Annotated in this window: 98 protein-coding genes, 1 tRNA gene and 1 pseudogene (1 of these 100 running past the window's edge); 60 read left to right on the top strand and 40 right to left on the bottom strand. The window is 70.5% G+C overall.

Annotation, left to right across the window (positions count from 1 at the left end):
* Positions 1 to 1237: the beginning of a DEAD/DEAH box helicase gene (locus ACFRIC_RS19870; protein WP_382787401.1), read on the bottom strand. 3566 nt of this gene lie to the left of the window's left edge; the window shows 1237 of its 4803 coding nt (coding positions 1-1237); its start codon is at positions 1235 to 1237; the stop codon falls past the left edge of the window.
* 1005 nt (positions 1238 to 2242) lie between these two features.
* On the opposite strand from ACFRIC_RS19870, the gene ACFRIC_RS19865 reads away from it, so the two are divergent.
* The 5 genes and pseudogenes from ACFRIC_RS19865 (at position 2243) to ACFRIC_RS19845 (ending at position 6378) form a co-directional block, all read left to right on the top strand.
* Positions 2243 to 3235, top strand: coding sequence for a hypothetical protein (locus ACFRIC_RS19865; RefSeq protein ID WP_382787399.1), 993 nt, complete (start codon positions 2243 to 2245; stop codon positions 3233 to 3235).
* Positions 3232 to 3450, top strand: a complete 219-nt coding sequence (locus tag ACFRIC_RS19860) for a hypothetical protein (protein ID WP_382787397.1) — start codon at positions 3232 to 3234, stop codon at positions 3448 to 3450. Before ACFRIC_RS19865 ends, ACFRIC_RS19860 begins: the two co-directional genes overlap by 4 nt.
* Before the next feature lie 499 nt (positions 3451 to 3949).
* Positions 3950 to 4849 (top strand): annotated as a pseudogene (locus ACFRIC_RS19855) (tyrosine-type recombinase/integrase); the annotation flags it as partial.
* Positions 4850 to 4955: 106 nt separating this feature from the next.
* A complete protein-coding gene (locus tag ACFRIC_RS19850) occupies positions 4956 to 5822 on the top strand; it encodes a nuclease-related domain-containing protein (protein ID WP_382787395.1) in 867 nt (288 codons plus the stop codon).
* A 133-nt stretch (positions 5823 to 5955) separates the two neighbouring features.
* The gene (locus tag ACFRIC_RS19845; protein ID WP_382787393.1) at positions 5956 to 6378 is read left to right on the top strand and encodes a hypothetical protein; all 423 of its coding nucleotides are present in this window, start codon (positions 5956 to 5958) and stop codon (positions 6376 to 6378) included.
* Between the two features lie 215 nt (positions 6379 to 6593).
* Here ACFRIC_RS19845 and ACFRIC_RS19840 read toward each other — a convergent pair.
* Positions 6594 to 6665, bottom strand: a tRNA-Arg gene (locus tag ACFRIC_RS19840).
* Between the two features lie 198 nt (positions 6666 to 6863).
* Here ACFRIC_RS19840 and ACFRIC_RS19835 point away from each other — a divergent pair.
* The 26 genes from ACFRIC_RS19835 (at position 6864) to ACFRIC_RS19710 (ending at position 36037) form a co-directional block, all read left to right on the top strand.
* A complete protein-coding gene (locus ACFRIC_RS19835) occupies positions 6864 to 7364 on the top strand; it encodes a response regulator (RefSeq protein ID WP_382788034.1) in 501 nt (166 codons plus the stop codon).
* Between the two features lie 652 nt (positions 7365 to 8016).
* Complete coding sequence (nrtL, locus tag ACFRIC_RS19830; RefSeq protein WP_382787391.1) at positions 8017 to 9003, top strand: ArgS-related anticodon-binding protein NrtL; 987 nt, start codon at positions 8017 to 8019, stop codon at positions 9001 to 9003.
* A gap of 22 nt (positions 9004 to 9025) precedes the next feature.
* Complete coding sequence (lysA, locus tag ACFRIC_RS19825; RefSeq protein WP_382787389.1) at positions 9026 to 10417, top strand: diaminopimelate decarboxylase; 1392 nt, start codon at positions 9026 to 9028, stop codon at positions 10415 to 10417.
* 204 nt (positions 10418 to 10621) lie between these two features.
* Positions 10622 to 11914 (top strand): homoserine dehydrogenase, encoded by a 1293-nt coding sequence (locus ACFRIC_RS19820; RefSeq protein ID WP_382787387.1) that lies wholly within the window; start codon positions 10622 to 10624, stop codon positions 11912 to 11914.
* A gap of 6 nt (positions 11915 to 11920) precedes the next feature.
* Positions 11921 to 12979, top strand: a complete 1059-nt coding sequence (gene thrC / locus ACFRIC_RS19815) for a threonine synthase (protein ID WP_382787384.1) — start codon at positions 11921 to 11923, stop codon at positions 12977 to 12979.
* 748 nt (positions 12980 to 13727) lie between these two features.
* Positions 13728 to 14657 carry a homoserine kinase gene (gene thrB, locus ACFRIC_RS19810; RefSeq protein ID WP_339131544.1) on the top strand — a complete coding sequence of 310 codons (930 nt, stop codon included), beginning with the start codon at positions 13728 to 13730 and terminating at the stop codon, positions 14655 to 14657.
* Positions 14658 to 15045: 388 nt separating this feature from the next.
* Positions 15046 to 17097 (top strand): transcription termination factor Rho, encoded by a 2052-nt coding sequence (gene rho, locus ACFRIC_RS19805; protein ID WP_382787382.1) that lies wholly within the window; start codon positions 15046 to 15048, stop codon positions 17095 to 17097.
* Between the two features lie 179 nt (positions 17098 to 17276).
* On the top strand, positions 17277 to 19100 hold the full coding sequence (locus tag ACFRIC_RS19800; protein ID WP_382787380.1) for a trypsin-like serine protease: 1824 nt from the start codon (positions 17277 to 17279) through the stop codon (positions 19098 to 19100).
* 224 nt (positions 19101 to 19324) lie between these two features.
* A complete protein-coding gene (locus ACFRIC_RS19795; protein WP_382787378.1) occupies positions 19325 to 20461 on the top strand; it encodes an LCP family protein in 1137 nt (378 codons plus the stop codon).
* Between the two features lie 255 nt (positions 20462 to 20716).
* Entirely contained in the window at positions 20717 to 20938 is a 222-nt protein-coding gene (gene rpmE / locus ACFRIC_RS19790; RefSeq protein WP_382787376.1) for a 50S ribosomal protein L31, read from the top strand.
* Between the two features lie 171 nt (positions 20939 to 21109).
* Positions 21110 to 22186 carry a peptide chain release factor 1 gene (gene prfA, locus ACFRIC_RS19785; RefSeq protein ID WP_382787374.1) on the top strand — a complete coding sequence of 359 codons (1077 nt, stop codon included), beginning with the start codon at positions 21110 to 21112 and terminating at the stop codon, positions 22184 to 22186.
* 61 nt (positions 22187 to 22247) lie between these two features.
* Positions 22248 to 23093: a peptide chain release factor N(5)-glutamine methyltransferase gene (prmC, locus tag ACFRIC_RS19780; protein ID WP_382787372.1), complete on the top strand. Its 846-nt coding sequence runs from the start codon at positions 22248 to 22250 to the stop codon at positions 23091 to 23093.
* A gap of 116 nt (positions 23094 to 23209) precedes the next feature.
* Positions 23210 to 23857: an L-threonylcarbamoyladenylate synthase gene (locus tag ACFRIC_RS19775; RefSeq protein WP_382787370.1), complete on the top strand. Its 648-nt coding sequence runs from the start codon at positions 23210 to 23212 to the stop codon at positions 23855 to 23857.
* 52 nt (positions 23858 to 23909) lie between these two features.
* Positions 23910 to 24557 carry a protein-tyrosine-phosphatase gene (locus tag ACFRIC_RS19770; RefSeq protein ID WP_382787368.1) on the top strand — a complete coding sequence of 216 codons (648 nt, stop codon included), beginning with the start codon at positions 23910 to 23912 and terminating at the stop codon, positions 24555 to 24557.
* A gap of 70 nt (positions 24558 to 24627) precedes the next feature.
* Positions 24628 to 25866, top strand: coding sequence for a serine hydroxymethyltransferase (gene glyA / locus ACFRIC_RS19765; RefSeq protein ID WP_382787366.1), 1239 nt, complete (start codon positions 24628 to 24630; stop codon positions 25864 to 25866).
* A 129-nt stretch (positions 25867 to 25995) separates the two neighbouring features.
* Complete coding sequence (locus tag ACFRIC_RS19760; RefSeq protein WP_382787364.1) at positions 25996 to 27351, top strand: MraY family glycosyltransferase; 1356 nt, start codon at positions 25996 to 25998, stop codon at positions 27349 to 27351.
* A gap of 294 nt (positions 27352 to 27645) precedes the next feature.
* Positions 27646 to 28083, top strand: coding sequence for a hypothetical protein (locus tag ACFRIC_RS19755; protein ID WP_355760478.1), 438 nt, complete (start codon positions 27646 to 27648; stop codon positions 28081 to 28083).
* Between the two features lie 225 nt (positions 28084 to 28308).
* Complete coding sequence (gene atpB, locus ACFRIC_RS19750; protein WP_355760475.1) at positions 28309 to 29130, top strand: F0F1 ATP synthase subunit A; 822 nt, start codon at positions 28309 to 28311, stop codon at positions 29128 to 29130.
* A 73-nt stretch (positions 29131 to 29203) separates the two neighbouring features.
* Positions 29204 to 29434, top strand: a complete 231-nt coding sequence (gene atpE, locus ACFRIC_RS19745; protein ID WP_028804225.1) for an ATP synthase F0 subunit C — start codon at positions 29204 to 29206, stop codon at positions 29432 to 29434.
* A 42-nt stretch (positions 29435 to 29476) separates the two neighbouring features.
* Positions 29477 to 30022, top strand: coding sequence for a F0F1 ATP synthase subunit B (locus tag ACFRIC_RS19740; RefSeq protein WP_382787361.1), 546 nt, complete (start codon positions 29477 to 29479; stop codon positions 30020 to 30022).
* Positions 30019 to 30840 (top strand): F0F1 ATP synthase subunit delta, encoded by an 822-nt coding sequence (locus tag ACFRIC_RS19735; protein ID WP_382787359.1) that lies wholly within the window; start codon positions 30019 to 30021, stop codon positions 30838 to 30840. Before ACFRIC_RS19740 ends, ACFRIC_RS19735 begins: the two co-directional genes overlap by 4 nt.
* Positions 30841 to 30966: 126 nt before the next feature.
* Entirely contained in the window at positions 30967 to 32556 is a 1590-nt protein-coding gene (atpA, locus tag ACFRIC_RS19730; RefSeq protein ID WP_382787357.1) for a F0F1 ATP synthase subunit alpha, read from the top strand.
* 21 nt (positions 32557 to 32577) lie between these two features.
* Positions 32578 to 33492, top strand: coding sequence for a F0F1 ATP synthase subunit gamma (locus ACFRIC_RS19725; protein WP_382787355.1), 915 nt, complete (start codon positions 32578 to 32580; stop codon positions 33490 to 33492).
* A complete protein-coding gene (atpD, locus tag ACFRIC_RS19720) occupies positions 33492 to 34928 on the top strand; it encodes a F0F1 ATP synthase subunit beta (RefSeq protein ID WP_151472280.1) in 1437 nt (478 codons plus the stop codon). Before ACFRIC_RS19725 ends, atpD begins: the two co-directional genes overlap by 1 nt.
* A 127-nt stretch (positions 34929 to 35055) precedes the next feature.
* A complete protein-coding gene (locus ACFRIC_RS19715) occupies positions 35056 to 35430 on the top strand; it encodes a F0F1 ATP synthase subunit epsilon (protein ID WP_037624931.1) in 375 nt (124 codons plus the stop codon).
* 160 nt (positions 35431 to 35590) lie between these two features.
* The gene (locus ACFRIC_RS19710; RefSeq protein ID WP_382787352.1) at positions 35591 to 36037 is read left to right on the top strand and encodes a DUF2550 domain-containing protein; all 447 of its coding nucleotides are present in this window, start codon (positions 35591 to 35593) and stop codon (positions 36035 to 36037) included.
* 197 nt (positions 36038 to 36234) lie between these two features.
* Here the strand turns inward: ACFRIC_RS19710 and ACFRIC_RS19705 are convergent, their stop codons facing one another.
* Both ACFRIC_RS19705 and ACFRIC_RS19700 read right to left on the bottom strand, forming a co-directional pair.
* Positions 36235 to 38061 (bottom strand): glycosyl hydrolase family 18 protein, encoded by a 1827-nt coding sequence (locus ACFRIC_RS19705; RefSeq protein ID WP_382787350.1) that lies wholly within the window; start codon positions 38059 to 38061, stop codon positions 36235 to 36237.
* A gap of 346 nt (positions 38062 to 38407) precedes the next feature.
* The gene (locus ACFRIC_RS19700; protein WP_382787347.1) at positions 38408 to 38980 is read right to left on the bottom strand and encodes a cob(I)yrinic acid a,c-diamide adenosyltransferase; all 573 of its coding nucleotides are present in this window, start codon (positions 38978 to 38980) and stop codon (positions 38408 to 38410) included.
* 229 nt (positions 38981 to 39209) lie between these two features.
* On the opposite strand from ACFRIC_RS19700, the gene ACFRIC_RS19695 reads away from it, so the two are divergent.
* The 3 genes from ACFRIC_RS19695 to ACFRIC_RS19685 all read left to right on the top strand — a co-directional run bounded on the left by ACFRIC_RS19695 (position 39210) and on the right by ACFRIC_RS19685 (position 43340).
* Positions 39210 to 40058 (top strand): 3-hydroxyacyl-CoA dehydrogenase family protein, encoded by an 849-nt coding sequence (locus ACFRIC_RS19695; protein ID WP_382787345.1) that lies wholly within the window; start codon positions 39210 to 39212, stop codon positions 40056 to 40058.
* A gap of 216 nt (positions 40059 to 40274) precedes the next feature.
* On the top strand, positions 40275 to 40598 hold the full coding sequence (locus ACFRIC_RS19690) for an STAS domain-containing protein (protein WP_382787343.1): 324 nt from the start codon (positions 40275 to 40277) through the stop codon (positions 40596 to 40598).
* Between the two features lie 270 nt (positions 40599 to 40868).
* The gene (locus ACFRIC_RS19685; RefSeq protein WP_382787341.1) at positions 40869 to 43340 is read left to right on the top strand and encodes an ATP-binding protein; all 2472 of its coding nucleotides are present in this window, start codon (positions 40869 to 40871) and stop codon (positions 43338 to 43340) included.
* A gap of 100 nt (positions 43341 to 43440) precedes the next feature.
* On the opposite strand, the gene nucS is transcribed toward ACFRIC_RS19685, so the two are convergent.
* A complete protein-coding gene (nucS, locus tag ACFRIC_RS19680) occupies positions 43441 to 44112 on the bottom strand; it encodes an endonuclease NucS (protein ID WP_382787339.1) in 672 nt (223 codons plus the stop codon).
* Between the two features lie 364 nt (positions 44113 to 44476).
* Between nucS and ACFRIC_RS19675 the strand changes: the two genes are divergently transcribed.
* Positions 44477 to 44869 carry an SCO5389 family protein gene (locus ACFRIC_RS19675; protein ID WP_103550954.1) on the top strand — a complete coding sequence of 131 codons (393 nt, stop codon included), beginning with the start codon at positions 44477 to 44479 and terminating at the stop codon, positions 44867 to 44869.
* A gap of 105 nt (positions 44870 to 44974) precedes the next feature.
* Here ACFRIC_RS19675 and ACFRIC_RS19670 read toward each other — a convergent pair whose 3' ends face one another.
* Positions 44975 to 46003 (bottom strand): LLM class flavin-dependent oxidoreductase, encoded by a 1029-nt coding sequence (locus ACFRIC_RS19670; protein WP_382787337.1) that lies wholly within the window; start codon positions 46001 to 46003, stop codon positions 44975 to 44977.
* A gap of 243 nt (positions 46004 to 46246) precedes the next feature.
* Between ACFRIC_RS19670 and ACFRIC_RS19665 the strand changes: the two genes are divergently transcribed.
* Positions 46247 to 46579, top strand: a complete 333-nt coding sequence (locus tag ACFRIC_RS19665) for an ATP/GTP-binding protein (protein WP_361683319.1) — start codon at positions 46247 to 46249, stop codon at positions 46577 to 46579.
* A gap of 45 nt (positions 46580 to 46624) precedes the next feature.
* On the opposite strand, the gene ACFRIC_RS19660 is transcribed toward ACFRIC_RS19665, so the two are convergent.
* The 3 genes from ACFRIC_RS19660 to ACFRIC_RS19650 all read right to left on the bottom strand — a co-directional run bounded on the left by ACFRIC_RS19660 (position 46625) and on the right by ACFRIC_RS19650 (position 49904).
* Entirely contained in the window at positions 46625 to 47482 is an 858-nt protein-coding gene (locus tag ACFRIC_RS19660; protein ID WP_382787335.1) for an ABC transporter permease, read from the bottom strand.
* Positions 47479 to 48753, bottom strand: coding sequence for an ABC transporter ATP-binding protein (locus tag ACFRIC_RS19655; protein WP_382787333.1), 1275 nt, complete (start codon positions 48751 to 48753; stop codon positions 47479 to 47481). Before ACFRIC_RS19655 ends, ACFRIC_RS19660 begins: the two co-directional genes overlap by 4 nt.
* Before the next feature lie 227 nt (positions 48754 to 48980).
* Positions 48981 to 49904 carry a hypothetical protein gene (locus tag ACFRIC_RS19650; protein WP_382787331.1) on the bottom strand — a complete coding sequence of 308 codons (924 nt, stop codon included), beginning with the start codon at positions 49902 to 49904 and terminating at the stop codon, positions 48981 to 48983.
* A gap of 236 nt (positions 49905 to 50140) precedes the next feature.
* Here ACFRIC_RS19650 and ACFRIC_RS19645 point away from each other — a divergent pair, with 236 nt between their 5' ends.
* A complete protein-coding gene (locus tag ACFRIC_RS19645) occupies positions 50141 to 51091 on the top strand; it encodes a hypothetical protein (protein WP_382787329.1) in 951 nt (316 codons plus the stop codon).
* 19 nt (positions 51092 to 51110) lie between these two features.
* Here ACFRIC_RS19645 and ACFRIC_RS19640 read toward each other — a convergent pair whose 3' ends face one another.
* The 5 genes from ACFRIC_RS19640 to mce form a co-directional block, all read right to left on the bottom strand.
* The gene (locus ACFRIC_RS19640) at positions 51111 to 51878 is read right to left on the bottom strand and encodes an ABC transporter permease (RefSeq protein WP_382787327.1); all 768 of its coding nucleotides are present in this window, start codon (positions 51876 to 51878) and stop codon (positions 51111 to 51113) included.
* Positions 51879 to 51880: 2 nt separating this feature from the next.
* Positions 51881 to 52867 carry an ABC transporter ATP-binding protein gene (locus ACFRIC_RS19635; protein WP_382787325.1) on the bottom strand — a complete coding sequence of 329 codons (987 nt, stop codon included), beginning with the start codon at positions 52865 to 52867 and terminating at the stop codon, positions 51881 to 51883.
* A gap of 97 nt (positions 52868 to 52964) precedes the next feature.
* Positions 52965 to 53900, bottom strand: coding sequence for a cellulose-binding protein (locus ACFRIC_RS19630; protein WP_037624897.1), 936 nt, complete (start codon positions 53898 to 53900; stop codon positions 52965 to 52967).
* Positions 53901 to 54160: 260 nt separating this feature from the next.
* Positions 54161 to 58003: a polarized growth protein Scy gene (scy, locus tag ACFRIC_RS19625; protein WP_382787323.1), complete on the bottom strand. Its 3843-nt coding sequence runs from the start codon at positions 58001 to 58003 to the stop codon at positions 54161 to 54163.
* Positions 58004 to 58244: 241 nt separating this feature from the next.
* Positions 58245 to 58685 (bottom strand): methylmalonyl-CoA epimerase, encoded by a 441-nt coding sequence (gene mce / locus ACFRIC_RS19620; RefSeq protein ID WP_382787320.1) that lies wholly within the window; start codon positions 58683 to 58685, stop codon positions 58245 to 58247.
* 147 nt (positions 58686 to 58832) lie between these two features.
* Here mce and ACFRIC_RS19615 point away from each other — a divergent pair, with 147 nt between their 5' ends.
* The 3 genes from ACFRIC_RS19615 to ACFRIC_RS19605 all read left to right on the top strand — a co-directional run bounded on the left by ACFRIC_RS19615 (position 58833) and on the right by ACFRIC_RS19605 (position 62690).
* Positions 58833 to 60035: an acetyl-CoA C-acetyltransferase gene (locus tag ACFRIC_RS19615; RefSeq protein WP_355760401.1), complete on the top strand. Its 1203-nt coding sequence runs from the start codon at positions 58833 to 58835 to the stop codon at positions 60033 to 60035.
* A gap of 40 nt (positions 60036 to 60075) precedes the next feature.
* Positions 60076 to 61032 (top strand): methylmalonyl Co-A mutase-associated GTPase MeaB, encoded by a 957-nt coding sequence (gene meaB, locus ACFRIC_RS19610; RefSeq protein WP_382788032.1) that lies wholly within the window; start codon positions 60076 to 60078, stop codon positions 61030 to 61032.
* A 365-nt stretch (positions 61033 to 61397) separates the two neighbouring features.
* A complete protein-coding gene (locus ACFRIC_RS19605) occupies positions 61398 to 62690 on the top strand; it encodes an MFS transporter (protein WP_382787318.1) in 1293 nt (430 codons plus the stop codon).
* 40 nt (positions 62691 to 62730) lie between these two features.
* Here ACFRIC_RS19605 and ACFRIC_RS19600 read toward each other — a convergent pair whose 3' ends face one another.
* The 4 genes from ACFRIC_RS19600 to ACFRIC_RS19585 all read right to left on the bottom strand — a co-directional run bounded on the left by ACFRIC_RS19600 (position 62731) and on the right by ACFRIC_RS19585 (position 65393).
* Positions 62731 to 63207 carry a MarR family winged helix-turn-helix transcriptional regulator gene (locus ACFRIC_RS19600; RefSeq protein ID WP_103550943.1) on the bottom strand — a complete coding sequence of 159 codons (477 nt, stop codon included), beginning with the start codon at positions 63205 to 63207 and terminating at the stop codon, positions 62731 to 62733.
* Between the two features lie 104 nt (positions 63208 to 63311).
* Positions 63312 to 64112: an AIM24 family protein gene (locus ACFRIC_RS19595; protein ID WP_382787315.1), complete on the bottom strand. Its 801-nt coding sequence runs from the start codon at positions 64110 to 64112 to the stop codon at positions 63312 to 63314.
* Positions 64109 to 64759, bottom strand: coding sequence for an AIM24 family protein (locus ACFRIC_RS19590; protein ID WP_382787313.1), 651 nt, complete (start codon positions 64757 to 64759; stop codon positions 64109 to 64111). The genes ACFRIC_RS19595 and ACFRIC_RS19590 overlap by 4 nt, the downstream gene beginning before the upstream one ends.
* Before the next feature lies 1 nt (position 64760).
* A complete protein-coding gene (locus ACFRIC_RS19585) occupies positions 64761 to 65393 on the bottom strand; it encodes an AIM24 family protein (protein ID WP_382788030.1) in 633 nt (210 codons plus the stop codon).
* 256 nt (positions 65394 to 65649) lie between these two features.
* Between ACFRIC_RS19585 and ACFRIC_RS19580 the strand changes: the two genes are divergently transcribed.
* From ACFRIC_RS19580 to ACFRIC_RS19565, 4 genes are all read left to right on the top strand, one after another.
* Positions 65650 to 65994, top strand: coding sequence for a DUF3817 domain-containing protein (locus ACFRIC_RS19580; protein ID WP_382787311.1), 345 nt, complete (start codon positions 65650 to 65652; stop codon positions 65992 to 65994).
* Positions 65991 to 66284, top strand: coding sequence for an MTH1187 family thiamine-binding protein (locus ACFRIC_RS19575; protein WP_382787309.1), 294 nt, complete (start codon positions 65991 to 65993; stop codon positions 66282 to 66284). The genes ACFRIC_RS19580 and ACFRIC_RS19575 overlap by 4 nt, the downstream gene beginning before the upstream one ends.
* Before the next feature lie 327 nt (positions 66285 to 66611).
* Positions 66612 to 68387 carry a glycosyltransferase family 2 protein gene (locus tag ACFRIC_RS19570; RefSeq protein ID WP_382788028.1) on the top strand — a complete coding sequence of 592 codons (1776 nt, stop codon included), beginning with the start codon at positions 66612 to 66614 and terminating at the stop codon, positions 68385 to 68387.
* A gap of 3 nt (positions 68388 to 68390) precedes the next feature.
* A complete protein-coding gene (locus ACFRIC_RS19565; protein ID WP_382787307.1) occupies positions 68391 to 70346 on the top strand; it encodes a galactose oxidase-like domain-containing protein in 1956 nt (651 codons plus the stop codon).
* Between the two features lie 40 nt (positions 70347 to 70386).
* On the opposite strand, the gene ACFRIC_RS19560 is transcribed toward ACFRIC_RS19565, so the two are convergent.
* The gene (locus ACFRIC_RS19560) at positions 70387 to 71385 is read right to left on the bottom strand and encodes a glycoside hydrolase family 6 protein (protein WP_382787305.1); all 999 of its coding nucleotides are present in this window, start codon (positions 71383 to 71385) and stop codon (positions 70387 to 70389) included.
* A gap of 130 nt (positions 71386 to 71515) precedes the next feature.
* Entirely contained in the window at positions 71516 to 72499 is a 984-nt protein-coding gene (locus ACFRIC_RS19555) for a DUF5937 family protein (RefSeq protein ID WP_382787303.1), read from the bottom strand.
* Between the two features lie 72 nt (positions 72500 to 72571).
* On the opposite strand from ACFRIC_RS19555, the gene ACFRIC_RS19550 reads away from it, so the two are divergent.
* From ACFRIC_RS19550 to ACFRIC_RS19535, 4 genes are all read left to right on the top strand, one after another.
* Positions 72572 to 74005 carry an MFS transporter gene (locus tag ACFRIC_RS19550; protein ID WP_382787301.1) on the top strand — a complete coding sequence of 478 codons (1434 nt, stop codon included), beginning with the start codon at positions 72572 to 72574 and terminating at the stop codon, positions 74003 to 74005.
* 133 nt (positions 74006 to 74138) lie between these two features.
* The gene (locus ACFRIC_RS19545) at positions 74139 to 74648 is read left to right on the top strand and encodes a MarR family winged helix-turn-helix transcriptional regulator (protein ID WP_382787299.1); all 510 of its coding nucleotides are present in this window, start codon (positions 74139 to 74141) and stop codon (positions 74646 to 74648) included.
* A 119-nt stretch (positions 74649 to 74767) separates the two neighbouring features.
* Complete coding sequence (locus ACFRIC_RS19540; RefSeq protein WP_382787297.1) at positions 74768 to 75106, top strand: DUF3817 domain-containing protein; 339 nt, start codon at positions 74768 to 74770, stop codon at positions 75104 to 75106.
* 74 nt (positions 75107 to 75180) lie between these two features.
* A complete protein-coding gene (locus tag ACFRIC_RS19535) occupies positions 75181 to 76881 on the top strand; it encodes a methylmalonyl-CoA mutase (RefSeq protein WP_382787295.1) in 1701 nt (566 codons plus the stop codon).
* A gap of 289 nt (positions 76882 to 77170) precedes the next feature.
* On the opposite strand, the gene ACFRIC_RS19530 is transcribed toward ACFRIC_RS19535, so the two are convergent.
* The gene (locus ACFRIC_RS19530) at positions 77171 to 77815 is read right to left on the bottom strand and encodes a TetR/AcrR family transcriptional regulator (RefSeq protein ID WP_382787293.1); all 645 of its coding nucleotides are present in this window, start codon (positions 77813 to 77815) and stop codon (positions 77171 to 77173) included.
* 245 nt (positions 77816 to 78060) lie between these two features.
* Between ACFRIC_RS19530 and ACFRIC_RS19525 the strand changes: the two genes are divergently transcribed.
* From ACFRIC_RS19525 to ACFRIC_RS19510, 4 genes are all read left to right on the top strand, one after another.
* Positions 78061 to 79035, top strand: a complete 975-nt coding sequence (locus ACFRIC_RS19525; protein WP_382787291.1) for a tetratricopeptide repeat protein — start codon at positions 78061 to 78063, stop codon at positions 79033 to 79035.
* Positions 79036 to 79653: 618 nt separating this feature from the next.
* On the top strand, positions 79654 to 80289 hold the full coding sequence (locus ACFRIC_RS19520) for a DUF6230 family protein (RefSeq protein WP_382788026.1): 636 nt from the start codon (positions 79654 to 79656) through the stop codon (positions 80287 to 80289).
* 121 nt (positions 80290 to 80410) lie between these two features.
* On the top strand, positions 80411 to 80986 hold the full coding sequence (locus ACFRIC_RS19515) for a DUF6114 domain-containing protein (protein WP_382787289.1): 576 nt from the start codon (positions 80411 to 80413) through the stop codon (positions 80984 to 80986).
* Complete coding sequence (locus ACFRIC_RS19510) at positions 80976 to 82280, top strand: hypothetical protein (RefSeq protein WP_382787287.1); 1305 nt, start codon at positions 80976 to 80978, stop codon at positions 82278 to 82280. The genes ACFRIC_RS19515 and ACFRIC_RS19510 overlap by 11 nt, the downstream gene beginning before the upstream one ends.
* Positions 82281 to 82371: 91 nt before the next feature.
* Here ACFRIC_RS19510 and pyk read toward each other — a convergent pair whose 3' ends face one another.
* From pyk to pta, 3 genes are all read right to left on the bottom strand, one after another.
* Complete coding sequence (gene pyk, locus ACFRIC_RS19505) at positions 82372 to 83802, bottom strand: pyruvate kinase (protein WP_355769438.1); 1431 nt, start codon at positions 83800 to 83802, stop codon at positions 82372 to 82374.
* A 96-nt stretch (positions 83803 to 83898) separates the two neighbouring features.
* Complete coding sequence (locus ACFRIC_RS19500; protein WP_382788024.1) at positions 83899 to 85134, bottom strand: acetate kinase; 1236 nt, start codon at positions 85132 to 85134, stop codon at positions 83899 to 83901.
* Between the two features lie 26 nt (positions 85135 to 85160).
* Entirely contained in the window at positions 85161 to 87251 is a 2091-nt protein-coding gene (pta, locus tag ACFRIC_RS19495; protein WP_382787284.1) for a phosphate acetyltransferase, read from the bottom strand.
* A 251-nt stretch (positions 87252 to 87502) separates the two neighbouring features.
* Here pta and ACFRIC_RS19490 point away from each other — a divergent pair, with 251 nt between their 5' ends.
* Positions 87503 to 88528: an ATP-dependent 6-phosphofructokinase gene (locus tag ACFRIC_RS19490; RefSeq protein WP_037626119.1), complete on the top strand. Its 1026-nt coding sequence runs from the start codon at positions 87503 to 87505 to the stop codon at positions 88526 to 88528.
* Positions 88529 to 88696: 168 nt separating this feature from the next.
* Here the strand turns inward: ACFRIC_RS19490 and ACFRIC_RS19485 are convergent, their stop codons facing one another.
* The 6 genes from ACFRIC_RS19485 to ACFRIC_RS19460 all read right to left on the bottom strand — a co-directional run bounded on the left by ACFRIC_RS19485 (position 88697) and on the right by ACFRIC_RS19460 (position 95418).
* A complete protein-coding gene (locus ACFRIC_RS19485) occupies positions 88697 to 89410 on the bottom strand; it encodes a helix-turn-helix domain-containing protein (RefSeq protein ID WP_382788022.1) in 714 nt (237 codons plus the stop codon).
* 110 nt (positions 89411 to 89520) lie between these two features.
* Positions 89521 to 90375 carry a carbohydrate ABC transporter permease gene (locus ACFRIC_RS19480; RefSeq protein ID WP_382787282.1) on the bottom strand — a complete coding sequence of 285 codons (855 nt, stop codon included), beginning with the start codon at positions 90373 to 90375 and terminating at the stop codon, positions 89521 to 89523.
* Position 90376: 1 nt separating this feature from the next.
* On the bottom strand, positions 90377 to 91312 hold the full coding sequence (locus tag ACFRIC_RS19475; RefSeq protein WP_382787280.1) for a carbohydrate ABC transporter permease: 936 nt from the start codon (positions 91310 to 91312) through the stop codon (positions 90377 to 90379).
* Positions 91309 to 92679, bottom strand: a complete 1371-nt coding sequence (locus ACFRIC_RS19470) for an extracellular solute-binding protein (protein WP_382788020.1) — start codon at positions 92677 to 92679, stop codon at positions 91309 to 91311. Before ACFRIC_RS19470 ends, ACFRIC_RS19475 begins: the two co-directional genes overlap by 4 nt.
* Before the next feature lie 211 nt (positions 92680 to 92890).
* The gene (locus tag ACFRIC_RS19465; protein WP_382787278.1) at positions 92891 to 93568 is read right to left on the bottom strand and encodes a response regulator; all 678 of its coding nucleotides are present in this window, start codon (positions 93566 to 93568) and stop codon (positions 92891 to 92893) included.
* Entirely contained in the window at positions 93565 to 95418 is a 1854-nt protein-coding gene (locus ACFRIC_RS19460) for an ATP-binding protein (RefSeq protein ID WP_382787276.1), read from the bottom strand. Before ACFRIC_RS19460 ends, ACFRIC_RS19465 begins: the two co-directional genes overlap by 4 nt.
* A 333-nt stretch (positions 95419 to 95751) precedes the next feature.
* On the opposite strand from ACFRIC_RS19460, the gene ACFRIC_RS19455 reads away from it, so the two are divergent.
* Entirely contained in the window at positions 95752 to 97167 is a 1416-nt protein-coding gene (locus ACFRIC_RS19455) for a cation:dicarboxylate symporter family transporter (RefSeq protein WP_382788018.1), read from the top strand.
* Between the two features lie 193 nt (positions 97168 to 97360).
* On the opposite strand, the gene ACFRIC_RS19450 is transcribed toward ACFRIC_RS19455, so the two are convergent.
* Entirely contained in the window at positions 97361 to 97978 is a 618-nt protein-coding gene (locus ACFRIC_RS19450; RefSeq protein ID WP_382787274.1) for a TetR/AcrR family transcriptional regulator, read from the bottom strand.
* A 176-nt stretch (positions 97979 to 98154) separates the two neighbouring features.
* Between ACFRIC_RS19450 and ACFRIC_RS19445 the strand changes: the two genes are divergently transcribed.
* Both ACFRIC_RS19445 and ACFRIC_RS19440 read left to right on the top strand, forming a co-directional pair.
* Positions 98155 to 99984: an MFS transporter gene (locus ACFRIC_RS19445; RefSeq protein ID WP_382787272.1), complete on the top strand. Its 1830-nt coding sequence runs from the start codon at positions 98155 to 98157 to the stop codon at positions 99982 to 99984.
* Positions 99985 to 100052: 68 nt separating this feature from the next.
* Positions 100053 to 100817 carry a DUF2127 domain-containing protein gene (locus ACFRIC_RS19440; protein WP_382787270.1) on the top strand — a complete coding sequence of 255 codons (765 nt, stop codon included), beginning with the start codon at positions 100053 to 100055 and terminating at the stop codon, positions 100815 to 100817.
* On the opposite strand, the gene ACFRIC_RS19435 is transcribed toward ACFRIC_RS19440, so the two are convergent.
* Both ACFRIC_RS19435 and ACFRIC_RS19430 read right to left on the bottom strand, forming a co-directional pair.
* Positions 100807 to 101715 (bottom strand): aldo/keto reductase, encoded by a 909-nt coding sequence (locus ACFRIC_RS19435; RefSeq protein ID WP_382787268.1) that lies wholly within the window; start codon positions 101713 to 101715, stop codon positions 100807 to 100809. The two genes, ACFRIC_RS19440 and ACFRIC_RS19435, sit on opposite strands and share 11 nt — an antisense overlap.
* 1 nt (position 101716) lies before the next feature.
* Positions 101717 to 102634 carry an NAD-dependent epimerase/dehydratase family protein gene (locus ACFRIC_RS19430; RefSeq protein ID WP_382787266.1) on the bottom strand — a complete coding sequence of 306 codons (918 nt, stop codon included), beginning with the start codon at positions 102632 to 102634 and terminating at the stop codon, positions 101717 to 101719.
* A gap of 132 nt (positions 102635 to 102766) precedes the next feature.
* On the opposite strand from ACFRIC_RS19430, the gene ACFRIC_RS19425 reads away from it, so the two are divergent.
* From ACFRIC_RS19425 to ACFRIC_RS19410, 4 genes are all read left to right on the top strand, one after another.
* Positions 102767 to 103288: an Lrp/AsnC family transcriptional regulator gene (locus tag ACFRIC_RS19425; RefSeq protein WP_382787264.1), complete on the top strand. Its 522-nt coding sequence runs from the start codon at positions 102767 to 102769 to the stop codon at positions 103286 to 103288.
* Positions 103289 to 103354: 66 nt separating this feature from the next.
* A complete protein-coding gene (locus tag ACFRIC_RS19420) occupies positions 103355 to 103783 on the top strand; it encodes a MerR family transcriptional regulator (protein WP_328448005.1) in 429 nt (142 codons plus the stop codon).
* Entirely contained in the window at positions 103780 to 104112 is a 333-nt protein-coding gene (locus tag ACFRIC_RS19415; protein WP_355762299.1) for a thioredoxin domain-containing protein, read from the top strand. Before ACFRIC_RS19420 ends, ACFRIC_RS19415 begins: the two co-directional genes overlap by 4 nt.
* A gap of 159 nt (positions 104113 to 104271) precedes the next feature.
* Positions 104272 to 106587, top strand: a complete 2316-nt coding sequence (locus tag ACFRIC_RS19410) for a HelD family protein (protein ID WP_382788016.1) — start codon at positions 104272 to 104274, stop codon at positions 106585 to 106587.
* Between the two features lie 69 nt (positions 106588 to 106656).
* On the opposite strand, the gene glgB is transcribed toward ACFRIC_RS19410, so the two are convergent.
* The 7 genes from glgB to treS all read right to left on the bottom strand — a co-directional run.
* Positions 106657 to 108969: a 1,4-alpha-glucan branching enzyme gene (gene glgB / locus ACFRIC_RS19405; protein WP_382787261.1), complete on the bottom strand. Its 2313-nt coding sequence runs from the start codon at positions 108967 to 108969 to the stop codon at positions 106657 to 106659.
* A gap of 48 nt (positions 108970 to 109017) precedes the next feature.
* Positions 109018 to 110424: a phosphotransferase gene (locus tag ACFRIC_RS19400; RefSeq protein ID WP_382787259.1), complete on the bottom strand. Its 1407-nt coding sequence runs from the start codon at positions 110422 to 110424 to the stop codon at positions 109018 to 109020.
* A gap of 222 nt (positions 110425 to 110646) precedes the next feature.
* Positions 110647 to 111270, bottom strand: a complete 624-nt coding sequence (locus ACFRIC_RS19395) for a hypothetical protein (protein ID WP_382787257.1) — start codon at positions 111268 to 111270, stop codon at positions 110647 to 110649.
* A gap of 150 nt (positions 111271 to 111420) precedes the next feature.
* Positions 111421 to 111918, bottom strand: coding sequence for a hypothetical protein (locus ACFRIC_RS19390; protein ID WP_382787255.1), 498 nt, complete (start codon positions 111916 to 111918; stop codon positions 111421 to 111423).
* 219 nt (positions 111919 to 112137) lie between these two features.
* A complete protein-coding gene (locus ACFRIC_RS19385; RefSeq protein WP_382787253.1) occupies positions 112138 to 112686 on the bottom strand; it encodes a hypothetical protein in 549 nt (182 codons plus the stop codon).
* 126 nt (positions 112687 to 112812) lie between these two features.
* Complete coding sequence (locus tag ACFRIC_RS19380; protein ID WP_382787251.1) at positions 112813 to 113415, bottom strand: signal peptidase I; 603 nt, start codon at positions 113413 to 113415, stop codon at positions 112813 to 112815.
* A 707-nt stretch (positions 113416 to 114122) separates the two neighbouring features.
* Positions 114123 to 115343 (bottom strand): maltose alpha-D-glucosyltransferase (treS, locus tag ACFRIC_RS19375; RefSeq protein ID WP_382787249.1); only part of this gene is annotated, 1221 nt, incomplete at its 5' end.

Here is a 115343-nt window from a genome sequence, read left to right as displayed (position 1 = left end):
GACCCTCCTGGAGGGTCTTGGCGACTACGCCTTCGTCGATGGTGAGGATGAGGACCTTGTAGTCGGTGAGCAGGCCCTGCTCTACGGCCTTACCGAAGCCGAGGCGGTGGAATTCGGGACCGTACTGCGCCTCTTTGTCCATCGAGGCGACAGCCGCGGAGACACCTTTGGCTTCTTGCTTGGTGTCGTCGCTGTACACGCGTGGGGTGGCAGTCATGTACAGGCGGCGGTCGGCGCCGATGAAGTTGTCGTCGTGGACGCGGACGAACGCGGACTCGTCATGGCCGGAAAGGGTGACGCCGGTAGTGCGGTGGGCTTCGTCGCACAAGATCAGGTCGAACCGCGGCATCCCCTGCTTCTGGGCGGCGGAAATCGTGGCGATCGACTGGTAGGTCGAGAACACGACGGTCAGGCCGGGGGCAGCCTCCACGCTGGCCATCTGCCCTATCAGTCGGTCGGGGCTGGTGGTCGCCGGCAGGGCTAGATCGTGGGTGGACATGTCCTTGTCGTCGCCCTGGGCCTTCTGCTTGCCGACCTGTGCATCGGAGCAGACGGCGAAGGCGCGCAGCGGGACCTCGGCCTCGTACGACCACTCACGCAGGGACTGCGAAAGGAGGGCGATGGAGGGCACCAGAAACAGGACGGTGGTGTGCTCACCCTTCCCAGCCTCGGCCCGCTCCTGCTGAAGCCGCTCGGCGATCTTCAGGCTGGTGAAGGTCTTGCCGGTGCCGCAGGCCATGATGAGCTTGCCGCGGTCGTGCTCGGCGAAGCCCGCGAAAACGTCGTCGATCGCTGCCTTCTGGTGGGCGCGTGGGCTCTTCTTGTCCCGCAGCGTCATCTGAACTTCGTGGTCGATGCCGTCCGCGGGCAGGTGCCACTCGACAGCGCTGTTCGCGATGTCGGCCAGCCCTATCCGGGTGACGGGGATCTGCTGGTCGTCCAGAGCCTCTTCCGCATGTCCGCTCCACTTGTCCGTCGTGGAGATGATCATCCGACGGGTGAAGGCGTCCTTGCCAGAAGCCGTGAAGAAGGAGTCGATGTCTTCCTTGCGGACTGTGTGGTGCGGCTCGTAGAACTTGCACTGGATGGCGCAGAAGCCACCGGTTTCACGGTCCTGTGCCACCAGGTCGATACCAGTGTCCCGCTTGTCCTGCTCCGCCCCCGGCCAGTCGGCCCACATCCACACCCGGGTGAACTGCTCGGTCCACTGCGGATCGGTGCTGAGGTACTGGACCATGAGTTCTTCGAACCGGGTGCCGCGGTCCCTGTTTCCAGTGGCCCCGTTACGGATCGCCCTAAGTACGTCGTGCACCGTCGTCGTATCCGTAGCCAACTCGCTCCGCACCCCATCACCGTCCACGGCGCACCTGTTGGACGCCGGATCGTTTCAACCAAAAAGCTTCACAACTCTACTGCTCAAGTCCATGATCCAAGTCCTGATCAGGGACTTTTGATCGTCCTTGAAACCGCGGGGTGCCATACGAGATCGGTGGCCTCAATGGGCATGGCAAGCGCCGGCAACTGCGCTCAGTGGTCGGTCCGCTGATCGTCCCTTTCGATGATCGGCGGGGAGGGGAGAGGGTGCAGCACTGACCAGCTCAGGTGCCGTGTGCTTCTGTCGTTGTCGGCCGACGGTGGCCGATTCCGTACGGCCCACAGACGGCCAGACTCAACGCTGGGCCGTCACTAGTCTGGAAGGTCGCGTATGTGGATGCTGCCTGCCCTGGTGAGACGTTGACCTGCGCCTATCTGGTCTGGTCGCCGCGACTCCCTGCTAGTCCCCGCCTCGTGCCTTTGGGTCGTGTACGCAGAGGGCGCCTGTGGCTCTCTGTCGCTCTCTGAGAGTCCGGACGCCCGCCTCGGGCCCGGCGCTGGATCCTTCGGCTCTCACGCGAGCGCGTAGAGCGTCATGCGGCAAGGTGACTCGCGGCGAATCCCTCTCATAGCGTCAATAGTGGACATCCGGTCCATCTGCCCCGTCCGCCACCGTTGATGTCGGAGCCGATGCAGCTGACACCGTCGGCATCTCCAAGGCCAGAGCTGGAGCGACCCGCCGTCACGCTTCCAGTGTGTTGAGGTGTGCAAGGCCGTGCGGCTTCGAGGCCCGGCGAGATCCCTTGCTGCCCAAGGCCCGCCTTCGAAGATCGAATACCCACCCCATGTCGGCAAATAGGTATCTTTCGTAAGCAAACGGGGCAAAACGGTTACACGGACAGTGTCAGGACCTCAACTAGGGGGTCGCATGGACTTCGAGACAGCGACGCTGCTCAAGAGGAACCTTGTGTGCGAGTTGCTGAACGCGGGCTCCCAACTGAGCGTTGAGGCTTGGCGGTCACGGCACTACCGACCGCTGCGCCCACTGCCACCCGGAACGGGACTTGCGCTGGGGGTTACCGGGCTACCGGCCGGGGGGTACGGCATCGCCATAAGGATCCAGGAAGACACGGAGCCCATCCGGGACCTAGCCGCCCTCATCGCGAAGACGGCCCACGGCGAGGTTGATGTGCGCGTGATCGGCCGGGTCCGGGCTCATGGTGCCGCAGCCAATACGTCCCTCCCTCTGCGGCCGGGCCTCTCGGTCAGTCACCCCAAGTGCTACGCGGGCACGCTCGGCGCCTTCGTATCTGTAGGCGACGAGGACGGTTTATTTGCAATATCAAGCAATCATGTGCTGGCAGCTTCGAACCGGGGGCGGGCTGGGGACATGATCCTGCAACCTGGCCGGCCGCAGGGGCGCCCGCCGAAGGATCGGATCGGCTCCCTGCATGACTTCATGCCGCTGCTGCCACCCTCGAAGGTCAACACCCTTGATGCCGCAATATGCCGTCTTGATCAAGTGCCGGTCCTTGCGCACTGGGCGCCTATCGGCTGCGTGTCCCGTGTTACGACTCCCAGGTATGGGGTACACGTCGAGAAGATCGGCAAGACCACGGGTCCCACCCGCGGATTCATCAAAACAGTCGATTTGGCGGTCTTCGGGCTTGACTACGAGATAGGTTCTTTGCGTTTCGATGAAGTGATCGAGGTAGAGGGTCTCGACGGCCCCTTCAGCCGGAAGGGTGACAGCGGCGCGCTGGTCTATACCGCTGACTCCGGCGAGGGGGTTGGTCTATTGTTTGGGGGCCGCCTCCGACCGCCCGACAGAGGGCCGGCGGTGAGTTACGTGTGTCGTCTCGATGCCGTCCTCAACTACTTCAACGCCCACCTGCTGACCTCGGAGGAGCTGCTTACATGACAGACATCGATGCAGCGCGAGCGGCCAAGCGAGAACTTGTTAAGCGCTTTGCCGGCGATCCTCGCGTGAGCGGCATCGGTATCTCGGGTGACGCAGCCCATTTGGTGATCAAGGTGAACCTGGTCAACGCCCAAGAGGTGCCTGAGGATCTCCCGCTCAAGGTGTTCGGCTTCCCGGTGGACGTCGAAGAGGTGGGCAGGATTGGCGCTCATTAGGGCGAACCTCCCATTTGAGCAGTGGAAAGCCGTGCTTGCTGCGGGATGCATGGCCACATGGAGACGCTCTCGATCATCCTTGGTGCAGCAGCCCTACTGATCATCGTAGTGGGGTTGGTTCTTTTTTGCTGGGGGGCTGCACGCGAAGCAGGGGGCCCAGGGCCCCAAGGCGATGATCCTCCCGTCGGTGCGCTCACGTGGCTCCTCAAGCGCCTTTTCAAAGTGATCTTCGGTGGCGAGACGTACTCCGCGGAGAAGCGCCTAATGGCGCAAGGGCTGCTGCTTATCGTTGTAGGGGTTTTGGCCGGAGTGGCAGCAGCTGCCACGGGTGTAGCTGCTGCTGCCTAGAGACCTAGGGCAACCAGCTAGGTCCGAATGCGAGCGGCTGAACGCACAGACAACCACGCGCCTCCACAACACCAGCTCCCATCCCGTCTGCCGTCGACCCACACACCGTGGAGCGGGCGTGGTTCCTGGCGTCCAGGTGGAGCGCGCCACCTCGCGACCGCTGGCCGACCTCGCTGAACCAGCTACGGCGCGTGCGGTGCTGGACTCGCTGAAACTCAAGCTCGACGGCACGGCCGCGGCGGCCGAGACCGTGCGTCGTAAGCGGCGGACCCTCGTCAATGCTGCGAACTATGCGGTCGACCTGGGGGAGCTGCACGAGAATCCGATCACCGCTGTTCGCTGGCAGAAGCCGAAGGTCTCCAACCAGGTTGACCCTCGCGTCGTCGCGAATCCCGAGCAGGCTCGGAATCTCCTGGCGGCCGTCTCCTACGTCGGCGGCTACCGGCGGGCCCGCGGTCGGCGCCTGGTGGGTCTCTTCGCTGCGATGTATTTCGGCGGTCTCCGGCCGGCTGAAGCGATCGGCCTCGTCGAGACGGACCTGAACCTCTCAGAGAACGGCTGGGGATCCGTGCTGCTTCACCGGACTCGTCCGTCGGTCGGTAAGCAGTGGACCGATTCGGGGGAGACCCATGACGACCGCGGTCTGAAGAACCGGCCGGTTGAGGACGTCAGGCGGGTCCCGATCCCGCCTCACCTCGTCTCCGCATTCCGCGACCACCTGGCCACCTTTGGCACGGCGGACGACGGACGGCTCTTCTTCAGCGAGAAGGGCTCGGTCGTTCCGTCCTCGACGTACTACCGGGTGTGGCAGGAGGCCCGTCTACTCGCGCTCCCGCCGTCCGCCGCGGCCTCGCCGCTCGCGAGCCGCCCGTACGACCTGCGGCACTCGGCGCTGTCGACGTGGCTCAACGCGGGGGTTGACCCGACCGAGGTGGCCGAGCGCGCCGGCAACAGCGTCGAGGTCCTGCTGACCCGCTACGCGAAGTGCCTCGACGGACGGCAGGACGTCGCCAACCGGCGTATCGAGGACTTGCTCCGCGAATACGAGTGAGCACGCTGCACCCCCACCGAGGCCCCGGGCAAGTTGTCCGGGGCCTCTCTCGTCAAGAGCCCTACCTGCTGCGACGCTTCGAGCCGAGAGCGGACGAGGGGGACTCGTGGAGCTGAAGGTCACGCGCTGGAAGCGGTACGGACATGATCGCCTGTACGCGAACCTGCCTGACGGCACGGCGGTCGGCTGGGCGGATGTGAAGACGGGGGACATCACGGTCCTGGTCGCCGAGTATCGCGACGACGTGATCGCCGTCCTGACAGACCACCTACAGAACAACCCCGAACCGGTCCCGCCGCAGAAGACGCCCAGGACGCCTGCGGCTGAGGCGCCCCCGCTACTGCCGCTTCTGACGGCGGCCGACGACCTGTCCGCCAACCGTCCCGGTGAGTCTCTGCTCGACAAATCCGGGCCAGGCCTGATCAAGCGAGTCGTCTCACAGCTCTTGCGGCGCCCCGCCGAGTGGGACTCCTGGCGGAAGGGCCTGGCGGGGGAGCAGCGGGTGGGCGCCGAGCTGATCCGCTTGGAGCGGCACGGCTGGCGCGTCCTGCACTCCATCCTCTTGGCCGACAAGGTGGACGTGGACCATTTGTTGATCGGGCCCGGTGGCGTGTTCAGCATCAATACGAAGCACCACCACAAAAGGGCTGTATGGGTCGGCGACGACTCTGTGAAGGTCGATCACGGAAAGCCAGCGCCCTATGCGCGCAAGAGTCGGGCGGAGGCCAAGCGGGTAGCTCGAGTGCTTGAGCGCTACTGCGGCTTTCCCGTACCGGTGGAGCCGGTGCTCGTTTTCGTGGGCGTGACCGATTTGAAGGTGGTCGCCACGCAGCTCAGCGTGCGCGTGTACCGGGAGCGTGAGGTGGCGGCACTGGCACCGCTCTCAGGGGTGCTGACGGCTGAACAGATCGAGCAGGTGTACGGCGTCGCCCGTCATCGCCAAGCTTGGATTGGGGCCCCTGCTTCTCGGTGAAGTGTCGACCCTCTTCGTGAGAGTTGTGGGGAGCCCTCCATGACGTGGCCGGCGTCGGGGCGGGGGTGCCCTGTCAGTGCCGTCCTTTACGCTCCGCTCCTGATCAAGCAGTTCGGATGGGGAGGGGATACGGATGGGCGGAAACGAGTGGAGTCACACGGGCCCGTATCAGCGTGATCTGGTGGCTGCATTCCGGCAGGCTCAGGAGGACGAGTTGGCGCGGGACAACCACGGTTTCGAGGGTCAGTCCGTCGAGGAACTGTGGCGCGACCCGGAGTGGCAGGAGTACATATTCACCGGTGGCACGTGCACCGTGCTCGATTTTCCTCTCATGATCGAAGCCGCGGACACCGACGACGGTCCGTTCATGCGGCCGCTGACCGATGGGGAGGTGCGTGCGTGGGCTCCTCACGGCCGGCCCACCTATGAGGAGTGGGACGCCGCTCTTGATTCCGAGCGGTTGGGCTTCCCGAACCGCGCCCAGGGGAACTGCATAGTGCTCTACCGGGATGGCAGACCCGCGCAGATCGGCTATTGGGGGACCACCGCCGACTAGGGGGCCGATACCGCTTCGCGATGTGGCCCCGTCCTCGTCCGGGGTCACATCGCTTTGGTGGGGCTCACCTGGGGGAACGTCTCAAGATCCCGTCCACGCCTCGTCCACAGACGCTGACATGGAGCCGCTTCGGGTTGCATCCGCCTGCACATACGCGAAGACCCCGGCCTCAGCGTTTCCGCTGGTGACGGGGTCTTTGGGCACCTCATGAAAGGTGCCCCCGGCAGGATTCGAACCTGCGCACACGGCTCCGGAGGCCGTTGCTCTATCCCCTGAGCTACGGGGGCGTGTCGGGCGCTTTGTGCGGCGACGGGTAGAACCCTACCAGCTCTTTCAGGGGTGATCGCCACGTCTTTTTGTCGGGGGTGGGTGGTGTTGCGGGGGCGGGAGGGAGAGGGGAGGGGCGAGTGGGGGAGTAGGGGTGGGAGGCGGCCGAGGTGGTGGGGCGGGGGGCGGCTCGAGGGGTGGGGTCGGTCGGGGTGGAAGTGGGGAAAAGCCGGACGCGGTGGTGGGTGCGGACCTACTCTCGAGTTGTGCCAGGCGTGTCCGGTCGGGTGCTTGTTGTGGACGACAACAAGGTCATCCGGCAACTGATCAGGGTCAACCTCGAGCTGGAGGGTCTCGAGGTCGTGACCGCGGCTGACGGTGCCGAATGTCTGGACGTCGTCCATCAGGTTCGGCCCGATGTGGTCACCCTCGACGTCGTGATGCCCCGGCTCGACGGTCTGCGTACCGCCGCTCGGCTGCGTGCCGACCCCCGGACCCGGAACCTTCCCCTCGCCATCGTCAGCGCCTGTACGCAGTACGAGGTCGAGAGTGGCCTCGACGTCGGCGTCGACGCCTTTCTCGCCAAGCCCTTCGAGCCGTCCGAACTCGTCAGCCTTGTCAGGCAGTTGATCGAGGGGCGTGACTCGGGTTCCGGCCCCGGCGGGGGCGCGGGTGGCGCTGTCGAGCAGGCCGAGCCGTCCGGGCGTGCCGGTCACTGACTCGTGTCGTAGGGGTTCGCAGTCGTAGGGGTTCGTAGTCGTAGAGGTTCGGAGTCGTAGGGGATCGGAAGGGTCGGTCCTGCTCGTCGGGCGAGGGGACCGTGGCGGTTCCGGCCCCAGTTCCGATGCCGGTCCGGGTTTCGGGCGTCGGGCTCGGAGGCTGTGCCGTTCCCGTCCGGTTCTGAATCCCCGCCCCGGTCCCGATCACCGGGACGCGTGGCGCGTGGCGCGTCGTAGCCACCAGCACCAGCACCAGACCAGTACCAGCACAAGTCCCGCCCCGTCGCGTGACCCACGCGTGCGTCCATCCCTGCGCGCAGGCTCCGCCGTCCGCCGTCCGCCGTCCGCCGTCCGCCGTCCGCCGTCCGTCGAGCGTCCAACACGGCACCGTTCACGGATCCCATTCCCGCTCGGCCCCCGGCCCGGCCCGTTCCGTCCCACACCCCTGCGAGCTCAGCCGCACCCCGCCCGCCCCGAGCACCGGGCACCCGGCACCGCATCCCACCCCGCCCCACTCCACCCGGCACCCGGTCTCCCCCCGGCACCCGGCCCCCCCCGACCCCTGGCCCCCGGCGGCGCCCCCCGTCCACATCCCGGACCATCCCCCAAACCGGCTCGCTTTCCCACCCCCCTCCTCCCCTAGGCTTGTCCCGTGACTCCCGTCGAGCTCTCCCGTACCGTGCTGCGCGCGGTGCGTCGTGCTGTCGACGTGGGGGAGCTGGGGGGTGTCTCCCTGCCCGCGGGTGTGGTCGTCGCGCCGCCGGGGCCCGGGGGGTGCGGGGACTACGCGAGCAACGTCGCGCTGCGGCTGGCCGGGCCGGCCCGGCGGCCGGCGCTCGAGGTCGCCGAGACCCTGCGGACGTACATCGCGCGTGAACCCGGTGTCGCCGACGTGACCGTCACCGGGCCCGGGTTCCTCAACATCACCCTCGCGGGTGGCGCCTTCGCCGAGCTGGTGGAGGCGGTGCTGGTGCAGGGCCCGCGGTACGGGCACGGCGACTCCCTGACCGGGCAGGTCGTCGAGCTGCGCGTGCCCTACGACACCCGGGCGGAGATCGTCGCCGACACCCTCGTACGGATCGTCGCCACCCAGGGCGGACGTGCCGAGGTCCTGCACGCCGAGCCCGTGAACCTCCGGCCCGTGCCCGCGCCCGAGGACCCCGCCCCCCTCGGTCACGACGCCGCCCGCTGGGCGCTGCTCCACCCCGCGCCGCACGACCGGCCCCGGATCAGCGCCGATCACCTCCTCCAGCGCGAGAGCAACCCTCTCTTCCGCGTCCGGTACGCCCACGCCCGCACCCGGGCGCTCCACCGCAACGCCGCCACCCTCGGCTTCAGCGGTGATTCCAGGGGCACCGACCCCACCCCCGTCCCCGGTGAAGGCGATCTCCTTGCCGCGCTGGCCGAGTATCCGCATGCCCTGCGTCTCGCCGCGCGGCATCGGGCGCCCGACCGGCTGGCGCGGCATCTCGTCGTGACCGCCGACGCCTTCCTCGGCTTCCAGCACGCCGTGCTCCCGCTCGGCGACGAGAAACCCTCGGCCGCCCACCGTGCCCGGCTCGCGCTCGCCGAAGCCGCCGGGGCGGTGCTGGCCGGTGGCCTGTCCCTGCTCGGCATCAGCGCACCCGAACATCTTTGACGAAGTAGAGAGCACCGCAGACATGAGTCGTTCCGCACACCCCGCCGGGCCCCGTCACGCCGACGTCCTCACCGAGGGCCACTACAGCGCCCCGCCCGCCGACCTCAACGCCCTCGACCCCAAGGTGTGGTCGCACACCGTGAGCCGCGGAGAGGACGGTGTCGTCCGCGTCGGTGGTCTCGAAGTCACCGCGCTGGCCGAGGAGTTCGGCACTCCCGCCTACTTCCTCGACGAGAGCGACTTCCGGGAGCGGGCGCGCGCCTGGCGCACCGCGTTCGGGCACGACGCCGACGTCTTCTACGCGGGCAAGGCCTTCCTCTCGCGTGCCGTCGTACGGTGGCTGCACGAGGAGGGGCTGAACCTGGACGTGTGTTCCGGGGGTGAGCTGGCGACCGCCCTGTCGGCCGGGATGCCCGCCGACCGGATCGCCTTCCACGGCAACAACAAGTCCACCCACGAGATCCGTACCGCCGTCGAGGCCGGCGTCGGGCGGATCGTGCTCGACTCCTTCCAGGAGATCGTGCGGGTCGCGCACATCGCGCAGTCCCTGGGCAAGCGGCAGCGAGTGCAGATCCGGGTGACGGTGGGCGTCGAGGCGCACACGCACGAGTTCATCGCGACCGCGCACGAGGACCAGAAGTTCGGGATCGCGCTCGCCGACGGGCAGGCCGCCGAGGCCGTACGGAGGGCGCTCGCGCTCGACGCGCTCGAGGTCGTCGGGATCCACTCGCACATCGGCTCGCAGATCTTCGACATGGCGGGCTTCGAGGTCGCCGCCCGGCGTGTCGTCGCGCTGCTGGCCGCCGTGCGCGACGAGCACGGCGTCGAGCTGCCCGAGATCGACCTCGGCGGCGGTCTCGGTATCGCGTACACCAGCGACGACGACCCGCGCGAGCCGCACGAGATCGCCAAGGCACTGAGCGAGATCGTCACGCGCGAGTGCGAGGCGGCGAAGCTGCGCACGCCGCGGATCTCCGTGGAGCCGGGGCGCGCCATCGTCGGACCGACCGCCTTCACGCTGTACGAGGTCGGCACGATCAAGCCGCTCGACGGGCTGCGCACCTACGTCTCGGTCGACGGCGGCATGTCCGACAACATCCGGACCGCGCTGTACGACGCCGAGTACAGCGTCGCCCTCGTCTCGCGCACCTCCGACGCCGAGCCGATGCTCGCGCGCGTCGTGGGCAAGCACTGCGAGAGCGGGGACATCGTGGTCAAGGACGCGTTCCTGCCGGCCGACCTCGCGCCGGGCGACCTGATCGCGGTGCCGGCCACCGGCGCGTACTGCCGGTCCATGGCCAGCAACTACAACCACGCCCTGCGCCCGCCGGTCGTCGCCGTGAAGGACGGAGCGGCGCGGGTGATCGTGCGCCGGGAGACGGAGGAGGACCTCCTGCGTCTCGATGTCGGGTGACGTCACCCGACATCGAGTGACAAGGGGTGACGTCAGGTGATCGGATGGACCGGATCCGGCGGGTGCGGACCGGGGCGGAAGATCTCCTGTCGTCACCTACCAGAAAAATGAAATGGACGTCTCACGATCCGGACGAAGGGTAGAAACTCCCGTCCCCTGGGTGAGACTGGTCCAACCGAAGACGGTATGAGGAAACGAGGTCGGATGATGCGTACGCGTCCGCTGAAGGTGGCGCTGCTGGGCTGCGGGGTTGTCGGCTCAGAGGTGGCGCGCATCATGACGACGCACGCCGACGACCTCACGGCCAGGATCGGCGCCCCCGTCGAGCTCGCCGGTGTCGCCGTCCGCAGGCCCTCCAAGGTCCGCGAGGGCATCGACCCCGACCTGGTCACCACCGACGCCACCGCCCTCGTCAAACGCGGGGACATCGACGTGGTCGTCGAGGTCATCGGCGGCATCGAGCCCGCCCGTACGCTGATCACCACCGCGTTCGAGCACGGCGCCTCCGTCGTCTCCGCGAACAAGGCGCTGCTCGCCCAGGACGGCGCGGCCCTGCACGCGGCCGCCGAGGAGCACGGCAAGGACCTCTATTACGAGGCCGCCGTCGCCGGCGCCATCCCGCTGATCCGGCCGCTGCGCGAGTCCCTCGCCGGCGACAAGATCAACCGGGTGATGGGCATCGTCAACGGCACCACCAACTTCATCCTCGACAAGATGGACTCCACGGGGGCGGGCTACCAGGAGGCCCTCGACGAGGCCACCGCGCTCGGGTACGCCGAGGCCGACCCCACGGCCGACGTCGAGGCGTTCGACGCCGCCGCCAAGGCCGCCATCCTCGCCGGGATCGCCTTCCACACGCGGGTGCGCCTCGACGACGTCTACCGCGAGGGCATGACCGAGGTCACCGCCGCCGACTTCGCCTCGGCGAAGGGGATGGGCTGCACCATCAAGCTGCTCGCCATCTGTGAGCGGGCCGCCGACGGGGGCTCGGTGACGGCGCGCGTCCACCCCGCGATGATTCCGCTGACCCACCCCCTCGCCTCCGTGCGCGGCGCGTACAACGCCGTGTTCGTCGAGTCGGAGGCCGCCGGCCAGCTCATGTTCTACGGGCCGGGCGCCGGCGGCGCCCCGACCGCGTCCGCCGTCCTCGGCGACCTGGTGGCCGTCTGCCGCAACAGGCTCGGCGGTGCGACCGGCCCCGGCGACTCCGCGTACGCGCAGCTCCCCGTCTCGCCCATGGGCGAGGTCGTCACGCGGTACCACATCAGCCTCGACGTGGCCGACAAGCCCGGTGTCCTCGCCCAGGTCGCCACCGTGTTCGCCGAGCACGGGGTGTCCATCGACACCGTGCGTCAGTCGGGGAAGGACGGCGAGGCCTCCCTCGTCGTCGTCACCCATCGCGCTTCCGACGCGTCCCTCGCCGGTACGGTCGAGGCGCTGCGCGGCCTCGACACCGTGCGGGGTGTCTCCAGCATCATGCGGGTTGAAGGAGAGTAACCAGCAATGACCCACCAGTGGCGCGGAATCATCGAGGAGTACCGGGACCGTCTTCCGGTGTCCGACAGCACGCCGGTCGTGTCGCTCCGCGAGGGCGGTACGCCGCTCGTGCCCGCGCAGGTGCTCTCCGAGCGCACGGGCTGCGAGGTCCACCTCAAGGTGGAGGGTGCCAACCCGACCGGGTCCTTCAAGGACCGCGGAATGACCATGGCCATCACGCGGGCGAAGGAGGAGGGCGCGAAGGCCGTCATCTGCGCCTCCACCGGCAACACGTCCGCGAGCGCCGCCGCGTACGCGGTACGCGCCGGCATGGTCTGCGCCGTCCTCGTGCCGCAGGGCAAGATCGCGCTCGGCAAGATGGGCCAGGCCCTCGTGCACGGCGCCAAGATCCTCCAGGTCGACGGCAACTTCGACGACTGTCTGACGCTGGCGCGCTCGCTGTCCGACAACTACCCGGTGGCACTGGTCAATTCGGTCAACCCGGTGCGCATCGAGGGCCAGAAGACGGCCGCCTTCGAGATCGTGGACATGCTCGGCGACGCGCCCGACATCCATGTCCTTCCGGTGGGCAACGCGGGCAACATCACCGCGTACTGGAAGGGGTACAAGGAGTACGCCGCCGACGGCATCGCCGCGAAGACCCCGCGCATGTGGGGGTTCCAGGCGTCCGGCTCCGCGCCCATCGTGCGCGGCGAGATCGTCAAGGACCCGTCGACCGTCGCCACCGCGATCCGGATCGGCAACCCGGCCTCGTGGCAGTTCGCGCTGGCCGCGCGGGACGAGTCGGGCGGCCTCATCGACGAGGTGACGGACCGTGAGATCCTGCGCGCCTACCGGCTGTTGGCGGCGCAGGAGGGTGTCTTCGTCGAGCCCGCGTCCGCGGCGTCCGTCGCCGGTCTGCTGAAGGCCGCCGAGCAGGGCAAGGTCGACCCGGGTCAGCGCATCGTCTGCACCGTCACCGGCAACGGTCTCAAGGACCCCGACTGGGCCGTCGCGGGCGCTCCCCAGCCGGTCACGGTCCCGGTGGACGCGGCGACGGCGGCGGAACGGCTCGGCCTGGCGTAGGCCTGGTGTGAGGCCTGGCGTGAACCGGGTCCGGCACGGTCGTGGGCCGGGACCGGGCCGGCCCGCGTTCGGCGGCGGTCCGGTCGAGGTTCAAGACCGGCTCGACCGACGGCCAGGGCCGGTTCGAACGACAGCCAGGCCGCTTCGGCTGGAGGTCGGGATCGGTTCGACTGAAGGTCAGGGCCGGTTCGGGTGGAGGTCGGGATCGGTTCGGCTGGAGGCCAGGGCCGGTTCGGGTGGAGGTCGGGACTCGTCCGGCTCGAGGCCGGGTTCGGTTCCGGGTGACGACAGGGCCGACCGGTGGCGTGAAACGGGCCCGGAATGGCGGGAACCCAAGCCATTTCTGGCGGGAATCCGTCGGCGACGGGCGGGTCGCGGTGACGCGCAGGGGTGGGGCCGGTGGCCCCGCCCGGAGCGGCCCGGGGCCGGCCCACCGCACGGAACTCGCCGCGAACGGGCGGGAAACCGGTGGAAAGCCGTCGGAATCCCTCCGCTCGCGGGGGGCATCCCCATGACGACCCGACAGGGGGTGCACGAGGGGCTTACGACACGCATCGTGCGCCTCCTGTGCGCCCTATGTCGCCACAGAACCTTCCTTCGATAGGCTGTACCGAACCCGCCCGCCGCATATGCCGCGGTGTCGCGCGGTCATTGCGGACCCCGGGTCCACGTGCCCGTCCGTCGTGGTTCATCTCGCAGTTCTTCGTAAATCTCGTACATCACGCAGCTCAAGGAGAGTCATCGAGCGATGGCCGGTCCAGCGTTCCGCGCCGCCGCCGTCCGGGTGCGCGTCCCCGCCACCAGTGCCAACCTCGGCCCGGGTTTCGACGCCTTCGGCCTGTCACTGGGGCTCTACGACGACGTGGTCGTCCGGGTGGCCGACTCAGGACTGCACATCGACATCGCGGGTGAGGGCAGCGAGACGCTGCCGCGCGACGAGAAGCATCTCCTCGTACGTTCCCTGCGCACCGCCTTCGACCTGCTCGGCGGACAGCCGCGCGGCCTCGAGATCGTGTGCGCCAACCGCATCCCGCACGGCCGGGGCCTGGGCTCCTCGTCGGCCGCCATCTGCGCCGGCATCGTCGCCGCCCGCGCGGTGACCATAGGCGGGGACAGCAGGCTCGACGACACCGCGCTCCTGGAGCTCGCGACCGAGATCGAGGGACACCCCGACAACGTCGCGGCCTGTCTGCTCGGCGGATTCACGCTCTCCTGGATGGAGTCCGGCGCCGCGCGCGCCATCAGGATGGACCCCGCGGACTCCATCGTTCCGGTGGTCTTCGTCCCCGGAAAGCCCGTGCTCACCGAGACCGCGCGGGGTCTGCTGCCGCGCACCGTCCCGCATGTCGACGCCGCCGCCAACGCGGGCCGCGCCGCACTGCTCGTCGAGGCGCTGACGCGGCGCCCGGAGCTGCTGCTGCCCGCCACCGAGGACCGGCTGCACCAGGAATACCGCGCCCCGGCGATGCCGGAGAGCGCCGCGCTCGTGGAGCGTCTGCGCGCCGACGGCATCCCGGCCGTGATCTCCGGCGCGGGACCCACGGTCCTCGCGCTCGCGGACCGCGCGTCGGCCGACAAGGTGGCCGATCTCGCAGGTCAGGGCTGGGCCGCCAACCGTCTGGACCTCGACGCCCAGGGGGCGTGCGTGTTGCCCCTGGCACCTGTCGAGGTCGATTGACGACGCACGGTTGCCGGATTTGGAGAGGGGGAATGTTTGTTGGATCCGGTAGTGTTAACCTCAAGTCTGCACCCGACCCCACCATGGCGAGGTGCTTCGCGTCCCTGTCCGGGACACCCATTCTTCCGGGAGCCTCCCAAACTGCTACGTGCCTTGCATTGGGTGCTATGCGCTGAGCAGTGCTGAGCACGCTCCGGAACCGGCGTGACCGAGCCGATGACACCGAACCTCAGTGCCACGGCTCCGGAATCGTCATCACCAGCAATGTCTTCCGCCGCTTTGGCGGACCACCGCCCCGGCACGGTCCACACAGCAAGGGCCAATGCCGGACAGCACAACCGGTCGCCGAGCCAGACAGGCCGACGTCCGCTCCAGGGAAGGACCCTTCGTGAGCGACACCACCGATCTGATGGGCGCACGTGTCGAGGAGACCGCTGCCGCGCCCGCCACGGACGCCTCCGCGCCTGCCACCGGTGCCGGCTCCAGGCGACGCCGCGGTACCGGCCTCGAGGGCATGGTGCTGGCCGAGCTGCAGCAGGTCGCATCCGGCCTCGGCATCAGGGGCACCGCGCGGATGCGCAAGAGCCAGCTGATCGAGGTCATCAAGGAGGCCCAGGCCGGAGGGGGTGCCCCGGCCAAGGCCGCGTCCGACGACGCCGCCGAGACCAAGCCGAAGCGCCGCGCCACCTCCAAGGCCCGTACGGGTGACGAGTCCGCCGCCCCGGCCGCGGACAAGGCCGAGAAGGCCGCCGAGAAGGCCGTGGCCCCGCAGCAGATCGAGATCCCCGGCCAGCCGGCCGGCGGCCCCTCCCGTACGAGCGAGGCCGACCGCGGGGCGGACGACGCCCCCGCCGAGCGCCGCCGTCGCCGTGCCACCGCCGAGGCGGGCAGCCCCGAGACGGTCACCGCCGAGGCGAAGACCGAGACGCAGGGCGACGCCGAGGGCGCCGAGGGCCGTCGTGAGCGCCGCGACCGCCGTGACCGCGACCGGGGCGGCCGTGACCGCGACCGCCGTCCGGCCAAGGGCGACGAGCAGCAGGGCGGCCAGGGTGCCGGCCAGCAGCGCCCGGACCGTCAGGAGCGCCAGGACCGCCCGGACCGTCAGCAGCAGGGCGGCGGCCGTCAGGACCGCCAGCAGCCGCGCGACAACGGGCCGCGCGACAACGGACCGCGTGACAACGGACCGCAGGACGACGACGACTTCGAGGGCGGCCGCCGCGGCCGGCGCGGTCGTTACCGGGACCGCCGTGGCCGTCGTGGACGCGACGAGATCGCCGAGCCGCAGGTCGCCGACGACGACGTGCTGATCCCCGTCGCGGGCATCCTCGACATCCTCGACAACTACGCGTTCATCCGTACGTCGGGCTACCTCCCGGGTCCCAACGACGTGTACGTCTCCCTCGCCCAGGTCCGCAAGAACGGTCTGCGCAAGGGTGACCACGTCACCGGCGCGGTCCGTCAGCCCAAGGACGGCGAGCGCCGCGAGAAGTTCAACGCGCTCGTGCGCCTGGACTCGACCAACGGCATGGCGCCCGACTCCGGTCGCGGCCGGCCGGAGTTCAACAAGCTCACGCCGCTCTACCCGCAGGACCGGCTCCGTCTGGAGACCGACCCGGGTGTGCTGACGACCCGCATCATCGACCTCGTCGCGCCGATCGGCAAGGGCCAGCGCGGTCTGATCGTGGCCCCGCCGAAGACCGGCAAGACCATGATCATGCAGGCGATCGCCAACGCGATCACGCACAACAACCCCGAGTGCCACCTGATGGTCGTCCTGGTCGACGAGCGTCCGGAAGAGGTCACCGACATGCAGCGGTCGGTCAAGGGCGAGGTCATCTCCTCGACCTTCGACCGTCCGGCCGAGGACCACACCACGGTCGCCGAGCTCGCCATCGAGCGGGCCAAGCGTCTGGTGGAGCTGGGCCACGACGTCGTCGTGCTGCTCGACTCGATCACCCGTCTGGGCCGTGCGTACAACCTCGCCGCCCCGGCCTCCGGCCGCATCCTGTCCGGTGGTGTCGACTCGACCGCGCTCTACCCGCCGAAGCGCTTCTTCGGTGCCGCGCGCAACATCGAGGACGGCGGTTCGCTGACGATCCTGGCCACCGCGCTCGTCGACACCGGCTCGCGCATGGACGAGGTCATCTTCGAGGAGTTCAAGGGCACCGGCAACGCCGAGCTCAAGCTCGACCGGAAGCTCGCCGACAAGCGCGTCTTCCCGGCGGTGGACGTCGACGCGTCCGGTACCCGCAAGGAAGAGCTCCTGCTCGGCAGCGACGAGCTCGCCATCACCTGGAAGCTGCGTCGCGTGCTCCACGCGCTCGACCAGCAGCAGGCGATCGAGCTGCTGCTCGACAAGATGAAGCAGACGAAGTCGAACGCCGAGTTCCTGCTCCAGATCCAGAAGACGACGCCGTCGGTGGGCAACAACAACGACTGACGTCTTTCGCGACCGAGGTCGTCCGCGACCGGAGTTCGCAGGGCAGAAACCGCAAAGGGCCGCCCCCGTCACCCAGGTGACGGGGGCGGCCCTTTGCCCTGTTCGGCACACGTGTACGATCGCGCCCTTGAACAACTGCTGAAGCAGATCTGAACTCTTATCTCTGAGGGGGGACTTGAGTGGATACGTCCACGTCCGGGGGCGGTAGGCACAGGCGCCGTATACGGATCGCCGTTCCGGTCGCCGCGGCGGGCCTCGCCGCGGTGGTCGCCGGTGCGCTTCTGATGTCGTCCGCGAACGCCGCGCCCGGCACGCCGACGGTGTCCCTGCCCGCCGCGAACCTCGCCGCCTCCACGCCGTCCCAGGCCACACTGGCCAAGCGGGTCGCGGGCGCGCTCGCGAGTGACGACACCGCGGGCCGCACGACGCAGAAGGCGTCCCTGAGCGCCTCCACGACCCCGGCGCACGTGGATCCGAAGATCATCGGCGGCACCACGACCACCATCACCACGGCCCCGTGGATGGCGCAGCTCTGGTACTACGACGACAAGGGCACCACCAGCGAGGCCGACGACTTCGGCTTCTTCTGCGGTGGCTCGGTCGTGTCGCCGACGAAGATCCTCACCGCCGCGCACTGCGTCAAGGGCTACGACTGGAAGGCCAACGGCGCCGTCATCACCGGCACCTCGCAGCTTCCGACCAGCGACTCCGCGGGCAACACCAACCTGCACGGCGGTACGGTCACCGCCGCGTGGCGGCAGTGGAACCACCCGTCGTACAACTCGACGACCATCGACAACGACATCGCGGTCATCACGCTGGACAGCCCGGTCAAGGCCACGCCGATCCGCATGACGACGTCCGGTGACACCACGTCGTACGCGTCCGGCACCAAGGCCACGCTCTACGGCTGGGGCCGCACCACGTCCACCACGCAGGACATCTCCGAGACGCTGAAGACGGCCACGCTGCCGATCAACTCGGACACCACCTGCAAGACCACGTACGGCACCGACTTCGTCGCTGGCCACATGGTCTGCGCGGGAACCAAGGCGACGGGTACCGACGCTGGCACCACCACGGCCTGCAACGGCGACTCCGGTGGCCCGCTGATCGTGAACGGCCGCATCGTCGGTGTCGTCTCCTGGGGCGTCGAGGACTGCGTCGCGAAGGGCGCGTACAGCGTCTTCTCGAAGGTCAGCACCTACGTCGGCGCCGCCTGGCCGCGGGTCGAGGACACCAACTTCAACGGTGACCACAAGGCCGACCTGTTCGTCCGCAACTCGTCGACCAAGACGGGCTACGAGAAGGACTCCAACGGCACCTCGTTCGCCGCTCGCAAGTCGATGGACTCGTGGGCCGGCCTGAACGTCGTGCTCCAGACCGACCTCAACCGGGACGGCTACCAGGACCTCGTGGTCCGTGACAGCACCACCGGCGATGTCTACTGGGTGCACGTGCTGCCGACGACGGGGCGCTCGGTCACCGACAAGATCTTCACCAACTGGAAGACCCGCACCCGGATCATCGCCCCCGGCGACATCACCGGCGACGCTCTGCCCGACATGCTCTCCGTCGACTCCGCCGGAGCGATGTGGGAGTACCCGGGCAAGGGCAACGGCACCTTCTCCGCGCGCGTCCAGGTCCGCACCGGCTGGAACCAGTACAACTCCATCCGCGCGCACGGTGACTTCACCGGTGATGGCAAGGCCGACCTGCTCGCCCGCCAGTCGGGCAGCGACGACCTGTACCTGTACAAGGGCACCGGCAAGACCGGCTCCGAGGCGTTCTCCTCCCGGATCAAGGTGCGCAGCGCCTGGACCGGCTACAACGCCTTCGACGCGGTCGGTGACATCACCGGCGACGGCAAGGCCGACTTCCTGGCCCGCACCCCCGGCGGCACGCTGTACCTGTACCCCGGGACCGGAAAGGCCACCAGCGAGATCTTTGCCACAAGGATCTCGGTAGGTACCGATTTCAAGCAGTACGACATCTTCGGCTGACATCGCAGGTGAGCGGGGTTCTCCCCGTTCCGGCCGAGCGCAAGTCGAGCACACGGAGTGCCCACCGCGTCACGCGGTGGGCACTTTTCGTCGTGCAACCCTTTCCCGAGTTTCCCCATCTGACCGTACGGAGTGACCATGGAGCGGTACGCCTCGTCACGACCAGATGGGCCTGTCCCTGAAAGCAGGGGGTAACCGACCGCAAAGAGGAAGCCGAGGTACACATGCCCGCCGAGAGCACGCCGGAGCCCGCGATACCGGGCGACCCCGGCAACAGCACCCCGCCCCGCCCGAAGGGCAGCCGGCGCAAGCCCCGCAGCGCGCGGAGCAAGGCCCTGCTCATCACGGCCTGGACCGCGGCGGGTGTCGTGGCGCTCGGTGGCGCCGGAGCCGGCTATCTGTTCTTCAAGCTCAACGGCAACCTCAAGAGCGTCGACATCAACCAGGCGCTCGGCAGCGACCGGCCCGTGAAGGTCGACAACGGCTCGGAGAACATCCTGGTCCTCGGCTCCGACACCCGCTCCGGCACCAACAAGAAGCTGGGCGGCGGCACCGACGACGGCAGCGCCCGCTCCGACACCGCGATGATCGTCCACGTGTACAAGGGCCACAAGCGGGCCAGCGTGGTCTCCGTCCCCCGGGACACCCTCGTCAAGCGCCCCTCCTGCACCGACTCCCAGGGCACCGTCCACGGCGCGGCCTCCGCCGCGATGTTCAACTCCGCCTACTCCACCGGCGGCGCCGCCTGCGCGGTGAAGACCGTCGAGTCCATGACCGGCATCCGCATGGATCACTACATCGAGGTCGACTTCAGCGGCTTCCAGAAGCTGATCGACGACCTCGGCGGCGTCACGGTCACCACGACCAAGGCCATCTCCGACAAGGAGAGCCATCTGCACCTGTCGGCCGGGTCCCACAAGCTCGACGGCAAGCAGGCGCTCGGCCTGGTCCGTACCCGGCACGGCGTCGGCGACGGTTCCGACCTCGGACGCATCCAGCTCCAGCAGGCGTTCATGAAGGCGCTCGTCGACCAGGTCAAGCACATCGGGCTCCTGTCCAACCCGAAAAAGCTGTACGACCTCGCCGACACCGCGACCAAGACGGTGACCGCCGACTCCGACCTCGGCAGCGTCACCGACCTCGCCTCCTTCGCGGGCGGCCTCAAGGGCATCGGCTCGTCCCACATGACCATGGTGACGATGCCGGTCCAGTACGACCCGGCCGACGGCAACCGCGTCCTGGTCGACAAGGCCAAGGCCGAGCTGGTGTGGAAGGCGCTGAAGGCCGACCGGCCGATCCCGAAGGCGGCCACCGAGGGAACGGCCACCGGCACCGCGAAGGGCGTCGTCAGCCCCGGCTGAGGCCCCTCCCGCGGGCCCGCGGGAGGACCGCCGGGCCCCGGCCGACGTGCGGGCACGCGGCCCAGCCGAGCCCTCCGGCCGGCGGGCGTGCAGGTCAGCGCCGTCCGGCCACGGCCCCGGCCTCGGGGAATACATCGCCGCGTCCCCCCGTTTTGGGGGATACGGCCAGTGCTGGCAGACTGGTACGTCGGCCCCGGTTCACGCATCCGCATCCAGCGGCGGCGACCCGGCGCCCTCCCGAAACTAGGAGACACCTTGAAGCGCGACATCCACCCCGAGTACGTCGAGACGCAGGTCAGCTGCACCTGTGGCGCGTCGTTCACCACCCGCAGCACGATCTCCAGCGGCACCATCCGCGCCGAGGTCTGCTCCGAGTGCCACCCGTTCTACACGGGCAAGCAGAAGATCCTCGACACCGGTGGCCGTGTGGCCCGCTTCGAGGCCCGCTTCGGCAAGGCTGCCGCTGCCAACAAGTAGCGAGCCCACAGCGCCGGTCTTCGGAGTCCCCCGCACGGGGACGCCGGGACCGGCGCTTTGCGGTCCAGCCCCCTCCCCGGGCTCTCGACGCGTTCGAGCAAGGGGAACCCCACGCCGTACCTACGTCCCCGCACCCTGCACGGAGCCGGGGACAGTCCATTGGAGCCGGAGATGTTCGAGGCGGTCGAGGAACTGATCGGCGAGCACGCCGATCTGGAGAAGAAGCTCGCTGACCCGTCGGTCCACGCCGACCAGGCCAACGCGCGCAAGCTCAACAAGCGCTACGCCGAGCTGACCCCGATCGTCGCGACGTACCGCTCCTGGAAGCAGACCGGGGACGACATCGGCACGGCCAAGGAGCTCGCCGCCGACGACCCCGACTTCGCCGCCGAGGTCAAGGACCTGGAGAAGCAGCGCGAGGAGCTCACCGAGAAGCTCCGCCTGCTGCTCGTCCCGCGCGACCCGAGCGACGACAAGGACGTCATCCTGGAGATCAAGGCGGGCGCCGGCGGCGACGAGTCCGCCCTGTTCGCCGGTGACCTGCTGCGCATGTACCTGCGCTACGCCGAGCGCATCGGCTGGAAGACCGAGATCATCGACGCCACCGAGTCCGAGCTCGGCGGCTACAAGGACGTCCAGGTCGCCGTGAAGACCAAGGGCGGCCAGGGCGCCACCGAGCCCGGCCAGGGCGTCTGGGCCCGCCTGAAGTACGAGGGCGGCGTCCACCGGGTGCAGCGCGTGCCCTCCACCGAGTCGCAGGGCCGTATCCACACCTCCGCCGCCGGCGTGCTGGTCACGCCCGAGGCCGAGGAGGTCGAGGTCGAGATCCTCGCGAACGACCTGCGGATCGACGTCTACCGCTCCTCGGGCCCCGGCGGCCAGTCCGTCAACACGACCGACTCCGCGGTGCGCATCACGCACATTCCCACCGGAGTCGTCGCTTCCTGCCAGAACGAGAAGAGCCAGCTCCAGAACAAGGAGCAGGCGATGCGTATCCTGCGCTCCAGGCTTCTCGCGGCGGCGCAGGAGGAGGCGGAGCGGGAGGCCTCCGACGTCCGCCGCAGCCAGGTCCGCACGGTCGACCGCTCCGAGAAGATCCGTACGTACAACTTCCCGGAGAATCGCATCTCGGACCACCGCGTCGGCTTCAAGGCGTACAACTTGGACCAGGTCCTCGACGGTGAGCTCGACGCCGTCATCCAGGCCTGTGTCGACGCGGACTCGGCCGCCAAGCTCGCCGCCGCGTAACACACGACGACAGTTCGGCGCCGTACACCACACGACAACAGCTCAGCCCCGGAGGACCAGCGTGAACCTGCTGCTCGCGGAAGTGGCCCAGGCCACCCAGCGGCTGGCCGACGCCGGCGTGCCCTCGCCGCGCAACGACGCGGAGGAGCTCGCCGCCTTCGTGCACGGCGTGAAGCGGGGCGAGCTGCACAGCGTCAAGGACGTGGACTTCGACGCCCGCTACTGGGAGGTGACCGCGCGCCGCGAGGCCCGCGAGCCGCTCCAGCACATCACCGGGCGCGCCTACTTCCGCTACCTCGAACTCCAGGTGGGACCCGGCGTGTTCGTACCCCGCCCCGAGACCGAGTCGGTCGTCGGCTGGGCCATAGACGCCGTCCGCGCGATGGACGTCGTCGAACCGCTGATCGTCGACCTGTGCACCGGCTCGGGCGCCATCGCGCTCGCCCTCGCCCAGGAGGTCCCGCGCTCCCGCGTGCACGCCGTCGAGCTGTCCGAGGACGCCCTCCAGTGGACGCGCAAGAACGTCGAGGGGTCCAGGGTCGACCTGCGCCAGGGAGACGCCCTCACGTCGTTCCCCGACCTCGACGGCCAGGTCGACCTGGTGATCTCCAACCCTCCGTACATCCCGCTCACCGAATGGGAGTACGTACAGCCGGAGGCCCGCGACTACGACCCCGAACTCGCCCTGTTCTCCGGCGAGGACGGACTCGACCTCATCCGCGGCATCGAGCGCACCGCGCACCGGCTGCTGCGCCCCGGCGGCGTCGTCGTCATCGAGCACGCCGACACCCAGGGCGGACAGGTGCCCTGGATCTTCACCGAGGAGCGGGGCTGGGCCGACGCGGCCGACCACCCGGACCTCAACAACCGGCCGCGGTTCGCGACCGCCCGCAAGGCGATGCCGTGAGCACGGCCCACGCGGCACCGGCGCGCGACGCCCTCGCGCCGACGCGCACCGCGTCCGCCCGCATCGCGTTTCTTCGCACCCCCAGCCAGCAGTACGTGTATGAGGAGGCCCGCTAAATGGCACGGCGATACGACACCAACGACGCGACCGACCGCACCACAGGTCTGCGTGAGGCGGCGTCCGCCGTCCGCCGTGGCGAACTGGTGGTCCTCCCCACCGACACCGTCTACGGCATCGGCGCCGACGCGTTCACCGCGGAGGCCGTCGCCGATCTCCTCGACGCCAAGGGCCGGGGCCGCAACATGCCCACCCCCGTCCTCATCGGCTCCCCGAACACCCTGCACGGCCTCGTCACGGACTTCTCCGAGATGGCCTGGGAGCTCGTCGACGCGTTCTGGCCGGGTGCCCTGACCCTCGTCGCCAAGCACCAGCCCTCGCTCCAGTGGGACCTGGGGGACACCCGGGGCACGGTCGCGATCCGCATGCCGCTGCACCCCGTCGCCATCGAGCTCCTGACGGAGGTCGGCCCGATGGCCGTGTCCTCCGCCAACCTCACCGGCCACCCCGCGCCGGAGGACTGCGACGCCGCCCAGGGCATGCTCGGCGACTCCGTCTCGGTCTACCTGGACGGCGGCCCGACCCCCGGCAACGTGCCCTCCTCGATCGTCGACGTCACCGGCAAGGTGCCCGTCCTGCTGCGCGCCGGCGCCCTGTCGGCCGAGGAGCTGCGGAAGGTCGTACCCGACCTCGAGGTGGCGAATTGACAGCCCCCGAGTCCTTCGGGCTCCCCGCTCGGCCGGAGCAGGGAGCGGCCCCATGCGTGGCATAGGCACGGGGATCACCGGGACCGGCGGATCCCCGAGCGGATCCTTCCGCATCCTCTATGTCAGCACCGGCAACGTGTGCCGCTCGCCGATCACCGAGCGGCTGACCCGGCATGCCCTGGCGGACCGGCTGGGCGACCCGCTGTGGGGCGGTCTCATCGTGGAGAGCGCCGGCACCTGGGGCCACGAGGGCGCGCCGATGGAGGCCAACGCGGCGACCGTGCTGACCGACTTCGGGGCGGACCCCTCCGGCTTCGTGGGGCGTGAGCTCCTCGACGACCACGTCATCCGCGCCGACCTGGTCCTGACGGCGACCCGCGACCACCGCGCCCAGGTCATCTCCATGGGGCACTCCGCCGGTCTGCGCACCTTCACGCTGAAGGAGTTCACCCGGCTGGTGCGCGCCATAGACCCCGCGACCCTGCCGCCCCTGCGGGACGGCGTGGTCGAGCGTGCCGTCGCCCTGGTGCGGGCCGCCGCCGCGCTGCGCGGCTGGCTGCTGGCCCCCACCGCGGAGGCGGACGAGGTGTTCGACCCGTACGGGGCGCCCCTGCCGTTCTTCCGGTCCATCGGGGACGAGATCAACGAGGCGCTGGATCCCGTCGTCACCGCTCTGACGGGGGTACCCGCGCGGACGTGACACCGGGCGTGCCACCGGTCCCGGTTCTACATTGGACGTAAGCGTCCCCCGCAGATGTCCGGAGCCCACCATGCCGGTCGCCACCTTGCCCGATGCGGATGTACTGAGCCGCCAGGATCCCGAGCTCGCCGAGATCCTGCGCGGTGAGCTGGACCGGCAGTCGACCACGCTGCAGCTCATCGCGGCGGAGAACTTCACCTCGCCCGCCGTGCTGGCCGCGCTCGGCTCGCCGCTGGCGAACAAGTACGCCGAGGGCTATCCCGGAGCACGCCACCACGGCGGCTGCGAGATCGTCGACGTCGCCGAGCGGATCGCCGTCGACCGCGCCAAGGCCCTCTTCGGCGCCGATCACGCCAACGTGCAGTCCCACTCCGGGAGTTCGGCCGTGCTGGCCGCGTACGCCGCCCTGCTGCGGCCCGGTGACACCGTGCTGGCGATGGGCCTGCCCTTCGGCGGTCACCTCACGCACGGGTCGCCCGCGAACTTCTCCGGCCGCTGGTTCGACTTCGTCGGCTACGGCGTCGAGGCGGAGTCGGGGCTGATCGACTACGAGCAGGTGCGCACGCTGGCCCGTGCCCGTCGGCCCAAGGCCGTCGTCTGCGGGTCTATCTCGTACCCGCGGCACATCGACTACGCGCTGTTCCGGGAGATCGCCGACGAGGTCGGCGCCTATCTCATCGCGGACGCCGCCCATCCGATCGGGCTCGTCGCGGGGGGAGCGGCGCCGAACCCGGTGCCGTACGCCGACGTCGTGTGCGCCACCACCCACAAGGTGCTGCGCGGGCCGCGCGGCGGGATGGTGCTGTGCGGCGGCGAGCTGGCCGAGCGGGTCGACCGGGCCGTCTTCCCGTTCACGCAGGGCGGCGCGCAGATGAACGCCATCGCGGCCAAGGCGGTCGCGTTCGGCGAGGCGGCGACCCCGGCCTTCACGGCGTACGTCCACCAGGTGACGGCCAACGCGCGGGTGCTGGCCGCCGGTCTGGAGGCGGAGGGGCTCGCCGTCACCACCGGCGGCACCGACACGCATCTGCTGGTCGCGGATCCGGCGCCGCTCGGCGTCGACGGGCGGACGGCGCGGGGCCGGCTCGCCGCGGCCGGTATGGTCCTCGACACCTGTGCGCTGCCTCACGGTGACGCCCGCGGCCTGCGGCTCGGCACCGCGGCGCTGACCACGCAGGGGATGGACGAGCCGGAGATGGCGCGGGTCGCGGCCCTGTTCGCGGGGGTGCTGCGGGACGAGGTCGACAGCCGCACGGCACGTGAGGAAGTGCGGGAGCTGACGGGAAGATTTCCGCCTTATCCGGACTGACCGGGGGTACGCGTACCGAGGCGCACAGCCACACGTGCAACCATCGTCGCTACCCGAAAGTCCTCAACCATATGCGTGCATCGCTAGGGTGTGGGGCTGTGATGGCCAGCGAGACCTGTGGGGAAGCCCGTGCGTGAATACCTGCTGACGCTCTGCATCACGGCCGCGGTGACGTACCTGCTGACAGGGCCGGTACGTAAATTCGCGATCGTGGCCGGAGCCATGCCGGAAATCCGGGCGCGCGACGTGCACCGTGAACCCACGCCGAGGCTCGGCGGCATCGCCATGTTCTTCGGCCTGTGCGCCGGTCTGCTGGTCGCCGACCACCTGAAGAACCTGAACGCGGTCTTCCAGAACTCCAACGAGCCACGCGCGCTGCTCTCCGGCGCGGCGCTGATCTGGCTGATCGGTGTGCTGGACGACAAGTTCGAGATCGACGCCCTGATCAAGCTCGGCGGACAGATGATCGCCGCGGGCGTGATGGTCATGCAGGGTCTGACGATCCTGTGGCTGCCGATCCCCGGGGTCGGCCTGGTCGCGCTGACCCAGTGGCAGGGCACCCTGCTGACGGTGGCGCTCGTCGTCATCACGATCAACGCGGTCAACTTCGTGGACGGTCTCGACGGCCTGGCCGCCGGCATGGTGTGCATCGCGTCCGCCGCGTTCTTCCTGTACGCCTACCGGATCTGGTACTCGTACGGCATCGAGGCGGCCGCCCCGGCGACGCTGTTCGCGGCGATCCTGATGGGCATGTGCCTGGGCTTCCTGCCGCACAACATGCATCCCGCGCGGATCTTCATGGGCGACTCCGGCTCGATGCTCATCGGGCTGGTGCTGGCCGCCGGCGCCATCTCCATCACCGGGCAGATCGACCCCGATGTGATGAACCTGTTCTCCGGTTCGGAGCGCAACACGGTGCACCAGACGGTGCCGGTGTTCATCCCGCTGCTGCTGCCGCTGACGATCATCGCGATCCCGGCCGCGGACCTGGTGCTCGCGATCGTGCGGCGCACCTGGCGCGGGCAGTCGCCGTTCGCCGCTGACCGGGGGCATCTGCACCACCGCCTCCTGGAGGTCGGCCACTCGCACAGCCGCGCGGTCCTGATCATGTACTTCTGGTCGGCGCTGATCGCGTTCGGCGCTCTCGCGTACTCGGTCAACTCCGGTGCCATGTGGAGCGTTCTCACCATCGCGGCGCTCAGCGCGGTCGGTCTGGTGCTGCTCCTGCTGCCGCGCTTCACGCCGCGTGCCCCGCGCTGGGCCGAGCACCTCCTGCCGCCGCGCTACCGCCGCCGCAGGGCCGCGGCGGCCGGTGCCCGGGACGTGGCGCCCGTGACCCACGAGGCGGCGCCGGAGGGCGAGCCGGACGAGGCGCGTGAGCACCGTGCTCCGGCTGCTGCCGGAGTCTCAGGAGTCAACGGAGCGACGGCGATCGGTGCCCGTCCGAGACTTCTGGACCGGCGTGAGGCCGAGTCCTCGCGCTGAGCCGAAGGTAAGAATCTGACTAACGCGTGACCAAATCGTGGGGGAGTAAAGCGCCCCAATATCAGACAAAGGGGCGCTTGAAATGCACAGACGCGCAGCTTCACTCTCATGTGTGACAGTCAGCACACCAACCAGGTAAAGACCTCATCAAATAGTTTGTGATACGGTTCACGAGAACCCAGGGCAGAGCCGAAGGACCCCTGTACGACGGTCCTTTGGCGTGAGGTTCTCTCTCAGCCCGGGACTACGCTCGTCCATGACGACACGCCCCCCTTAGCAAGCGGAGTTGCCGCCATGCCGTCCAATGACGCCCGGATCCTCCTTCAGGCCGCCGTACCCACGGCTGCCGTCGGCGCGATTGCCGCCGTCGTCAGCGGTGTGGTCGCCGGCGGCAAGGGAGCGCTCGGGGCGGTCGTCGCGACGCTGGTGGTGCTTCTCTTCATGGGGCTCGGCCTCTACGTCCTGCAGCGCACCGCCAAATCGCTTCCGCACTTGTTCCAGGCGATGGGTCTCCTGCTCTACACGGCACAAATCCTTCTGCTGTTCATCTTTGTCGCCGCGTTCAAGAACACATCGCTGTTCAATCCCAAGTCCTTCGCGCTCACCCTGGTCGTCACCACGCTCGTGTGGATCGGCGCACAGGCACGTGCCCATATGAAGGCCAAGATCCTCTACGTCGAACCCGACTCCTCGAAGGCCGAAAAGCCCGAGAACAAGGGGCACTCGTCGTGAGGGGTAGGGCCGGGATAAGTGCACGCAGGAGATCCTGCTATCGTCCGGTGCCAACTGCGGCATCGCGGGCGCGGGCATCTGAGCTGACGCCTGTTCGATCGCGAGGCTTGATGCCCCTCTGCCGCCCCCACATCCGTAACACCAGCCCAGTGCCGAACCGCGGCTGCGCGCCGCGCCGACACAACGAGGATGCCGTACCTATGCGCCACGCTGAAGGAGCCCGCGGTGAGTGCTGACCCGACGCAGGTGCTCGCCTTCGAGACCGACTGCCACATCTTCGACGGTTGTGGCTTCCCGGCACCGGGCCTGCACTCGTTCCTGTTCGAGCCTCTCTGGGGCGACGGGGACAGCAACTTGTACTTCAACAAGACGATGCTCCTGGCGCTGCTCGGCTCGATCGTCATCGTCGCCTTCTTCTGGGCCGCCTTCCGCAAGCCGAAGGTCGTCCCGGGCAAGCTGCAGATGGTCGCCGAGACCGGCTACGACTTCATCCGCCGCGGCGTCGTCTACGAGACGATCGGCAAGAAGGAAGGCGAGAAGTACGTTCCGCTGATCGTCTCGCTGTTCTTCTTCATCTGGATGATGAACCTCTGGTCGATCATTCCCGTCGCCCAGTTCCCGGTGACGGCGATCATCTCGTACCCCGCGGTACTGGCCGGCATCGTCTACATCGTCTGGGTGTCCCTGACGTTCAAGCGCCACGGTTTCGTCGGAGCGTTCAAGAACTTCAGCGGCTACGACAAGTCGCTCGGCCCGGTTCTCCCGCTGGCCATGTTCATCGAGCTGCTCTCGAACCTGATCGTCCGGCCGTTCACGCACGCGGTGCGACTCTTCGCGAACATGTTCGCGGGCCACACGCTGCTGCTGCTGTTCACGATCGCCACCTGGTACCTGCTCAACGGCTTCGGGATCGTCTACTCGGGCGTCTCGTTCATCATGGTCATCGTCATGACGGCCTTCGAGCTGTTCATCCAGGCCCTGCAGGCGTACGTGTTCGTGCTGCTGACCTGCACCTTCATCCAGGGCGCGCTGGCCGAGCACCACTGAGCGCCCCTCCCTCCACCCCGCATTCGTCCGGTGGCCACCCCCCACCGGTCCGTAAAGAAAAGGAAGAACTGGCATGTCCCAGACCCTTGCCGCTGTCTCCGGCTCGCTCGGCTCGATCGGTTACGGCCTCGCGGCCATCGGCCCCGGCGTCGGCGTCGGCATCATCTTCGGTAACGGCACCCAGGCTCTCGCCCGTCAGCCCGAGGCCGCCGGTCTGATCCGCGCCAACCAGATCCTCGGCTTCGCCTTCTGTGAGGCGCTCGCCCTCATCGGTCTGGTCATGCCGTTCGTCTACGGCACCTGATCCACCCGATCAGCGACAGCCCACTAGACGAAAGGCACTGACATGAGCCACCTGCTCATTCTGGCGGCCGAGGAGAAGGAAAACCCCCTCGTCCCGCCGATCCCCGAGCTTGTCATCGGCCTGCTCGCCTTCGTCATCGTCTTCGGCTTCCTGGCCTGGAAGCTTCTCCCGAACATCAACAAGGTTCTGGAGCAGCGTCGCGAGGCCATCGAGGGCGGTATCGAAAAGGCCGAGGCCGCGCAGACCGAGGCCCAGAGCGTTCTCGAGCAGTACAAGGCTCAGCTCGCCGAGGCCCGTCACGAGGCCGCGCGCCTGCGCCAGGAGGCACAGGAGCAGGGCGCCACGCTCATCGCCGAGATGCGCGCGGAAGGCCAGCGGCAGCGCGACGAGATCGTCGCCGCCGGCCACACGCAGATCGACGCCGACCGCAAGGCCGCCGCTCACTCGCTGCGTCAGGACGTCGGCACCCTTGCCACCGACCTGGCCGGCAAGCTCGTCGGCGAGTCCCTCGAGGACCACGCCCGCCAGAGCCGTGTCATCGACCGTTTCCTCTCCGAGCTTGAGGAGAAGGCCGAGGCGGCTCGATGACTGCACACGGAGCGAGCCGCGAGGCAACCGCAGCCGCACGTGAGCGTCTCGACGCGCTGACGGACTCGACGTCCGTGGACGCGGCCCGGCTCGCCGACGAGCTGGCCGCGGTCACCGCGCTGCTCCACCGCGAGGTGTCGCTGCGTCGGGTCCTCACCGACCCGGCGCAGCCCGGCGAGGCCAAGGCCGAGCTGGTCCAGCGCCTGATCGGCGGCCAGGTGGGCGGCAGCGCCGCCGACCTGGTGTCCGGCATGGTGCGTTCCCGCTGGTCGCAGCCCCGCGACCTGGTGGACGCGCTGGAGGAGCTCACCGCCACCGCCGACCTCACGGCGGCGCAGCGGACGGGCGCTCTCGACAACGTCGAGGACGAGCTGTTCCGCTTCGGCCGGATCGTCGCCTCGAACACCGAGCTGCGCGCCGCGCTGACCGACCGGGCCGCCACCACGGCGGCCAAGAGCGAGCTGCTGCGCAGCCTGCTCGGCGGCCGGGCCGACGTGACGACCGAGCGTCTGGTGACGCGTCTCGTGACCGCGCCCCGCGGACGTAGCCTGGAAGCGGGACTCGAGTCCCTGTCCAAGCTCGCCGCCGAGCGCCGCGACCGCATGGTCGCCGTGGTCACCTCCGCGGTGCCGCTGAGTGACGGACAGAAGCAGCGCCTCGGCGCCGCCCTGGCCAAGCTCTACGGCCGCCCGATGCACCTCAACCTCGACGTGGACCCCGATGTCCTCGGCGGGATCCGGGTGCAGGTCGGCGACGAGGTCATCAACGGTTCCATCGCGGACCGACTCGAGGACGCCGCCCGCCGCATGGCGAGCTAGTAACACACAAGCAGTACGCAATTACGGCCCTGGTTGGGCCGTGCAGAGGATTCACCTCTCATCGGGGGGAGTCCCCCATCCCCCCAAGTGAAACTTCGGGCCCAACAAGGAGAGCAGGGAACCCAGATGGCGGAGCTCACGATCCGGCCGGAGGAGATCCGGGACGCACTGGAGAACTTTGTCCAGTCGTACCAGCCGGACGCGGCCTCGCGCGAGGAGGTCGGTACGGTCACCGTCGCCGGCGACGGTATCGCCAAGATCGAGGGTCTTCCCTCGGCCATGGCGAACGAGCTGCTGAAGTTCGAGGACGGAACCCTCGGCCTCGCGCTGAACCTGGAAGAGCGCGAGATCGGTGCGGTCGTCCTCGGCGAGTTCAGCGGTATCGAAGAGGGCCAGCCGGTGCAGCGCACCGGTGAGGTGCTGTCCGTCGCCGTGGGCGAGGGCTACCTCGGCCGCGTCGTCGACCCGCTCGGCAACCCGATCGACGGCCTCGGCGAGATCGAGACGTCCGGCCGCCGCGCCCTCGAGCTGCAGGCCCCGGGCGTCATGGTCCGCAAGTCGGTGCACGAGCCGATGGAGACGGGCTACAAGGCCGTCGACGCGATGACCCCGATCGGCCGTGGCCAGCGTCAGCTGATCATCGGCGACCGTCAGACCGGCAAGACCGCGCTGGCCGTCGACACGATCATCAACCAGCGCGACAACTGGCGCTCGGGCGACACCAAGAAGCAGGTCCGCTGCATCTACGTCGCCATCGGTCAGAAGGGTTCGACCATCGCCTCCGTGCGTGGCGCCCTCGAAGAGGCCGGCGCGCTGGAGTACACGACCATCGTCGCCGCCCCGGCGTCCGACCCGGCCGGCTTCAAGTACCTTGCGCCGTACACCGGTTCGGCCATCGGTCAGCAGTGGATGTACGAGGGCAAGCACGTCCTCATCATCTTCGACGACCTCTCGAAGCAGGCCGACGCCTACCGCGCCGTGTCCCTGCTGCTCCGCCGTCCGCCGGGCCGCGAGGCCTACCCCGGTGACGTCTTCTACCTGCACTCCCGTCTGCTGGAGCGCTGCGCGAAGCTCTCCGACGACCTGGGCGCCGGTTCGATGACGGGTCTGCCGATCGTCGAGACCAAGGCGAACGACGTGTCGGCGTTCATCCCGACCAACGTCATCTCCATCACCGACGGCCAGTGCTTCCTGGAGTCCGACCTGTTCAACGCCGGCCAGCGTCCGGCCCTGAACGTCGGTATCTCGGTCTCCCGCGTCGGTGGCTCCGCCCAGCACAAGGCGATGAAGCAGGTCTCCGGCCGTCTGCGCCTCGACCTGGCCCAGTACCGCGAGCTGGAGGCGTTCGCCGCCTTCGGTTCCGACCTGGACGCCGCGTCGAAGTCGCAGCTGGAGCGCGGTCAGCGTCTGGTGGAGCTGCTCAAGCAGGCTCAGTACCAGCCGATGCCGACCGAGGACCAGGTCGTCTCCGTGTGGTCCGCGACCACCGGCAAGATGGACGACGTCCCGGTCGCCGACATCCGCCGCTTCGAGAAGGAGCTCCTGGAGTACCTGCACCGCAAGGAGCAGGGCCTCATGACCTCCATCAAGGAGGGCGGCAAGATGTCGGACGACACGCTCACCGCCATCGCCGACGGCATCGCGGACTTCAAGAAGCAGTTCGAGACCTCGGACGGGAAGCTTCTCGGCGAGGACGCTCCGGCCGCCGCCAAGTGACGTAAGGAAGGGACCTGACTCATGGGAGCCCAGCTCCGGGTCTACAAGCGTCGCATCCGATCCGTCACCGCGACCAAGAAGATCACCAAGGCGATGGAGATGATCGCCGCCTCGCGCGTCGTCAAGGCGCAGCGCAAGGTGGCGGCCTCCACGCCGTACGCGACCGAGCTCACCCGCGCGGTCACGGCGGTCGGCACCGGTTCGAACACCAAGCACCCGCTGACCACGGAGGCGGAGACGGCGACCCGTTCCGCGGTGCTGCTCCTCACGAGCGACCGCGGACTGGCCGGCGCCTTCAACTCCAACGCCATCAAGGCGGCGGAGCAGCTCACCGCCCGTCTCGAGGCCGAGGGCAAGAAGGTCGACACGTACATCGTCGGCCGCCGCGGTCTGGCCCACTACAACTTCCGCGAGCGCAAGGTCGTGGAGTCGTGGTCGGGCTTCACCGACGAGCCCACGTACGCGGACGCGAAGAAGGTCGCGGGTCCGCTCATCGAGGCCATCGAGAAGGACACGGCGGACGGCGGCGTGGATGAAATCCACATCGTCTACACCGAGTTCGTCTCGATGATGACGCAGACGGCCATCGACGGCCGGCTGCTGCCGCTTCGCCTCGAAGAGGTCGCGGAGGAAGCGCCCAAGGGCGAGATCCTCCCGCTGTTCGAGTTCGAGCCGTCGGCGGAGGACGTCCTCGACGCCCTGCTGCCGCGCTACGTCGAGAGCCGTATCTACAACGCGCTGCTCCAGTCGGCTGCCTCCAAGCACGCCGCCACGCGCCGCGCGATGAAGTCGGCGACCGACAACGCGGGAGACCTGATCACCACGCTCTCCCGACTTGCCAATGCGGCCCGCCAGGCCGAAATCACCCAGGAAATCAGCGAGATCGTCGGCGGCTCCGCAGCCCTTGCCGACGCGACCGCGGGGAGTGACAAGTAATGACGACGACTTCTGAGACGGCCGTTGCCACGGGCCGCGTCGCCCGGGTCATCGGCCCGGTCGTCGACGTGGAGTTCCCCGTCGACGCGATGCCTGACATCTACAACGCTCTTCACGTCGAGGTGGCCGACCCGGCCGACGCCGGCGCCAAGAAGACGCTGACCCTGGAAGTCGCCCAGCACCTGGGTGACGGCCTGGTCCGTACGATCTCCATGCAGCCCACGGACGGTCTGGTCCGCCAGGCCGTCGTCACCGACACGGGCACGGGCATCTCCGTCCCGGTCGGCGACTTCACCAAGGGCAAGGTGTTCAACACCCTCGGTGAGGTGCTGAACTCGGACGAGAAGTACTCGGGCGAGCGCTGGTCCATCCACCGCAAGGCCCCGCGCTTCGACGAGCTCGAGTCGAAGACCGAGATGTTCGAGACCGGCGTCAAGGTCATCGACCTTCTCACCCCGTACGTCAAGGGTGGAAAGATCGGTCTGTTCGGTGGTGCCGGCGTCGGCAAGACGGTGCTCATCCAGGAGATGATCTACCGCGTCGCCAACAACCACGACGGTGTCTCCGTGTTCGCCGGTGTCGGCGAGCGCACCCGTGAGGGCAACGACCTCATCGAGGAGATGTCGGACTCGGGCGTCATCGACAAGACCGCCCTTGTCTTCGGCCAGATGGACGAGCCCCCGGGCACCCGTCTGCGCGTGGCCCTCGCGGGTCTGACCATGGCGGAGTACTTCCGCGATGTGCAGAAGCAGGACGTGCTGTTCTTCATCGACAACATCTTCCGCTTCACGCAGGCCGGTTCCGAGGTCTCGACCCTGCTCGGCCGTATGCCCTCCGCGGTGGGTTACCAGCCGAACCTGGCCGACGAGATGGGTCTCCTCCAGGAGCGCATCACCTCGACCCGGGGTCACTCGATCACCTCGATGCAGGCGATCTACGTCCCCGCGGACGACCTGACCGACCCGGCCCCGGCCACCACGTTCGCCCACCTCGACGCGACGACGGTTCTCTCCCGTCCGATCTCCGAGAAGGGCATCTACCCGGCCGTGGACCCGCTGGACTCCACGTCCCGCATCCTGGACCCCCGCTACATCGCGGCGGACCACTACGCGGCCGCGATGCGCGTCAAGTCGGTTCTTCAGAAGTACAAGGACCTTCAGGACATCATCGCGATCCTCGGTATCGACGAGCTGGGCGAGGAGGACAAGCTCACCGTCCACCGTGCCCGTCGCGTGGAGCGCTTCCTGTCCCAGAACACCCACGTCGCCAAGCAGTTCACCGGCGTCGACGGGTCGGACGTCCCGCTGGACGAGTCGATCGCGGCCTTCAACGCGATCATCGACGGCGAGTACGACCACTTCCCGGAGCAGGCGTTCTTCCTCTGCGGTGGCATTGAGGACCTCAAGGCCAACGCCAAGGAGCTCGGCGTCTCCTGAACCTCGTGTTCTGACTGAGGGGGCGGGGCCGCACCTCGCGGGGTGCGGTCCTTCCCCCTCCGTACGCCTACTAGACTTTGACCCAACACCCGGCAGCAACGCCGGGTGGTGACCCGAGGAGCCCACCTTGGCTGCTGAGCTGCACGTCGAGCTCGTCGCCGCGGACCGCAGTGTCTGGTCCGGCGAGGCCACCCTGGTCGTCGCGCGTACCACGTCCGGCGACATCGGCGTCATGCCCGGTCACCAGCCGCTTCTCGGTGTGCTGGAGTCGGGCCCGGTGACCATTCGTACGAGTGATGGTGGAACGGTCGTCGCCGCGGTGCACGGCGGTTTCATCTCCTTCGCCGACAACAAGCTGTCGCTGCTGGCCGAGATCGCCGAGCTGTCGGACGAGATCGACGTCCAGCGTGCGGAGCGGGCGCTCGAGCGCGCAAAGTCGGACGCCGACGCGTCCGCCGAGCGTCGCGCGGACGTCCGTCTGCGTGCGGTGGCGACCCGCTGACCCTTGGTGCGACCCCAGCCCTGCAGGCGCTGGGGGAGCACTGTGCAAGGCTTTGACTCAGCCGCGGCTGGGACCGGATCACTCCGGCCCTGGCCGCGGCTGAGGCAAATCCGGACGTTTTTTCTTTTCCGTTACCTAGGAGACGAGGAGGTCGGTGTCGATGGTCCTCGCTCTGACTGTGTGCGGAGTGGTAGTGGCGCTCGTGGTGGTGGGGCTGTTCGTCTTCGGCCTCCGTCGCCGGCTCATCCAGCGCTCCGGCGGAACGTTCGACTGCAGCCTGCGCTGGGACGTCCACGAGAAGGGTGACCCCAGTGGCAAGGGCTGGAGCTACGGCGTGGCCCGCTACAACGGCGACCGGGTCGAGTGGTACCGCGTCTTCTCGTACGCGCCCCGCCCGCGCCGCGTCCTCGAACGCTCGGCGATCGAGGTGGCCGGCCGTCGCGCCGCCGAGGGCGAGGAGGAGCTCGCGCTGCTCTCCGACGCGATCATCCTGGCCTGTCTGCACCGCGGGACGCGCCTCGAACTGGCGATGAGCGAGGACGCGCTGACGGGATTCCTGGCCTGGCTGGAGGCCGCACCGCCCGGCCAGCGGGTGAACGTCGCCTGAGGCTCCCTCTGCCGGCCCGTCGGCTCCCTGATGCCGTACGGGCCCTTCTGCATGCCGTACGGGCGCTGCGGTGTGCCGTACGGGTGCCCTTCGCGCTCTCCTGGACCCGGACAGCGAACCGCGGGCAGACCCCTGGAGGTCTGCCCGCGGTTCGTTTCGTGGTGCGGGGTGGAGCGGTGCTCAGTGCCGGCCGGTGATCAGCTCAGGCCGCTGTTGATGGCGCTGACGAGTTCACCGTTGCTGGTGTCTCCGCTGAACTCCCAGAAGAAGGCGCCGCCCAGGCCCTGGCTCTTGGCCCACGCCATCTTCGTCCCGATGGTGGCCGGGGTGTCGTACGACCACCAGTTGTTGCCGCAGTAGGCGTACGCCGTGCCGGCGACGAGGCCCGTGGAGGGGCAGGACGTCTTGAGGACCTTGTAGTCCTCGATGCCCTGCTCGTACGTGCCGGCCGCGGGGCCGGTCGCCGTGCCGCCGGGCGCGGACTGGGTGACCCCGGTCCAGCCGCGGCCGTAGAAGCCGATGCCGATGAGCAGCTTGCTCGCGGGCACGCCCTTCGACTTGAACTTGGCGATCGCGTCGGCGGTGGTGAAGCCCGGCGTCGGGATGCCGCTGTACGAGGTGAGCGGGGAGTGCGGGGCGGTCGGGCCCTGCGCGTTGAACGCTCCGAAGAAGTCGTACGACATCACGTTGTACCAGTCGACGTACTGCGAGGCGCCCGCGTAGTCCGCGGCGTCGATCTTGCCGCCGGAGGTGCCGTCGGCGGTGGTGGCCGCGGTGACCAGGTTGTTCGAGCCGAACTTGGCGCGCAGGGCCTGCATCAGGTTCTTGTAGGCCGCCGCACCGCTGCTGTCACAGGACAGACCGCAGGCGTTCGGGTACTCCCAGTCGATGTCGATGCCGTCGAAGACGTCGGCCCAGCGCGGGTCCTCGACCAGGTTGTAGCAGGAGTTGGCGAAGGCGGTCGGGTTGGCCGCCGCCTGGGCGAAGCCACCGGACCAGGTCCAGCCGCCGAAGGACCACAGCACCTTGATGTTCGGGTACTTGGCCTTCAGCTCACGGAGCTGGTTGAAGTTGCCGCGCAGCGGCTGGTCCCAGGTGTCGGCGACGCCGCTGACCGACTGGTCGGCGGTGAAAGCCTTGTCGTAGTCGGCGTAGGAGTCGCCGATGGCGCACTGGCCGTTGGTGACGTTGCCGAAGGCGTAGTTGATGTGCGTGATCTTGGCGGCCGAGCCCGACGTCACGAGGTTCTTGACGTTGTAGTTGCGGCCGTAGATGCCCCACTCGGTGAAGTAGCCGAGCTTGACGTTCTTGCCGCTGGGCGGCGGGTCCGTGGTGCCGCCGGTGGTGTGGACGGCGACGGAGCCGCTGACCGGACCGGTCTGGTCGGCGGTGTCACGGGCCTGGACGGTGTACGAGTAGTCGGTGCCGGCGGTCAGGCCGGTGTCCGTGTACGAGGTCGTCGTCACGGTCGCGACCTTGCTGCCGCCGCGCAGGATGTCGTAGTTCTTGACGCCCTTGTCGTCGGTCGCCGCGCTCCAGGAGAGCTTCACCGAGGTGTCGGTGACGGAGGAGGCGGTGGGGGTGCCCGGCGCGGAGGGCGCGCTGTCACCGGGGACGGTGGTGCCGCCGTCACAACTGCCGCCGTTGAGCGTGCAGTTCGACGGGGAGCCGCTGCCCGAGCCGTTGAAGCCGAAGGAGACGGAGGCGCCCGCGGCGAGGCTGCCGTTGTAGGACTTGTTCTTGGCGGTCCAGTGGTTGCCCGAGCTGGTGACGTCCGCGTCCCAGGCCGAGGTGACGGCGGTGCCGGAGGGGAAGTCCCACTGGATCGTCCACGAACTGATCGCGGTGGTACCGGTGTTCTTGACGGTCCACTTGCCTTCGAAGCCCGTGCCCCAGTCCTGGGTCTTCGTGTAGGTGGCGGTGGCGCTGTCGGCGGCATGGGCCGGACTCGCGAGACCGACCAGGCCGGCCAGGGGGAGCAGCAGCGTGGCGAGCCCTGCCGTCGCTCTTTGTCTGAAGCGCATTCCGCGCCTCCTCGGGGGGAGTTGGGGAGGGAGGGGCGTGACTGAGCCTTCACACCCACGGTGCCGTGAGAATAGGAAGGTCTGGACCACAGGTCAATAGGTCTGGACCACTAGTTCCCTGCTCCTCTTGATCCTCAACTACCGTATGGGCGCAACGCCTTGACGGCCGGTCGCACCGTTCTGACGGACCGGCAGGCGGCTGACATGGGCCTTCGCGTCCGCCCGCGTGATCGGCCCGGAGCCCCCGGCGGGGACGACGAAGGGCGCCCGCGCGACGGGCCCGAAGATCGCTTCGAGCCCGGCGCGGACGCCCTGACCGTGTTCGGCGGAAGAGTCCGGGAGCCGCTCAGCGCTCCCCGCCCGGGACCCACAGCACGTCGCCCACGTCCTTGTTCGCCGTGCGCGCCAGGATGAACAGGAGGTCCGAGAGACGGTTGAGATAGGTGGCGGTGAGCGGGTTCATCACCTCGCCGTGGACCTCCAGCGCCGCCCAGGTCGAGCGCTCGGCCCGGCGTACGACCGTGCACGCCTGGTGCAGGAGCGCGGCGCCGGCGGTGCCGCCGGGCAGGATGAAGGAGCGGAGCTTCTCCAGCCGCTCGTTGAACAGGTCGCAGTCCGCCTCCAGCTTGTCGACGTAGAACTGCTCGACCCGCAGCGGCGGGAACTTCGGGTCCTCGACGACGGGCGTCGACAGATCCGCGCCCACGTCGAACAGGTCGTTCTGGACGCGGGTGAGGACCTGGACGATCTCGTCCTCCAGACCGCCCAGCGCGATCGCCGTACCGATCACCGCGTTCGCCTCGTTGGCGTCGGCGTACGCCGAGATCCGCAGATCGGTCTTGGCGACCCTGCTCATGTCCCCGAGGGCGGTGGTGCCCTGGTCGCCGGTGCGGGTGTAGATGCGCGTCAGATTGACCATGGAGTCAATCTAGACGGCCCCGCGCGCCCCGGAGACGCCGTGCCCGCGTCGTGCGGATCACAGGGCGCGGACCCGTCCGGTGAGGCTTCGCGGGGACCGCTGGACGCGACGTGACGGGTGTCTCACGCCCTGAGACCGTGACACGCGTTACTTACGGGTTTCGCGCCCCCTTCCGAACGCTACTCTCCGCCGAAGAGGCATACACAAGCAGCGTGTTAAGGGAGTCTGAGTGGCTGGGAAGCTCGCCGTCATCGGAGCCGGACTCATGGGGTCCGGTATCGCCCAGGTCTCCGCACAGGCGGGCTGGGACGTCGTTCTGCGCGATGTCACCGACGAGGCGCTGAACCGCGGCCTCGACGGCATCAGGGCCTCGTACGACAAGTTCGTGAGCAAGGGCAAGCTGGAAGCCGCCGACGCGGACGCGGCCCTCGCGCGCATCACGGCGACCACCGACCTGGACGCCGCCGCCGACGCGGACATCGTCGTCGAGGCGGTCTTCGAGAAGCTCGAGGTCAAGCACGAGATCTTCCAGGCCCTGGACAAGATCGTGCGCCCCGACACCGTGCTCGCCTCCAACACCTCCGCGATCCCGATCACCAAGATCGCGGCGGCCACGGAGCGCCCGGAGCGGGTCGTCGGCGTGCACTTCTTCTCGCCGGTGCCGATGATGCAGCTCGTCGAGCTGGTCCGCGGCTACAAGACGAGCGACGAAACGCTCGCCGCCGCGCGTGCGTTCAGCGAGTCCGTCGGCAAGACCTGCATCGTCGTCAACCGCGACGTCGCCGGCTTCGTGACCACCCGTCTCATCTCGGCCCTCGTCGTCGAGGCGACGAAGCTGTACGAGTCGGGCGTGGCCACCGCCGAGGACATCGACCTCGCCTGCCGGCTCGGCTTCGGCCACGCCATGGGCCCCCTGGCCACCGCCGACCTCACGGGCGTCGACATCCTGCTCCACGCCACCGGCAACATCTACACCGAGACCCAGGACGAGAAGTTCGCCCCGCCGGAGCTGATGCGCCGGATGGTTGACGCCGGTGACATCGGGCGCAAGAGCGGGCAGGGCTTCTACAAGCACTGAACGATCATGCGGCGACCGGGACACCGGTCGCCGCATGTGCCACGGACGCCGTGCACGCCTCTCGGATGTCACTCCATGAGGTGAATTCGGTATCGGTTCGCTTACAGACGGCAACCTCCGCGGCCCTCAGGCAGTCAGACCATGCACAACATGCAGACGCGAAGACGCGGAAACAGACACACGCGGAGTTACGAGACGCATTCTCGGGGAGCGCATATGTACATCAGGGGCGACCACGCCGAACTGGTCGTCGGGGGCCGCCTCGACGTACGCAGCGCGGCGGACGCCCGTACGGTCCTGCACACCGCCGTCGACGACGGAGCCGGCGACCTGGTGCTCGACCTGTCCGAGCTGGACTCCTGGGACGCCACCGGACTCGGGGTCATCATGGGGGCCCATCGGCGCGCCGGGCGGTGCGGCCGGCGGCTCGTGCTGCGCGGCGTACCGCCGCAGATGCAGCGCCTGCTGGTGGCCACCCGGCTGCACCGGATCCTGGCGATCGAGGGTGGAATCGGGGTCGACTCCCTGCCCCGGGTGTGACCCGGGCACGCGCCCCCGTCGCTCCGCGCGCGCGACCGCGTACGCGTCCCGACCGGCGCACCTTTCCGCTCCCCGTGCACAATCCTCACGAAGGCGTGACGGTTCGGACGGCGCGGTACCCCGCCTGTTCGTAGATACTGTGCGAAGGTTTAGGGTTCGGCTGCCCGCCGACCGAAACCCTACGAGCGGGCACCGGACCAGAAGCGACGAAGCGGTGTGCAGCCAGGCCGGGAGGGCATCGGCACACGACGCTTTTGGGGGGCTTGGAACATGGACCCGATCAACCGGGGACCCGACGAGTACGGCCGTCAGGACGACAGCCAGGTGACCCGCCCGCGCCCGCCGCGCGACCCGCTCGCAGCGGACCTCGGACAGCACAAGCCCGTACTCGTCCGCACGGTCAGGCTCGTCACGGGCGAGTTCGCGCTCACCGTGAACCCCGTCGACGGCAGCGAGCTGGAGAACTGTCCGCCGCACGAACGGCCGCGACCGCCCGTCAAGCGCGCCGCCGCCGAACGCGCCGAACTGGCCCGCGCGGCCCAGCCGCCCGTACCGCCCGGCCCGGCACAGCCCCGGCTGCCGCTCCTGGAGCGCCACGAGGAGCGCGAACAGGTCGTACGCCTTCTCGCGCGCGGCCGCTCGGTACGGCTCACCGGACCCTCGGGATCGGGCCGCACCGTCCTGCTGGACGCCGTCGCCGAGGACTGCGCGGACCTCGCCCCCGACGGCGTCGTCCGCCTCTCCGGCTACGGACGCACCGCGAGCGACGTGCTGCACGACCTCTTCGCCGCCGTCTACGAAGCGCCCCTGCACCGCCCGGACCACGACGAACTGCTCCGGCTCGTCCGCGAGATCGGCGCGGTCGTCGTCCTCGACGACGCGGAGATCGGCGGCGCCGACCTCGACGTGCTGCTCGACGCCACCCCCGAGTGCGCCTTCGTCGTCGCCGCCACCCCCGACATACCGGCCCCGTCCGCCCGCGCCCAGCTCGACGAGGTCCTCCTCGGCGGCCTCGACCGCAGCGGCGGCCTCGAACTGCTGGAGCGCGCCGTCGGACGCGTCCTGACCGAGGACGAGTCGAACTGGGCCGGCGACCTCTGGTTCGAGTCCGAGGGACTGCCGCTGCGCTTCATCCAGGCCGGGGCGCTGCTGCGCCAGCGGGACCGGATGCAGGCCAGCGAAGAGGCCTTCGACGACTACGGCGTCTTCCAGGAAGCCCCGGCCGACGCGACCTTCGAGACCGGCGACGGCGCCGACGTGCCGCTGCCCTCCCTCGCCGAGGGCGCCGCGCCCGCCGCGCTGCTCGCCTCCCGGCTCAGCGAATCGGCGCGCGCCACCCTGCGCTTCGCCGTCGCGCTCGGCGGCGAGGTGCCCCACCAGGCCCATCTGCCCGCGCTCGTGGGCGACACCCACGCGGATGCCGCGCTCGCCGAACTCGCGGCCTCCGCGCTGGTCTCCCCGGTCGGCTCCCGCTACCGGCTCGCCGCCGGTGTGCAGGCCCAGCTCGAGGCCTCCGGCTACGCGGACACCCTCCAGGAGAGCGCGCTGGCCGCGGCCCGGCACTACACCTGGTGGGCCGGGCACCCCTCGGTCACCCCGGAGCGGGTGTGCGCGGAGGCCGACGCGGTGCTCGCCGCGCTGGACGTGCTCGTCCCCGTCACCACCGTCCCGCAGGACGAGGAGGAGGAGAGCGTCTCCGTCCAGCTCGCCCGCACGGCGGCGCCCGCCTTCGCGGCCGGACTGCACTGGAGCGCCTGGGAGCGCGTCCTGCGTCTCGGCGTCGAGGCCTCCGAGCTCGCCGACGACCTGGGCGAACAGGCCTACTTCCACCACGAGCTGGGTGTCCTCGCGCTGTGCGGGCTCCAGCTCGACCGGGCCCGCGCCGAGCTGGAGGCCTCCGTCGCCATGCGCGGCGAACTCGCCGACAAGCGCGGCACCACGGCCGGCCGGCGGGCGCTCGCCCTGGTCGCCGACCGCTCCGGAACCCTCCAGCTCACCAGCGGGGGCAGCCCGTCGGGCGAAGAGGTGCCCGACGCGCGCCACGAAGAGTCGATGTCGCCCCCCGGCGGCGTGCCGGCCGCCTTCCCGCGCACCGACCCGTCGGACGACACCATCACGGTGCTCGCCCGGCCCGGCGGCCTCGGCATACCCGTGGCCAAGCCGCGGAGCGTCGCCGGCCGGCTCGTCGCCGGCACCCGGCGCAACCTGGTGGCCGCGGGCGCGGGCGCGCTCCTCGTCGCCGTCCTCGGGACCGTGGTGACCCTCGGCGCGACCTCGGACCACGACAACGGCACGCCGTCCGAGAAGGTCGGGGTGAACCCGTCGGCCACCCAGGACACCCAGGACGACAGCCTGGGGGCGGACACGCCGAAGAAGGGCGACGACTCCTCCTCCGGAGCCCCGGCCAAGCCCACCGACCCGGGCCCGGACGGCACGTACGGCACCTCGGACGACCCGACGCCGACGGCCACGGCGACCCGGCAGCCGTCCGCCGACCCGAGCGGGACGCGCACCGGCACGAGCAGGCCGTCGAAGTCGCCGACGCCGACGCCGACTCCGACGAAGCCGCCCACGCACCGGCCGTCCTCGCCCCCCGCGCACCCCTCGCCGTCGGCGCCTTCCACGAAGCCGGCGAGCCCGTCGGCGTCCCCGTCGCCGTCGCCCAGCACCTCGACGACCCCGGCCACCTCCGACTCCGCGAGCGGCCCGGTGCCGACGTCGTCGAGCGGTTCGGTGATCTGACCGCGGGGTCCGCACGTACGGCCGGACCCCGAGGGAAACGGGAGAGGGCCGGATCCGTCGTCGGATCCGGCCCTCTCTGTCGTATACGAAGCCCGGGGGCTCAGAACAGCCGCAGCTTGTCGTCCTCGATGCCGCGCAGGGCGTCGTAGTCCAGGACCGCGCAGCCGATGCCGCGGTCGGTGGCGAGGACACGGGCCTGCGGCTTGATCTCCTGGGCTGCGAAGATGCCGCGGACCGGCGCGAGGTGCGGGTCGCGGTTCAACAGCTCCAGATAGCGCGTGAGTTGCTCCACGCCGTCGATCTCGCCGCGCCGCTTGATCTCCACGGCGACGGTCTGCCCGTCGGCGTCCCGGCACAGGATGTCGACCGGGCCGATGGCCGTCATGTACTCGCGGCGGATGAGCGAGTAGCCCTCGCCGAGGGTCTCGATCCGGTCGGCGAGCAGCTCCTGGAGGTGCGCTTCCACGCCGTCCTTGATCAGGCCGGGATCCACGCCGAGTTCGTGCGAGGAGTCGTGGAGGATCTCCTCCATCGTGATGATGAGCTTCTCGCCCGCCTTGTTGATGACGGTCCAGACGCCTTCGTCGTCGCCGGACCCCTCCTTCAGTGTGCAGGGCGGCGACATCCAGTTGAGGGGCTTGTAGGCCCGGTCGTCCGCGTGGATCGAGACGCTGCCGTCCGCCTTCACGAGGATCAGGCGGGGCGCCGACGGGAGATGGGCGGTGAGCCGGCCCGCGTAGTCCACGGAACAGCGGGCAATGACGAGACGCATGGTCGGCAACGCTACTCGACCGGCGGTGGTGCACGCGATTCCCGGCCCCGTCCCGCAACCCCCTCCCGCGCCCGGCCCCGAGGCGGAATCCGTGGTTCGCCCCATTTGTTCCGCAGGTCGGTGCCGCCCGGTCCGGACGGCGTTTTCGCGGGTCACCCCATTGATCCTGAAGATTCCGTGTTCCGGTGTGGCCGATTGTCGGCCTACCGGGTGTTCGCTATGTGCCCATTCTCCTGGTGCCGTTACCTGCCGATGCTTACCGTATGAACGGGAGGTCGCGGTACATGTACTCAGCGTGTTCGATACCGCGGTCCCCGTCCCTGTCCGGCAACCCCCGAGGTGTGGGGGTGCGAGAGGAGTACCCATGTCGCTCGACGTCTCACCGGCCCTACTCCAACAGGCCGAGCGAGGCGAGGTCGATGAAGCAGAATTCGTCGACTGCGTCCGGACCTCCCTGCCCTACGCATGGGAGATGATCAGCTCCCTGGTGGCCCAGCTGAAGGTGGACGGCGGCACGTTCGCCGACAACCAGACGCCTCCGCCGGACGAGCAGGCACGTGGCCAGTTGCTGCGTGCGCTCGCGAGTGACGCGATACGCGGCGCGCTGCAGCGGCACTTCGGAGTGCGGCTGGCCTTCCAGAACTGCCACCGGGTGGCGGTGTTCCCACTGGACGACTCGGTGGACGACACACTGGCACGCTTCACCTCGGTCCGCAGTCAGCTGCTCAACCAGTCCCCGGAGTTCAGGGACTGCTGACGCACTGATGCCGCACTGCTTGCCGCTCCGTACGCGGGAGGTGCATTGGTACTGGGGCGGCAAGCTCCCCGTGTGTCCGGCCCGTCGGGGCCGGACACCGTACGGTCATCGGAGCTGGGGCAGCACCTCGGCCCCGAGCCGCCGTACGTTCTCCTCGGTCGCCGCCAGGTCGCCCGAACCCTCGACGAGCAGCGCGAAGCGCCCGATGCCGGTCCGCTCGGAGGTCGCCGCGAGCCGGTCGGCGCACAGCCGCGGCGTGCCCACCGGGTGCAGTCCGCAGAGCAGTTCGGTGTATGCCACCGGGTCCCGCATCGAGCGGAGGCGGCCGTCGACCGTCACATGGGCGTCCAGTCCCTGCTTCAGCCAGCCCGGCATGGCCTTGACGAGCGTCTCGACGGCGTCGGTCCGGCGGTCCGCGATCTGGCAGACGCCGGCGGAGACGTGGGCGGCGGTGTGGATCTCGTCCGAGGGGCGGCCCGCCGCGCGCGCGTGCCGCCGCCACAGCGCGACCATTTCGGCCTTCTCCTCGTCCCCGACGTGCATGCCCAGGAGCATCGGCAGCCCGCGCTCGGCGGCCAGCCGCACGCTCGCGGGCGAGGTGCACGCGACGACGACCTCGGGGCCCGGAGTGCCGCTCAGCGCCTCCGACGGGCGTGGTACGACGGGGACTTCACGGAACGGGAACCGCTCGGAGGTGCCGGCGACCGACGGCTCGCGCAGCCAGCGGATCAGCAGATCGAGTGACTCCGGGAACCCGTGTTCGTACGCCTCCAGGCCCGCCCCGAAGACCTCCAGGTCGACCCAGGGACCGCCGCGGCCGACCCCCAGCGAGAACCGCCCGCCGGACGTCAGGTGCAGCAGGGCGGCCTGTTCGCCGAGCGCCACGGGGTGCGCGGTGGGCAGCACGCTGACCGCCGTGCCGATCCGGATCCGTTCGGTGCGGCCGAGCAGATACGCGGCGAGTGTGACGGCCGACGGGCATGTCCCGTACGGAACGAAGTGGTGTTCGGCCAGCCACACCGCGTCCAGCCCGGCCTCCTCGGCGACCTCGGCGGATCGCACCGCGCGGTGCAGGGCCTCTCCCTGGCCCTGTCCCGGGAACTGGGCGGCGAGTACAAAACTTCCAACGTGCATCGAACTTCCTGCTTCCTCGGCTCCGACACGGAGCTCCCCCACCCGGCATAACCGCCTGACACGTGCCGAAGACACGGCCTTGCGGAGAGATTTGCGGATTGTCTGGGAATTGGGCTGTCCGAAGACCCTCCGAGGACGGTCCGCAGGGGGATCTGTGCGGGTTGGCGGAGTACGCGTACCCCTGTGCGTCCCGCGTAGGCTGGTGTCGGCCCCTGCTCCCTGTATAGCTCCGTGAGGTGTCCCTTGTCCCCGCGTCGCAACCGTCCGAAGGACGCCGGCTCGTCCGGCAGGAGCCCTGAGGAGGACTCGTCGGACCGTTACGGCGGCTGGCAGTCCACGGAGAGCTGGCAGGGCGAGGAGTGGAGCGTGCGTCATGTGGCGGGCGCGAGCGCGCAGGGCAAGACCTACCGCTGCCCCGGCTGCGACCAGTTGATCCCCTCCGGGGTGCCGCACGTGGTGGCCTGGCCGGAGCACTCGGGCGTCGACGAGCGGCGGCACTGGCACAAGGCCTGCTGGAACGCGAAGGACCGCCGCACCTCGCGGGTGCAGCGGTCCCGTAACGCGCCCAGGTTCTAGGCGACTTCGACCGTCCGTCCCCAAGAGCCGGGACGGGCGCGGGCGTCAGACGTCGCGGCGCTCCAGGAGGATGAAGGCGGCGACGACCGCGGCCGCGGTGACGCCGGCGAGCAGGCCGAGCTGCGCTCCGCCGTGGCCGCTCTCCGAGTCGAGCCGGAAGACGTGGGCGAGGGCGTTCGGCGCGTTGTACTCCTGCATCTTCTCGCCGATCTTGCGCATGCTCTCGGACATCATCAGGAACGCGGGCATGATCGCGGGCACCAGCACGACGCCGAGCATCGTGGTGATCGCGCCGGCCGAGTGACGCAGCATCGATCCCACCGCGAGCGCGAGAACGCCGAGCAGGGAGACGTACAGGGCGCCCATCAGGACGGTGCCGCCCCAGGCGACCTGGGAGGCGTCGCCCGCGGCGTCGCTGTGCATCCCCTCGGTGAACAGGCCGACGAGACCGATCGCGAACGCCGAGACGGCGAACGCCACCGCGAAGAAGATGATCAGCTTGGCGGCGAGCACCCGGTGGCGCTGCGGCGAGGCCGTGAACGTCGTGCGGATCATGCCGGTGCCGTACTCGGAGGAGACCACCAGCACGCCCAGCGTGATCAGGCAGATCTGCCCGAGCATCAGACCGAAGAACGCCGGGATCGTGTACGGCACGTCGCCGAAGTCCTCGTTCGTCGTCTGCGCGGCGACCAGGAAGCCGATGCCGATCACCAGGAGGAGGAAGATCCCGAGCGTCCACATCGTGGAGCGCACCGACTTGATCTTCGTCCACTCGGAGTGGAGCGCGTGCCCGAGGTGGGTGCGGGTGACGGGGATCGGCGAGGTGTACGAAGTGCCGGGCGCCGCCTGCCAGGCGGGGGCAGCGGCGGCCTGCTGCGGCATCGGGGGCTGGGGCGTGCTCATCGGGCGTCCTCGGGCTTGGTCAGGTCGGCGGCGGGCGCGGGCGCGGTCGTGGGTGCGGACTCGGGCGCCGGAGCGGGTGCGGCGGCGGGCGCCGGGGGGCCCGCGGGCGCCTGGGCGTACGGGTTGGCGTCCGGGGCGCCGGGGGCCGCCGGAGCGCCGTACGGGCCGGGAGCACCGGCACCGGGGGCCGCGGGGGCGCCGTAGGGACCGGCCTGCGGCATGGCGAAGGGCTGCCCGCCCTGCTGGGGCGGCAGCGGCGCGTACCAGCCGGGCTGGCCCTGGCCCGCCACCGGCATCTGCGGGGGAGGCATGGCGCCCGGCGGCAGCGGCTGCTGGAGCCCGGCCTTCTGGTCGACGGTCGAGCGGTAGTCGACGGCTCCCTGCGTCATCCGCATGTACGCCTCCTCAAGCGAGGCCTGGTGCGGGGACAGCTCCCACAAGCGGACGTCGGCGGAGTGCGCGAGGTCGCTGATGCGGGGGAGCGCCAGGCCGGTGACGCGCAGCGCGCCGTCCTGCTCGGGCAGCACCTGGCCGCCGGCCTCGGTCAGCGCGGCGGTCAGCTTCTCGCGCTGCTGCGGCTCGGTGTCGGGGGTGCGCACCCGGGCGAAGTCGGCCGAGTTGTGGGAGATGAACTCCTTGATGCTCTGGTCGGCCAGGAGCTGGCCGCGGCCGATCACGATGAGGTGATCGGCGGTCAGCGCCATCTCGCTCATGAGGTGCGAGGAGACGAAGACCGTACGGCCCTCGGCGGCGAGGGACTTCATCAGGTTGCGCACCCAGAGGATGCCCTCGGGGTCGAGGCCGTTGACCGGCTCGTCGAAGAGGAGCACCTGAGGGTCGCCGAGGAGCGCGGCCGCGATGCCGAGCCGCTGGCCCATGCCGAGCGAGAAGCCCTTGGAGCGCTTCTTCGCCACGTCCTGGAGGCCGACGACGCCGAGCACCTCGTCCACGCGGCGGGCCGGGATGCCCGAGAGCTGCGCCAGGCTCAGCAGGTGGCTGCGGGCGCTGCGGCCGCCGTGGACGGCCTTGGCGTCGAGGAGCGCGCCGACCTGGCGGGGCGCGTTCGGCAGCCTGCGATAGGGGAAGCCGCCGATCGTGACCTGCCCGGAGGTCGGGTTGTCGAGGCCGAGGATCATGCGCATCGTCGTCGACTTGCCCGAGCCGTTGGGCCCGAGGAAGCCGGTGACCGCACCCGGCCGGACCTGGAAGGAAAGGTTGTACACGGCTGTCTTGGCGCCGTAGCGCTTCGTCAGGCCGACTGCCTCGATCATTCTCCGCACCCATCGAAAGGTTCAGGACGTCGGGGCGCACGCCCCCGTAAGGGTTAGGAGGATATCCGGGCGCCGACGGTTCCACTCAAGGGGAAGTAAAGTCGCGCCCATCGGCTGGTGAAAGATCCAGTAGAGCGCGAAGTTTCGTACCGGCGTTCTGTCAGGTACCCGTCTTTCCTGGCGAGGAGGGAAAGGCGAATTCACGCCGGTCCCTCCGGAAGGAAAACTCAGCCGCGGCCCGGCAGGGAATCGTCGAGCGGCGGAAGATCGTCGTACAGCCGCAGCTCGGCCGATTCGTCGAGGTAGGGCAGGAAGTCGGTCTGCGGCAGCACCCAGCCCTCCTCGCCGAAGATCAGCGTGCCCGCCTCGCGCAGCGACCGGTCGGCACCCGCGCGGCGCACCCACGTCGCCGGATCGGGCCCGAGCAGCTCGCGCAGCCGCCCGGAGGCCGCCAGCAGGGCCGCGAGCAGCTCGGACTGGTCGCCGCCGCCGGGGCGGGGCCGCCCGCTCTCCGGCTCGGCGAGCACGCCGTGCGCGCTGAAGTAGATGTACGCGCCGCCGAGCCGTTCCCCGGAGGGCATCGTCATCGCGAACGCGTCGCCGGGCAGTATCGCCCGCCGGTAGTCCGGGAACTCGGTGTCGTCGACGGCCTTGAGCTGCGTCGAGTCCAGCCAGGTCACCACGAGCGTCGTCTCGGCGCCCGGGTCCACGTACGGCGTCCCGGCCACGTAACCGGCCGGACTGATGTGTCCCGAGCAGCCCACGCCGATCCCGCGCACCCGCACCGGAACCATCGGCACCGTCGCCGGGATGCCCAGCCGGGTCAGCTTGTGGGCGACCTGCCCGGGGGAGGCGTTCGAACCGACGGCGATGACCGGGTGGCGCAGCCCGGTGCCCACCTGCCCCAGGTCGGCGAGGGCCTCGTCCAGCCGCTGCTGCGCCTGGCGCTCCTCCACGTACCACTCGCCGAGCCGCAGCGGCCGCACGTCGAGCTGGAGCAGCTCGCCGCCGGTCAGCAGGGACGGCTCGGTGGTGGGGCGGCCCGGATAGGTGAGGGGCTTCTTCGCGGGCACGTCGCTCAGGCCCAGCGCCTCCAGGCTTCGGTCCTTCGTCGTCACGGTGACGCCCTCCGGGGGTGGTGTCGCGCGCATGCCGGCACAGCCTTTCACGCGAGGTGGACCTGGGCCTTCATCCGAGGTCTACCCGGCGTGGGACCCGGTCTCCCCGGCTGAGCGCGGTTGGCCTGAACCGACACCGGGAATCATGTCGCTCCTATTGTATGGCTGAGGGCGAAATCGGTTACGGGGGAAGCAAGTTGGGGCTCGTGAGGCAAAGTCTGGCGCGGCTGGGACGGACCGGCCGCGGACCGGCGCATCCGCGCTATCGCATGTCCGTTCGCTGGTGGATCGCCGGACGCACCGTCCACGCCCTGCTGCTGATGACCCTGGGCGCGCTGGCCGTGCTCTCGGCCGTCGTGGCGGCGGCCTGGACGCTGACCGAGGACTCGCCGCGTTCGATGGCGGACCGTTTCTCCGACGGGGAGCGGCTCCTGGACCTCAGCCTCGGCGTGCTGCGCGCCTGCGTCGGCACCGACAGCCTCGACCCCGAGCCGGACAGCACCGCCCACCAGCTCCTCGCCACGCTCGCCTCCGTGACCGGCGCCCTGGTGCCCGCCGTGCTGCTGGGCATCGCCCTGATCAAGCTGTTCGCGCTGCGGCCCTTCGTCTGGCGGCGGCGGGCCAGCATCTCGCACGCCTGGACCGCCGACTTCCCGGGCTACTCGCGGCGGCACGCGGGCAGCGACCACGCCATCATCGCCGTCCGCTTCTACAACCGCTTCGACAATCTGTCCGTCGTCGACCTGCGGGCCCGCGCCCATCTGCGCTATCTGGAGCGCTCCCCGCACGACGGCAGTCTCGTCATCTACAAGCAGTGGCTGAAGGTCCTGGACGCGCAGGGCGACCCGGCCGACGAGCGGAGCTGGCTCGCGGTCGAGCGGGGGGCGCCCTTCACGGTCTGGATACCGGTCGAGGCGCCGGTGGCCGCGCTGCCGTTCCACCGGATCCAGGGCAAGGACCTGTCCCGCTCGTCCGGGGTGAAACTGCTCGTCCGGCTGACCGCGCGCACCGTCGGGCTCGGCACCGAGGTCGCCGACGAACGCTGGTTCGACCTGGAGGCCGGGGACTTCGAACTCGGCCGCTTCGTGCCGCTCCAGCCGGACCTGGGCAAGGACGTGTGGCAGTGGGACGGCTGGTCCGACTTCGACGGCCTGATCCACCCCGGCCCGGACGGCGACGGACCTCCCCCTCCCGGCCCTCCCGCACGCGACCCTTCCTGAGCCGCGCCCGTCCCGTCGTCTACGCGTCCCGCTTCTTGAGCAGCGCGTAGCCGCCGGCCAGGGCCACGGCCACCCACAGCACCATGATGCCGAGGCCGCCCCAGGGACCGTACGGCGTGTCGTCGATGGGTGTCACCACCCGCAGGATCCTGCTGCCGGCCTGGTCGGGGAGGTAGCGGCCGACCTTCTTGGTCGCGGAGACGGCGCCCAGGATGTTGGAGATCAGGAAGAAGAACGGCATCAGGATGCCGAGCGAGAGCATCGGGGAGCGCAGCATCGCCGCCACGCCCATCGAGAAGACGGCGATGAGCGTCATGTAGAGCCCCCCGCCGATCACCGCGCGCAGCACCCCCGGATCGCCGATCGACGTCCGGTGCGTGCCGAGCGCCGCCTGGCCCACGAAGAACGTGATGAAGCTGGTGATCATCCCGACCACCAGGGCGAGGCCGGCCGCCACCGCGACCTTGCTGAACAGGAACGTGCCGCGCTGGGGGACCGCCGAGAGCGAGGTGCGGATCATGCCGGTGCTGTACTCGTTGCCGACGACGAGCACCCCGAACACGATCATCGCGAGCTGCCCCAGCGTCATGCCCGCGAAGCTGATGAACGTCGGGTCGAAGGTGAGCCGGTCCTGCCGGCTCATGTTGTCGAACTCGTTGTTGGAGAGGAGCGAGATGAGCAGGCCCAGCGCGATCGTGACGACCGCCGCGAGGCTCAGCGTCCACACCGTGGACGAAACGGAACGGATCTTGGTCCACTCGGATTTGAGGACCTGGGTGGCCGCCATCGTCAGCCCTTCCTCCAGTCGCCGCCCCACTGCGGGGCGGGGGGCGTGTCCGGCGGGCTCGACGTGAGTTCCCGCTCCGGCGTGTCGGTGTGCGCGTGGTACTCCACCGACTCGGCGGTCAGCCCCATGAAGGCCTCCTCCAGCGAGGCCTGCTGAGGGCTCAGCTCGTGCAGCACGATCTGGTGCTGCGCGGCCAGCTCACCGATGTGCTCCGGCTTCCCGTCGTCCACCTCCAGCGCTCCGCCGCTCGTCTGGACGACCGTGATCCCCGCGCTCTTCAGCACGTCCAGCAGCCGCTCGCGCTGCGGGGAGCGCACCCGGACGTACGAGCGCGAGTTCTGCCGGATGAAGTCGGCCATCGAGGTGTCGGCGAGCAGTCTGCCCTGGCCGATGACGACGAGATGGTCGGCCGTCAGCGCCATCTCGCTCATGAGGTGCGAGGAGACGAAGACCGTACGGCCCTGGGACGCGAGGGATTTCATCAGATTGCGGATCCAGTGGATGCCCTCGGGGTCGAGGCCGTTGACCGGCTCGTCGAACATCAGGATCCGCGGGTCGCCCAGCAGCGCGCCCGCGATGCCGAGCCGCTGGCCCATGCCCAGCGAGAACCCCTTCGCCTTCTTCCTGGCGACCGCGGTGAGACCGACGGTGTCGAGGACCTCGTGCACCCGCGCCTTCGGGATGCCGTTGCTCTGGGCGAGGCACAGAAGGTGGTTGAAGGCGCTGCGGCCGCCGTGCATCGCCTTGGCGTCCAGCAGGGCGCCGATGTACTTCAGCGGGTCCTTGAGCCGGTCGTAGTGCTGTCCGTCGATCCGTACGTCGCCCGCTGTGGGACGGTCGAGCCCGAGCATCATCCGCATCGTCGTGGACTTCCCGGCGCCGTTGGGGCCGAGGAAGCCGGTCACGATGCCCGGTCTGACGGTGAAGGTGAGGTTGTTGACCGCCACCTTCTCGCCGTACCGCTTCGTCAGCCCCTCGAGCTCGATCATGCGGCCACGCTAAGACCGCCCCCGGGGGCCTGCCACTTGACACGACAAGGCCCGCGCCCTCGGAAGAGGGAACGGGCCCTGGTGTCGTGCCGTGCGGTTACCGGGACTGCTGCGCCGGAACCCCGCGGGTGATCGGCTCGTCCTCGGCCGGACCCGTGGCGGCGGCCACCGCGGCGCCCGTGAGCGTCGCGAGCATCTCGCGGACGTTCGTGAGCTGCGCGTTGATCGAGTCGCGACGGTTGGTGAGGGCGGCCAGCTCGCGCTCGGATTCCGAACGGATCCGGTCGGCCTTGGCGTTCGCGTCGGCCACGATGTCCTCGGCCTGGCGCTGAGCCGTCTCCACCGTCTGGCGGGCGCGGCGCTCGGCGTCCGTGCGCAGCTTCTCGGCCTCCAGACGGAGCTGCTCCGCGCGGTGCTCGATCTCCGCGAGGCGCTTCTCGGCCTTGGCCTGACGCGAGGCCAGGTCGCGCTCGGACTGCTCGCGGCGCTTGGCGAGGTTCGTCTCGAAGTCGGCGGCGGCCTGGGCGGCCTTGGCGCGGGTCTCCTCGAAGAGGGCGTCCGCCTCCTCGCGCTTGGACGCCGCGTCCTTCTGCGCCTCGGAACGGAGCTGGGAGGCGTCGCTCTTGGCCTTCTCGACGATCCGGACGCCCTCGTCCTCCGCCTTGGCCTTGCGGTCCGCGGCGAACGACTCGGCGTCGTTGCGCACCTGCTGAGCGGCCGACTCGGCGAGCTCGCGGTGCTGCTCGGACGCGCGACGGGCCTCCTCGCGCAGGTCCTTGGCCTCCTCCTCGGCGAGGCGGAGGATCTTCTCGACGCGGGCGCCGAGACCGGCGTACGACGGCTCGGCGTCGCTCACCTGGGCCTGGGCGTTCTGCGTTTCGAGATGGAGTTCCTCGATGCGCTTTTCGAGGGCGGTGATACGGGCCAGAGCGCTGTCACGGTCGGAGACGAGCTTCGAGATGCGTTCGTCCACCTGAGCGCGGTCGTATCCACGCCGCACAAGCTCGAAGCCGTAGGGGGAAGTGTCGCTCATGGGGTTCCTGTCGAATGAGACCGGTGAGGTGATAGGTGGAATCCTAGGGGGCAATGCGGTGTGTCATCGAGCGGATACGTGTTTGATCTGGAGAATGACACTCCTTTTGGGTGGCCGGCTGCCGGAAGGCTTGCCAGAACCTGTGACAAACGTCCCAGAAACCACCCGAATCCGGGCTTCCCGCCGGGGTGTACCCGGCGGACGCGCCCGGAGGGACGCCGCCTGACCCGCGACGGGCCCCGGGGCCCGTCCGCCGGGCCCTAGCTCTCCGACGCCTTGCCACCCGAACGCGCCGCCCCGGCGGCCGCCTTCACCCCGCCGTCCTTGCCGGCCCCAGGGACCTCGAAAGACTCCAACGCCTCAAGGACGTCCTGGACACGGGAGATCTCCGTGTTGATGTCCTCACGCCGGCGGACCAGGACCTCCAGGTCGCGCTTGCCCTCCTCGACGGCGGCCTTCGCCTCCTGAATGGCCTCCGACCTGATCTTCTCCGCCTCGGTGACGAGCGAGGACTTCTTCTGCTCGGCCTCCTTGAGCAGACCCTCGGCCTTGCGCACGGCGGCGATCCGGACCTTGCTCGCCTCGGAGTTCGCCTCCGCCACCAGGTCCTTGGCCTTCGCCTCGGCCTCCGCGAGCTGGTCCTCGGCGGCCTTGATCAGCGCGTCGCACCGGTCGCCCGCGTTCTTCATCGCCTCGGACGACTCACGGCGGGCCCGCTCGTGCAGGTCCTCGATCTCGGACGTGACACGGTCGCGCAGCTCCTCGGCGCGCTCCCGGATCGCCGTGGCGTCCCGGCGCGCCCCGACCAGCAGCTCGTCCGCGTCCGCGCGGGCCCGCTCCACGAGCGTGTTGCCCTCGACGGTGGCCTCGGAGACCAGCCGCTCGGCCTCGCCACGCGCCACACCGACCATCGTGTCGGCCTGCGACTCGGCGTCCGCCGTCGTCTTCTGCGCGCTCTGCTGCGCCTCCGAGAGCAGCTTGTCCGCCTCGGACGCCGTCTCGGAGATGAGCGTGTCGACCTGCTCGGCCGCCTCGGAACGCTTCTTGTTGGCCTCCTGGCGCGCCTCGTCCAGCAGCCGCTCGGACTCCTCGCGGGCCGCCGCCGTACGCCGTTCGGCCTCCTCCGTCGCCCGCGCCTTGAACCGCTCGGCCTCGGTACGGATCCGCTCGGAGTGCTGCTGGGCGGAACCGACCGCCTCGGCGGCCTCGGCGCGCAGCCGCTCCGCGTCGCCGGTCGCGTCCGAGATGAGCTTCTCGGCCTTGGCCACGGACTCGGCGCGTACCCGCTCCGCCTCGGCCGCGGTCTCGATCCCGAGCCGCTCGGCCTCCGCCGTCGCCTCCGTGATGAGCGTGTCCACCTGAGCGGCCGCGTCCGAACGCATCCGGTTCGCGTCCTCCCGGGCGTCGGCACGGGTGCGCGCGGCGTCCTGGTCGGCGTTCGCGATGGCGTCCGACACCTCGGTGCGCACCCGCTGGGCGTGGTCGGAGGCGTCCGAGCGCATCCGCTCCGCCTCCTCGATCGCCTCGGCGACCGTGCGCTCGGCCAGCGCGCTCGCGGCCTCCCGCTCCTCGTTGGCCTCGCGCCGCATCCGCGCCGCGTCCTCGCCGGCCCGCTCGCGCTCGGCGTAGGCGTCGGCGCGGACCCGGTCCGCCTCCTCCTGCGCCTCGGTGCGCGTACGGTCCGCCGCGTGCTCGGCGGCCGAGCGCAGCCCGGTGATCTCCTCCTGGGCCTGCTCGTGCAGCCCCGCCACCGAGTCCCGCACCTGCTGCGCGGTCTGCTCGGCGCTGGAGACCATCTCGGTCGCGCGCCGGTCGGCCTCCTCGACCAGCCGTACGGCCTCGGCCTGGGCCTCCTCGACCCGCTTGCGCGCGGACGCCAGCAGTTCCTCGCTCTGCTCGCGGGCCCGCTCGCGCTCCTGGTCGGCCTCCTGGCGCGCCGAACCGAGGGTCTCCTCGGCCTCGCGGCGGCGCCGGGCGGCCTCCTCCTGGGCGGCGGCCAGCGTCTCGGCACCCTCGGCCGCCAGACGCTCGGCGGCGGCCTGCGCCTCGCTCCGCACCCGGTCGGCGCTGTCCTGGGCCTCCGACTTGAGCCGCTCGGCCTCCGCGGCGGCCTCCGAACGCAGCCGTACGGCGATGGCCTCGCCCTCGGCACGGGACGCCGACGCGTCCGCAGCGGCCTCGTCGCGCCGCCGGTCGGCCTCCGCCTCGGCCTGGGCCTGGAGCGTACGGATCCGCTCGGCGGACTCCGAACGCAGCCGGTCGATCTCCTCGGAGGCCTCGCGGCGGATCCGCTCGGCCTCCGCGCGCGCGTCGGTCAGCGCCTGCTCGGCGGCGGCCAGACGCTCCTCGGCCTCCGTGTGCTGCCGGGCCAGCCCCTCGGCGGCCTCGGCCTGACGGGCCTCTATGGCCCGCTCGGTCTCCTCGCGCTGCCGCTCGGCGGCCCGCTCCGCGTCGGCCGCGATCGCCTCGGCCCGCTCCTCGGCCTCCGCGCGGTGCCGGTCGGCCTCCGCGCGGGTCCGCTCCAGCGTCTCCTCGGCCTGCCGGCGCAGCGTCGTGGCGCGCTCGATGGCCTCGGTGCGGACCTTCTCGCTGTCCGCCGTGGCGGCCTGGCGCAGCTCGTCCGCGTCCGCCTTCGCCTTGCCGAGCAGTTCCTCGGCGGTCCGGGCGCCCTCCTCGATCTGCTGGACGGCCTCGCGCCGGGCCTCGGCGCGGATGCGCTCGCCCTCGGCGACCGCGTCCGAACGAAGCTGCTCCGCGTCGCCGCGCAGCCGCCGCGCCTCCTCCTGGAGCTCGACGGTCTTGGCGCGGTACTCCTTGGTGTCGTCCTTCGCCGTGCCCTTGAGCTGCTCAGCGATGTCGTGTGCCTCGGCGCGCAGCCGGTCGGCCTCGGTCTCCGCCTCGGTGCGGATCCGCTCGGCCTCCTCGGAGGCCGCCTTCGTGGTCCGCTTGGCCTCCTCGGACGCCTTGTTCAGCACGTCCTCGGCGGTACGGGCCGCCTTGGCGAGCTGGGAGGCGGTCTCCTCGGCGGTGAGGCTGCGGGCGCTCTCCTCGGCCTCCGCGACGATCGTCTCGGCCTTGCTGCGGGCGTCCGCGACGATCTGTTCGGCCTCGGACTTGGTGGTCTCGGCCTCCTGGCTGGCCTCGCTGACCAGCCGGGCGACCTGCTCCTTCGCGGTCCGGGTGCGCTGTTCATTGACCGACTCGGCGTTCGCGATCGTCTTCGCGGCGGCTTCCTTGGCCTCGGTCAGGACCTTGTCCGCCTCGGCCTGCGCCTCGCGCAGCGCCGTCTCCGCGGCGCTCATCCGCTGCTCGGCGGCGCGGCTCAGCTCGCCGGCCTGACGGCGGGCGTTGTCCGACTCGCTCGCCGTGCTGCTGCGGAGCTGCTCGGCGTGGTCGGTGGCCTCCTGGGCCTGCGTCGAGGCGGCGTTCAGCAGCCGCTCGGCGTCCGTGCGGGCACGGCGCAGCAGCGCCTCGGCCTCCGCACGGGCGGCCTCGGCGTCGGTGGTGAGCCGCTGACGCGCCTCGGCGGTCACCCGCTCGGCCTCCGCGCGGGCGGCGGCGAGCGCCTGCTCGGCCTCGGCGCGCGACTCGTCCAGCAGCCGGCGGGCCTGGGACTCGGAGCGGGCGCGGAGCTGCTCGGCCCACGCCACGTTCTCGTTGACGTGCGACTCGACGGTCTGGCGGCGTTCCGCCAGCTCCTGGTCGAGCTGCTGACGCCGGGTGACGGCCTCCTGGTGCAGCTCGGCCTGGAGCCGGGCGGAGTGCTCGGCGTGCTCCTGGAGGAGACGCTGGGTCTGCGCCCGGGCCTGGCTGATCTCGCGCTCGGCGTCCACGCGGAGCTGGTCGGCCTGCATCTGGGCATTGCGGAGCATCTGCTCGGCCTGATAGCCGATGTCGGCCCCGTCGTAGGCAGGACGGGTCGCCAGACTGCGGCGCGCCTCGTGCAGCTTGGCGCGCAGCACCTCGACCTGATAGCCGCGGTCCTCGGCGTGCTGGACGGCCTTCTCCCGCTCGGTCTTCAGCCGTTCCATCTCGGCCTCGAACCGAGAGAGGTGGTCGACGTCAGCCGCCGGCTCTCGCTCCTGGCGTTCGTAGCCCCGCACTGCGCGGTCCCATCCGTCCCCTGGTCATGTAATTCCGAACGAGCACCGTTCTTCCGCCGAACGGGGCCCCCGGGGAATGGTGTCAGATCAACGGCGGAGCAAGGGCTGCTGCCCCGACGCTCGCCCCCCGAAACCTGGACCCCGGCCCTTGGTCCCGATCACCGCAAGGCGCCAGGACCACGGCCGTCCCCCGCGAAAGGCGACGGCCGAGCCCAACCCTACCGGCCCAGATATACGGAGGTCAGTGCTCAGGTGACTCAACCGCCGCCGAAGTGACCAGTTCTGTCAGTACGCCGTGGCAATCCTTGGGGTGCAGGAACGTGATCCGGGACCCCATGGACCCGGTCCGGGGCTGGTCGTAGAGCACCCGGACGCCCTTGGAGCGGATGTCGGCGGCGTCACCGTCGACATCCGCGGTGCCGAAGGCGATGTGGTGCACGCCCTCGCCGTTCTTGGCCAGCCACTTGCCCACGGCCGAGTCCTCGCGGGTGGGTTCCAGGAGCTGGAGGTAGGAGGCGCCGCCGTCGGACGTCTCGTTGATCTTGAGCATGGCCTCCCGCACGCCCTGCTCTTCGTTGACCTCGGAGTGGAAGACTTCGAAGCCGTACGTCGCACGGTAGAACTCGACAGTCTTGTCGAGGTCGAAACAGGCGATCCCGATGTGGTCGATTCGCGTCAGCATGGAGTCAGTGCAGCGCTCCCGGCGTGGTTACGCAACGTGCGCGCGATCACACTGCGGGCCGGATGACGGGTGGCCTACCGCTCAGTACATTCTCAGTAAACCCTCGTTCACTCCTCGGCTGTGCAGCCGGTAAGGGGATCGCACCTCATGTCTGGAACGAACAGCAACACCTCGGTGATCGTCGCGGGCGCCCGAACGCCCATGGGACGACTGCTGGGCTCGCTGAAGTCCTTCTCCGGGGCCGACCTCGGCGGCTTCGCGATCAAGGCGGCCCTCGACCGCGCCGGCATCGGCGGCGACCAGGTGCAGTACGTGATCATGGGCCAGGTGCTCCAGGCCGGGGCAGGGCAGATCCCGGCGCGCCAGGCCGCCGTCAAGGCGGGCATCCCCATGAACGTCCCGGCCCTCACCATCAACAAGGTGTGCCTCTCCGGCCTGGACGCCATCGCCCTGGCGGACCAGCTCATCCGCGCCGGCGAGTTCGACATCGTGGTCGCCGGCGGCCAGGAGTCCATGACGAACGCCCCGCACCTGCTCCCGAAGTCCCGCGAGGGCTTCAAGTACGGCGCCATCGAGATGCTCGACGCCATGGCGTACGACGGTCTGACGGACGCCTTCGAGAACATCGCCATGGGCGAGTCGACGGAGAAGCACAACACCCGTCTCGGCATCCAGCGTCCGGTGCAGGACGAGATCGCCGCCCTGTCCCACCAGCGCGCGGCCGCCGCCCAGAAGAACGGCCTCTTCGAGGCGGAGATCACACCGATCGAGATCCCGCAGCGCAAGGGCGAGCCGGTCGTCTTCAGCAAGGACGAGGGCATCCGCGCCGAGACGACCGCCGAGTCGCTCGGCAAGCTGCGTCCCGCCTTCGCCAAGGACGGCACCATCACCGCCGGCAGCGCCTCGCAGATCTCGGACGGCGCGGCCGCCGTGGTCGTGATGAGCAAGGCCAAGGCGCTGGAGCTCGGCCTGGAGTGGATCGCGGAGATCGGCGCCCACGGCAACGTGGCCGGCCCGGACAACTCGCTCCAGTCGCAGCCCTCGAACGCGATCCTGCACGCCCTCAAGAAGGAGGGCCTGGAGGTCGAGGACCTCGACCTGATCGAGATCAACGAGGCGTTCGCGGCGGTCGCGGTCCAGTCAATGAAGGACCTCGGCGTGTCCACGGAAAAGGTGAACGTCAACGGCGGCGCCATCGCCCTCGGTCACCCGATCGGCATGTCCGGCGCCCGCCTGGTGCTGCACCTGGCCCTCGAACTGAAGCGGCGCGGCGGCGGCGTCGGCGCGGCCGCCCTGTGCGGCGGCGGCGGTCAGGGCGACGCCCTGATCGTGCGGGTGGCCAAGGCCTGACCCGCGTTCGACCGACCGACCTCTCGTGAACGGAGCTGTGATGCAGGACGTCTCCTCGCTGGTGACCCAGGCCAGGGAAGGACGGCCGCGGGCGGTGGCCCGGCTGATCTCCCTCGTGGAGGGAGCGGCACCGCAGCTCCGTGAGGTCATGGCCGCGCTGGCCCCGCTGGCCGGCAACGCGTACGTGGTGGGCCTCACCGGCTCGCCCGGTGTCGGCAAGTCGACCTCGACGTCGGCGCTGGTGTCGGCCTACCGGCGGCAGGGCAAGCGGGTCGGCGTCCTCGCCGTCGACCCGTCCTCGCCGTTCTCCGGCGGCGCGCTGCTCGGCGACCGCGTCCGGATGTCCGACCACGCCTCGGACCCGGGCGTCTACATCCGCTCGATGGCCACCCGCGGGCACCTGGGCGGGCTGGCCTGGGCGGCCCCCCAGGCGATCCGCGTCCTGGACGCGGCGGGATGCGACGTGATCCTGGTCGAGACGGTGGGCGTCGGCCAGTCGGAGGTGGAGATCGCCTCCCAGGCCGACACCTCCGTCGTCCTCCTCGCCCCCGGCATGGGCGACGGCATCCAGGCCGCCAAGGCGGGAATCCTGGAGATCGGCGACGTGTACGTCGTCAACAAGGCCGACCGCGACGGGGCCGACGCCACCGCCCGCGAGCTCAACCACATGCTCAGCCTCGGCGAGTCCCGGGGGCCGGGGGACTGGCGGCCGCCGATCGTCAAGACGGTCGCCGCGCGCGGCGAGGGCATCGACGAGGTCGTCGAGGCCCTGGAGAAGCACCGGGCGTGGATGGAGGAGCGCGGCGTGCTCGCCGAGCGCCGGCGCGCGCGGGCGTCCCAGGAGGTCGAGACGATCGCGGTCACCGCGCTGCGCCGCCGCATCGGCGACCTCCACGGCGACCGCCGCCTGAGCGCCCTCGCGGAGCGCATCGTCGCCGGCGAACTCGACCCGTACGCGGCGGCGGACTCCCTGATCGAGGGCCTGAAGGAAGCCTGACCCGTACCGGGTGGGTACCGCTTCGGGCGCGGGTGCGTCCTCCCGCTCCCGGGCCGGGCGACGCGCCCCGGCGCGCTGAGGCGCGAAGCGGTGCGCCGCACACGACCGAGTGCACCCACCGGACGGCACGCCCCCTCGCGGGGCGACTCGACGCGGTAGGCCGGGGATGCCCCGGGAGACGGCGCGCCGGGGGAGCGCGGGCGAAAAGGCCTGGCCGGCTTGTCGTGGGCGCTGTTACGTTGAGGGCATGTTCCTTCTCTTGGCGTAGGCGCCGCTCAGGCCCGCGACGTGGACACGGCACCGTGGCCGTGGCGTCGCGGCACTCCGGCGACCCTGTCCCGCCTCGGTGTTGAGGAACTCCACCCATGTCTGCGTCACCCACGCGGCCGTCCTACGCCGCGCTCTTCCGCATGCCCCACGCCCGCCGCACCTTCGCGGCGGCCATGACCGGCCGTCTCTCGTACGGCGTCGTCTCCCTGGCCATGATGCTCACCACGACCCGCGCCACCGGTTCGTACGCCGTGGCCGGCACGGTCATGGCGCTGTTCGGCGCGGCGAGCGTCTTCCTGTCGCCCGCACGGGCGGCCTTGATCGACCGGTACGGCGCCCGCCGTGCCCTGATCCCCATGGCCTCGCTCTACGCGGGCCTGCTCACGGCCTTCGCGGTCACCGCCTGGCGCCCCGGCGCCCCCGTCCCGGCGATCGGCGTGCTCGCGGTCGCCGCGGGTGCCTGCACCCCGCCGCTCGGCCCCACGATGCGCGCCGTGTGGGGCGAAGTGATCCAGGACGAACGGTTGTTGCAGCGCGCCTACAGCCTGGACGGCGTCGTCGAGGAGATCCTCTTCGTCTCCGGCCCCCTGGTCGTCGGCGCGGTCGTGCAGACGGCACCGCCCGCCGCCGCGGTCGCGCTCAGCGCCCTGCTGGTGTGGTCGGGAACCCTGGCGTTCGTCCTGTCCCCGCTCGTGGCGGGCGTCCGTCCGCCCGCGGCGCGCACGGAACGCGGGCGGGGGCCCGGCGGGCGAGGCGGCCGGGCCCTGGGGCGGGCCCTGGCCCGGCCCGTCGTCGTGGCCGCGGGCGTCGGCCTCTCCCTCGGCGCGGTCGACCTCCTGGTCATGGCCTTCGCCGAGCGCCACCATCACGGCGGGGGCGTGGTGGCCTGGGTGCTCGCCGCGCTGTCGCTGGGCAGCGCCCTGGGCGGGCTGCTGAACGGCGCGGTCGACTGGCGCGCGGCCCCCGGCGTACGGCTGCCGCTGCTGGCCGGCGCCCTCGGCCTCGCGCTGCTCGGGGCGGGGCTCGCCCAGAGCCTCGGGGCGCTGGCGGTGGCCGTCGCCTGCGCCGGCTTCTTCGTCGCCCCGGCCCTGACGACCTCGTACCTGATGGCCGACGCGGCCGCTCCGCCGGGCTTTCGCACCCAGGCCGGCGCCTGGGTCAACACCGCGGTGAACGCGGGCGGTTCGGTGGGCACCGCAGGTGCGGGCCTGCTGGTGGGCCGGTTGCCGCTGGGGCTGTGCTTCGCGGTCTCGGGCGCGGCCGCGATGGCGGCGGCCCTGAGCTGCGTGCGGAACGCACGGACCCCGCGTCCGGGTGCGGACGCGGGGAACCGTGCGGGCGACGGTGCGCGGCCCGAGGTGACGGACGGCGCGCGACTGTCCGGCTGAGGACCGCCGTCGGGACCGGGCCACGACGACGTGCCCGGTCCTACGGCTTGCCGCGCTGCCCCAGCAGGTGTTCGGCGATCGGACGCAGCGACTTGTGCAGGTCCTCGAGCGCCTCGGGTGACAGCAGGTCGATGAAGTGCCGTCGCACGGACGCCACATGATGCGGGGAGACCTTCTTCATGGTCTCCATGCCGTGCTCGGTGAGGACCGCGTACAGCCCCCGGCGGTCGGACTCGCAGTTCTCCCGGCGCACCAGGTCCGCGTTCTCCATGCGCGTGATCTGGTGCGAGAGCCGGCTCTTGGACTGGAGGGTGGCGGACGCCAGATCGCTCATCCGCATGCGGACGCCCTCCGACTCGGAGAGGTTCACCAGGATCTCGTAGTCGTTCATCGTCAGCCCGAACGGCTGAAGGTCCCTCTCAAGCTGGTACGTCAACAGCCTGTTGACCTCCAGGTGGGTGCGCCAGGCGCACTGCTCCGCATCGGTCAGCCAGCGCGTGGCCGTCTCGGTCTCCATGAATGAAGTCTACCTAAAATGTTGAAATGCGAACTAGTGAGGGGTTGTGTGACCGTGCGCACGTGTTCGATGTGCGTTCGACGTCACACTCCGCAGACTACCGCTCACAGCCCGAAGCGACGCTGGAGGTCCCCGAGCTGTCCGGGAAGGCGCGGTGCCCCCGCCTGCTGCCCGTGCTGACCGGGCGCCCCTCCCGCGCCGGGCACTCCCGCCTGGTGCGGGACCGCCCCCGTGGCCTGCTCCGCCATCAGGATCTCGGTGGACTGGAGCAGCACCGTGCCCGCGCCCACGAACTCGAACTGATGCTCCTCGCCGGAGGCCCCTCCGAGGCCCGTCATCGCACGTAGACCGCCCATCACGCCTGTCATGTACCCGTGGTCGTAGTGGTGGCACGGGGAGGGGCAGTCGGCCCAGCCCACGAGGGCCTGCGGGTCCACCCGGATCGGGGGTTCCATGAACACCACCGGACCGTTGGACGCGGCCACGAACTTGCCGGTTCCGATCAGTGTCAGAAAGCCCGGCACGATCGACTGCTTGAGCGCGAGACTTGGCTGAAAAGCGAGCAAGTTGCCGGAGCGAATGGTCAGGTTGCCGTCGTCGAGATCGTACGAATTCACGTCGAAGGCCCGGTCGGCGAGCAGCATCTTGCCCGAACCCTGGGCCACGACCCAGTCGCTCGCGTGCAGTGGCGAATGGAACGACGTACGGACAAGACGGTCAAGTCGACCGTGTCCGATGCCGTTGAACTCCATCGATCCGTAGTAGGCGATCATCTTGCCCTTCTGCAGGAACCACTCGCTCCCTTTGAGCTCCACGCAGAAGGTGTAGTTGTTGACGTTGTCGTCGACCGGCAGCGACATCGGATCATGGATCACCGGACCGCCGGGGGCTCCGTACCCGCTCACAGCTTCTCCTCCGAGGCCTGGACGTACACCGAACCGCTGCCGCTCAGCTCGAGCTGGAACGCCTCGCCCGAACCGCGTCCCACCATGTCGCGCCAGCCCAGCGCCGTGGACAGCTTGTTGCGCACGTCGCCGTGGTGGGCCACGTACGCCTGCGGGTCGACGTGCACCGCGCGCTGCGGAGTGATCGGGACCTCGAAGACGCCGCCGTGCGCCATGACGGCGACGGCCCCGTGCCCCTTGAGCGTGGTCGTGAAGAGCCCCTGCCCGGTCACCTGACCCCGCACCATGCCCATGACGCCGCCCTGCGAGCCGAGGAACATCGTGCCCTGCTGGAGCGTCCCGTCGAACGCCAGCAGCCGGTCCGCCTCCACGTACAACGTGTCACCCGTGAGGCTGATCACGTGCACGTGGTGGCCGCCGTGCCCGAAGAGCACCGTGCCCGAACCCTCCACGGTCATCAGGGGGGTCGCCTCGTTGGCCAGGCGGCGGCCGATCATCGACATCACCCCGCCCTGCCCGCCCTGGATGTTCGGGGTGAACGACACCTCGCCCTTGTACGCGAGCATCGCGCCGCGCTGACTGAACAGCCGCTGCCCCGGCACGACCGTCGCCTCGACCATCTTCGAGTTCACCTCGCGGAACGCCATCTCACACATCCCCCGCGATCGTGTTGCGCTCACTGGGCTGGACGTAGACCAGACCGTCGCCCTCGAAGCGCATCTGGAACGCCTCGCCGCCGCCCTCCCCGAGGAACGTGCGGAACGTCACACCGGACTGCAGCGACTGCCGCACGTTGCCCTGGTGCGCGATGTAGGCCCCCGGGTCGACCGTCAGCGGGTACTGCGCGCTGACCCGCAGGACCACCGCGGGCCCGTCCGACATGATCGCCGCCTGGCCGTGGCCCTCGACGGTGGTCGTGAACAGACCGTTGCCCTGCGAGGCGCCGCGCAGGCCCGTGAACGTCGTGCCCGTGCGCAGGCCGGCGTCCGTGGCGAGCAGATTGCTCGACTCCACGTACAGCTTGTCCCCCTGAAGGGCCACCAGATTGATCTCCGAGGCCCGGTCCGCGAACCAGCAGGTGCCGTGCCCCTTCACCTCCATCACCGTCATCTGCTCGCCGGTGAGGCGCCGGGTCACCATCCCCCGGAGTCCCTCACCGCCCCCGCTGAGCTTCTTGAAGGCCATCTGGCCGTCGTACGCGACCATGGAGCCGTTCTTCGCCTTCACGGCGTCCCCGGTCATGTCGACGGCCAGCACCTTGCTGCCCTGAAGTCGAAACATCGCCACGCAGTGAAGGTAGCCGCACGGCCGGAGCACCGACAGAGCCCCCGGGTGGATCCCGTCCCTGATCCACCCCCTAGGGATGCGCCGCCTCCGCTGTCGTCCGCTGCCGGTCCCGGGCCGTCCGGTGTCGCCCGTGTCGTCGGGGCCCCGGACCCGGGATCGCGCGCGCCGGATGCCACAATGGCCGGGACGCTTGTGCTTGCGTTCACAAGCCGGGCGTTCCCCCGACAGCGAATCCCACCGAAGGTGACCCGTGGACATAAAGACCGCCACCGCACTCCGCCGGCTCCGCCTGGTCTCGGCCCCCGAAGCCGTTTCCTTCCTGCTGCTGCTCGTCTGCTCGGTGCTGAAGCGGACCACGGACTTCAACGCCGTCCCCGTCATGGGCGCGGTCCACGGCGTCCTCTTCGTCCTGTACGTGATCTTCTGGGCGGACGCCTGGAACCGCGCCCGGTGGAGCGCCCGTACCGGCGTCCTCTACTTCGTCCTCTCCGTCCTGCCCACCGGCGGCTTCTTCGCCGAGCGCAAGCTCAAGCGCGAGGCCGAGGACGCGGTCGTCGCCTCCCGTTCCTTCGGCGAAGGAGCCGTGAAGGCATGATCGTCGCCTTCTCCGTGACGCCGCTCGGCGTCGGCGAGGACGTGGGGGAGTACGTCGCCGACGCCGTCCGTGTGGTCCGCGAGTCGGGCCTGCCCAACCGCACCGACGCGATGTTCACCTCGGTCGAGGGCGAGTGGGACGAGGTGATGGCCGTCGTCAAGCGTGCCGTCGCCGCCGTCGAGGCACGCGCGCCCCGCGTCTCGCTCGTCCTCAAGGCGGACATCCGCCCCGGCGTGACGGACGGCCTCACCTCCAAGGTGGAGACGGTGGAGCGGCATCTGTCGGCATGACGTCATGACGCCATGACCGCATGACCACATGACCACATGACGGTATGTCGGCATTGCGGGAGAGCGCCCGGCGCGGCCCCGCGGCGAGAACCCCGGTCCCCAGGACCGGGGTTCTCGCATGTCCGGACCGCTCCCGCGTCACCCGCCCCGCGTGGACGGGCGGTTCCCCCGCCGGGGCCGGAGGGCCGTCCGGCGACGAAAGACCACCCGCCCGCCCGCCGTCGCACCCCTTCGGCCCCGCCCCGCTCGACGTGTCGCGAAAACTCCACTTATGTGTGGGTACCAGCGATCACGATCACCGGACGCGTCGAACCACGGGAGGGCGATGTGCGGCCCGCGGGCTACGACTACGACACCCACAGCCGTCTCGCCGGACCCCTGACCGAGCCGTCCGGCACCGGCTACCGGGTGCGGTACACCAAGCTCCTGGCGCGCGAGCCGCACCGAATAGGCGCCATCGTCCTGATGACCCTCGCCCCGGTGCTCACCGGCGCGCTCCTCGTCTACCTCGTGTGGCCCACCCACTGGGCGGGACGCGAGGGCGGCACGCCCTGGATGACCGCCCTCGACACCACGATGCTCGTCGCGATCGGCCTGATCGAACTCTTCATGGTCGTCAACGTCCTGAGCATCGCCCACGCGACGATGGTCGCCCGCGACCCCGTGCCCGTCCGTCCCGCGCACGGGACCCGGGTCGCCTTCCTCACCACCTACGTCCCGGGAAAGGAGCCCCTCGCCACGGTCCGGGCCACCCTCGAGGCCGCGGCCGCGCTCACCCACACCGGTCCCCTCGACGTCTGGCTGCTCGACGAGGGCGACGACGACCAGGCCAGAGCCCTCTGCGCCGAGCTCGGCGTCCGGCACTTCACCCGGTTCGGCGTGCCCGAGTGGAACCGCCCCGAGGGCCGCCACAAGGCCCGTACCAAGCACGGCAACTACAACGCGTGGCTCGACCTGTACGGGCACGCCTACGATTTCTTCGCCTCCGTCGACACCGACCACGTCCCGCTGCCCGGATTCCTCGACCGCATGATGGGCTACTTCCGGGACCCCGACGTCGCGTTCGTCGTCGGCCCCCAGGTGTACGGGAACTACGACAACCCCGTCACCAAGGCCGCCGAGTCCCAGCAGTTCCTCTTCCACGCCCTCATCCAGCGCGCCGGGAACCGCTACGGCTCACCCATGTTCGTCGGCACCAACAACGTCGTCCGGATCGCCGCGCTCCGGCAGATCGGCGGGCTGTACGACTCCATCACCGAGGACATGGCCACCGGGTTCGAGGTGCACCGGCACCGCAACCCCCGCACCGGCCGGCACTGGCGGTCCGTCTACACCCCGGACGTGCTCGCCGTCGGTGAGGGCCCCTCCACCTGGACCGACTTCTTCACCCAGCAGACGCGCTGGTCCCGCGGCACCTACGAGACGCTGGCCAAGCAGTACGGGAAGGCGCTGTTCACCATGCCCCCCGGCCGGCTCCTCTCGTACTCGCTGATGCTCCTCTACTACCCGATGACGGCCGTCAACTGGCTCCTGGGCATGCTGAGCTGCTTCCTCTTCCTGTGGTTCGGGGCGTCCGGGACACAGGTCAGCGCGTCCCTGTGGCTGATGCTGTACGGCGACGCCGCCGCCCTCCAGATCTGCCTGTACCTGTGGAACCGGCGGCACAACGTCTCGCCGCACGAGCCCGAGGGATCCGGCGGCCTGGCCGGCATGGCGATGTCGGCCCTGTCGGCCCCCGTCTACCTGAAGGCGCTCGGCGAGGCGGTCGTCCGCCGCCCCAGCCGCTTCGTCGTCACCCCGAAGGGCCACGACGCGAGCCCCGACCGGCTCGGGACCTTCCGCGTCCATCTCGGCTGGGCCGCGCTGCTGGCCGTCTCGCTCGGCGCCTCCGCCGTCCTCGGCCACACCCACCCGGCCATGCGGACCTGGGCGCTGCTGGCCATGGGCATCGCGCTGGCACCGGTCGCGGTCTGGATCCGCACCCGCGCCGGGGAACGCCGCACCCGGCCCCCGGCGCCCACCCCGGTCCGCGTTCCCGACAGCCGCGAATCGGTGGCGGCCACGCCCGTCACGGTCACCGGCTCCCCGACAGGAGGCACCTAGGCCATGGCCCACCGGCCCTCGAAGAAGACCAGGAAGACGCTGCTCGGCATCACCGGCATCGCCGTCCTCGCGGCACTCAACGCCCCGGCCGCGCTCGGCTTCGCCGGTGAGAAGTACCACGAGTACGAGATCTCCCGCCCCGCCTACCAGGCGAAGTACGGCTCCTGGAGCAGTGTCGACATCCCCGCCCGCTACCGCACCAACGCGATCCACGCGGCCCTCCTGCACACCGGGAAGGTGCTCATCGTCGCCGGGTCGGGCAACGAGCAGAAGAAGTTCGACCGGGGGACCTTCGACACCGTCCTGTGGGATCCGAGGACGGACACCTTCAAGAAGATCCCCACGCCGGACGACTTCTTCTGCTCCGGACACGCCCAGCTCCCCGACGGCAGGCTGCTCGTGGCCGGCGGCACCGCCCGCTACGAGAAGCTGGACGGCGAGGTCGTACGGGCCGGCGGCGGCATGCGCGTGAAGAACGAGAACCCCGACAAGACGATCGTCCTCAAGAAGGGCACGGTCTTCCGCTCACCCGCCGGTGTCGACTACGTCAGCAGGGTCGACGTGACGGTCCCGAGGGCCCGGCGGAACCAGATCATCACCTACGACCGCAAGGGCGCCATGCAGCCCTGGAGGACGGAGGTGACCGCCGGGGAGGCCCGCGTCTTCGTCGAGGCCGAGGAGAAGGGACCGGGGTCCGTCACCGACCGGCAGGCCCAGTACGAGATCGTCGGCCTGCACGGCGAGGACGTGTACAACACGTACGGCCTCTCGGAGAAGATCACCCTGGAGAAGCAGGACTTCCAGGGCATCAGGGCCGCCTACGAGTTCGACCCGAAGGCCGAGCGGTACGTCCCCGTCGACCCGATGGACAAGGCCCGCTGGTACCCGACCCTCGTGGGGCTCGACGACGGACGGGTCCTCGCCGTCTCCGGCCTCGACGACGTCGGGGTCATCGACCCCGGCGACACCGAGATCTACGACCCGGTGACGAAGAAGTGGGGACCCGGCCCCCACCGCTACTTCCCCACCTACCCGGCCCTCTTCCTCACCAAGGGCGGCAAGCTCTTCTACCCGGCCTCCAACGCCGGGTACGGGCCCGCCGACCAGGGCCGCGAGCCGGGCCTGTGGGACCCGCGGACCAACACCTTCCAGAAGGTGCCCGGCCTGCGGGACGCCGACCGGACCGAGACCTCCTCGTCGGTCCTGCTCCCGCCCGCCCAGGACCAGAAGGTGATGATCCTCGGCGGCGGAGGCGTCGGCGAGTCCCGGAAGTCCACCGCCCGCACCGCCGTCGTCGACCTCAAGAAGGACAGCCCGGTCTTCGAGGACGGGCCCGACCTGCCCCAGGGCACCCGCTATCTGAACAGCGTGATCATGCCGGACGACACCGTCTTCACCACCAACGGCTCCCGCGACTACCGCGGCCGCGGCGCCAGCAACATCCTCAAGGCGCAGTTCTACGATCCCCGCACCAACACCTTCACCCAGGCGGCCTCCCCGCGCGTGGGCCGCAACTACCACTCCGAGGCGCTGCTCCTGCCCGACGGCCGGGTCGCCACCTTCGGCTCGGACCCGCTCTTCGACGACCGGAAGAACACCAAACTGGGCCACTTCGAACAGCGCATGGAGGTCTTCACCCCACCCGCCCTGCACCGCGACGGCGCCGCCCGCCCGGTGCTCGGGGCGGGCCCCGAGGAACTCGACGCGAACCACCGGGCGACCTTCGCCACCGGCCACCCCGAACGGGTCGTCAAGGCACGGCTGATGCGGCCGAGCGCCGTCACCCACACCACGGACGTCGAACAGCGGTCCGTCGAGCTGGGGCTGACGAAGACCGCGGGATCGGTCACCGTCGAGGTGCCGAGGGATCCGGCGCTGGTGCCGCCGGGCTGGTACATGCTCTTCGTGACGGACGCGCGGGGCACACCGTCCGAGGCGAAGTGGATCCACGTCAGGTGACGCCGGGCGCGGGGTGTCCGGCGCGGGACCGCCGCGGCCCTCAGCCGGTCGAGCCGCGCGCCAGCTCCAGGGCGTACTCCGGCCACCACCGGCCGGCCGGCGGTCCGCCCCCGCACTCCCCGTCCGACTCGCCGGGCCGCTTGATCCACAGGTAGGCGTCGAGGACGGGCTCGCCGGTGGCCGTGGTCGGCCGGGTGCCCAGGGCCCGGCCCGGCGGGTTGCACCACACCCCCTCCAGCGGGCCGTTGCCGTTGCGGCTGGTGTCGACCACGAAGTGCTTGCCGCCCAGCCGTGCCGAGAGACGGACGCCGTACTCCCTGCTGACCTTGTCCGTCTGGAAGTTGGACACGTTGAGCGCGAAGCCGTCGGCGTGCGCGACGCCCGCGCGTTCCAGGGGGCCGACCAGCCGCTCCGCGTCGGGGATCCAGGACGGGTTCCCGGCGTCCAGGTACACCTTGGTGCGCGGCCGGCCCTTCAGCCGGACGACCGCCTCGCCGAGCAGCCGCTCGCGCTCGTCGTGGTACTCGGCGGGCGTACAGCCGTCCACGATGTGGGCGATCGCGTCCGGCTCCAGGACCACCAGGGCCCGGCCGTCACCGAGGGCGTCGGCGAACCTGCCGATCCACCGGCGGTAGGCGTCCGCGTCCGCCGCCCCGCCCGCCGAGTGCTGGCCGCAGTCCCGGTGCGGGATGTCGTACGCCACGAAGACCGCCGTCCGCCCCTCCCGGGCCGCGGACGCGATCGCCGACCGGACCGCCGGACCCGGGTCGAGCTCGCCCGCCGGCCACAGGGCGACGGGCTCGTCCGCGATCCGCCTCAGCAGCGCGGCGTCCCCGGCCCGGCCCTGCCGGCGCCACAGCTCGATCTGCCGCGCCGCCGGGCCCCTCGGGTCGACCCAGAAGGGCGAGCCGGCGGCGGGGCCAGACCGCTTCGAGGCGCCGCCGGTGACCGGGGCCCGGCCGGCCTCGGGCGCGGACGTGCATCCCGCCGTGAGCGCGAGCGCCGCGAGGACCGCGAGGGCGTGGATCAGCCGGGGCATGCCGCTCCCTTGCGCGAAGGTGACGTACGGTCATCAATCGTGGCACAGCGGGCCATGGCGACGGGGGAGGCCGCGTCGCGCGGTGGGCGGCCGGGGCACCCAGGGCGCCGGTCCCGCCGGCGGTCCTGCGTCAGCCGCCGCCCGAGGCCAGCGCGATCCCGAGCGGAGTCCGCTCGTACAGCACCTGGTGCCCGTACCGGCGCGAGACGAGCAGGCCCGCGTCGCGCAGGGCGGTGAGATGCGCGGAGACGGACGACGGAGCCAGCCGCAGCCGGTGCGCGAGCGAGGTCGTCCCGGCCGGTTCGTCGAGCGCGGTGAGCACACCGGCGCGGCCGCGCCCGAGGAGGCGTACGAGCGCCTCGGGGGTGCGGTCGGCCGGCTCGGTCCACAGGCCGCCGATGCCGCGCGCGGGGTAGACGAGCGTCGCCTGCCACGGCGGCTCGAAGCCGCTGATCACGTCCGGCCAGGAGAACACGCTCGGCATGAGGACCAGGCCCTGGCCGGCCAGGTGCCGTTCGTGCAGGCCCCCGACCTCGACGGTCAGCGTGTGCGAGCGCCAGCCGAAACGCCGGTCGATCTCCGGCAGCAGCCCGCCGAGGCCCACCTCGGCCAGCCGCCGGGAGTGGAAGGCGACATCGGCGTCCAGCAGGGCGCGCAGCCGTGGCCAGTCCGGTTCCACGAGGGTGTGCCAGGCCTGTTCCAGCAGGTCCGTCAGGTCCCGCACCATACGCACCGGGTCGGCCAGCAGGGCCCGGCCGCGCGGCGAGTCCAGCGCGCCGGGGGTGTCGGCGAGAGACCGCGCGCTCTCCTCGCGGGCCACGTCCGGATCGGCCGCGCGGAGGGCGGCGATCTCCTCCTCGAAGCTCGCCGCCGGGCCCAGCGGTGGCGGTCCGAGCCAGTCGGGGGAGTAGCCGCGCTGCGGCATCAGCAGCCACAGCGGGGTGAGGTCGAGCCCGGCGGCGGCCGCGCGCATGCGGCGCAGCCAGGGTGCGTGATAGCCGTGCCGCGCGGGCCGGTCGAGCGTGCGGACCGCCTCCTGCGTCTCCCACAGCGGCGACACCGCGAACCGGCAGTTGAGGAGGTCGTCCTCCCCGAAGTGCAGCAGTGACGGCATGAACGACCCCAGAAGATTCGGCTGACGCCGAAACTTTACGCGGCCGGGGCCGGGCCGGGCACGCTGTCGCCCATGCCGGAAGCAGAGACGAAGGGCACGACGACCGTGCCCACCCAGGCGCGCGCCACCGACGGGAACACCGCGCCGCCCGCCACGGGGGACCCGACCACGCCGACGCGGGACGCCGCGGAGAGGACCGCCGGGCCCGCCCCGGAGGGCGCCGCCGGGCCGGTGACGCCCCCGTCGGAGCGCGACCCGGAGGGGGCACCCGCGCGGAGCGGGTACGGTCCCGTGTTCGCCGTGCCCGAGTTCCGTGCCGTCTTCGTGGCGCACGCGTTCTCGCTGCTCGGGCTCGTCGTCAGCGAGATCGCCCTCTCCGTCCTCGTCTACGGGCTGACCGGCTCCCCGCTGCTCAGCGCCCTGACCTTCGCGCTCGGCTTCCTGCCCTACCTGATCGGCGGGACCCTGCTCGCCGGCGTCGCGGACCGCTTCCCGGCCCGCCGCGTCCTGGTCGTGTGCGATCTGGTGTGCGCGGGCTGTGTGGCCGTGATGGTGCTGCCGGGCGCGCCCGTCGCGGTGCTGCTCGTGATGCGGGCCGCGCTCGCCCTGGTCGCCCCGGTCTTCCAGGGGACGCGGACGGCTACCCTCGCGGACGTCCTCGGCGACGGGGAACTGTTCGTGCTCGGCCGCTCCCTGCTGCGGATCCTGTCGCAGAGCGCGCTGCTCGCCGGCTTCGGGACCGGCGGCCTGCTCCTCACCGTCGTCTCCCCGCGCCACGCGCTCCTCGTCACGGTGTGCACGTTCCTCGCCTCCGCCGTCCTGCTGCGCTTCGGCACCCGGCGGCGGCCCGCGCGGGCTGACCGGGGCCAGGCGCTCGTGCGCGACTCCCTGCGCGGTGCCCGGCAGGTGCTGGCCGACCGGCGGATCCTCGTGCTGCTCCTGCTGTTCTGGGTGCCGTCGATGTTCGTGGTCGCGCCGGAGGCGCTGGCGGCGCCGTACGCCGAGGGGCTCGGGGCCGGTACGGCCGGGCTGGGCCTGCTGATGTGCGCGCTGCCCGTCGGCACGATCGCGGGGGAGCTGTTCGCGGGTTCCCGGCTGCGGCCGGCGACCCGGGGCCGGCTCACGCTCCCGCTGGTCTGCGTCACGCTGCTGCCCTACGCCGCGTACGCGCTGCGGCCCGGTCTCGGCTGGACGCTGGTCCTGCTGGTGCTCGCGGGGGCCGGATCCGCGTACACCCTCGGCCTGGACCAGTGGTTCGTGCGGGCGGTGCCGGACGAACTGCTCGGCCGGGCCATGACGTTGAACACGGCCGGGCTGATGACCCTCCAGGGCGTGGGGATGGCCCTGTCGGGCGTGGTGGCGGAGTTCGCCGGCGTGCGCACGACGATCGTGGGCGCGGGCGTCCTGGGCACCGCGGCCTGCGTGGCCCTGGCGGTGGCGGCCCGGCGCACGGAAGCCGACGCGACGCGGGACGAGGAGAAACCCCCGGCCGACGGGGAGCGGTGACGAGGAGAAACCTCTGACCGACGGGAGCGGTGAGCGGGCTTCGGAGCCGCCCCGGACCCGGTTCCCGCAAGGGCGGAGACCGAAAAGCGAGACGGGGCTGACCACGATGTGACCGGCCGGTAAGGTCGTCGGCGTGCCGAAGCCGCTCAGCCTTGCCTTCGATCCCATCGCCCGCGCCGACGAACACTGGCGCCAGCGCTGGGGTTCCGTGCCGTCCATGTCCGCCATCACCTCGATCATGCGCGCGCACCAGATCCTGCTCGCCGAGGTGGACGCGGTCGTCAAGCCGTACGGGCTGACCTTCGCGCGCTACGAGGCGCTGGTGCTGCTCACCTTCTCCAAGGCGGGCGAGCTGCCGATGTCCAAGATCGGCGAGCGGCTCATGGTGCATCCGACGTCCGTCACGAACACGGTGGACCGGCTGGTGCGGTCCGGGCTCGTCGACAAGCGGCCGAACCCGAACGACGGCCGGGGCACCCTCGCCTCCATCACGGACAAGGGCCGCGAGGTCTGCGACGCGGCCACCCGCGATCTGATGGCGATGGACTTCGGGCTCGGGGTCTACGACGCCGAGGAGTGCGGGGAGATCTTCGCGATGCTCCGCCCGCTGCGCGTCGCCGCCCACGACTTCGACGAGGCGTAGCCGGGGGCCGGCCCGGCCATGGGGGTCAAGGGCCCGGCGACGGGCGGGGGAGAGCCCGGGGCGGCGCGCGGTGTGGGGGCGCCTGAAGATCGGCCGAAAAGGGTGGTTACCCTCGTGCCATGAAGAAGAGCGTGTTGACCCGCTACCGCGTCATGGCCTACGTCACCGGCGTGCTGCTGGTTCTGCTGTGCCTGAGCATGATCGCGAAGTACGGCATGGGCCTGGACGGGGCCGCGGACTTCACCCGTGTCGTCGCCATCGCCCACGGCTGGCTGTACGTCGTCTACCTGATCTTCGCCTTCGACCTGGGCTCCAAGGCGAAGTGGCCGGTCGGCAAGCAGCTCTGGGTGCTGCTGGCGGGCACGATCCCCACGGCCGCCTTCTTCGTCGAGCGGAACATCAGCCGCGAGCTGGAGTCCAAGGTCGCGGACGGTACTCCCGCGGTCGCCAAGGCCTGATCAACACCGCCGTACGCACACGTACGGCGGTTTGCCATCGACATTTACTAGGACGTCCTAGTAAATTCGAGGGTATGGACGCTCACGCCATCGAGGAAGGCCGCCGACGTTGGCAGGCCCGCTACGACGCGTCGCGCAAGCGCGACGCGGACTTCACCACGCTCTCCGGCGATCCCGTGGAGCCGGTGTACGGTCCCCGACCGGGGGACAACTACGAGGGCTTCGAGCGGATCGGCTGGCCCGGGGAGTACCCCTTCACGCGCGGGCTGTACGCGACCGGCTACCGGGGCCGTACGTGGACCATCCGGCAGTTCGCCGGGTTCGGCAACGCCGAGCAGACCAACGAGCGGTACAAGATGATCCTCGCCAACGGCGGCGGGGGCCTCTCGGTGGCCTTCGACATGCCGACGCTGATGGGCCGCGACTCGGACGACCCCCGTTCGCTCGGCGAGGTCGGGCACTGCGGTGTCGCGATCGACTCGGCGGCCGACATGGAGGTCCTGTTCCAGGACATCCCGCTCGGTGACGTCACCACGTCGATGACGATCAGCGGTCCCGCCGTGCCGGTCTTCTGCATGTACCTGGTCGCCGCCGAGCGGCAGGGCATCGACCCCGCCGTACTGAACGGCACGCTCCAGACGGACATCTTCAAGGAGTACATCGCGCAGAAGGAGTGGCTGTTCCAGCCCGAGCCGCATCTGCGCCTCATCGGCGACCTGATGGAGCACTGCGCCGAGAAGATCCCCGCGTACAAGCCGCTGTCCGTCTCCGGCTACCACATCCGCGAGGCCGGTTCCACGGCCGCGCAGGAGCTCGCCTACACGCTGGCGGACGGCTTCGGCTACGTGGAACTGGGGCTGTCCCGCGGCCTCGACGTGAACGTCTTCGCCCCCGGCCTCTCGTTCTTCTTCGACGCGCACGTCGACTTCTTCGAGGAGATCGCCAAGTTCCGCGCGGCCCGCCGGATCTGGGCCCGCTGGATGCGCGACGTGTACGGCGCCACCTCGGAGAAGGCGCAGTGGCTGCGCTTCCACACGCAGACCGCCGGCGTCTCGCTGACGGCCCAGCAGCCGTACAACAACGTCGTGCGCACCGCCGTGGAGGCGCTCGCCGCGGTCCTCGGCGGCACGAACTCGCTGCACACCAACGCCTTGGACGAGACCCTGGCCCTGCCCTCCGAGCAGGCGGCCGAGATCGCCCTGCGGACCCAGCAGGTGCTCATGGAGGAGACCGGCGTCGCCAACGTCGCGGACCCGCTGGGCGGTTCCTGGTACGTCGAGCAGCTCACCGACCGCATCGAGGCCGACGCGGAGAAGATCTTCGAGCAGATCAGGGAGCGCGGACTGCGGGCGCACCCGGACGGCAAGCACCCCATCGGGCCCATCACCTCCGGCATCCTGCGCGGGATCGAGGACGGCTGGTTCACCGGTGAGATCGCCGAGTCGGCGTTCCAGTACCAGCGCTCGGTCGAGAAGGGCGACAAGCGGGTCGTCGGTGTCAACGTCCACCACGGGTCCGTCACCGGCGACCTGGAGATCCTCCGGGTCAGCCACGAGGTGGAGCGCGAGCAGGTGCGGGTGCTGGCCTCGCGCAAGTCGGACCGCGACGAGGTCGCCGTGCGCGGCGCGCTGGACGCCATGCTCGCCGCCGCGCGCGACGGGGCGAACATGATCGCTCCCATGCTGGACGCGGTGCGGGCGGAGGCGACCCTGGGTGAGATCTGCGGGGTCCTGCGCGACGAGTGGGGCATCTACACGGAACCGGCGGGCTTCTGACCGCCCCGGGCAGCCAGGAGCCCCCTGGCTGCCCGCCCCCGGGCTCCGGGCCCCCGCCACCCCGGCGAGGCCCGCCCGGCGCCAGGTGGACCTTTTCTCGCCCCCTCCGCCCCTACCCGTCCCGTACCCGGGGCTCCGCCCCGGACCCCGCTCCTCAAGCGCCGGAGGGGCTGAAAATTTCGCCGGCCGGGGCTGGAAGGTGGACGGCCGGGGCTGGAACCGTCTTCTCCGTCCGACGGCGACGGGCTGATGTACCGGCGCGGCCCCGACCCCCCGCCGGACCGTGCGGTCAGCCCCCGGGAGGTGCCGGGTCGTCGGTCGCCGCGCCGGTCAGGCCGACCAGCAGGACCCGGGTGAACGAGCGCACCCACTCCTCGTCCGCGGGCTCCGCGCTGACCAGGGTGCGATGCACGACCGCTCCGGCGACCACGTCGAAGATCAGGGCCGCGGTGCGGTCGGCGGCGACCGGGTCCGACTCCGGGGGCAGCTCACCGCGCGCCTGGGCGCGGGCCCGCCCCTCCATGACCAGCCGCTTCTGCCGGTCGACGATCGACGTGCGGATGCGCTCCCGCAGCGGCTCGTCCCGGGTGGACTCCGCGACCACGGCCATCAGCGCCGTCTTCGCCTCCGGCCGGTCCAGGATCGCCGCGAACTGGAGCACCACACCCTCGATGTCGGCGGCCAGACTCCCCCGGTCGGGAAGCTCCAGCTCGTCGAAGAGCTCGGCCACCGCGTCGACGACCAGCTCGTTCTTGCCCGCCCAGCGACGGTAGAGGGTCGTCTTGGCCACCCCCGCGAGCGTCGCCACGTACCCCAACGTCAGTTTGGACCAGCCCAGTTCGACCAGGGCCGTGCGCGTCGCCTCCAGGATCGCGGCGTCCGCGGCCGCGCTGCGGGGGCGGCCCGTACGGGCGGCATGGGAGCGACATTGCATGCCATTGACCATATCCGGCCGTCTCACCGGCGATATCCGGCGGTTCTGTGAAGCCGTGAGGGAGATCACCGGCGGACGGTGCACGGGCGTGCGTCCGTGCAGTTACGCTACGACTCGTAGCGAAAGCTCGACCGCGGCGACAACCGCACAGGCGCCAGGTGGGGACCGGGTGTCGAACAGGCCTGACACAGCCTGGCTTTCACGACGCTTTTCACACGTGCGCGAGGAAGGGGGAGGATGTACTCATGCAGCCACGGAACATGTCCATGAGCGGAGTCGTCGACCTCGCCGCGGTGAAGGCGGCCCAGGAGGCCAAGTCGAAGGCGGAGCAGGCGCGAGCCGAAGCCGCCAGGCAGGGCGGAGGCGGGGCCGTGACTCCCGCGAGCCTCGTCATCGACGTAGACGAGGCAGGATTCGAGCAGGACGTCCTGCAGCGCTCCACCGAGGTGCCCGTCGTCATCGACTTCTGGGCCGAGTGGTGCGAGCCCTGCAAGCAGCTCAGCCCGCTGCTGGAGCGGCTGGCCGTCGAGTACAACGGGCGCTTCGTGCTCGCCAAGATCGACGTCGACGCCAACCAGATGCTGATGCAGCAGTTCGGGGTCCAGGGGATCCCGGCCGTGTTCGCGGTGGTGGCCGGACAGGCCCTGCCGCTCTTCCAGGGAGCCGCCGCCGAGGCCCAGATCCGCGGGACCCTCGACCAGCTCGTCCAGGTGGCCGAGCAGCGCTTCGGCCTGACCGGCCTGACGGTCGACCCGGACGCCGCCCAGGGCGCGCCCGCCGCGGCGCAGGAGATGCCCGCCGGACCCTACGACGCGCTCCTCGAAGCCGCCGTACAGGCGCTGGACGCGGGCGACTTCGGCGGTGCCGTCCAGGCGTACAAGAACGTGCTGGGCGACGACCCGGGCAACACCGAGGCCAAACTGGGCCTGGCCCAGGCCGAGTTGCTCCAGCGGGTGCAGAGTCTCGACCCGCAGAAGGTGCGCCACGACGCCGCGGCGAAGCCCGGTGACGTGACGGCGCAGATCGCGGCGGCCGACCTGGACCTCGTGGGCGGGCACGTCGAGGACGCCTTCGGGCGGCTCATCGACACCGTGCGCCTCACGGCCGGCGACGACCGTGACGCCGTACGCCTGCGGCTGCTGGAGCTCTTCGAGGTCGTCGGTGCCGACGACCCCCGCGTGGTGGCCGCGCGCAGGGCCCTCGCCAGGGCGCTGTTCTGACCAGTCCGTAAACGCCAGGGCTTGTGATGCCCGGGTGAAAGATTGGCCGACAGGGACGGATGTGGCCGCGCTTTACCAAAACTTGGTAAACGCGGCCGCTGTTACTCGTAGTAAGTCGCGGACGTTGAACTGTCTGTTTCCGTCCGGAATTTGACCACTGTGTCACCCCGGGTGGGGCCACCCTGAGTCGCCACCCGATACCGACGGGTCGTTCTTCGGTTATCCCGCCGTTACTAGCGAGTAACGAACCCCCTTGTGCACGCGGCGAGAATGCACCACGATCGGCGACGCTCGGTCCATTCCCGCACCCCGACAGCCAATCGGGTCGGCGGACTTTCTGGGTCCCCACCGAGTAGGGCCGACAGCAGTGCGATCGGTTCTTGGGCAGGGGGGTCTTCGCCGTCCGGCGGAGCCTGTCCAGCAGGTTGTGCGTGATGTGTTCAGGCGCGACCAGTGGTTGTCGCTCGGGGGTGATCGCCGGTGATTCGGGTGCATTCGCACCTCCGGGTACAGGCGCTCTCCTTCCCGAGGACGTAGCACTTCTCCCATCCCTGCCCGGCTGAGCCGCCGCAACGTGGCAGTCAGGGCCAGGAGATGTACGTCCGAGAAGGAGGAAAAATTATGTCCCAGGTGCGTGGCGGGACCAGATGGAAGCGGTTCGCCGTCGTCATGGTGCCCAGCGTGGCAGCCACGGCAGCGATAGGTGTCGCCCTCGCGCAGGGTGCTCTCGCCGCATCGTTCAGTGTCTCCGGTCAGTCCTTCAAGGTGACCGCGGACAAGCTCGAGGGTACGGGCTTCTCCCAGTACGGAGCTCTCGACCAGGGCACGGGCCTCGACGGCAAGGCTGCGCTGCACCCTGTCGCGGTGTCGGCGTTCAAGAGCGCTGACATCACCAGCATGTGTCAGTCCGTCGTCACCCCGAACATCCCGCTGCTCGGTTCCGTCAGCCTCGTGCTGAAGGCCGGCGGCAGCGGTACGCCGGTTCACGCCGACAACCTCTACATCGATGTCGAGGACCTCGGCGCTGACGCGACGTTCAAGAACATCGACATCGGTGTTGCCGCCAAGGACGCCACCAAGGGTCCGGGCATGAAGGGCGGCGGCGAGCAGGCCAACCCCTACGGGTTCGCCCAGCAGGCCGAGTCGGCCACGCTGACCGACGTGAAGCAGACGGCGTGGGCGACCACCGCCGGCACGTTCAAGCTCAGCGGTCTGAAGATGTCGGTGTCCGCCGGCACCAAGGAGTGCTACTAAGCACCCCTGGGGCGGGCGTCGAGGCCCAGGCCGCTTCGCCCGCCCCGCCCGCTCCGCCCGTCGTACGCGGAGCACCCAACGCGTACTTCTCACAGCAATGCCGTTCCAGGGAGCTGTTTCCATGAGCGCCGAGACCCCTGCCGCGCCTGGTCAGAACGATGAGCACTACCTTCAGGTGTTCCGGCGGAACTTCCGTAACTGGAGGGGCGACCGCCCGTTCTGGGCCGGCCTGTACATCGTGTTCGGCGGATTCCCCATCGCCTACTTCCCGTACGCGCACCTTCACCTCGGCCATCTGACGCTGGCGATGTCCACCACCGCCGGTGCCGGATCCCTGATCATCGGCGTACTCCTCGTCGTGCTCGGGATCAGCCTCTGGTTCCAGAAGCACGTGCGGACGTTCGCGGGTGTCGCCGCGATCCTCCTCGCCCTGGTGTCCATCCCGGTGGCCAACCTCGGCGGCTTCCTGATCGGCTTCCTGTTCGCCCTGCTCGGCGGCGCCATGGCGGTCTCCTGGGTTCCCGGGGAGCCCGAGGAGGGCTACGCCACGTCGAGCTCCCTCGGCAAGCAGGACACCCTGGACGCTTCGGCGGCCGAGCCCGTCGGGCCCGAGGCGGCGGACGGCGCGGACGACCCGAACGATCTGTCAGGAACGAGCCCGACCAACGGGGCGAACGGGAGGCACAGTGCCGGCTGACGAGGTGACCCATGGGACAGATGTGGAGGCGTCCCGTGTGAGAACCGGGCCGCGCCACGCGGCCCCGAGGAAGCCGCTGTTCACCAGGTTCCAGATGCCCGCCGGCAAGGTGATAGCCATAGCGGCGATGCCGACGGCGGTCCTCATGGGCATGGGCTTCACCCCGACGCTCGCCCAGGCCGACGACCACTCCACCTCCAAGAGCCTCACGGCCGAGGAGTACCAGGCGTGCGTCGAGGCCGTCACGGGTGAGGAGGCGTCGGACTCGGCGTCGCCCTCCGCCTCGCCGAGCCCGAGCGCTTCCTCGGACGACGCCACGCCGTCCCCCTCCGCGTCGTCGGACGCCCCGGACAAGGACACGGCCTCTTCGTCGGATTCAGGTTCCGACGACAAGGCCGAGCCCACCGCGACCCCGTCCGCCTCCGCGAGCGCGCAGGAGAAGACGGCGGACAAGGCGGCGGACAGCGGTGCGTCCACGCCGACCCCCTCGGCCTCCGAGAGCAGCAAGAACCCGCTCGACCCGCTGGGTGTCGGCGACGCCATCAAGGACATCCTCACGCCCGACGAGACGGCGAGCTCCACCCCGGCGCCGACCGCCTCACCGTCCGCCTCGGCGAGTGCCGGCTCGGACACGTCGGACGGCAAGAGCACCGCGGACACCGTCAAGGACACGACCGACAAGGTCACCGAGACGGTGGACGACACGACGAAGAAGGTCACGGACACCGCGTCGAAGGCCGCCTCGGACGCCACCGAGAAGGCGAAGGACGCGGTCACCGAGTCGCCCAGCCCGTCCGCGAGCGCCACCACGGACGCGGCGGACTGCCCGGTCGCCACCGACGACGAGGGCGGCGTGGACAACCCGGTCGCCCTGCCGACCGACCCCTGGTACCTCAACGCCAGTTCGCTGCTCCTCAAGGGCGCCGACTACCAGGGCATAGTCAAGGTGAAGACCGCCGACGGCACCGTCAAGAAGGTGCTGAAGTACGTCATATCCGACGGCACCGACATCGGCGACCTTCACCAGACCGTGAACGACAAGCAGTCCGGCAAGACCTACCACGTGCAGGCCGCGTCGGGTTCGACGTCCACGATCCGTGACGGCAAGACGATCATGTACACGGAGAGCATCTCCGGGAACCTGCTCGGGCTCATCCCGGTCACGTTCGATCCGGACAACCCTCCGCCGCTGAACATCCCGCTGATCTACTTCACCAAGGTGAAGGTCGTTCAGGCCGGCCAGTTCGGCGGGACCCTGCACGTTCCCGGACTCCACCAGTACACGACCGGCTGAGTCGTCCAGAGCCCGTCCGGGAGCCGCACAGACGCTGAGGGCGCCCCCTGTCGAACAGGGGGCGCCCTCAGCGGCGTTCGGCGGGCGGAGGTCAGGCGTGGTTGACCTCGCCCAGGTGGTGCACCCGGACCATGTTGGTGGTGCCGGGGACGCCGGGGGGCGAACCGGCGGTCATCACGACGACGTCGCCCTCGTTGAACCGCTTGAGCTTCTGCAGCTCGCGGTCGACCAGGTCGACCATCTCGTCGGTGCTGTTGACGAACGGCACGACGTGCGACTCGACGCCCCAGCTCAGCGTGAGCTGGTTGCGGGTGCCCTCGTCCGTGGTGAAGGCCAGGATCGGCTGGGCGGCGCGGTAGCGCGAGAGCCGGCGGGCGGTGTCACCGGACTTGGTGAAGGCCACCAGGCCCTTGCCGCCGAGGAAGTCGGCGATCTCGCAGGCGGCGCGGGCGACCGAACCACCCTGCGTGCGCGGCTTCTTGCCCGGGACCAGCGGCTGCAGGCCCTTGGAGAGGAGCTCCTCCTCGGCCGCGGCGACGATCTTCGACATCGTCTTCACGGTCTCGACCGGGTACGCGCCCACGCTGGACTCGGCGGACAGCATGACCGCGTCCGCGCCGTCCAGGATCGCGTTGGCCACGTCGGAGGCCTCGGCGCGCGTCGGACGCGAGTTGGTGATCATCGACTCCATCATCTGGGTCGCCACGATCACCGGCTTGGCGTTGCGGCGGCACAGCTCCACGAGGCGCTTCTGCACCATCGGGACCCGCTCCAGCGGGTACTCGACGGCCAGGTCGCCACGGGCCACCATGACGGCGTCGAACGCCGCGACGACGCCCTCCATGTTGTCGACCGCCTGCGGCTTCTCCACCTTGGCGATGACGGGGACGCGACGGCCCTCCTCGTCCATCACCTTGTGGACGTCGTTCACGTCGTTGGCGTCGCGCACGAAGGACAGGGCGACCATGTCGCAGCCCATCCGCAGCGCGAACCGCAGGTCCTCGACGTCCTTCTCCGACAGCGCGGGCACGTTCACGGCCGCGCCGGGCAGGTTGATGCCCTTGTGGTCGGAGATCACGCCGCCCTCGATGACGACCGTCTTGACCCGCGGGCCGTCGATCTCGACGACGCGCAGCTCGACGTTGCCGTCGTTGATGAGGATCTGGTCGCCCTTGGAGACGTCACCGGGCAGACCCTTGTAGGTCGTGCCGCAGATGTGCTTGTCGCCGGGGACGTCCTCGGCCGTGATGACGAACTCGTCGCCACGCTCCAGCTCGACGGGGCCTTCGGCGAAGGTCTCCAGGCGGATCTTGGGGCCCTGCAGGTCGGCCAGGACACCGATGGCGATGCCGGTCTCGGCCGAGGCGGCCCGGACACGGTCGTACCGGCCCTGGTGCTCGGAGTGCGAGCCGTGGCTGAAATTGAATCGGGCCACGTTCATGCCGGCCTGGATCAGAGCGACCAGCTTTTCGTGGGAGTCGACCGCGGGGCCGAGAGTACAGACGATTTTCGAACGGCGCATGGGGCGATCCTATCGGTTTGTTTCGCAACGGAATATTCCGTCTGGCGGAAGATACAAATGGGCGGGCGGGTGCTCAGGCGTGGCTTTCCGGCCCGCTCAGGCGCCGCCCTTTCCGACCAATGCGTACGTCTGTGTGGCGATCTCCAGTTCCTCGTCCGTCGGCACGACGGCGACCGCGACGCGCGCGTACGGCGGCGAGATGAGCCGGGGCTCACCGCCGCGCACGGCGTTCAGTTCGCCGTCGACCGCCAGTCCCAGTTCCTCCAGGCCCCTGATCGCGGCCTCGCGCACCGGGGCGGCGTTCTCGCCCACTCCGGCGGTGAAGGCGACGGCGTCCACACGGCCGAGAACCGCGTAGTAGGCGCCGATGTATTTCTTCAGCCGGTGGATGTAGATGTCGAAGGCGAGCCGTGCCTTTTCGTCCCCTTCGTCGACCCGGCGACGGATCTCCCGCATGTCGTTGTCGCCGCACAGACCGATCAGACCGCTCTTCTTGTTGAGAAGAGTGTCGATCTCGTCCGTGGACATGTTGCCAACACGCTCCAAATGGAAGATGACGGCAGGATCCACGTCGCCGGACCGCGTTCCCATCACCAGTCCCTCCAGCGGGGTCAGCCCCATCGAGGTGTCCACGCACCGCCCGCCCCTGACCGCGGACGCCGAGGCCCCGTTGCCCAGGTGCAGCACGATGACGTTGACCTCCTCGGGCGCCTTGCCGAGCAGTTCGGCCGTCGTCCGGGAGACGTAGGCGTGCGAGGTGCCGTGGAAGCCGTACCGGCGGATGCGGTGCTCGTCCGCCGTCGCCACGTCGATCGCGTAGCGCGCGGCCGCCTCCGGCATCGTCGTGTGGAACGCGGTGTCGAAGATCGCGACCTGGGGGAGGTCGGGGCGCAGCGCCATCGCGGTGCGGATGCCGGTGAGGTTCGCCGGGTTGTGCAGGGGAGCGACCGGGATCAGCCGCTCGATCTCCGCGAGGACCTCTGCGTCGATGACGGTCGGTTCGGTGAACGTCCGCCCGCCGTGCACCACACGGTGGCCGATCGCGGCCAGTTCGGGGGAGTCCAGGCCGAGTCCGTCCACCGCCAGTTCCTCGGCCATCGCCTTCAGCGCGGCCTCGTGGTCGGCGAACGGGTCGGCCCGCTCGCGGGTCTCGCCCGTCGAGCCGGTGGTGTGCCGCAGCAGGGAGGATCCCTCGCCGATGCGCTCCACCAGGCCGACGGCCAGGCGGGAGCCGTCACGCATGTCGAGCAACTGGTACTTCACGGACGACGAACCGGAGTTGAGGACGAGGACCCGGACGGCCTGCGGGGCGGCGGCGGGCTCCTCGGGCACGGCGGCCTCGGGGGACGGGTGGGCGCTCACTGACGGGCAGCCTTCTGGTCGGAGGTCTGGGACTGGATCGCCGTGATGGCGACCGTGTTGACGATGTCCTGGACGAGCGCGCCGCGGGACAGGTCGTTGACGGGCTTGCGCAGACCCTGGAGCACCGGGCCGACGGCGATCGCGCCGGCCGAACGCTGCACGGCCTTGTAGGTGTTGTTGCCGGTGTTGAGGTCGGGGAAGATCAGCACGGACGCCTGCCCGGCGACCTCCGACTCCGGCAGTTTGGTCGCCGCCACCGACGGCTCGACGGCGGCGTCGTACTGGATCGGCCCCTCGATCCGCAGGTCGCCGCGGCGCGCGCGCACCAGCTCGGTGGCCTCGCGCACCTTGTCGACGTCGGCGCCCGAACCCGAGGTGCCGGTGGAGTACGACAGCATCGCGATCCGCGGTTCGACGCCGAACTGCTGCGCGGTGGCGGCCGAGGAGATGGCGATGTCGCAGAGCTGCTCGGCGTCCGGGTCCGGGTTCACCGCGCAGTCGCCGTAGACGAGGACCTTGTCGGCCAGGCACATGAAGAAGACGGACGAGACGATCCTCGACTCCGGCTTCGTCTTGATGATCTCGAAGGCGGGACGGATCGTCGCGGCCGTCGAGTGCACGGCTCCCGACACCATCCCGTCGGCCAGGCCCTCCTGCACCATGAGCGTGCCGAAGTAGTTCACGTCCGCGACGACGTCGTAGGCCAGCTCGACCGTGACGCCCTTGTGGGCGCGCAGTTCGGCGTACTTCTCGGCGAAGGAGTCCCGCAGCGGGGACGTCTGCGGGTCGACGAGCTGGGTGGCGCTGATGTCGATACCGAGGTCGGCGGCCTTCTTGCGGATCTGGTCGACCGGGCCGAGCAGGGTCAGATCGCACACGCCCCGGCGCAGCAGCACCTCGGCGGCGTGCAGGACGCGTTCCTCGGTGCCCTCGGGCAGCACGACGCGGCGCCGGTCGGAGCGGGCCTGCTCCAGGAGCTGGTGCTCGAACATCATCGGGGTGAGCCGGTCGCTGCTCGGCGCGGAGACCCGCTTCAGCAGGCCGGCGGTGTCCACATGCCGCTCGAACAGACCGAGCGCGGTCTCCGCCTTGCGGGGGGTGGCCGCGTTCAGCTTGCCCTCCAGGGCGAAGAGCGCCTCCGCGGTGGGGAAGGAGTTCCCGGCCACCGAGACGACCGGGGTGCCGGGCGCGAGGCGGGCCGCGAGCGTGAGGATCTCGTCGCTGGGCCTCTCGTCCAGGGTGAGCACGATGCCGGCTATGGGCGGGGTGCCGGCGCTGTGCGCCGCCAGCGAGCCGATCACCAGGTCGGCCCGGTCTCCCGGGGTGACCACGAGACATCCCGGGGTCAGGGCCGCCAGGAAGTTCGGCAGCATCGCGCCGCCGAAGACGAAGCCGAGCGCGTCACGGGCGAGCCCCGCGTCGTCGCCGAGGAGCACCTTCCCGCCGAGCGCGTGGGTGATCTGCGCGACCGTGGGAGCGGAGAGCGCGGGCTCGTCCGGAAGCACGTAACAGGGCACCGGCAGCCGGGAGTCGAGCCGCTCGGCGATCTGCTCCCGGTCCTCGGGGGCCACCCGGTTCACCACCATGGCCAGGACGTCGCAGCCGAGCCCGTCGTACGCGCGGTAGGCGTTGCGCGTCTCGGCGCGCACCGACTCCGCGCTCTGGCCCCGGCCGCCGACGACCGGGAGCACGGAGGCGGCGAACTCGTTCGCCAGCCGGGCGTTGAGCGCGAGCTCGTCGGGAAGCTGGGTGGCGGCGAAGTCGGTGCCGAGGACCAGGACGACGTCGTAGTCGCGGGCGACCAGGTGGAACCGGTCGACGAGCGTGGACACCAGCTCGTCGGTACCCTGCTCGGCCTGGAGGGCGGCCGCGTCCCGGTAGTCCATGCCGTACACCGTCGCCGGGTCCTGCGCCAGCCGGTAGCGGGCCCGCAGCAGCTCGAAGAGCCGGTCCGGACCGTCGTGCACGAGGGGGCGGAACACCCCCACCCGGTCGACCTGGCGGGTCAGGAGCTCCATGACCCCCAGTTCGACGACCTGACGGCCGTCACCTCGGTCGATCCCGGTCACGTACACGCTGCGCGTCACGCGTGCTCTCCATCCGTTTCGTCGCCAGGCGGGTTTCTGGGCTCGGAAAAAGGGCCCACCAACGTGAGCAGAACCCTCTTGACAATACCTCCGGCGCTGGCTAAGGCGCCCGCCAGGGCAAGTGTGCCGGTCGGCGGGGCGGGGGCGTGCGGTGGCGCGGCGGGCGGTGGACGGAATCGGCGGGGCTCCCCGCGCCGTGAAACAATCGAAACGGCTCACACGGACCAGCAGGGAGCAGGAGACACAGCACGATGCGCATCGGAGTTCTCACCGCAGGCGGCGACTGCCCTGGCCTGAACGCAGTGATCCGGTCGGTCGTGCACCGAGCGGTCACCAACTTCGGGGACGAGGTCATCGGCTTCGAGGACGGCTATGCCGGACTCCTCGACGGCCACTACCGCACCCTCGACCTCAACGCCGTCAGCGGCATCCTCGCCCGTGGCGGCACGATCCTCGGCTCCTCCCGGCTCCAGCGCGACCGGCTCCGCGAGGCCTGCGACAACGCGCAGGACATGGCCCGCGAGTTCGGCATCGACGCGCTCATCCCGATCGGCGGCGAGGGCACGCTCACGGCGGCCCGGATGCTGTCGGACGCGGGTCTGCCGGTGGTCGGTGTGCCGAAGACCATCGACAACGACATCTCCGCGACGGACCGCACCTTCGGCTTCGACACCGCCGTCGGCGTCGCCACGGAGGCCATGGACCGTCTGAAGACGACGGCCGAGTCCCACCAGCGCGTGATGGTCGTCGAGGTCATGGGCCGGCACGCGGGCTGGATCGCCCTGGAGTCCGGCATGGCGGCCGGCGCCCACGGCATCTGCCTGCCCGAGCGCGCCTTCGACCCGGCCGACCTGGTCGCGATGGTCGAGGAGCGCTTCGCGCGCGGCAAGCGGTTCGCCGTCATCTGCGTCGCCGAGGGCGCCCACCCCGCCGAGGGCACCATGGACTACGGCCACGGCGAGATCGACCAGTTCGGCCACGAGCGCTTCCAGGGCATCGGTACGGCTCTCGCGTACGAGCTGGAGCGGCGCCTGGGCAAGGAGGCCAAGCCGGTCATCCTCGGCCACGTCCAGCGTGGCGGTTCGCCGACCGCCTACGACCGCGTCCTCGCCACCCGCTTCGGCTGGCACGCCGTCGAGGCCGCGCACCGCGGCGACTTCGGCAGGATGACCGCGCTGCGCGGCACGGAGATCGAGATGGTGCCGCTCGCGGACGCGACCACCGAACTCAAGACCGTGCCGAAGGACCGGATGGACGAGGCCGAGTCGGTCTTCTAGACCCGGGACCCGCGGGCGGATCCGGGCGGAACCGGAACCGGAACCGGGAACCCGCGGACGGACGGCGGTCCGGCGCCCTGGCCGGGTGCCGGACCACGGCCCGGCCCGGGGCCGCGGTCCACGCGCCCCGGAGCCGGAGACCTCGTCACGTGCTTCCGCGCTCGGCCGTCAGTACGTGCTTCCGCGTACGGCTGTCCAGAAATGGTCGACGACCCGGTCGAGGAAGTCCTGGCCGGACTCGCCGGAACCGGTCGCGGCCGGTCCGCCGCCCCAGTTCAGCGTGGCGGCCATCCGCCCCTGGTAGTCCGTGTGCAGTTCCTCCAGCGCGGCCTCGAGCAGGGCGCGGTCCAGCGGCACCAGCTTCCCGACCGGGCGCACGTAGGCCGCCCAGCGCGTCGTCACGGCGCTGCGCAGCAGGTCGGCGAGCCGCCCGTCACGGCCCGTCACGGTGACGAAGTCGGGCAGCGAGAGGTCGAGGGCCTTGGCGAGCGCGGTCGACTGCCGTTCGTTGCCGCGCCAGTTGCCGGACTCCTCCATGCGCTCGTAGGCGAGGAGGTCGATCCCGACGGCGTGTGCCACGTCCTCCGCGGCGAGGTCGCGGGCGACGCGGTGTTCGCGCAAGGTGCGCGGCGCGCCTATGAGTTCGCCCGCCGAACACCACAACACGCCCGCGAGAGCGGTGAGTTCGGGGCTGCTGGGGCGGGCGATGCCGCGTTCCCAGGCGATGACCAGGTCGGGTGTGGCGTACGGCAGCCCGTACGAGGCTCTCAGTCCGTACGCGACGTGCTCGGGCCCCATGCCGAGCGCCGCGCGCAGTCTTCGGGCGGCCGGGGCGTTGAAGGGCGGGGTGGGCTGTTGGGCTTGCGGTCGGTGCACGCGCACAAAGTATGGGCCGGGGACAGCGGTGACTACGGTCTGTTCGGCCACAATTACAGATTGTAGGAACATACGGTTTCGGCCGTGCCCGGAAAGCGCCGGGCCGTGCCGGACGATCACCCCTTGACGGCCCCGCCGAGCGCGAACCCCCCGCCCAGGCGCCGGGCCACCAGCACGTACAGCAGGATCACGGGGGTGGAGTAGATGACCGAGAACGCGGCCAACTGCCCGTAGACCACCGTCCCCCGGTTGCCGAAGAACTCGTTGATGCTCACCGACGCCGGCATCTGGTCCGGCGTGAGCAGCAGCATGAACGGGACGAAGAAGTTCCCCCACATCATCACGAACGAGAAGACCGTCACCACCGCCACGCCCGGCCCCATCAGCGGCAGCACGATCCGCACTAGGGACTGCGGGGCCGACGCCCCGTCCGTCCAGGCCGCCTCCTCCAGCTCCTTCGGCACGCCGTCCATGAAGTTCTTCATCAGCCAGATCGCGAACGGGAGTTGGGAGGCGGCGAAGAAGAGGATCGTGCCCTGCGCGGTGTCGATCAGGTTCACCCGGACGAACAGGGCGTACACCGGGACCATGATCGCCGTGATCGGCAGGCTCGTCGCGAAGAGGATCGTGAGCAGGAAGGGGCGGTTCAGCCGGGACCTGAAGCGCGAGAGGGGATAGGCCGCGAGCGCCGCGCACACCACCGTCAGCGCGGTGCCGCCACCGCACAGGACCAGGCTGTTCAGCAGCGGGGTGAAGGTGATGTCCGGTTTCAGCACGGCGTCGAAGTTGGCCAGGGTGACACCGTCCGGCGCCTTCACCCGCAGATCCGCGTGCGCGTCCAGGGAGGACAGGATCACCCAGGCCAGCGGGAGCGCGAACGCGGCCGTCACCACCAGGAGTCCGGCGTCGGCCGCCAGCCGTCGCCGCGAGCGCCGGGACCCGAGGGCCGGGCCGCGTGCCGGTACGGCCATCTCACACCTCCGTCCGCAGCAGCCGCATGTACACCAGCGAGAACAGCGAACCGACCACCAGGAGCAGCAGCGCGACCGCCGTCCCGTACCCGATCATGCTGTTCTGGAAAGCCTGTTCGTACATGAACAGCGGCAGGGTCTGACTGCGGCCGCCCGGCCCGCCTCGCGTCATCACCCAGATGAGCCCGAACACCGACAGCGTCTGGAGGGTGTTGAGCATCAGGTTGGTGCCGATCGAACGGCGGATCATCGGCAGCGTGATGTGCCACATCCGCCGCCAGCCTCCGGCCCCGTCGACCTCGGCCGCCTCCGTGATCTCCTTCGGGATCTCGCCCAGCGCCGCCGAGTAGACCAGCATCGAGAACGCCGTGCCGCGCCAGACGTTCGCGAACGACACCGCCAGGATCGGCAGCGTGAACATCCAGTTCTGGGAGGGGAGGCCGAGCTGTTCGAGGAGGGCGTTCAGGGTGCCCTCGCGGCGGAAGAACGCGTAGAGCAGGAAGCCCGCGACCACCTCCGGCAGCACCCACGCCGTGACGACCACCGCGCCGGTCACCGTGCGCACCGGCCGGGACGCCCGCCGCATCAGCGCGGCCAGCGCGAGTCCCAGGGTGTTCTGGCCGATCAGCGAGGACAGCACCGTGAACACCAGGGTCAGCCATACGGCGTTGACGAACTCCGCGTCGTGGAAAGCGGTCCGGAAGTTGTCGAGGCCGACGAACGACGCGTGCGCCTGGCCCGTCAGCCGCAGGTCCGTGAACGCGATGTAGGCGCAGTAGGCGATCGGGCCCGCGAGGAACAGGAGCAGGAGGGCGACGGCGGGGGCGAGCGGGAGCGTCCGGACGAGCGAGCGCGCGAGGCCTCCCCGGCGCCGGGGAGCGCGGCCCGCTCCCGGCGGCCGGACCGGCGGGGAGGCTGCCTTCGCGACGGTGCTCACCCGCGGGTCACCCGGCCGTCGGCGGCGGTCTTCAGCTCCTCGTCGTAGGCGCTCGCGGCCTCGGCGACCGAACTGTCGCCGGTCGTCACGCTCTCCATGGCCTCCTGGATGGCGGTCGAGACCCTCGGGTACGCCGGGTAGGCGGGCCGGTAGTGCGTGCTGGCGACCAGGTCCGTGAAGAACTTGATGCCGGGCTGGGCCTTCACGTACTCGGGGTCGGCGGCGACGTCGTCGCGGACGGCGATGCCGGAGTTGGCGATGTACCACTTCCGGGCGTTCTCCGTCGTCTGCATCGTCTTGACGAAGGAGAAGGCCAGGTCGGGGTTGGCCGCCTTGGACGGGATCGACCAGGTCCAGCCGCCGGACATGCTGACCTTGCCGGGCGCCTGCCCGTGCTGGGTGGGCATGGGGGCCAGACCGAGCTTCGCCGACCACTCGGGCCACTCGTGGCCGGAGCCCTTCAGCCAGTCCTGCGGGAGCCAGCTCCCGTCGAGGTCGATGCCGAGCCTGCCCTTGGGCAGCAGCTCACCGCGCACGCTGGTCGCGAAGTTGGGGTCGAGCGCGTCGGCGACATCGGGGCCGAGCTTCTCCTTGTAGACCGTCTCGACGAACCCGAGGGCGTCCCTGAAACCCTGGCCGCCGGCGATCCACTTCCTGGACGACGCGTCGTACAGCGGATCCCGGGTGCCGTCACCGGTCCCGTACAGCAGCATCTCGAAGCCCTGCATGGTGGCGGCCTCGCCCGCCGGTTTGCCCGTGTAGACGTTCAGCGGGGTGACGCCGGGGACCTTCCGCTTGATGGTGCGGGCGGCCGAGAGGACGTCGTCCCAGGTCTTCGGCCGCCAGTCGGCCGGCAGTCCGGCCTTCGCGAAGATCCCCTTGTCGAACCAGAGTCCGCGGGTGTCCGTGCCGTCCGGGACGCCGTACGTCCTGCCGTCCTGCGCCTTGGCCGCCGCCTTCGCGGTGCCGATGAACCGGTCCCAGTCGGGCCACTTGTCCAGGTACGCGTCGAGCGGCTTCAGGTACCCCCTGGTGATGTCCGAGTTGATGAGGAAGGTGTCCTCGTAGACCAGGTCGGGCGCGGTCCTCGGCGACCGCAGCATCTGCTGGAGCTTCGTGTAGTACTCGGAGTCCGGGGCCTTGATCGGGACGAGTTCGACCTTCTTGCCCGGGTTGGCCTTCTCGAACTGCCTCTTCATCTCGCCGAGATAGGTGTCCATCACCCGGATCGAGTTGTCCGTGGACTGCTTGTAGGACACCTTCACGGTGTCGGGATCGCTTCCGGACCCGGATCCGCAGGCGGTGAGCGCCGTCGCGGCGAGCAGCGTGGCGAGGAGAGCGGGGGCGGCGGTGGGGCGCACGGGCAGGACCTCCTACGGACCGACATCGTTGTCGTGGAGCCGAGTTGTCTGCCCGCCGAACGTAAAGCTGTGCGGATGTCAGGTCAATGACTCGCGCAGGGGTGCAAGTCACGCAAGGGGAAGCCGAGTTGGCCGGGAACGCGCGGTCGCCGGTCGGCCGGCGGCCCATCGGTGGGAGGCCGCCTCCGGCGGGTCGGCTCCTCACCCGGCCGCCGGGTCAGCTCTTCACCCAGCGGTACTGCAGTTCCGGCCGGCCGACCGTCCCGTACTGCGGGGCCCGGGCCGCGCGGCCCGCCTCCACCAGGTGCTCCAGATAGCGCCGGGCCGTGATCCGGGAGATGCCGACGGCCTCCGCGACCTTGGCCGCCGTCAGTCCGCCCGCGTGGTCCCTGAGGGCGACGGTCACCCGTTCCAGGGTCGGCGCGCTCAGCCCCTTGGGCAGCGCCGCCGGGCCGGGAGCCCGCAGCGCGGCCAGCGCGCGGTCCACCTCGGCCTGGCCGCTCGCCTCGCCGGCCGCCGCACGGAACTCCGCGTAGCGGATCAGCCGGTCGCGCAGGGTGGCGAAGGTGAACGGCTTCAGCACGTACTGGACGACCCCGAGCGACACGCCCTCCCGTACGACCGCCAGGTCCCGCGCGGAGGTGACCGCGATGACGTCGGCACGGTGGCCGGCCGCGCGCAGCGACCGGGCGAGCTGGAGGCCGTGCGTGTCCGGCAGGTGCAGGTCGAGCAGCAGCAGGTCGACGGGCGTCCGCTCCAGGGCGCGGCGCGCCTGCGCACCCGTGTGGACCTTGCCCACCGCGGTGAAGCCGGGCACCCGGCCGACGTACAGGACGTGCGCGTCGGCGGCCACCGGGTCGTCCTCGACGACGAGCACACGGATCGGCTCGGTCACGGGGCGCCTCCCGGCAGAACGGCGGCGGACGACCGGGCGCCGGGCACGCGGGGCACCGCCGCGGCGTCGGGGGTCCGGTGCGAGGCGGGGCCCGGGCCCGCGGACCGGCCCGTGGCGGGGGAAGGGGCCGTGGCCGTGGCGGGGGAAGGGTTCGGGGCCGGGTCCGTGGCCGTGGAAAGGTTCGGGTCCGTGGCCGGGGAAGCGTTCGTGGCCGTGGCCGTGGCCGGGTCCGGGTCCGGGACCGGAGCCTCGGGTGGGGTCGGGAGCGGCAGGCGTACCTCGAACTCGGCTCCGCCGTCGGCTCCTTCGCGCACCGTGAGGGTTCCCGCGTGCCGGCTCACGGTCTGGCGCGCGAGGGCCAGGCCGAGACCGCGCCCGCCGGGGCCCGAGGGCTTCGTGGTCCAGCCGTGCTGGAAGACCCGCTCGGTATGGGCCGGGTCCACCCCCGGCCCGGTGTCGGCGACCCGCAGCACCAGGGCCGACTCCTCGGTGAACGCCGTCACCGTGACGCGGGCTCCCACCGTCCCGCGCGCCGCGTCCATCGCGTTGTCGATCAGGTTGCCGAGCACGGTGACCAGGTCCCGCGGGGTCAGCGAGGCCGGGAGCAGTCCGTCGTCGATGCCGCTGTCCTCGGAGACCACGAGCTCCACCCCGCGCTCGTTCGCCTGGGCCGCCTTGCCCAGCAGCAGCGCGGCGAGGACCGGTTCGCCGACCGCGGAGACCACCTCGTCGGTGAGCGCCTGCGCCAGCTCCAGCTCGGCCGTGGCGAACTCGACGGCCTCCTCGGCGCGGCCCAGTTCGATCAGGGAGACCACCGTGTGCAGCCGGTTCGCCGCCTCGTGCGCCTGCGAGCGCAGCGCCTGGGTGAAACCGCGCTCCGAGTCCAGCTCCCCCGTGAGCGACTGGAGCTCGGTCACGTCCCGCAGGGTGACCACCGTTCCGCGGCGTTCGCCGCCCGACACCGGGGAGGTGTTCACGACCAGCACGCGGGTGTCCGTCAGATGGACCTCGTCCACGCGGGGCTCCGCCGACAGCAGCGCGCCCGTCAGCGGCGCGGGCAGCCCGAGTTCGGCCGGTGAGCGGCCGACCACGTCGTCCGTGACGCCGAGCAGCTCCCGCCCGCCGTCGTTCATCAGCGCCACCCGGAACTGCCCGTCCAGCATCAAGAGCCCTTCGCGCACGGCGTGCAGCGCGGCCTGGTGGTAGTCGTGCATCCGGCTCAGCTCGGCCGCGTTCATGCCATGGGTGGAGCGCCGCAGCCGCGCGTTGATGACGTACGTGCCGACGGCGCCCAGCAGCAGCGCGCCCGCCGCGACCCCGATCAGCGCCGTCACCTGGTCCTGGACCCGCTCGGTGATCGCCTCGACCTTGATGCCGGCGCTGACCAGGCCGATGATCCGCCCGCCGTCCCGGATGGGGGTGACGGCGCGCACGGAGGGGCCGAGGCTGCCCGTGTACGTCTCCGTGAAGGACCTGCCCGCGAGCGCCGGAGCGGTGTGCCCGAGGAAGTGCCTGCCTATCTGCTGCTCCTCGGGGTGCGTCCAGCGGATGCCGCGCCGGTCCATGATCGTCACGAAGTCGACGCCGGTGTGGCGCTGGACGCGCAGGGCGTACGGCTGAAGCCGCTCGGTGGGGTTCGCGGTGCCGATGGCCGCGTGGACGGACGGGGCGTCCGCGACCGAGCGCGCGACCGCCATCGCCTGGCGGCCCGCGGCCTCCTCGGCCTGGCCGCGGTCGCTGACGTAGGTGAACAGCGCGTACCCGGCGACGAGGACCGCGATGAGCACGGCCTGCATGCCGAAGAGCTGGCCGGCCAGGCTGCGCGGTCGCGGGACACGGGGGAGACGCATGCCGTTCAGTGTGCCTTCCTCCGGCGTGGGCGCCCCAGCCGTGTGACACGGGGCGCCCCAGGTGTGCGTGGCGAAGGGTGCCGCAGGTGTGCCTGACGAAGCGGGTTCCGCAGGGGTGCGCGACCGAGGAAGTGCCCCAGGGGCGTGTGACGAGGCGGACGCCCCGGGGCGAAGCGGATGTCTCGGGGTGCGCGTGAACTCAATGAACGGAAGGGTGACCGCCCTCACACGCCGGGAGATAGTCCCCTCATCCCCCCGGGAGCCCCGCCTCCCGGATCCCCCGGACGTGAGCCGCACGCCGGGTTCCGCCGGACGTGAGCCGCACGCCGGATGATGCCGACGACGTCGTCAAGGAGGGCAGCCGTGGCCAGCACGCCGCAGACCGCACCTGCCGCACCCGCCGCCAGACGGGACCGCACGCACTATCTGTACATCGCCGTGATCGGCGCCGTGATCCTCGGGATCGCGGTGGGGCTGATCGCCCCCGACTTCGCCGTCGAGCTCAAGCCCATCGGTACGGGCTTCGTGAACCTGATCAAGATGATGATCTCCCCGATCATCTTCTGCACGATCGTGCTGGGCATCGGCTCGGTCCGCAAGGCAGCCAAGGTCGGCGCCGTCGGCGGTATCGCGCTCGGCTACTTCCTGGTCATGTCGCTGGTCGCGCTCGCCATCGGCCTGGTCGTCGGGAACATCCTGGAGCCGGGCAGCAGCCTGGCGATGACCGACGCGGTCAAGGAGGCGGGGCAGGGCCAGGTGTCGGCGGAGGCGCTGCCGCCGGTCGACTTCGTGCTCTCGATCATCCCGACCACGATGGTGTCGGCGTTCACCGAGGGCCAGGTCCTGCAGACCCTGCTCGTCGCGCTGCTCACCGGGTTCGCCCTCCAGGCCATGGGAACGGCCGGGCAGCCGGTCCTGCGCGGGGTGGAGCACATCCAGCGGCTCGTGTTCCGCATCCTCGCCATGGTCATGTGGGCCGCCCCGCTCGGCGCCTTCGGTGCCATCGCCGCCGTCACCGGTTCCGCGGGCCTGGACGCGCTCAAGAGTCTCGCCGTGCTCATGCTCGGCTTCTACGTCACCTGCTTCCTCTTCGTCTTCATCGTGCTCGGGACGCTGCTGCGCGTGGTGACGGGCCTGAACATCCTCACGTTCCTCAGGTATCTGGGCCGGGAGTTCCTGCTGATCCTGTCCACCTCGTCCTCCGAGTCCGCCCTGCCGCGGCTCATCGCGAAGATGGAGCACCTGGGCGTCGGCAAGTCGGTGGTGGGCATCACCGTCCCGACCGGCTACTCCTTCAACCTCGACGGCACGATGATCTACATGACCATGGCCTCGCTCTACATCGCCGACGCCATGGGCACGCCGATGTCGGTCGGGGAGCAGATCCCGCTGCTGCTCTTCCTGCTCGTCGCCTCCAAGGGCGCGGCGGGCGTCAGCGGGGCGGGCCTGGCCACGCTGGCCGGGGGCCTCCAGTCGCACAAGCCCGCCCTGGTGGACGGCGTCGGCCTCATCGTCGGCATCGACCGCTTCATGAGCGAGGCCCGCGCGCTGACGAACTTCGCCGGCAACGCCGTGGCCACCGTCCTGATCGGCACCTGGACGAAGGAGATCGACAGGGAGCGGGTGTCCGAGGTCCTCGCCGGACGCATCCCCTTCGACGAGAAGACCCTGCTGGACGACTCCGGCCCCGCCGACGTCCACGCGGACGTGCCGGAGCAGGGCGGCGAGAAGGAGCCCGCCACGGCCTAGATCCCGACCGCGAACTCACGCCTGCTCGGCGCGCCTCGGGGCGCGCCCCAGGAGCTCCCGGGACCGGGTCCGGCACTCCCCGCCCGACCGGCCCCGGGATGCCGGGCGGCAGGGCGTCCCCCACGGGCCCGGCCGCCCGGCGCACGGCCGGCGACGGCCCGGTCCCCGGAGGTCCCTGACCGCCTCCGGGGACTCAGCCGTTCAGCTTCGCCACGAGTTCGGTGGCACGCGAGACGGGTACGCCCGCAGCGGTCAGCATGGTGACCGTGGCGGAACCGCCCGCCTCCTCCGCCGCCAGGAGGCCGTCGTTCACGGCCTCCATGAGGGCGAACAGGGTCTGCTCGTGGACGTACGCCAGAGCGTACGGAGGCAGCGGTGAGGCGAACACGCCCTGCTCCAGGCCGCGCCGGAGGATCTCCGCACAGGCCTCGCGGACCGGCGTCAGACGCTCGCGGATGCCCTGCATGGTGACGCTGCGCTGGGCGAGGGCGACCAGCAGCCGGTAGCGGTCGGCGATCTCCCAGACGGCCAGGGTCGAGCGGGCCAGCGACTCGGCCGGGTCCGCGATTCCCTCGCGGCCCGCCGCGTGCGCCGCCGCGACCGCCGCCACGGCCTCGTCGGTGAGGGTGCCGACCAGCGCCTCGCGGCTGGGGAAATGCCCGTAGACCGTACGCCGTACGACGCCCGCCGCCCGCGCGATCTGGTCCATGGACGCGTCGGGGTCACGCAGCAGTTCGGCGAGTGCGACGTCCAGGATGCGGCGGCGGTTCACATCGGCGCGGCTCGGGTTACCCGTGGTCATGGCTGCCATTCTGCCCGCCCTCCGGGCGACCTCCTGTCCTGTTTCCACCGGGCCTCCACCTCCGTCATTTGCACAGCGCTGTGCAATCTCGTATCTTGCACAGCGTTGTGCATTTGCACTCCACTGTGCAAGTCCTGGTGCGGACGATCTCCGCGCCCGTCGACGAAGGAAGGGCGACCGTAGCCATGCGTCTCGTCATGAACGAACCGGTCGAGAGGATGGACCGGCCCTACCCCAGGCGGTGGTGGGCGCTGCTGGTGCTCTGCCTGAGCCTGCTGATCATCGTGATGGCGAACACCGCCCTCACGGTCGCGGCACCCGACATGACCCAGGACCTCGGCCTGTCCAGCGCCGACCTGCAATGGGTCATCGACGGCTACACCGTTCCGTACGCCGCCCTGATGCTGCTGCTCGGCGCCATCGGGGACAAGTACAGCCGCCGCGGCGCGCTCGTCCTCGGCCTCGTCGTCTTCGGCGGCGGCGCGATCGCCGGCTCGCTCGTCGGCAGTTCCACCGGGGTCATCGCGGCCCGTGCCGTCATGGGCGTCGGCGCCGCGCTGATCATGCCCGCGACGCTCTCCCTGCTCGCCGCGACCTTCCCGCGCGCCGAGCGGGCCAAGGCGATCGTCCTGTGGACCGCCACCGCCGGACTCGCCATCGCCGCCGGTCCGCTGGTCGCCGGTGCCCTGCTGGAGCACCACGGCTGGTCGTCCACGTTCCTGATCAACGTGCCGATCGCCGCGCTCGCCATCGTCGGAGCCCTGGTCCTGGTGCCGCCGTCCAGGGCCGCGCACCACAACCGCATCGACTACGTCGGCGGGCTGCTCTCGGTCGTGTGGATCGGCTCCCTCGTCTACATGATCATCGAGGGCCCGCACTTCGGGTGGGGCGTCAAGGCCGTGACGGCCGCCGTGGTCGCCGGGGCCGGACTGCTTCTCTTCGTCCTGTGGGAGCTGCGCCACCCGCGTCCGGTCATCGACGTACGACGCTTCGGACAGCGGCGCTTCGCCGGCTCGAACCTCGCCGTCGCCCTCTTCTTCCTCGCCGTCTTCGGCGCCTTCTACTACCTCACCCAGCACCTCCAGTTCGTCCTCGGCTACGACGCGCTGGACACCGGCGTCCGGATGCTGCCGCTCGCCGGCGCCGTCTTCGTGGGCTCGGCGCTCACCGGGTACCTCACCCCGCGCGTCGGCATGAAGTTCACGGTCACCGCGGGCATGGTCGGCGGCACGGCGGCCCTGGCGCTGCTCACCCGCGTGGACGCCTCCTTCGCGTACGGCGACCTCGTGCTGCCCCTCGTGATGCTCGGCCTCGCCATCGGGCTGGCCCTCTCGCCCTGCACGGACGCGATCATGGGCGCGTTCCCCGAGTCCGAGCTGGGCGTCGGCGGCGCGGTCAACGACACCTCGCTGGAGCTCGGCGGCTCGCTCGGCATCGCCATCCTCGGCTCGGTGCTGGCGAGTTCGTACTCCTCGCACCTCGCCGACGCGACCGCGGGCAGCAAGCTCCCGGCGGGCGCCCTGTCCACGGCCCAGGACTCGGTGGGCGCCGGGTACGCCGTCGCCCAGGGCATCGGGGACAAGGCCCGGGCGCTCGGCGAGCAGGCCGCGCAGTCCTCGAACGCCGAACAGGCGGCCCAGTTGAAGGCGCAGGCCGGACAACTCGCCGACGGGGCACGCCAGATGGCGGACGCGGTCGGTTCGTCCTTCTCGGACGCCGTGGCGCACACCAGCCTGGTCGGAGCGGTGATCCTGGGCGTGGGCACCGTCCTGGTGGCGGTCCTGCTGCCCCGCGGGACCCGCACGGAGGGCACGGAGGGCGAGGCCGGGCCCGAACCGGAGGCCCGGACCGAGCCCGAGTCCGAGTCCGAGACCGAGACCGAGACCGAGACGGGGACCGAGTCCGAGACCGAGTCCGGCGGTGCGGAAGAAGGGGTCGCTCCGGCCGGCGACGGGGGTGCGGAGGGCGATGGTGATCACGCCGGAACCGTGACCCCCCGGGCCGCCGTCTCGTAGAACATGCACTACCGTGCCGTGCCGGACCGTCCGGCACGGCACGGCACGTTCTGCGGAGGACACCGAGCATGAAGATCGACTGGGACCGGCGCACGTGCGCGCGCAAGGGGCACGTCACCTACGCGCCGGACGACCCGCGTCTGCGGGTGCGGCTGCACGCCGAGACCGCGCTCGGGGAGGTCTGGCGCTGCCTGCGCTGCGGCGACTTCGCGCTCGGCGCCCCGCACGGCAGCGGACCGGCCGCCGAGGCACCCCTGGTCCCGCGCGGCAAGGTGCTCCGCGACCTGTTCATCCTGCGCTTCCTGGCGATCGAGCGGGCCGTGCGCGGAGTGTTCATCGTGCTGGTCGCCGCCGCCGTGTGGAAGTTCAGCAACAGCCAGGACGCCGTGCGCAGGCTGTTCGACGAGTACCTCGACGTCCTCAGGCCGGTCTTCCGGCACTTCCACTACGACCTCGACCACTCGCCCGTCGTCGGCACCATCCAGAAGACCTTCGGCTACAAGCACTCCACGCTGCTGCTGGTCGCGGGCCTGCTGCTGGCGTACGCGCTGGTCGAGATCATCGAGGCGGTCGGGCTCTGGTACGCCAAGCGCTGGGCCGAGTACCTGACGGTCGTCGCCACCGCCGCGTTCCTCCCGCTGGAGATCTACGAGCTCACCGAGCACATCAGCTGGCTGAAGATCGCGACGCTGGTCCTGAACATCCTGGCCGTCCTCTACATCGCCCTCGCCAAACGGCTGTTCGGCCTGCGCGGCGGACACAGGGCGTTCGAGGCGGAGCGGCAGAGCGCGTCCCTGCTGGAGGTGGAGGAGTCCGCCGGGGTCATGGTCTGAGCGGGCCGGCCGCGTCCAGCCGGGCCAGGTCCTCCGGGCCCAGCACCAGGTCGGCGGCCAGGGCGGAGTCCCGGGCGCTCTGCGGGCGGGAGGCTCCCGGGACCGGGATGACCGTGGGGGCGAGTGCCGACAGCCAGGCGAGGGCCACCCGCTGAGGGCTCACGGCGTGCTCCCGCGCCACCGCGCGAAAGGCCCCGAACCGCTCCCGCGAACCGTCGGCGCTCCCGCCGCCGGACGGGCCGTCCAGGGAACTGCGGGAGATGCCGCCCAGCGGGCTCCAGGGCAGGAAGGCGAGTCCCAGCTCGGCGCAGAGGCGCAGTTCCGGGTCGCTGTCGCGCACCGCGGGGGAGTACCGGTTCTGGACCGAGACCAGCCGGTCGCCGAGGATCGCGTGGGCCCGGCGGATCTGGTCCGCGTCGGTGTTGGATACGCCGGCCAGCCGGATCGTGCCCGCGTCGATCAGCTCCCGCAGGGCGCCCACGGAGTCCTCGAAGGGGACGGCGGGATCGGGCTTGTGGAGCTGGTAGAGGCCGATCGCCTCCAGGCCCAGCCGCTTCAGGGAGGCCTCGGCCGCCGCCTTGAGGTGACGCGGGGATCCGTTCACCGTCCAGGAGCCGTCCGCGGGTCTGCCCCGGCCGCCCTTCGTGGCCACCAGGACGTCGGCGGTGTCACCCCCGTACGTCGCCAGGGCGCGGGCCACGAGCCGTTCGTTGTGGCCCGCCTCGCCGCCGGGCAGGTGGTACGAGTCCGCCGTGTCGACGAGTGTGACGCCCGCGTCGAGGGCCGCGTGCACCGTCGCCAGGGCCCGGCCCTCGTCCGGCCGTCCCTCGATGGACAAAGGCATCGCGCCGAGCCCCACCGCGCTCACCCGGAGCCCGCCCAGGGTGCGGTACCGCATGTCAGTCGTCCTTTCCGAGCGTCTCGGCCACGGCGCGCGGCAGCCAGGCCCGCGCCTCGCCGAAGGGGAAACCGAGCCGCGCGGCCCGGGAGTTGTCCATGCCGTAGGAACGGCGGAAGGAGAAGGGGGAGATCCCGCCCACCTCGACGGCCTCCAGGACCGTCCGGCCCGCCGGGACGCGCGCGGCGATCGCCTCGCACAACTCCCCTGTGGTCAGCGTCCCGTGGGAGGCCGCGTTGACCGGGCCGGTGAAGTCCTCGCCGACCGTCCAGAACATGAAGTCGGCGATCTCCTCGACGTGGATGTAGGTCGCCGGGTGGTTCACGGCGGGCACCGCGATCGCCTCGCCCGCGCCGATCCGGTCGGCGTAGTGCTCCAGCCGGCCCGTGAAGTCGTCGGCCCCGCCCAGCACATGGGCGACGCGCACGGCCACGTACGGGAACGCGGGAGCGGCCGCGAACACCGCCTCGGCCTGCCGCTTGCCCTCGCCGTAGTGCGCGTCCAGGAACTCCGCGTCGTCCCAGGGGAGTCCGGGGTCGACGGCGATGGTGCGGGCGTCGACGGCGTCCTCGCCGACCGGGTCCGCCGTGTCCTCGTACTCGTAGACCTCGACGGTCGACGTCATCACGTACCGGCGCGTGCGCCCCGCGAAGACCCGGCGGGCGATCTCCGCCTGCCGCGGCGTGTAGCAGACCTGGTCGACGACGACGTCGAACACCCGTGACCCCAGCGCCTTCTCCAGGGACTCCTCGTCGTCGCGGTCGGCGATCAGATGGACCGTCCCGGCGGGCGGCGCGGAGGAGCCGCGATTGACGACGGTGACCCGGTCGCCCGCCGCCACGAGCCGGGCTATGAGACGTTTTCCGAAATACCGGTTCCCGCCGATGACGCAGATCTCCCGCACGTCGCCCTCCCCCATTCCCCGCACCCGTGCCGCGGCCACCCGTGCGTACCGCTCCCCGTGCCGGGCACCGTTTCGCCGGGCGTTCACGGTGCTTCGGCCTGTGGTCATAATTCTCCCGTCGCAGGGGCCGGGACCGAAGGGGGAGACATGGGAGATCCGGCAGTCGCACCGAAAGAAACACGGCATCCGCGCGCCGTCTCCGGCGAAACGCCGGTGGGCTTCGACGCGCTCGACCGGCAGATCCTGGAACTGCTCCAGAGCGAGGGCCGCATCAAACTCAGCGAGCTGGGCCGCCGCGTCCGGCTGAGCCCGGCCGCCGTCGCGGAGCGGGTGCGCCGGCTGGAGGCGGCCGGAGCGATCACCGGCTACGGCGCCCAGGTCTCGGCGTCCCGCCTCGGCTACGGCATCCAGGCCTTCATCCGCGTCGATCCGCACGGCGGGTACACGCTGAAGCACCCGAGGACGCTGGAACTGCTGGCCCGCCCCGAGGTCACCGAGGCCCACCACGTCGTCGGCGAGGACTGCTGGATCCTCAAGGTCGCCGTCGAGGACACCATCCACCTGGAGGACGTCCTGGAACAGACCTCCGCGCTGGGGCGGACGACGACCTCGATCGTGCTGTCGTCCCCGGTGGACCGCAAGCCGCTGCTCCCGCGCACCTCACGCTGACCCACGCCGGGACGCCCCTCGCGGACCCTTGCCTTGACGTCGGCGTCAAGGACTACCGTCGGGGACATGCGAATCGGCGAGCTGGCCGCACGGGCCGGGACGACCACGCGGACCCTGCGCTACTACGAGTCGCGGGGGCTGCTGCCCGCGCGGCGGGGCGAGAACGGGTACCGCACGTACGACGAGCACGATCTGCGGCTGCTCCGGCAGATCAGGACGCTTCAGGACTTCGGGTTCGACCTGGAGGAGACGCGGCCGTTCGTGGAGTGTCTGCGGGCCGGACATCCCGAGGGCGACTCGTGCCCGGCGTCGCTGGACGTCTACCGGCGCAAGCTCGGCGAGCTCGACGCGCTCATCGACGAGCTGCGGTCGGTGCGGGCGCAGGTCGGCGAGCAGCTCGCGCGGGCGGAGCGGGCCCGTGACGAGCTGGCGGCCGACGCGGAGGTTCCGGGCGGTCCGGAACCCGTGTGCGAACTGGGAGGGCGGACGCGATGATCAGGGCGACAGGCGTGGCCGAGGTGACGGACGCGGACTTCGGGGCGGAGGTGATCGGCTCGGATCTGCCCGTGCTGGTGGAGTTCACGGCCGACTGGTGCCCGCCATGCCGGCAGATGGGCCCCGTGCTCAGCGAGCTGGCCTTCGAGGAGGCCGACCGGTTCAAGGTGGTCCAGCTCGACGTCGACACCAATCCTGAGACGACCCTGGCGTACGGCGTGCTCTCGATGCCGACGTTCATGGTCTTCCGTGCCGGTGAGCCCGTGAAGTCGATGGTGGGAGCCCGGGCCAAGCGACGGCTGCTCCAGGAGCTGGCCGACGTGCTCTGAGCCCACCCGGCGGAGAACCCGGCACCAGGCCCCCGGCGGCGCGCGCCCGGCACACAAAAAATCCCCTGGACAATTGCGTCCGGGGGATTTCTTTGCGTATATTCAATGATTCGCGACTTCGAAGATTCGAGTCGCGAAGAAGTTCAGTAGGCGCAGTATATCCGGGCGGGAGCAGAATTGTCAAACAAGGGATCGCACACAGAATTCCCCGACGATGAACTGCGAAGTGAGCAGGAATTCATCGACGGGTTGTACGCGCGTGTGGACGCCTTGCGCGGTGCCACCGAGGACTCCGTCGAGGACGCGCTCGCCCAGGGCAACACCCCCATGCAGGCCCGCCTCGAACGAGACGTCCTGGTCGCCGAACGCTCGGGCCTGCTGGCCGCGCTGAACGCCGTGGACGGCTCGCTCTGCTTCGGCCGCATCGACCTGTCCCCCGTGGCAGGGGCGCCCGCCGCAGGCGTCAGCCACCACATCGGCCGCATCGGCATCCGCGCCGACGACATCGAGCGCACCCCGATCCTCATCGACTGGCGGGCCCCGGTCGCCCGCCCCTTCTACCTGGCCACCGGACACACCCCGATGGGCCTGCGCCGCCGCCGGCACATCGGCACCGCCGGACGGCACGTCACCGACCTGCACGACGAGATTCTCGACCTCGGCGACCGCGAACGCACCGGCCACGAGGACCCGTCCGGCGACGCCGTGCTGCTCGCCGCGCTCAACTCGGCCCGCACCGGCCGCATGAGCGACATCGTGCAGACCATCCAGGCCGAGCAGGACCGGATCATCCGCGCACCGCACCGGGGCGTCATGGTCGTCGAGGGTGGACCCGGCACCGGCAAGACCGCTGTCGCCCTGCACCGCGCCGCCTACCTCCTGTACGAGCACCGCGAACTGCTCGCCAAGCGGGCCGTCCTGATCGTCGGCCCCAATCCGGCCTTCCTCGGCTACATCGGCGAGGTGCTGCCCTCGCTCGGCGAGACCGGCGTGCTGCTCTCCACCGTCGGTGAACTCTTCCCCGGCGTCCACGCGACCGCCGCCGACACCCCGGAGGCGGCCGCCGTGAAGGGCCGCGCCCGGATGGCCGACGTCCTCGCCGAGGTCGTCCGGGACCGGCAGGCCCTGCCCGACCCGGTGATCGCCATCGAGCACGACCGGGACGTCCTGATGCTCGACGCGGGCCTCGTCCGGGTCGCCCGGGACCGCACCCGCGCGGCCGGTCTGCCCCACAACATGGCCCGTGAACACTTCGAGGGCCACATCCTCAACACCCTCACCGACATGCTCGCCGAACGCATCGGCACGGACCCCTTCGACGGCTCCAACCTCCTCGACCCCAGCGACATCACCCAGATCCGCGACGAACTCGCAGAGAACCCCGAAGTCTGGTCGGCGATCGACCAGTTGTGGCCGAGACTGACCCCGCGGCGGCTCATCGCCGACTTCCTGGCCGACCCCTACGGCTACGTCCCCGACGAGGACGCGGCGGCCATCCTGCGCCCCTCGACCGGGGCCCGCGACTGGACCGCCGCGGACGTCCCGCTGCTGGACGAGGCGGCCGAACTCCTCGGCGAGGACGACCGGGTCGCCCGCGCGCTGGCCGACCGGGAGCGCCGTACGCAGATCGCCTACGCACAGGGCGTGCTGGACGTCTCCTACGCCTCGCGGACGTACGAGTTCGACGACAAGGACGAGGAGGACTCCGAGATCCTGTCCGCGCACAACATCATCGACGCCGAGCGGATGGCCGAGCGGCACGAGGAGGACGACCACCGCAGCGCCGCCGAGCGCGCCGCCGCCGACCGGACGTGGGCCTTCGGCCACATCATCGTGGACGAGGCGCAGGAGCTGTCGCCGATGGCGTGGCGGCTGCTGATGCGCCGCAGCCCCACGCGCTCCATGACGCTCGTCGGCGACCCCGCGCAGACCGCGGAGGCGGCCGGGGTCGGCTCGTGGGAGGAGATCCTCGCCCCCTACGTGCAGGACCGCTGGGAGCACACCCGGCTCGGCGTCAACTACCGCACCCCGTCCGAGATCATGGACGTCGCCGCCGGTGTCGTACGGGCCGAGCGCCCCGGGTTCGAGCCGCCGCGCTCCGTGCGGTCCACCGGGGTGAGGCCCTGGGCGCGGGAGGCCGGGGACGACCTGCCCGGCGCGGTCGCCAAGGCCGTCGCCGAACTGACCCCGGCCGAGGGCCGGCTCGCGGTGATCGCGCCCCGGGCCCTGCACTCCGCGCTCGCCGCGCGCCTGGACGGGGTGACGGCGGGCGGCGAACCCGACCTCACCCACACGGTCGTCCTCCTCGACCCCCGGCAGGCCAAGGGTCTCGAGTTCGACTCCGTCCTGGTGGTCGAGCCCGCGTCGTACGGGACGAGCGACCTGTACGTGGCGCTGACCAGGGCCACCCAGTCGCTGGGCGTCCTGTACACCGGCGAGCTGCCGGCCTCGCTGCGCGGCACGGGTCTGGAGTGAGGCCCCGCCCGGTTCCCGGCGGTGCGTCCGCCGGGAACCTGGGCGCGGACCGCGCCACCCGGAGGGGTCCTAGGCGGGCCGCAGCCACACGGTCGCGAGGGGCGGCAGGGTGAGCTGGATGCTGGCCGCGCGGCCGTGCCAGGCCGTGGGTTCGGGTTTGACCGGGTCGGGGTTGGTGACGTCGCCGCCGCCGTACTTCGCGGTGTCGGTGTTGAGGACCTCGTGCCAGGCCGGGATCTCCTCGGGGACGCCGAGGCGGTAGCCGTGGCGGACGGCGGGGGAGAAGTGCGAGACGGCGAGCAGCGGGGTGCCGTCGGCCGCGTGACGCAGGAACGCGAACACGTTGTCGTCGGCCGAGTCACCGGTGATCCAGGAGAAGCCGGACGGGTCCGTGTCGCGTTCCCACAGCGCGGGTTCGTGCCGGTAGACGGTGTTGAGGTCGCGGACGAGGTCCCGCACGCCACGGTGGTCGGGCTCGGCGCCGTAGGCCGGGTCGAGGAGCCACCAGTCCGGGCCGTGCGCCTCCGACCACTCCGCGCCCTGGGCGAACTCCTGCCCCATGAAGAGGAGTTGCTTGCCGGGGTGGGCCCACATGAAGGCGAGGTAGGCGCGGACGTTGGCGCGCTGCTGCCACCAGTCGCCGGGCATCTTGGAGACCAGCGAGCGTTTGCCGTGCACGACCTCGTCGTGGGAGATCGGCAGGACGTAGTTCTCGCTGTACGCGTACACCATCGAGAAGGTCATCTCGTCGTGGTGGTACTTGCGGTGCACCGGGTCGTGGGACACGTAGTCCAGCGAGTCGTGCATCCACCCCATGTTCCACTTCAGCCCGAACCCCAGACCGCCGAAGCCTCCGGGGCCGGTGTGGTGGGTGGCCCGGGTGACGCCGTCCCAGGCGGTGGACTCCTCGGCGACGGTGACGACACCGGGATTGCGGCGGTAGACGGTGGCGTTCATCTCCTGGAGGAAGGCCACCGCGTCCAGGTTCTCGCGCCCGCCGTGTTCGTTGGGGACCCACTGGCCGGGCTCGCGGGAGTAGTCCAGATAGAGCATGGAGGCGACGGCGTCGACCCGCAGGCCGTCGATGTGGAACTCCTCGCACCAGTACGTCGCGTTGGCGACGAGGAAGTTGCGGACCTCGCGGCGGCCGTAGTCGAATTCGAGCGTGCCCCAGTCGGGGTGGTCGGCGCGCCGGGGGTCGGCGTGTTCGTACAGCGGGCGGCCGTCGAACTCGGCGAGCGCCCACTCGTCGCGGGGGAAGTGCGCGGGCACCCAGTCCATGAGAACCCCGACCCCGGCCCGGTGCAGGGCGTCGACGAGGTGCTTGAAGTCGTCCGGGGTTCCCAGGCGCGCGGTGGGCGCGTAGAACCCGGTGACCTGATACCCCCACGAGCCGCCGAAGGGATGCTCGGCGACGGGCATCAGCTCGACATGGGTGAAGCCGAGGTCCGTGACGTAGGCGGGAAGCTGGTCCGCCAGTTGACGGTAAGTCAGACCCGGCCGCCAGGAGGGCAGATGCACCTCGTACACCGAGAACGGCGCCTCGTGGGCCGGCCGGTCGGCCCTCCTCTCCATCCACTCCGTGTCGCGCCACTCGTGGTGGGAGGCGTGGACGACCGACGAGGTGGCGGGCGGCGCCTCGGTGCGGCGGGCCATCGGGTCCGCGCGCAGGGTGCGGGAGCCGTCGGGGCGGGCGATGTCGAACTTGTAGAGCTCGCCCTCCCCGATCCCCGGAACGAACAGCTCCCACACCCCGGAGGAGCCCAGTGACCGCATCGGATGGCCCGTGCCGTCCCAGAAGTTGAAGCCTCCGGCCAGCCGCACCCCGCGCGCGTTCGGGGCCCACACCGTGAACCGCGTTCCGGTGACGCCCTGGTGCTCCATCGGCTCGGCGCCGAGCGCCCGCCACAGCTCCTCGTGCCGGCCCTCGCCGATCAGATGCAGATCCAGCTCGCCGAGCGCGGGCAGGAACCGGTACGCGTCCTCGGTCTCCAGCACCGTCCCCTCGTAGGCCACGACCAGCCGGTACGTGTCGGGGACCGCGCGCAACGGCAGCAGCCCCGAGAAGAACCCGTCCCCGTCGTCGCGCAGTTCCGCGCGCAGCTCGTCCGTCACGACCGTGACCCCGAGCGCGTACGGGCGAAAGGCCCGGAAGGCGACGCCGTCCGGCATCGGATGGGCGCCGAGCACCCCGTGCGGATCGTGGTGCGTGCCGTCGAGCAGCCGCAGGCGGTCCGCCGCGCCGAGACCGGCGGGATGCGCCGGCGCGACGGGGACATCGCCGCCGGCCCCCGGTCGCCCGGCGGGCCTCGTGTCTTCGGGGGCCGGTTCGTTCGCGCTGGTCTTCTTCGGAGTGTCGTCGGGCCGGGGGCGGGGCGTCACGGGCAGGGCCTCCTCGGGCGGTCGAGCTGGGGGCAGGGCACAGGGGGGTCAGGGTGATGCGGCCAGCCGCCGTACCGCCGCGAGCGGAACCGGCAGCCAGTCCGGGCGGTGCCGGGCCTCGTACACGACCTCGTACACCGCCTTGTCCGTCTCGAAGGCACGCAGTAATACGGGGTCCGTGCGCGGGTCGAAGCCGCTGACCTCGGCGTATCCGGTGCAGTAGGCGGCCCGGCAGGTGTCGGCCCAGCCGGACTGCGCCGGTGCCCCGGCCGCGCCCGGCGCCTGGGGCACGGAGTGGGCCGCGTAGTCGAAGGAGCGGAGCATGCCCGCGATGTCACGTGCCGGGGGCTGGGGCATCCGGCGCTCGGCGAGCGGTTTCGACGGTTCGCCCTCGAAGTCGATGAGCGACCACCCGCCGTCCGGGGAGCGCAGACACTGGCCGAGATGCAGATCGCCGTGGACGCGCTGCGCCGTCCACGTGTGGCCCTCGGCGGACAGGTCGGCCAGCGCCTCGAACGCCGTCCGCAGACCGGGTGCGTGGGGCCGGAGCACGGGCACCGCGTGCGCGGCGGCGTCCAGCCGCTCGGTCATCGCGTCGACGAGCGGCCGCACCTGGGCGTTGCCCAGGGTCACCACGGGCAGCGCGCGGGCCAGCGCCGTGTGCACCTCGGCGGTGGCCCGTCCCAGAGCCCGCGCCTCGGCGGCGAAGTCCTCGCCCTTGGCGAGTTCGCGCAGTGCCAGCTCCCAGCCGTCCGAGGCGCCCTGCACGAACGGCTGGAGCACGCCGAGGACGTACGACTGTCCGGACAGCTCGGTCCGCATCCAGGCCGTGGGTGCCGGAACCCGGGAACAGCCCTCGCGGGCCAGGGCCAGCGGCAGTTCGAGGTCGGGGTTGATCCCGGGGACGATGCGGCGCAGCAGCTTGAGGATGAACTTGTCCCCGTACACGACGGACGAGTTGGACTGCTCGGCGGTCATCATCCGCGGTACGAGGCCGGGCCGTATCTCCCGTCCGGTGTCCCGCTCGAAACGCAGCCCGCCGATGCGGGCCCGGGAGCGCAGGGCCTCCAGGAGCACATCGGCGGGCTGGGGGTCGTACAGGGCCTCGTACACCGTGCGTCCGGCGAGGGGCCCCTCGGTCAGGTGCCCGATCAGCGCCGGGGCGAGCCTCGGCGGCAGCGCCTCGCGTACACCGATCAGTAACTGGTAGCAGTCGCCGGGGACGGCCGGGGCGCCCGGCACGGGCGGCTGATGGGCCCGCGTCAGCAGGTGGAACAGCCCGAGCGGGCCCTTCGCCGGCAGCAACTCGGTGGCGGCGACCGCCGAGAGGCCGGTGACGGGCCGTCCCTTGCCGGCGAACCAGCGCTGCCGCGGCAGCCAGTCGCGCAGCAGGGGATCGAGGGAGGCCAGAAGGCCGGGACCTGGGGGCGCGGTGCGTGTGACGGCTTCCGACATGGGTCGCGTCCTTTCCCCGTGGTCGGGGTGTTACGTATGCGTGCCCCGACCGGCGCCGTGGAAACCGCCCCGCCCGGGGGCCTTTTCGGTCGGGTGGGCCCGGGAGATTTCCCTCGGACACGGCACAAGGGTGTCCAATTCCGGTGCGCGACACCAGACCTGGACACCCGTGCGCCGTTCACTCCGCCCGTGCCACGAGGGACCGGACCGGGGGGACCCGGGTCAGGCGGTGGTGTAGGCGAAGGTGAGGCGGATGTCCTTCGCGTGGTCCTTGGAGATCTTGTCGCCCGACTTCCTGGGCGTGAGCCAGAGTTCGTACTCGGCGGACTCACCCTGCTGATCGGCCGCCGCCTTCAGCACCGTCGTGCCCTTGACCAGCCGGACCTGTGCCGTGACCTTCCCGACGAGGTCGGAGGGCAGGCTGAGCGTGGCCGTGACCGACAGGTCGATGTCACCGGTGTTCCGCACCGTGAAGCCACCGACCATCTTGGCGCCGCTACCGGTGAACTCGATCTCCTTGTTCTTGTACGTGAAGACCGGGGCGGCGCTCGTGAACCAGTCGCTGGAGTTCAGGGCGGCGGTCTGCAGCCTGGCGGTCTTCGTGGGAGTGGGCGTGGGAGTAGGCGTCGGGGTGGACGTGGCAGTGGGCGTCGGGGTGGACGTCGGGGTGGACGTCGGAGTGGGAGTGGGCGTGGGTGTCGGGGTGGGAGGGAAGTCCGCCTCGACCGTGAAGGACCCTGTCACGGCGCTGGTGAACGTGGCGCCGCTGCTCACGCCGACAAGGCCAATGCCTCCCGCGGCCAGTACGAGTACCGCCGCGATCTTTCTCCGGTCGGAGATGGCCATTGGTGTAGCGCCCTTCTGATTGAGCTGGGGTCGGGTCTGCGCCCCGGTGAAGGGGTGCCATGGCGGTGAACGCCTTGGCCCACCCGGCCCGTCCGGCGCGGGGCCGGAGCGGACCGGGTGGGCTGGGGGTTCGCGTGGGACGCGCCCGGATCAGGCGGTGGCGTCGACGCGGAAGGTGACCTTGGCCGTCTTGCCGGAGGACTCGTTGCCGAGGTTCGTGGCCTTGATGACGACGCGGTACTGGACGTACTGGCCGGGCGCGACCGTGTCGGACCCGTCGGTGTCCCCGCCGGTGCGCTCCAGCGAGACCTTGACGTCGAGGTCGCCCGTACGCGCCACGCTCGCGTCGAACTTCACGGGAATGTCGCCGTGGTTCCAGACGGTGAGGTTGGAGTTGTTGAGCGGGACGGCGATGTCCTGCGTCGACGAGGTGATCAGCAGCGGCTTCTCGAGCGTGGCCGAGTGGCCGTCGTCGCCGATCGCCCAGCCGTCGGCCTGGATCGAGATCTTCGCCGTACCGGCCTTGACCGTGGACTCGGCGGTCACGGTGTCGGTGAACACGGCGCTGCTGCCGATGCTCACCAGACCGATGCTGCCGGCCAGGATCGCCGCGACGGCGACGGCCTTCTTCTTGTTGGAAATGGCCATGTGAAGGACCTCTCGGGAGCGGGGCTCCGGCGTGCGAGGGCGTCCGCCCGGCCCGGCCGGTGTCCCCGTAGGGTGGGTGCAGCGCCTGAACCCGCCGCGGGAGGGCAATCCCACGGCGGGTCGGTGGTCACTGGACTAGGGCGTTTCGCGGGGTGGGCCGGAGGTTCCGGCCGATGGAAGCGGTCGGAAACCGCTCCGGCCCACTCACGCGGGGGTGGATCAGGAGGTGGCGGTGACCTTGACGGCGACCGAACCGGTCAGGTTCTGCCAGGAGTTGTCGAGGTTCTTGACCTCGATCTCCACCTTGTAGGTGGCCTTGGCGCCCTTGTTCAGCCAGGTCGTGTCGGTGGCGGCGTCGACGCGCGTCACCTTCACGTTGAGGGCGCCGCCCAGGTCGCCGCTCTTCACGACGTCGAACGCGACGCCCGCACCGGCGGTGCCGTCGTTCTCGACGGTGAAGTTGGTGACCAGACGGCTGGTGGAGGAGCCCAGGAGCTGCTCGCCCTCGAGGACGGCGTAGTTGCCGGACACGATGTTCCAGGCCGACGTGCCGCCCCAGGTGTAGGTGGCGTGCGGCGCGACACCGTCGTACGCCGAGGTGGCGCCTTCGGCCTTGACGATGTTGAGGTCGGCGTGGCCGGAGCGCAGGTCCGTCTGCGCGGTGACCGTGTCGGTGAAGGTGGCGCCGGCGCCGGCGCCGATGAGGGCGAGGCTGCCGACGGCGATCGCGGCGGCGGCGATCGTCTTCTTCTTGGCGGTAATGGCCACGGTGTGGGCCCTTCTGTTGGATGGGTGAGGCTTCGGGCTTGCGCCCAGGGCAGGACGCGGCTCCTCCTGGCGGCCCACTGGCTGGGTGCCGCCCGGCGTCGTGTCACGGGAAGGGATCCCGTCGCCCTATGGGGTGGTGGTCTGTGGGGTGGGCTTCTTCGGGCGCCACAGCAGGACGACGGTGCCGCCCACGATCAGCACGGCGGCCGCGCCGAGCAGCACCCTGAAGCCGGTTTCGGTGTGGATCGAGGTGACGACGTAGCCGATGTACGGCACGTCGTGGCGGACGATCCAGGCGGTGTCGTCCTTGGGACGGACGTGCCAGGGGTCCTTGGTCCGGTTGGCGTCGCCCTTGGTCTCGAGGACCGGGCCCTGCGCGGAGCGCGTGATCTTCACGATCCGGTGGACGACCTGGCGGTCCGGCTCGTCCGGGCGGTGGAAGATAACGATGTCACCGACCTTCAGTGACGTCACCGGCTCCCGCTGCGCGATCACGACGCTCCCGGTCGGCAGCTTCGGCTCCATGCTGCCGCTGAGAACCGAACTGGCCTCCCATTTACCGGACTTGACCGCGACCGCCGCCACCGCGAAGCCGACGGCGAGCAGGACGACCACGAGACTCAGCAGGGCCGAGAGGACCCGGTGGGCCCAGTGCCGGCGCCGGGGCGGCCGCTCGGCGGCCGGCGTCCCGGCGGGCTCCGCCGTCGCACTGCGTACTGCCAGCTTCAACTGTTCTCTCCTGCGGACGAGTTCGGGCCTGTGGAGCGCGCGGAGACGCGCGGAGAAGCGAGGTCGCGGAGCCTCCGGGGAGGCGCGGGGGAATGTCGCTCGGGGGCTTGCGCATCCCCCGCGCCGGCTGGGGGAAGAGCCGCGGAGTCCGCGGGATCTCCGTGTCCGAGTGCGGGTCGGACGGAGGGCGGCGACAGGACGGGCCCTTGTCCGGGAGACAGAGCGGGTTCCCGGGTCGTCCCGTCGCCGCGGTCTTCACGAAATGCGCACGACGTCGGGCCGGGGGCCGGCCGGCCATGAGGCCGCCCGTCGGTGCGGGGCACCGGTCCGCCGTGACGAAGAGCCGCTATAAAGCGGTACCTGGCCTGGACAATCTCATCCACTCCCGCGCTGTGCGCATGCCGTGAACTCCCCCCCAGGGAGTGGCCTCCGTCGAGGCGGCCAAGATCAGATTAGGGGTGTGTGCGCATGGTGGGAAGTGTGTGGATGAAGTGTGGAGGCCGCGTTATCGAAACGTGATGTTCCGGCGGTTTGAAGGGGGTGAGACGGCCGCAGTTGCGGCTTCCGGGGAGTGTGCCCGGATCTGTTGGACGCCGGGCCGAAGGCCGGGATTCGGCGGGCATGTCATGACGTGACCAGGGCCAACGGCCGCGTCCGGAACCCTGGTCGGGCTCCGGACGACGTCCTTTGCGGGGAATTGCGGCGTGCTAGCCGGCTTCCTTCCGGAGCCGGAACCAGTAGAAGCCGTGGCCGGCGAGGGTCAGCAGGTAGGGCAGTTCGCCGATGGCGGGGAAGCGCACGCCGCCGATGAGCTCGACCGGGTGCCTGCCGTTGAAGGCGCGCAGGTCGAGCTCGGTGGGCTGGGCGAAGCGCGAGAAGTTGTGCACGCACAGCACCAGATCGTCGTCCTCCTCGCCCTCGACCGAGGGTGCCTCGCGCAGGAAGGCGAGGACGGCGGGGTTGGAGGAGGGGAGTTCGGTGTAGGAGCCGAGTCCGAAGGCCTTGTTCTGTTTGCGGATCTCGATCATGCGGCGGGTCCAGTGGAGCAGCGAGGAGGGCGACGACATGGACGCCTCGACGTTGGTGACCTGGTAGCCGTAGACGGGGTCCATGATCGTGGGGAGGAAGAGGCGGCCGGGGTCGCTGGAGGAGAAGCCGGCGTTGCGGTCGGGTGTCCACTGCATGGGGGTGCGCACCGCGTCGCGGTCGCCGAGCCAGATGTTGTCGCCCATGCCGATCTCGTCGCCGTAGTAGAGGATCGGCGATCCGGGCAGGGAGAGCAGCAGGGCGGTGAAGAGTTCGATCTGGTTGCGGTCGTTGTCGAGGAGGGGGGCGAGGCGGCGGCGGATGCCGATGTTGGCGCGCATACGCGGGTCTTTCGCGTATTCGGCGTACATGTAGTCGCGTTCTTCGTCGGTGACCATTTCGAGGGTGAGCTCGTCGTGGTTGCGCAGGAAGATGCCCCATTGGCAGTTGCCGGGGATGGCGGGGGTCTTGGCGAGGATTTCCGAGACGGGGTAGCGGGACTCGCGGCGGACGGCCATGAAGATGCGGGGCATGACGGGGAAGTGGAAGGCCATGTGGCATTCGTCGCCGCCGGAGGGGAAGTCGCCGAAGTAGTCGACGACGTCCTCGGGCCATTGGTTCGCCTCGGCCAGCAGCACCGTGTCCGGATAGTGCGTGTCGATCTCCTTGCGCACCCGCTTGAGGAACTCGTGGGTCGCAGGAAGGTTTTCGCAGTTCGTTCCCTCGACCTGGTACAGATACGGCACCGCGTCGAGGCGGAACCCGTCGATCCCCAGGTCCAGCCAGAACCGCAGCGCGGAGATGATCTCCTCCTGGACGGCCGGGTTCTCGTAGTTGAGGTCGGGCTGGTGGGAGAAGAAGCGGTGCCAGTAGTACTGCTTGCGGACGGGGTCGAAGGTCCA

Source organism: Streptomyces sp. NPDC056738 (assembly GCF_042790435.1).
Classification (GTDB): domain Bacteria; phylum Actinomycetota; class Actinomycetes; order Streptomycetales; family Streptomycetaceae; genus Streptomyces.
The sequence above is the reverse complement of the archived record's forward strand: the minus strand, read 5'-3'. Positions and strand labels throughout refer to the sequence as shown.

Coding starts and splice junctions, on each gene's coding strand:
- ACFRIC_RS19550 (WP_382787301.1), top strand. CDS start 72,572: ATGCCGGAAGCAGAGACGAAGGGCACGACGACCGTGCCCACCCAGGCG.
- ACFRIC_RS19430 (WP_382787266.1), bottom strand. CDS start 102,634: ATGGGGGAGGGCGACGTGCGGGAGATCTGCGTCATCGGCGGGAACCGG.
- ACFRIC_RS19460 (WP_382787276.1), bottom strand. CDS start 95,418: ATGCGTCTCCCCCGTGTCCCGCGACCGCGCAGCCTGGCCGGCCAGCTC.
- ACFRIC_RS19560 (WP_382787305.1), bottom strand. CDS start 71,385: ATGCCCCGGCTGATCCACGCCCTCGCGGTCCTCGCGGCGCTCGCGCTC.
- glyA (WP_382787366.1), top strand. CDS start 24,628: ATGCCGGTCGCCACCTTGCCCGATGCGGATGTACTGAGCCGCCAGGAT.
- atpA (WP_382787357.1), top strand. CDS start 30,967: ATGGCGGAGCTCACGATCCGGCCGGAGGAGATCCGGGACGCACTGGAG.
- ACFRIC_RS19420 (WP_328448005.1), top strand. CDS start 103,355: ATGCGAATCGGCGAGCTGGCCGCACGGGCCGGGACGACCACGCGGACC.
- ACFRIC_RS19600 (WP_103550943.1), bottom strand. CDS start 63,207: ATGGAGACCGAGACGGCCACGCGCTGGCTGACCGATGCGGAGCAGTGC.
- ACFRIC_RS19455 (WP_382788018.1), top strand. CDS start 95,752: ATGCCGACGACGTCGTCAAGGAGGGCAGCCGTGGCCAGCACGCCGCAG.
- ACFRIC_RS19630 (WP_037624897.1), bottom strand. CDS start 53,900: ATGAGCGACACTTCCCCCTACGGCTTCGAGCTTGTGCGGCGTGGATAC.
- ACFRIC_RS19645 (WP_382787329.1), top strand. CDS start 50,141: ATGTCCGTTCGCTGGTGGATCGCCGGACGCACCGTCCACGCCCTGCTG.
- ACFRIC_RS19415 (WP_355762299.1), top strand. CDS start 103,780: ATGATCAGGGCGACAGGCGTGGCCGAGGTGACGGACGCGGACTTCGGG.
- ACFRIC_RS19725 (WP_382787355.1), top strand. CDS start 32,578: ATGGGAGCCCAGCTCCGGGTCTACAAGCGTCGCATCCGATCCGTCACC.
- thrB (WP_339131544.1), top strand. CDS start 13,728: ATGGCCGGTCCAGCGTTCCGCGCCGCCGCCGTCCGGGTGCGCGTCCCC.
- ACFRIC_RS19530 (WP_382787293.1), bottom strand. CDS start 77,815: ATGCAATGTCGCTCCCATGCCGCCCGTACGGGCCGCCCCCGCAGCGCG.
- meaB (WP_382788032.1), top strand. CDS start 60,076: ATGCAGGACGTCTCCTCGCTGGTGACCCAGGCCAGGGAAGGACGGCCG.
- ACFRIC_RS19700 (WP_382787347.1), bottom strand. CDS start 38,980: ATGGTCAATCTGACGCGCATCTACACCCGCACCGGCGACCAGGGCACC.
- ACFRIC_RS19445 (WP_382787272.1), top strand. CDS start 98,155: ATGCGTCTCGTCATGAACGAACCGGTCGAGAGGATGGACCGGCCCTAC.
- ACFRIC_RS19705 (WP_382787350.1), bottom strand. CDS start 38,061: ATGCGCTTCAGACAAAGAGCGACGGCAGGGCTCGCCACGCTGCTGCTC.
- ACFRIC_RS19640 (WP_382787327.1), bottom strand. CDS start 51,878: ATGGCGGCCACCCAGGTCCTCAAATCCGAGTGGACCAAGATCCGTTCC.
- ACFRIC_RS19590 (WP_382787313.1), bottom strand. CDS start 64,759: ATGGCGTTCCGCGAGGTGAACTCGAAGATGGTCGAGGCGACGGTCGTG.
- ACFRIC_RS19770 (WP_382787368.1), top strand. CDS start 23,910: ATGCGTGGCATAGGCACGGGGATCACCGGGACCGGCGGATCCCCGAGC.
- ACFRIC_RS19775 (WP_382787370.1), top strand. CDS start 23,210: ATGGCACGGCGATACGACACCAACGACGCGACCGACCGCACCACAGGT.
- ACFRIC_RS19435 (WP_382787268.1), bottom strand. CDS start 101,715: ATGCGGTACCGCACCCTGGGCGGGCTCCGGGTGAGCGCGGTGGGGCTC.
- mce (WP_382787320.1), bottom strand. CDS start 58,685: ATGCTGACGCGAATCGACCACATCGGGATCGCCTGTTTCGACCTCGAC.
- ACFRIC_RS19395 (WP_382787257.1), bottom strand. CDS start 111,270: ATGGCCATCTCCGACCGGAGAAAGATCGCGGCGGTACTCGTACTGGCC.
- ACFRIC_RS19660 (WP_382787335.1), bottom strand. CDS start 47,482: ATGAGCACGCCCCAGCCCCCGATGCCGCAGCAGGCCGCCGCTGCCCCC.
- ACFRIC_RS19820 (WP_382787387.1), top strand. CDS start 10,622: ATGATGCGTACGCGTCCGCTGAAGGTGGCGCTGCTGGGCTGCGGGGTT.
- nucS (WP_382787339.1), bottom strand. CDS start 44,112: ATGCGTCTCGTCATTGCCCGCTGTTCCGTGGACTACGCGGGCCGGCTC.
- ACFRIC_RS19865 (WP_382787399.1), top strand. CDS start 2,243: ATGGACTTCGAGACAGCGACGCTGCTCAAGAGGAACCTTGTGTGCGAG.
- ACFRIC_RS19670 (WP_382787337.1), bottom strand. CDS start 46,003: ATGCACGTTGGAAGTTTTGTACTCGCCGCCCAGTTCCCGGGACAGGGC.
- atpD (WP_151472280.1), top strand. CDS start 33,492: ATGACGACGACTTCTGAGACGGCCGTTGCCACGGGCCGCGTCGCCCGG.
- ACFRIC_RS19655 (WP_382787333.1), bottom strand. CDS start 48,753: ATGATCGAGGCAGTCGGCCTGACGAAGCGCTACGGCGCCAAGACAGCC.
- ACFRIC_RS19425 (WP_382787264.1), top strand. CDS start 102,767: ATGGGAGATCCGGCAGTCGCACCGAAAGAAACACGGCATCCGCGCGCC.
- lysA (WP_382787389.1), top strand. CDS start 9,026: ATGAGTCGTTCCGCACACCCCGCCGGGCCCCGTCACGCCGACGTCCTC.
- ACFRIC_RS19525 (WP_382787291.1), top strand. CDS start 78,061: ATGCAGCCACGGAACATGTCCATGAGCGGAGTCGTCGACCTCGCCGCG.
- ACFRIC_RS19795 (WP_382787378.1), top strand. CDS start 19,325: ATGCCCGCCGAGAGCACGCCGGAGCCCGCGATACCGGGCGACCCCGGC.
- ACFRIC_RS19735 (WP_382787359.1), top strand. CDS start 30,019: ATGACTGCACACGGAGCGAGCCGCGAGGCAACCGCAGCCGCACGTGAG.
- ACFRIC_RS19480 (WP_382787282.1), bottom strand. CDS start 90,375: ATGGCCGTACCGGCACGCGGCCCGGCCCTCGGGTCCCGGCGCTCGCGG.
- atpE (WP_028804225.1), top strand. CDS start 29,204: ATGTCCCAGACCCTTGCCGCTGTCTCCGGCTCGCTCGGCTCGATCGGT.
- pyk (WP_355769438.1), bottom strand. CDS start 83,802: ATGCGCCGTTCGAAAATCGTCTGTACTCTCGGCCCCGCGGTCGACTCC.
- ACFRIC_RS19535 (WP_382787295.1), top strand. CDS start 75,181: ATGGACGCTCACGCCATCGAGGAAGGCCGCCGACGTTGGCAGGCCCGC.
- ACFRIC_RS19675 (WP_103550954.1), top strand. CDS start 44,477: ATGTCGCTCGACGTCTCACCGGCCCTACTCCAACAGGCCGAGCGAGGC.
- prfA (WP_382787374.1), top strand. CDS start 21,110: ATGTTCGAGGCGGTCGAGGAACTGATCGGCGAGCACGCCGATCTGGAG.
- ACFRIC_RS19860 (WP_382787397.1), top strand. CDS start 3,232: ATGACAGACATCGATGCAGCGCGAGCGGCCAAGCGAGAACTTGTTAAG.
- ACFRIC_RS19555 (WP_382787303.1), bottom strand. CDS start 72,499: ATGCCGTCACTGCTGCACTTCGGGGAGGACGACCTCCTCAACTGCCGG.
- ACFRIC_RS19740 (WP_382787361.1), top strand. CDS start 29,477: ATGAGCCACCTGCTCATTCTGGCGGCCGAGGAGAAGGAAAACCCCCTC.
- ACFRIC_RS19515 (WP_382787289.1), top strand. CDS start 80,411: ATGAGCGCCGAGACCCCTGCCGCGCCTGGTCAGAACGATGAGCACTAC.
- ACFRIC_RS19490 (WP_037626119.1), top strand. CDS start 87,503: ATGCGCATCGGAGTTCTCACCGCAGGCGGCGACTGCCCTGGCCTGAAC.
- ACFRIC_RS19585 (WP_382788030.1), bottom strand. CDS start 65,393: ATGTTTCGACTTCAGGGCAGCAAGGTGCTGGCCGTCGACATGACCGGG.
- ACFRIC_RS19710 (WP_382787352.1), top strand. CDS start 35,591: ATGGTCCTCGCTCTGACTGTGTGCGGAGTGGTAGTGGCGCTCGTGGTG.
- ACFRIC_RS19615 (WP_355760401.1), top strand. CDS start 58,833: ATGTCTGGAACGAACAGCAACACCTCGGTGATCGTCGCGGGCGCCCGA.
- ACFRIC_RS19605 (WP_382787318.1), top strand. CDS start 61,398: ATGTCTGCGTCACCCACGCGGCCGTCCTACGCCGCGCTCTTCCGCATG.
- ACFRIC_RS19650 (WP_382787331.1), bottom strand. CDS start 49,904: ATGCGCGCGACACCACCCCCGGAGGGCGTCACCGTGACGACGAAGGAC.
- ACFRIC_RS19755 (WP_355760478.1), top strand. CDS start 27,646: ATGCCGTCCAATGACGCCCGGATCCTCCTTCAGGCCGCCGTACCCACG.
- ACFRIC_RS19575 (WP_382787309.1), top strand. CDS start 65,991: ATGATCGTCGCCTTCTCCGTGACGCCGCTCGGCGTCGGCGAGGACGTG.
- ACFRIC_RS19685 (WP_382787341.1), top strand. CDS start 40,869: ATGGACCCGATCAACCGGGGACCCGACGAGTACGGCCGTCAGGACGAC.
- ACFRIC_RS19540 (WP_382787297.1), top strand. CDS start 74,768: ATGAAGAAGAGCGTGTTGACCCGCTACCGCGTCATGGCCTACGTCACC.
- ACFRIC_RS19450 (WP_382787274.1), bottom strand. CDS start 97,978: ATGGCAGCCATGACCACGGGTAACCCGAGCCGCGCCGATGTGAACCGC.
- ACFRIC_RS19390 (WP_382787255.1), bottom strand. CDS start 111,918: ATGGCCATTTCCAACAAGAAGAAGGCCGTCGCCGTCGCGGCGATCCTG.
- ACFRIC_RS19440 (WP_382787270.1), top strand. CDS start 100,053: ATGAAGATCGACTGGGACCGGCGCACGTGCGCGCGCAAGGGGCACGTC.
- thrC (WP_382787384.1), top strand. CDS start 11,921: ATGACCCACCAGTGGCGCGGAATCATCGAGGAGTACCGGGACCGTCTT.
- ACFRIC_RS19690 (WP_382787343.1), top strand. CDS start 40,275: ATGTACATCAGGGGCGACCACGCCGAACTGGTCGTCGGGGGCCGCCTC.
- ACFRIC_RS19565 (WP_382787307.1), top strand. CDS start 68,391: ATGGCCCACCGGCCCTCGAAGAAGACCAGGAAGACGCTGCTCGGCATC.
- ACFRIC_RS19635 (WP_382787325.1), bottom strand. CDS start 52,867: ATGATCGAGCTCGAGGGGCTGACGAAGCGGTACGGCGAGAAGGTGGCG.
- ACFRIC_RS19400 (WP_382787259.1), bottom strand. CDS start 110,424: ATGTCGGAAGCCGTCACACGCACCGCGCCCCCAGGTCCCGGCCTTCTG.
- ACFRIC_RS19845 (WP_382787393.1), top strand. CDS start 5,956: ATGGGCGGAAACGAGTGGAGTCACACGGGCCCGTATCAGCGTGATCTG.